At 68.2% G+C, this 110668-nt stretch carries 108 protein-coding genes, 2 tRNA genes and 1 pseudogene (1 of these 111 cut by a window edge); 68 read left to right on the top strand and 43 right to left on the bottom strand.

Annotation, left to right across the window (positions count from 1 at the left end):
- The 8 genes from sucC to lpdA all read left to right on the top strand — a co-directional run.
- Positions 1–485 carry the 3' end of an ADP-forming succinate--CoA ligase subunit beta gene (gene sucC, locus FHS00_RS11595; RefSeq protein WP_183473518.1) on the top strand. The gene continues 709 nt to the left of window position 1, outside the view, so only the last 485 of its 1194 coding nucleotides appear in the window; the start codon falls outside the window, past its left edge; the stop codon is at positions 483–485.
- A gap of 5 nt (positions 486–490) precedes the next feature.
- The gene (sucD, locus tag FHS00_RS11590; RefSeq protein ID WP_183473515.1) at positions 491–1372 is read left to right on the top strand and encodes a succinate--CoA ligase subunit alpha; all 882 of its coding nucleotides are present in this window, start codon (positions 491–493) and stop codon (positions 1370–1372) included.
- 109 nt (positions 1373–1481) lie between these two features.
- Positions 1482–4445: a 2-oxoglutarate dehydrogenase E1 component gene (locus tag FHS00_RS11585; RefSeq protein ID WP_183473512.1), complete on the top strand. Its 2964-nt coding sequence runs from the start codon at positions 1482–1484 to the stop codon at positions 4443–4445.
- 2 nt (positions 4446–4447) lie between these two features.
- Positions 4448–5692, top strand: a complete 1245-nt coding sequence (gene odhB / locus FHS00_RS11580) for a 2-oxoglutarate dehydrogenase complex dihydrolipoyllysine-residue succinyltransferase (protein ID WP_183473509.1) — start codon at positions 4448–4450, stop codon at positions 5690–5692.
- A 57-nt stretch (positions 5693–5749) separates the two neighbouring features.
- Positions 5750–5992 (top strand): hypothetical protein, encoded by a 243-nt coding sequence (locus FHS00_RS11575; protein ID WP_183473506.1) that lies wholly within the window; start codon positions 5750–5752, stop codon positions 5990–5992.
- Between the two features lie 83 nt (positions 5993–6075).
- Positions 6076–6462, top strand: coding sequence for an MAPEG family protein (locus FHS00_RS11570; protein ID WP_183473503.1), 387 nt, complete (start codon positions 6076–6078; stop codon positions 6460–6462).
- Positions 6463–6478: 16 nt separating this feature from the next.
- The gene (locus FHS00_RS11565; RefSeq protein ID WP_183473501.1) at positions 6479–6892 is read left to right on the top strand and encodes an MAPEG family protein; all 414 of its coding nucleotides are present in this window, start codon (positions 6479–6481) and stop codon (positions 6890–6892) included.
- A 19-nt stretch (positions 6893–6911) separates the two neighbouring features.
- The gene (gene lpdA / locus FHS00_RS11560; protein ID WP_183473498.1) at positions 6912–8300 is read left to right on the top strand and encodes a dihydrolipoyl dehydrogenase; all 1389 of its coding nucleotides are present in this window, start codon (positions 6912–6914) and stop codon (positions 8298–8300) included.
- Positions 8301–8379: 79 nt separating this feature from the next.
- On the opposite strand, the gene FHS00_RS11555 is transcribed toward lpdA, so the two are convergent.
- From FHS00_RS11555 to FHS00_RS11545, 3 genes are all read right to left on the bottom strand, one after another.
- The gene (locus tag FHS00_RS11555; protein ID WP_183473496.1) at positions 8380–9429 is read right to left on the bottom strand and encodes a CAP domain-containing protein; all 1050 of its coding nucleotides are present in this window, start codon (positions 9427–9429) and stop codon (positions 8380–8382) included.
- Positions 9430–9718: 289 nt separating this feature from the next.
- Positions 9719–9794: transfer RNA gene (locus FHS00_RS11550), tRNA-Ala, on the bottom strand.
- Positions 9795–9906: 112 nt separating this feature from the next.
- Complete coding sequence (locus FHS00_RS11545; RefSeq protein ID WP_183473493.1) at positions 9907–10242, bottom strand: TIGR02300 family protein; 336 nt, start codon at positions 10240–10242, stop codon at positions 9907–9909.
- Between the two features lie 148 nt (positions 10243–10390).
- Between FHS00_RS11545 and FHS00_RS11540 the strand changes: the two genes are divergently transcribed.
- From FHS00_RS11540 to FHS00_RS11530, 3 genes are all read left to right on the top strand, one after another.
- Positions 10391–11101 (top strand): M48 family metallopeptidase, encoded by a 711-nt coding sequence (locus tag FHS00_RS11540; RefSeq protein WP_183473490.1) that lies wholly within the window; start codon positions 10391–10393, stop codon positions 11099–11101.
- On the top strand, positions 11098–11760 hold the full coding sequence (locus FHS00_RS11535; protein WP_183473487.1) for a GntR family transcriptional regulator: 663 nt from the start codon (positions 11098–11100) through the stop codon (positions 11758–11760). The genes FHS00_RS11540 and FHS00_RS11535 overlap by 4 nt, the downstream gene beginning before the upstream one ends.
- A gap of 93 nt (positions 11761–11853) precedes the next feature.
- Positions 11854–12321, top strand: coding sequence for a hypothetical protein (locus tag FHS00_RS11530; protein WP_183473484.1), 468 nt, complete (start codon positions 11854–11856; stop codon positions 12319–12321).
- Here FHS00_RS11530 and FHS00_RS11525 read toward each other — a convergent pair.
- Together FHS00_RS11525 and FHS00_RS11520 are read right to left on the bottom strand one after the other, a co-directional pair.
- On the bottom strand, positions 12302–13408 hold the full coding sequence (locus FHS00_RS11525; RefSeq protein WP_183473481.1) for an ABC transporter ATP-binding protein: 1107 nt from the start codon (positions 13406–13408) through the stop codon (positions 12302–12304). The two genes, FHS00_RS11530 and FHS00_RS11525, sit on opposite strands and share 20 nt — an antisense overlap.
- Positions 13393–14448, bottom strand: a complete 1056-nt coding sequence (locus FHS00_RS11520; RefSeq protein ID WP_183473478.1) for a LacI family DNA-binding transcriptional regulator — start codon at positions 14446–14448, stop codon at positions 13393–13395. Before FHS00_RS11520 ends, FHS00_RS11525 begins: the two co-directional genes overlap by 16 nt.
- Before the next feature lie 193 nt (positions 14449–14641).
- Between FHS00_RS11520 and malE the strand changes: the two genes are divergently transcribed.
- From malE to FHS00_RS11490, 6 genes are all read left to right on the top strand, one after another.
- The gene (malE, locus tag FHS00_RS11515; protein WP_183473475.1) at positions 14642–15808 is read left to right on the top strand and encodes a maltose/maltodextrin ABC transporter substrate-binding protein MalE; all 1167 of its coding nucleotides are present in this window, start codon (positions 14642–14644) and stop codon (positions 15806–15808) included.
- 112 nt (positions 15809–15920) lie between these two features.
- Entirely contained in the window at positions 15921–17465 is a 1545-nt protein-coding gene (gene malF, locus FHS00_RS11510) for a maltose ABC transporter permease MalF (RefSeq protein WP_183473472.1), read from the top strand.
- Positions 17462–18352 (top strand): maltose ABC transporter permease MalG, encoded by an 891-nt coding sequence (gene malG, locus FHS00_RS11505; protein WP_183473469.1) that lies wholly within the window; start codon positions 17462–17464, stop codon positions 18350–18352. The genes malF and malG overlap by 4 nt, the downstream gene beginning before the upstream one ends.
- Before the next feature lie 258 nt (positions 18353–18610).
- On the top strand, positions 18611–18940 hold the full coding sequence (locus FHS00_RS11500) for a hypothetical protein (protein ID WP_183473466.1): 330 nt from the start codon (positions 18611–18613) through the stop codon (positions 18938–18940).
- Positions 18941–19056: 116 nt separating this feature from the next.
- Positions 19057–20244, top strand: a complete 1188-nt coding sequence (locus FHS00_RS11495; protein WP_183473463.1) for an NAD(P)/FAD-dependent oxidoreductase — start codon at positions 19057–19059, stop codon at positions 20242–20244.
- 11 nt (positions 20245–20255) lie between these two features.
- On the top strand, positions 20256–21089 hold the full coding sequence (locus tag FHS00_RS11490) for an NAD-dependent epimerase/dehydratase family protein (protein WP_183473460.1): 834 nt from the start codon (positions 20256–20258) through the stop codon (positions 21087–21089).
- 166 nt (positions 21090–21255) lie between these two features.
- Here FHS00_RS11490 and rpe read toward each other — a convergent pair whose 3' ends face one another.
- Positions 21256–21942, bottom strand: a complete 687-nt coding sequence (rpe, locus tag FHS00_RS11485) for a ribulose-phosphate 3-epimerase (protein ID WP_183473457.1) — start codon at positions 21940–21942, stop codon at positions 21256–21258.
- A 101-nt stretch (positions 21943–22043) separates the two neighbouring features.
- Here rpe and FHS00_RS11480 point away from each other — a divergent pair, with 101 nt between their 5' ends.
- Entirely contained in the window at positions 22044–22889 is an 846-nt protein-coding gene (locus tag FHS00_RS11480; RefSeq protein ID WP_183473454.1) for a helix-turn-helix transcriptional regulator, read from the top strand.
- Here the strand turns inward: FHS00_RS11480 and FHS00_RS11475 are convergent.
- Genes FHS00_RS11475 through FHS00_RS11465 form a run of 3 tightly spaced genes read right to left on the bottom strand, consistent with a single transcriptional unit; the run spans position 22886 to position 24727 of the window.
- Positions 22886–23497: a DUF1523 family protein gene (locus FHS00_RS11475; RefSeq protein WP_183473451.1), complete on the bottom strand. Its 612-nt coding sequence runs from the start codon at positions 23495–23497 to the stop codon at positions 22886–22888. The two genes, FHS00_RS11480 and FHS00_RS11475, sit on opposite strands and share 4 nt — an antisense overlap.
- 53 nt (positions 23498–23550) lie before the next feature.
- Positions 23551–23883 carry a hypothetical protein gene (locus FHS00_RS11470; protein ID WP_183473448.1) on the bottom strand — a complete coding sequence of 111 codons (333 nt, stop codon included), beginning with the start codon at positions 23881–23883 and terminating at the stop codon, positions 23551–23553.
- Position 23884: 1 nt separating this feature from the next.
- Positions 23885–24727 carry a L,D-transpeptidase gene (locus FHS00_RS11465; RefSeq protein WP_183473445.1) on the bottom strand — a complete coding sequence of 281 codons (843 nt, stop codon included), beginning with the start codon at positions 24725–24727 and terminating at the stop codon, positions 23885–23887.
- Between the two features lie 219 nt (positions 24728–24946).
- Between FHS00_RS11465 and FHS00_RS11460 the strand changes: the two genes are divergently transcribed.
- Positions 24947–25927, top strand: a complete 981-nt coding sequence (locus FHS00_RS11460) for a P1 family peptidase (RefSeq protein WP_183473442.1) — start codon at positions 24947–24949, stop codon at positions 25925–25927.
- 71 nt (positions 25928–25998) lie between these two features.
- On the opposite strand, the gene FHS00_RS11455 is transcribed toward FHS00_RS11460, so the two are convergent.
- Positions 25999–26781, bottom strand: coding sequence for an alpha/beta hydrolase (locus FHS00_RS11455; protein WP_183473439.1), 783 nt, complete (start codon positions 26779–26781; stop codon positions 25999–26001).
- 79 nt (positions 26782–26860) lie between these two features.
- Here FHS00_RS11455 and FHS00_RS11450 point away from each other — a divergent pair, with 79 nt between their 5' ends.
- Positions 26861–28339 carry an NAD-dependent succinate-semialdehyde dehydrogenase gene (locus tag FHS00_RS11450; RefSeq protein WP_183473436.1) on the top strand — a complete coding sequence of 493 codons (1479 nt, stop codon included), beginning with the start codon at positions 26861–26863 and terminating at the stop codon, positions 28337–28339.
- 226 nt (positions 28340–28565) lie between these two features.
- Here the strand turns inward: FHS00_RS11450 and FHS00_RS11445 are convergent, their stop codons facing one another.
- On the bottom strand, positions 28566–29153 hold the full coding sequence (locus tag FHS00_RS11445) for a DUF1285 domain-containing protein (RefSeq protein WP_183473433.1): 588 nt from the start codon (positions 29151–29153) through the stop codon (positions 28566–28568).
- Positions 29154–29212: 59 nt separating this feature from the next.
- Between FHS00_RS11445 and FHS00_RS11440 the strand changes: the two genes are divergently transcribed.
- From FHS00_RS11440 to FHS00_RS11425, 4 genes are read left to right on the top strand one after another with little or no spacing between them, the layout of a single operon-like run.
- Positions 29213–30229 (top strand): AAA family ATPase, encoded by a 1017-nt coding sequence (locus FHS00_RS11440; protein WP_246391269.1) that lies wholly within the window; start codon positions 29213–29215, stop codon positions 30227–30229.
- Entirely contained in the window at positions 30226–31116 is an 891-nt protein-coding gene (locus FHS00_RS11435; RefSeq protein ID WP_183473431.1) for a DUF58 domain-containing protein, read from the top strand. The genes FHS00_RS11440 and FHS00_RS11435 overlap by 4 nt, the downstream gene beginning before the upstream one ends.
- Positions 31116–33899, top strand: coding sequence for a DUF4159 domain-containing protein (locus tag FHS00_RS11430; protein WP_183473428.1), 2784 nt, complete (start codon positions 31116–31118; stop codon positions 33897–33899). Before FHS00_RS11435 ends, FHS00_RS11430 begins: the two co-directional genes overlap by 1 nt.
- Positions 33896–35968 (top strand): hypothetical protein, encoded by a 2073-nt coding sequence (locus FHS00_RS11425; protein WP_183473426.1) that lies wholly within the window; start codon positions 33896–33898, stop codon positions 35966–35968. The genes FHS00_RS11430 and FHS00_RS11425 overlap by 4 nt, the downstream gene beginning before the upstream one ends.
- An 86-nt stretch (positions 35969–36054) precedes the next feature.
- Here FHS00_RS11425 and FHS00_RS11420 read toward each other — a convergent pair whose 3' ends face one another.
- The gene (locus FHS00_RS11420; RefSeq protein ID WP_183473423.1) at positions 36055–36747 is read right to left on the bottom strand and encodes a DUF599 domain-containing protein; all 693 of its coding nucleotides are present in this window, start codon (positions 36745–36747) and stop codon (positions 36055–36057) included.
- Positions 36748–36850: 103 nt separating this feature from the next.
- On the opposite strand from FHS00_RS11420, the gene FHS00_RS11415 reads away from it, so the two are divergent.
- The 5 genes from FHS00_RS11415 (at position 36851) to FHS00_RS11395 (ending at position 42214) form a co-directional block, all read left to right on the top strand.
- Positions 36851–38281: an FAD-linked oxidase C-terminal domain-containing protein gene (locus tag FHS00_RS11415; protein ID WP_183473420.1), complete on the top strand. Its 1431-nt coding sequence runs from the start codon at positions 36851–36853 to the stop codon at positions 38279–38281.
- Positions 38278–39387, top strand: a complete 1110-nt coding sequence (locus tag FHS00_RS11410) for an FAD-binding protein (protein ID WP_183473417.1) — start codon at positions 38278–38280, stop codon at positions 39385–39387. The genes FHS00_RS11415 and FHS00_RS11410 overlap by 4 nt, the downstream gene beginning before the upstream one ends.
- Before the next feature lie 10 nt (positions 39388–39397).
- Positions 39398–40687, top strand: coding sequence for a glycolate oxidase subunit GlcF (glcF, locus tag FHS00_RS11405; RefSeq protein WP_183473414.1), 1290 nt, complete (start codon positions 39398–39400; stop codon positions 40685–40687).
- An 81-nt stretch (positions 40688–40768) separates the two neighbouring features.
- Positions 40769–41587, top strand: a complete 819-nt coding sequence (locus FHS00_RS11400) for a trypsin-like serine peptidase (RefSeq protein ID WP_183473411.1) — start codon at positions 40769–40771, stop codon at positions 41585–41587.
- A 156-nt stretch (positions 41588–41743) separates the two neighbouring features.
- Complete coding sequence (locus FHS00_RS11395) at positions 41744–42214, top strand: Hsp20 family protein (protein ID WP_183473408.1); 471 nt, start codon at positions 41744–41746, stop codon at positions 42212–42214.
- Positions 42215–42335: 121 nt separating this feature from the next.
- Here the strand turns inward: FHS00_RS11395 and FHS00_RS11390 are convergent, their stop codons facing one another.
- The 3 genes and pseudogenes from FHS00_RS11390 to FHS00_RS11380 all read right to left on the bottom strand — a co-directional run.
- The gene (locus tag FHS00_RS11390; protein WP_183473405.1) at positions 42336–42830 is read right to left on the bottom strand and encodes a pyridoxamine 5'-phosphate oxidase family protein; all 495 of its coding nucleotides are present in this window, start codon (positions 42828–42830) and stop codon (positions 42336–42338) included.
- An 83-nt stretch (positions 42831–42913) separates the two neighbouring features.
- Complete coding sequence (gene polA / locus FHS00_RS11385; RefSeq protein ID WP_183473402.1) at positions 42914–45715, bottom strand: DNA polymerase I; 2802 nt, start codon at positions 45713–45715, stop codon at positions 42914–42916.
- Positions 45716–45880: 165 nt separating this feature from the next.
- Positions 45881–46054 (bottom strand): annotated as a pseudogene (locus tag FHS00_RS11380) (zinc-finger domain-containing protein); the annotation flags it as partial.
- A 108-nt stretch (positions 46055–46162) separates the two neighbouring features.
- Between FHS00_RS11380 and FHS00_RS11375 the strand changes: the two are divergent.
- Positions 46163–47113 (top strand): ABC transporter ATP-binding protein, encoded by a 951-nt coding sequence (locus FHS00_RS11375; protein ID WP_183473397.1) that lies wholly within the window; start codon positions 46163–46165, stop codon positions 47111–47113.
- 30 nt (positions 47114–47143) lie between these two features.
- The gene (locus FHS00_RS11370; protein ID WP_183473394.1) at positions 47144–48148 is read left to right on the top strand and encodes a mechanosensitive ion channel family protein; all 1005 of its coding nucleotides are present in this window, start codon (positions 47144–47146) and stop codon (positions 48146–48148) included.
- 45 nt (positions 48149–48193) lie between these two features.
- On the opposite strand, the gene FHS00_RS11365 is transcribed toward FHS00_RS11370, so the two are convergent.
- Both FHS00_RS11365 and FHS00_RS11360 read right to left on the bottom strand, forming a co-directional pair.
- Complete coding sequence (locus tag FHS00_RS11365; protein WP_183473391.1) at positions 48194–48559, bottom strand: HIT domain-containing protein; 366 nt, start codon at positions 48557–48559, stop codon at positions 48194–48196.
- 10 nt (positions 48560–48569) lie between these two features.
- Positions 48570–50141 (bottom strand): DUF5928 domain-containing protein, encoded by a 1572-nt coding sequence (locus FHS00_RS11360; RefSeq protein WP_183473388.1) that lies wholly within the window; start codon positions 50139–50141, stop codon positions 48570–48572.
- A 147-nt stretch (positions 50142–50288) separates the two neighbouring features.
- On the opposite strand from FHS00_RS11360, the gene FHS00_RS11355 reads away from it, so the two are divergent.
- Together FHS00_RS11355 and FHS00_RS11350 are read left to right on the top strand one after the other, a co-directional pair.
- A complete protein-coding gene (locus tag FHS00_RS11355) occupies positions 50289–51107 on the top strand; it encodes a sulfotransferase family protein (protein WP_183473385.1) in 819 nt (272 codons plus the stop codon).
- Positions 51108–51148: 41 nt separating this feature from the next.
- Positions 51149–51874 carry a phosphatase PAP2 family protein gene (locus FHS00_RS11350; protein WP_183473382.1) on the top strand — a complete coding sequence of 242 codons (726 nt, stop codon included), beginning with the start codon at positions 51149–51151 and terminating at the stop codon, positions 51872–51874.
- Positions 51875–51887: 13 nt separating this feature from the next.
- On the opposite strand, the gene FHS00_RS11345 is transcribed toward FHS00_RS11350, so the two are convergent.
- On the bottom strand, positions 51888–52871 hold the full coding sequence (locus FHS00_RS11345) for an adenosine kinase (RefSeq protein WP_183473379.1): 984 nt from the start codon (positions 52869–52871) through the stop codon (positions 51888–51890).
- Positions 52868–53512: an endonuclease III gene (gene nth / locus FHS00_RS11340; RefSeq protein ID WP_183473376.1), complete on the bottom strand. Its 645-nt coding sequence runs from the start codon at positions 53510–53512 to the stop codon at positions 52868–52870. The genes FHS00_RS11345 and nth overlap by 4 nt, the downstream gene beginning before the upstream one ends.
- A 118-nt stretch (positions 53513–53630) precedes the next feature.
- Between nth and FHS00_RS11335 the strand changes: the two genes are divergently transcribed.
- The 4 genes from FHS00_RS11335 to FHS00_RS11320 all read left to right on the top strand — a co-directional run bounded on the left by FHS00_RS11335 (position 53631) and on the right by FHS00_RS11320 (position 56475).
- On the top strand, positions 53631–54461 hold the full coding sequence (locus tag FHS00_RS11335; protein ID WP_183473373.1) for a methylated-DNA--[protein]-cysteine S-methyltransferase: 831 nt from the start codon (positions 53631–53633) through the stop codon (positions 54459–54461).
- 153 nt (positions 54462–54614) lie between these two features.
- Entirely contained in the window at positions 54615–55274 is a 660-nt protein-coding gene (locus tag FHS00_RS11330; protein ID WP_183473369.1) for a YiaD family glycine zipper/OmpA-like lipoprotein, read from the top strand.
- A 112-nt stretch (positions 55275–55386) separates the two neighbouring features.
- Positions 55387–56160 carry a FadR/GntR family transcriptional regulator gene (locus tag FHS00_RS11325; RefSeq protein ID WP_183473366.1) on the top strand — a complete coding sequence of 258 codons (774 nt, stop codon included), beginning with the start codon at positions 55387–55389 and terminating at the stop codon, positions 56158–56160.
- A 60-nt stretch (positions 56161–56220) separates the two neighbouring features.
- The gene (locus tag FHS00_RS11320) at positions 56221–56475 is read left to right on the top strand and encodes a hypothetical protein (protein ID WP_183473363.1); all 255 of its coding nucleotides are present in this window, start codon (positions 56221–56223) and stop codon (positions 56473–56475) included.
- 86 nt (positions 56476–56561) lie between these two features.
- On the opposite strand, the gene FHS00_RS11315 is transcribed toward FHS00_RS11320, so the two are convergent.
- From FHS00_RS11315 to FHS00_RS11295, 5 genes are all read right to left on the bottom strand, one after another.
- Positions 56562–57122, bottom strand: coding sequence for a F0F1 ATP synthase subunit B (locus tag FHS00_RS11315; RefSeq protein ID WP_183473361.1), 561 nt, complete (start codon positions 57120–57122; stop codon positions 56562–56564).
- Positions 57119–57676 (bottom strand): F0F1 ATP synthase subunit B', encoded by a 558-nt coding sequence (locus tag FHS00_RS11310; RefSeq protein ID WP_183473358.1) that lies wholly within the window; start codon positions 57674–57676, stop codon positions 57119–57121. The genes FHS00_RS11315 and FHS00_RS11310 overlap by 4 nt, the downstream gene beginning before the upstream one ends.
- 81 nt (positions 57677–57757) lie before the next feature.
- Positions 57758–57994, bottom strand: coding sequence for a F0F1 ATP synthase subunit C (locus FHS00_RS11305; RefSeq protein ID WP_183473356.1), 237 nt, complete (start codon positions 57992–57994; stop codon positions 57758–57760).
- Between the two features lie 67 nt (positions 57995–58061).
- Complete coding sequence (locus FHS00_RS11300) at positions 58062–58838, bottom strand: F0F1 ATP synthase subunit A (RefSeq protein ID WP_183473353.1); 777 nt, start codon at positions 58836–58838, stop codon at positions 58062–58064.
- A 4-nt stretch (positions 58839–58842) separates the two neighbouring features.
- Positions 58843–59178, bottom strand: a complete 336-nt coding sequence (locus tag FHS00_RS11295) for an AtpZ/AtpI family protein (RefSeq protein WP_183473350.1) — start codon at positions 59176–59178, stop codon at positions 58843–58845.
- A gap of 215 nt (positions 59179–59393) precedes the next feature.
- Here FHS00_RS11295 and FHS00_RS11290 point away from each other — a divergent pair, with 215 nt between their 5' ends.
- Positions 59394–59753, top strand: coding sequence for an ArsR/SmtB family transcription factor (locus FHS00_RS11290; protein WP_183473347.1), 360 nt, complete (start codon positions 59394–59396; stop codon positions 59751–59753).
- A gap of 139 nt (positions 59754–59892) precedes the next feature.
- Here the strand turns inward: FHS00_RS11290 and FHS00_RS11285 are convergent, their stop codons facing one another.
- A complete protein-coding gene (locus FHS00_RS11285) occupies positions 59893–60768 on the bottom strand; it encodes a LysR family transcriptional regulator (protein ID WP_183473344.1) in 876 nt (291 codons plus the stop codon).
- Positions 60769–61003: 235 nt separating this feature from the next.
- Here FHS00_RS11285 and ffh point away from each other — a divergent pair, with 235 nt between their 5' ends.
- The 11 genes from ffh (at position 61004) to FHS00_RS11230 (ending at position 67552) form a co-directional block, all read left to right on the top strand.
- Entirely contained in the window at positions 61004–62500 is a 1497-nt protein-coding gene (gene ffh / locus FHS00_RS11280; RefSeq protein ID WP_183473341.1) for a signal recognition particle protein, read from the top strand.
- Complete coding sequence (locus tag FHS00_RS11275) at positions 62497–63018, top strand: GNAT family N-acetyltransferase (RefSeq protein WP_183473338.1); 522 nt, start codon at positions 62497–62499, stop codon at positions 63016–63018. The genes ffh and FHS00_RS11275 overlap by 4 nt, the downstream gene beginning before the upstream one ends.
- Positions 63015–63311 (top strand): chorismate mutase, encoded by a 297-nt coding sequence (locus FHS00_RS11270; RefSeq protein ID WP_183473334.1) that lies wholly within the window; start codon positions 63015–63017, stop codon positions 63309–63311. Before FHS00_RS11275 ends, FHS00_RS11270 begins: the two co-directional genes overlap by 4 nt.
- 39 nt (positions 63312–63350) lie before the next feature.
- Entirely contained in the window at positions 63351–63713 is a 363-nt protein-coding gene (rpsP, locus tag FHS00_RS11265) for a 30S ribosomal protein S16 (protein WP_183473331.1), read from the top strand.
- Positions 63713–64363 (top strand): 5,6-dimethylbenzimidazole synthase, encoded by a 651-nt coding sequence (gene bluB / locus FHS00_RS11260; protein ID WP_183473328.1) that lies wholly within the window; start codon positions 63713–63715, stop codon positions 64361–64363. The genes rpsP and bluB overlap by 1 nt, the downstream gene beginning before the upstream one ends.
- Before the next feature lie 58 nt (positions 64364–64421).
- Positions 64422–64931: a ribosome maturation factor RimM gene (gene rimM / locus FHS00_RS11255; RefSeq protein WP_183473314.1), complete on the top strand. Its 510-nt coding sequence runs from the start codon at positions 64422–64424 to the stop codon at positions 64929–64931.
- An 83-nt stretch (positions 64932–65014) separates the two neighbouring features.
- Complete coding sequence (locus FHS00_RS11250; protein WP_183473311.1) at positions 65015–65179, top strand: DUF1328 family protein; 165 nt, start codon at positions 65015–65017, stop codon at positions 65177–65179.
- A 75-nt stretch (positions 65180–65254) separates the two neighbouring features.
- The gene (gene trmD / locus FHS00_RS11245) at positions 65255–66085 is read left to right on the top strand and encodes a tRNA (guanosine(37)-N1)-methyltransferase TrmD (RefSeq protein ID WP_183473308.1); all 831 of its coding nucleotides are present in this window, start codon (positions 65255–65257) and stop codon (positions 66083–66085) included.
- A 51-nt stretch (positions 66086–66136) separates the two neighbouring features.
- Entirely contained in the window at positions 66137–66529 is a 393-nt protein-coding gene (rplS, locus tag FHS00_RS11240; protein WP_183473305.1) for a 50S ribosomal protein L19, read from the top strand.
- An 11-nt stretch (positions 66530–66540) separates the two neighbouring features.
- On the top strand, positions 66541–66762 hold the full coding sequence (gene rpmE, locus FHS00_RS11235) for a 50S ribosomal protein L31 (RefSeq protein ID WP_183473302.1): 222 nt from the start codon (positions 66541–66543) through the stop codon (positions 66760–66762).
- Between the two features lie 247 nt (positions 66763–67009).
- The gene (locus tag FHS00_RS11230; protein WP_183473299.1) at positions 67010–67552 is read left to right on the top strand and encodes a hypothetical protein; all 543 of its coding nucleotides are present in this window, start codon (positions 67010–67012) and stop codon (positions 67550–67552) included.
- A 58-nt stretch (positions 67553–67610) separates the two neighbouring features.
- On the opposite strand, the gene FHS00_RS11225 is transcribed toward FHS00_RS11230, so the two are convergent.
- The gene (locus tag FHS00_RS11225) at positions 67611–68882 is read right to left on the bottom strand and encodes a DEAD/DEAH box helicase (RefSeq protein ID WP_183473296.1); all 1272 of its coding nucleotides are present in this window, start codon (positions 68880–68882) and stop codon (positions 67611–67613) included.
- A 372-nt stretch (positions 68883–69254) separates the two neighbouring features.
- Here FHS00_RS11225 and FHS00_RS11220 point away from each other — a divergent pair, with 372 nt between their 5' ends.
- Both FHS00_RS11220 and FHS00_RS11215 read left to right on the top strand, forming a co-directional pair.
- Positions 69255–70064: a division plane positioning ATPase MipZ gene (locus tag FHS00_RS11220; RefSeq protein ID WP_183473293.1), complete on the top strand. Its 810-nt coding sequence runs from the start codon at positions 69255–69257 to the stop codon at positions 70062–70064.
- 44 nt (positions 70065–70108) lie between these two features.
- Positions 70109–70564, top strand: a complete 456-nt coding sequence (locus FHS00_RS11215) for a GNAT family N-acetyltransferase (protein ID WP_183473290.1) — start codon at positions 70109–70111, stop codon at positions 70562–70564.
- Positions 70565–70595: 31 nt separating this feature from the next.
- On the opposite strand, the gene FHS00_RS11210 is transcribed toward FHS00_RS11215, so the two are convergent.
- Positions 70596–71450: an SDR family oxidoreductase gene (locus FHS00_RS11210; RefSeq protein WP_183473286.1), complete on the bottom strand. Its 855-nt coding sequence runs from the start codon at positions 71448–71450 to the stop codon at positions 70596–70598.
- A 158-nt stretch (positions 71451–71608) separates the two neighbouring features.
- Between FHS00_RS11210 and FHS00_RS11205 the strand changes: the two genes are divergently transcribed.
- Together FHS00_RS11205 and FHS00_RS11200 are read left to right on the top strand one after the other, a co-directional pair.
- On the top strand, positions 71609–72916 hold the full coding sequence (locus tag FHS00_RS11205; protein WP_183473283.1) for a dihydrolipoyl dehydrogenase family protein: 1308 nt from the start codon (positions 71609–71611) through the stop codon (positions 72914–72916).
- 248 nt (positions 72917–73164) lie between these two features.
- Entirely contained in the window at positions 73165–74397 is a 1233-nt protein-coding gene (locus FHS00_RS11200; RefSeq protein WP_183473280.1) for an MFS transporter, read from the top strand.
- Between the two features lie 270 nt (positions 74398–74667).
- Here FHS00_RS11200 and glgX read toward each other — a convergent pair whose 3' ends face one another.
- The 3 genes from glgX to treZ form a co-directional block, all read right to left on the bottom strand.
- Positions 74668–76788, bottom strand: a complete 2121-nt coding sequence (gene glgX / locus FHS00_RS11195) for a glycogen debranching protein GlgX (RefSeq protein ID WP_183473277.1) — start codon at positions 76786–76788, stop codon at positions 74668–74670.
- Positions 76789–76941: 153 nt separating this feature from the next.
- Positions 76942–79347, bottom strand: coding sequence for a malto-oligosyltrehalose synthase (treY, locus tag FHS00_RS11190; protein WP_183473274.1), 2406 nt, complete (start codon positions 79345–79347; stop codon positions 76942–76944).
- Positions 79344–81101, bottom strand: a complete 1758-nt coding sequence (gene treZ / locus FHS00_RS11185) for a malto-oligosyltrehalose trehalohydrolase (RefSeq protein ID WP_183473271.1) — start codon at positions 81099–81101, stop codon at positions 79344–79346. The genes treY and treZ overlap by 4 nt, the downstream gene beginning before the upstream one ends.
- Before the next feature lie 146 nt (positions 81102–81247).
- On the opposite strand from treZ, the gene FHS00_RS11180 reads away from it, so the two are divergent.
- Positions 81248–82042: an SDR family NAD(P)-dependent oxidoreductase gene (locus FHS00_RS11180; protein ID WP_183473268.1), complete on the top strand. Its 795-nt coding sequence runs from the start codon at positions 81248–81250 to the stop codon at positions 82040–82042.
- Between the two features lie 55 nt (positions 82043–82097).
- On the opposite strand, the gene FHS00_RS11175 is transcribed toward FHS00_RS11180, so the two are convergent.
- Both FHS00_RS11175 and FHS00_RS11170 read right to left on the bottom strand, forming a co-directional pair.
- Complete coding sequence (locus tag FHS00_RS11175; RefSeq protein WP_183473265.1) at positions 82098–82469, bottom strand: rhodanese-like domain-containing protein; 372 nt, start codon at positions 82467–82469, stop codon at positions 82098–82100.
- Between the two features lie 76 nt (positions 82470–82545).
- Complete coding sequence (locus FHS00_RS11170; RefSeq protein ID WP_183473262.1) at positions 82546–83727, bottom strand: ammonium transporter; 1182 nt, start codon at positions 83725–83727, stop codon at positions 82546–82548.
- A gap of 231 nt (positions 83728–83958) precedes the next feature.
- On the opposite strand from FHS00_RS11170, the gene FHS00_RS11165 reads away from it, so the two are divergent.
- Positions 83959–85101 (top strand): THUMP domain-containing class I SAM-dependent RNA methyltransferase, encoded by a 1143-nt coding sequence (locus tag FHS00_RS11165; RefSeq protein ID WP_183473259.1) that lies wholly within the window; start codon positions 83959–83961, stop codon positions 85099–85101.
- Position 85102: 1 nt separating this feature from the next.
- Here FHS00_RS11165 and FHS00_RS11160 read toward each other — a convergent pair whose 3' ends face one another.
- Positions 85103–85498: a hypothetical protein gene (locus FHS00_RS11160; RefSeq protein WP_183473256.1), complete on the bottom strand. Its 396-nt coding sequence runs from the start codon at positions 85496–85498 to the stop codon at positions 85103–85105.
- 192 nt (positions 85499–85690) lie between these two features.
- On the opposite strand from FHS00_RS11160, the gene FHS00_RS11155 reads away from it, so the two are divergent.
- The 4 genes from FHS00_RS11155 to FHS00_RS11140 all read left to right on the top strand — a co-directional run bounded on the left by FHS00_RS11155 (position 85691) and on the right by FHS00_RS11140 (position 89205).
- On the top strand, positions 85691–86101 hold the full coding sequence (locus tag FHS00_RS11155) for a hypothetical protein (protein ID WP_183473253.1): 411 nt from the start codon (positions 85691–85693) through the stop codon (positions 86099–86101).
- A 376-nt stretch (positions 86102–86477) separates the two neighbouring features.
- Positions 86478–86819, top strand: a complete 342-nt coding sequence (gene fdxA / locus FHS00_RS11150; protein ID WP_183473250.1) for a ferredoxin — start codon at positions 86478–86480, stop codon at positions 86817–86819.
- A 1-nt stretch (position 86820) separates the two neighbouring features.
- Positions 86821–87714, top strand: a complete 894-nt coding sequence (locus tag FHS00_RS11145) for a dihydrodipicolinate synthase family protein (protein WP_183473247.1) — start codon at positions 86821–86823, stop codon at positions 87712–87714.
- Positions 87715–87750: 36 nt separating this feature from the next.
- Positions 87751–89205 carry an aldehyde dehydrogenase family protein gene (locus tag FHS00_RS11140; RefSeq protein ID WP_183473244.1) on the top strand — a complete coding sequence of 485 codons (1455 nt, stop codon included), beginning with the start codon at positions 87751–87753 and terminating at the stop codon, positions 89203–89205.
- A gap of 161 nt (positions 89206–89366) precedes the next feature.
- On the opposite strand, the gene FHS00_RS11135 is transcribed toward FHS00_RS11140, so the two are convergent.
- From FHS00_RS11135 to FHS00_RS11105, 7 genes are read right to left on the bottom strand one after another with little or no spacing between them, the layout of a single operon-like run.
- Positions 89367–90305, bottom strand: coding sequence for a LysR family transcriptional regulator (locus FHS00_RS11135; protein WP_183473241.1), 939 nt, complete (start codon positions 90303–90305; stop codon positions 89367–89369).
- 19 nt (positions 90306–90324) lie between these two features.
- A complete protein-coding gene (locus FHS00_RS11130) occupies positions 90325–91098 on the bottom strand; it encodes an enoyl-CoA hydratase-related protein (protein ID WP_183473238.1) in 774 nt (257 codons plus the stop codon).
- The gene (locus FHS00_RS11125; protein WP_183473235.1) at positions 91095–92255 is read right to left on the bottom strand and encodes a CaiB/BaiF CoA transferase family protein; all 1161 of its coding nucleotides are present in this window, start codon (positions 92253–92255) and stop codon (positions 91095–91097) included. The genes FHS00_RS11130 and FHS00_RS11125 overlap by 4 nt, the downstream gene beginning before the upstream one ends.
- The gene (locus FHS00_RS11120) at positions 92255–93616 is read right to left on the bottom strand and encodes an FAD-dependent oxidoreductase (RefSeq protein ID WP_183473232.1); all 1362 of its coding nucleotides are present in this window, start codon (positions 93614–93616) and stop codon (positions 92255–92257) included. Before FHS00_RS11120 ends, FHS00_RS11125 begins: the two co-directional genes overlap by 1 nt.
- A 33-nt stretch (positions 93617–93649) precedes the next feature.
- A complete protein-coding gene (locus FHS00_RS11115) occupies positions 93650–94465 on the bottom strand; it encodes an ABC transporter permease (protein WP_183473229.1) in 816 nt (271 codons plus the stop codon).
- A 1-nt stretch (position 94466) separates the two neighbouring features.
- A complete protein-coding gene (locus FHS00_RS11110) occupies positions 94467–95270 on the bottom strand; it encodes an ABC transporter ATP-binding protein (RefSeq protein WP_183473227.1) in 804 nt (267 codons plus the stop codon).
- On the bottom strand, positions 95270–96304 hold the full coding sequence (locus FHS00_RS11105) for an ABC transporter substrate-binding protein (protein ID WP_343064605.1): 1035 nt from the start codon (positions 96302–96304) through the stop codon (positions 95270–95272). The genes FHS00_RS11110 and FHS00_RS11105 overlap by 1 nt, the downstream gene beginning before the upstream one ends.
- A gap of 566 nt (positions 96305–96870) precedes the next feature.
- Between FHS00_RS11105 and FHS00_RS11100 the strand changes: the two genes are divergently transcribed.
- Both FHS00_RS11100 and FHS00_RS11095 read left to right on the top strand, forming a co-directional pair.
- Positions 96871–99159, top strand: a complete 2289-nt coding sequence (locus FHS00_RS11100) for an arginine/lysine/ornithine decarboxylase (protein ID WP_183473223.1) — start codon at positions 96871–96873, stop codon at positions 99157–99159.
- An 81-nt stretch (positions 99160–99240) separates the two neighbouring features.
- A complete protein-coding gene (locus tag FHS00_RS11095; RefSeq protein ID WP_183473220.1) occupies positions 99241–99426 on the top strand; it encodes a DUF2256 domain-containing protein in 186 nt (61 codons plus the stop codon).
- Between the two features lie 49 nt (positions 99427–99475).
- Here the strand turns inward: FHS00_RS11095 and FHS00_RS11090 are convergent, their stop codons facing one another.
- Both FHS00_RS11090 and FHS00_RS11085 read right to left on the bottom strand, forming a co-directional pair.
- Positions 99476–100195 carry a response regulator transcription factor gene (locus tag FHS00_RS11090; protein ID WP_183473217.1) on the bottom strand — a complete coding sequence of 240 codons (720 nt, stop codon included), beginning with the start codon at positions 100193–100195 and terminating at the stop codon, positions 99476–99478.
- Positions 100192–102066, bottom strand: coding sequence for a PAS-domain containing protein (locus tag FHS00_RS11085; RefSeq protein ID WP_183473214.1), 1875 nt, complete (start codon positions 102064–102066; stop codon positions 100192–100194). The genes FHS00_RS11090 and FHS00_RS11085 overlap by 4 nt, the downstream gene beginning before the upstream one ends.
- A gap of 148 nt (positions 102067–102214) precedes the next feature.
- Between FHS00_RS11085 and FHS00_RS11080 the strand changes: the two genes are divergently transcribed.
- The 7 genes from FHS00_RS11080 to FHS00_RS11050 all read left to right on the top strand — a co-directional run bounded on the left by FHS00_RS11080 (position 102215) and on the right by FHS00_RS11050 (position 110336).
- Positions 102215–103450: a phenylacetate--CoA ligase family protein gene (locus FHS00_RS11080; RefSeq protein WP_183473210.1), complete on the top strand. Its 1236-nt coding sequence runs from the start codon at positions 102215–102217 to the stop codon at positions 103448–103450.
- 121 nt (positions 103451–103571) lie between these two features.
- Complete coding sequence (locus FHS00_RS11075) at positions 103572–104351, top strand: ATP-binding cassette domain-containing protein (protein ID WP_183473207.1); 780 nt, start codon at positions 103572–103574, stop codon at positions 104349–104351.
- A complete protein-coding gene (locus tag FHS00_RS11070; protein ID WP_183473204.1) occupies positions 104341–106299 on the top strand; it encodes an AMP-dependent synthetase/ligase in 1959 nt (652 codons plus the stop codon). The genes FHS00_RS11075 and FHS00_RS11070 overlap by 11 nt, the downstream gene beginning before the upstream one ends.
- A 1-nt stretch (position 106300) precedes the next feature.
- Positions 106301–107179, top strand: coding sequence for a branched-chain amino acid ABC transporter permease (locus FHS00_RS11065; RefSeq protein WP_183473201.1), 879 nt, complete (start codon positions 106301–106303; stop codon positions 107177–107179).
- Positions 107180–107182: 3 nt separating this feature from the next.
- Entirely contained in the window at positions 107183–108256 is a 1074-nt protein-coding gene (locus FHS00_RS11060) for a branched-chain amino acid ABC transporter permease (RefSeq protein WP_183473198.1), read from the top strand.
- 35 nt (positions 108257–108291) lie between these two features.
- Positions 108292–109542 carry an ABC transporter substrate-binding protein gene (locus FHS00_RS11055; protein ID WP_183473195.1) on the top strand — a complete coding sequence of 417 codons (1251 nt, stop codon included), beginning with the start codon at positions 108292–108294 and terminating at the stop codon, positions 109540–109542.
- A gap of 2 nt (positions 109543–109544) precedes the next feature.
- Positions 109545–110336 carry an ABC transporter ATP-binding protein gene (locus tag FHS00_RS11050; protein ID WP_183473192.1) on the top strand — a complete coding sequence of 264 codons (792 nt, stop codon included), beginning with the start codon at positions 109545–109547 and terminating at the stop codon, positions 110334–110336.
- A 237-nt stretch (positions 110337–110573) separates the two neighbouring features.
- On the opposite strand, the gene FHS00_RS11045 is transcribed toward FHS00_RS11050, so the two are convergent.
- Positions 110574–110650, bottom strand: a tRNA-Met gene (locus FHS00_RS11045).
- Positions 110651–110668 lie beyond the last annotated feature (18 nt).

Raw genomic sequence — 110668 nt, 5'->3', positions numbered from 1 at the left:
ACGACATCGCCGCCCTGCGCGACGAGACCGAGGAAGACAGCAAGGAGCTGGCCGCCTCGAAGTACGACCTGAACTACATCGCGCTCGACGGCGAGATCGGCTGCATGGTCAACGGCGCGGGCCTCGCCATGGCGACGATGGACATCATCAAGCTCAAGGGCGCGGAGCCGGCCAACTTCCTCGACGTGGGCGGCGGCGCCACCAAGGAGAAGGTCACCGAGGCCTTCAAGATCATCACCTCCGACCAGAACGTCAAAGGCATCCTGGTCAACATCTTCGGCGGCATCATGCGCTGCGACGTCATCGCCGAAGGCGTGATCGCGGCCGTGAAAGAGGTCGGTCTGAAGGTGCCGCTGGTCGTGCGTCTCGAAGGGACGAACGTCGATCAGGGCAAGGAGATCATCAACAATTCCGGTCTGGACGTGATCGCGGCGGACAACCTGTCCGATGCTGCCGAAAAGATCGTCAAAGCGGTGAAGGGATAACAGCAATGGCGATTCTCGTCGACGAAAACACCAAGGTCATCTGCCAAGGTCTCACCGGCAGCCAGGGCACCTTCCACACCGAGCAGGCCATCGCCTACGGCACCAAGATGGTCGGCGGCGTGACCCCGGGCAAAGGTGGTCAGACCCATCTCGACCTGTCGGTCTTCGACAGCGTGCACGAGGCCAAGGCCAAGACCGAGGCCAACGCCTCGGTGATCTACGTGCCGCCGCCCTTCGCCGCCGACTCCATCATGGAAGCGATCGACGCCGAGATGGAGCTGGTGATCTGCATCACCGAAGGCATCCCGGTGCTCGACATGATGAAGGTCAAGCGCGCCCTCATCAATTCCAAGACCCGGCTGATCGGGCCGAACTGCCCCGGTGTCATCACCCCCGACGCCTGCAAGATCGGCATCATGCCCGGCCACATCCACAAGCGCGGCTCGGTGGGCGTCGTGTCCCGCTCGGGCACGCTGACCTACGAGGCGGTCAAGCAGACCTCGGATTCGGGCCTCGGCCAGTCGACGGCCGTGGGCATCGGCGGCGACCCGATCAAGGGCTCGGAGCATATCGACATCCTCGAGATGTTCCTCGCCGACCCCGAGACCCAGTCGATCATCATGATCGGCGAGATCGGCGGCACCGCCGAGGAAGAAGCGGCGCAGTTCCTCGCGGACGAGAAGAAGCGCGGCCGCTGGAAGCCCACCGCCGGCTTCATCGCCGGGCGCACCGCCCCTCCGGGCCGCCGCATGGGCCATGCCGGCGCGATCGTGTCGGGCGGCCAGGGCGACGCGGAGAGCAAGATCGAGGCGATGAAATCCGCCGGGATCGTGGTCGCCGACAGCCCCGCCTCGCTCGGCGAAGCCGTGCTCAAGGCGATCGGCTGACACCTATCAGAAGGGGGCGCACGCCCCCTTCCCCCCTGACATCCGCGCCGCGCGCCCTATCTGGGCCCGGCGCATCACCGTTCTTGCCCCGCGGATCGAGGATCCTGCCATGACCGAGCAAAGCCCCAACGACGTGTTCCACGCCTCCTCCTTCCTGCAGGGTGCGAACGCCGACTACATCGAGCATCTGCACGCGCGCTATGCCGAGAACCCGTCGAGCGTCGACGCGGCCTGGCAGGAGTTCTTCCGCAGCCTGGGCGACAGCGGCTCGGACGCCCGCGCCGAGGCCGCCGGCCCCTCCTGGGCCCGCCGCGACTGGCCGATGCAGCCGAATGACGACCTGACCGCCGCGCTCGACGGGCAGTGGCCCGCCGCCGCCGAGGCCAAGGGTGCCCGCGACAAGATCGCCGCCAAGGCCGCCGAGAAGGGCGTCGGGCTCTCTGAAGAGCAGCTGCGCGCCGCGGTGCTCGACAGCATCCGCGCGCTGATGATCATCCGCGCCTACCGGATCCGCGGCCATCTCGCCGCCGATCTCGATCCGCTGGGCTTGCGCGAGCAGACGCCGCATCCCGAGCTGGATCCGGCGAATTACGGCTTCACCAAGTCCGACATGGACCGGCCGATCTTCATCGACAACGTGCTCGGCCTCGAGATCGCGACGATGAACGAGATCCTGGCGCTGGTGAAGCGGACCTATTGCGGCACCTTCGCGCTGCAATACATGCACATCTCCGACCCCGAGCAATCGGCCTGGCTCAAGGAGCGGATCGAGGGCTACGGCAAGGAGATCCAGTTCACCAAGGAAGGCCGCAAGGCGATCCTCAACAAGCTGGTCGAGGCCGAGGGCTTCGAGAAGTTCCTGCACGTCAAGTACATGGGCACCAAGCGCTTCGGCCTCGACGGCGGCGAGGCGCTGATCCCGGCGATGGAGCAGATCATCAAGCGCGGCGGCCAGCTCGGCGTGAAGGACATCGTGATCGGCATGCCGCATCGCGGCCGCCTCTCGGTGCTCGCCAACGTCATGCAGAAGCCCTACCGGGCGATCTTCCACGAATTCCAGGGCGGCAGCTTCAAGCCCGAGGAAGTGGACGGCTCCGGCGACGTGAAATACCACCTCGGCGCTTCTTCGGACCGCGAGTTCGACGGCAACAAGGTCCACCTGTCGCTGACCGCCAACCCCAGCCACCTCGAGGCGGTGAACCCGGTCGTGCTCGGCAAGGCGCGCGCCAAGCAGAGCCAGCTCGGCGACCAGGACCGCACCCAGGTGATCCCGGTGCTGCTGCATGGCGACGCGGCCTTCGCGGGCCAGGGCGTCGTGGCCGAGGGCTTCGGCCTGTCGGGCCTCGTCGGCCACCGCACCGGCGGCACGATCCACATCGTGGTGAACAACCAGATCGGCTTCACCACCGCGCCGCACTTCTCGCGCTCCTCGCCCTACCCGACCGACATCGCGCTGATGGTCGAGGCGCCGATCTTCCACGTCAACGGCGACGACCCGGAGGCGGTGGTGCACGCCGCCAAGGTGGCGACCGAGTTCCGGCAGAAGTTCCACAAGGACGTCGTCATCGACATCTTCTGCTACCGCCGGTTCGGTCACAACGAGGGCGACGAGCCCATGTTCACCAACCCGGTGATGTACAAGAAGATCAAGAGCCAGAAGACCACGCTCACGCTCTACACCGAGCGGCTCGTCAAGGACGGGCTGATCCCCGAGGGCGAGATCGAGGACATGAAGGCGCAGTTCCAGGCGCTGCTGGGTGAGGAGTTCGAGGCCGGCAAGTCCTACCGCCCGAACAAGGCCGACTGGCTCGACGGGCGCTGGAGCCATCTCGACCGGCGCGACCACGAGAGCTACCAGCGCGGCCAGACCGCGATCGACGAGAAGACCATGACCGAGATCGGTCGCGCCCTCACCCGCGCGCCCGAGGGTTTCCCGCTGCACCGCACCGTCTCGCGCCTGCTCGAGGCGAAGGGCCAGATGTTCGAGAGCGGCAAGGGCTTCGACTGGGCCACCGCCGAGGCACTGGCCTTCGGCTCGCTGCTGACCGAAGGCTACCCGGTCCGGCTCTCGGGCCAGGATAGCACGCGCGGCACCTTCAGCCAGCGCCACTCGGCCTTCATCAACCAGGAGAACGAGGAGCGCTACTACCCGCTCAACAACATCCGCGAGGGTCAGGCCCGCTACGAGGTCATCGACTCGATGCTCTCGGAATACGCGGTGCTGGGCTTCGAATACGGCTACTCGCTCGCCGAGCCCAACGCGCTGGTGATGTGGGAGGCGCAGTTCGGCGACTTCGCCAACGGCGCGCAGATCATGTTCGACCAGTTCATCTCCTCGGGCGAGTCGAAGTGGCTGCGCATGTCGGGCCTCGTGATGCTGCTGCCGCATGGCTATGAGGGCCAGGGCCCCGAGCACTCCTCGGCACGGCTCGAGCGCTTCCTGCAGATGTGCGGCGGCGACAACTGGATCGTGGCGAACTGCTCGACCCCGGCGAACTACTTCCACATCCTGCGCCGGCAGCTGCACCGCACCTTCCGCAAGCCGCTGGTGCTGATGACGCCGAAATCGCTGCTGCGTCACAAGATGGCGGTCTCGGACGCCGAGGACTTCGTCACCGGCTCGTCCTTCCACCGGGTGCTGTGGGACGACGCCGAGAAGGGTCATTCGGACACGCAGCTCAAGCCCGACTCCGAGATCAAGCGCGTGGTGATGTGCTCGGGCAAGGTCTATTACGACCTGCTCGAGGAGCGCGACGCGCGCGGGCTCGACGACGTCTACCTGATGCGGATCGAGCAGTTCTATCCCTTCCCGGCGCTGTCGCTGGTCAAGGAGCTGGAGCGCTTCAAGGGCGCCGAGATGATCTGGTGCCAGGAAGAGCCCAAGAACCAGGGGGCCTGGAGCTTCATCGAGCCCAACATCGAATGGGTGCTGAGCCGGATCGACGCCGCGCATAAGCGCCCCCGTTACGTCGGCCGCCACGCGAGCGCCTCGCCCGCGACCGGCCTCGCCAGCCAGCACAAGGCCCAACAGGAAGCGCTGGTGAACGAAGCGCTGAGCATCGAAGGAAACTGAGAATGAGCACCGAAGTCCGCGTCCCCACCCTGGGCGAGAGCGTCACCGAAGCGACCGTCGCCACCTGGTTCAAGAAGCCGGGCGACGCCGTGGCGGTGGACGAGATGCTGTGCGAGCTCGAAACCGACAAGGTGACCGTCGAGGTTCCCTCGCCGGTCGCCGGCACCCTGTCCGAGATCGTCGCCAACGAGGGCGACACCGTCGGCGTCGACGCGCTGCTGGCCCAGGTGAGCGAGGGCGACGCGCCCGCCAAATCCGCGCCCGAAGCCCCGGCCGAGGACGGCCCCAAGGAGCAGCAGGCCGCGAGCAACGTCTCCGGCGAGCCCGCCGGCGAGCCGGCCGAGAAGGGCGATGCCAAGGGCGACACCGAGGATGCGCCCTCGGCCAAGAAGCTGATGGCCGAGAACGACCTCAAGCCCGGCGACGTGAAGGGCTCCGGCAAGGATGGCCGGGTCATGAAGGAAGACGTGCTCAAGGCGCTCAACGCCCCGAAGGCGGCCGAGACCTCCAAGCCCGCCGCGCGCGGCCCGGTCTCGTCGGACGACGCCGACCGCGAGGAGCGGGTCAAGATGACCCGCCTGCGCCAGACCATCGCCCGTCGCCTCAAGGAGGCGCAGAACACCGCCGCGATGCTGACCACCTACAACGAGGTGGACATGACCGCGGTCATGGAACTACGCAACGAGTATAAGGGCCTGTTCGAGAAGAAGCACGGCGTGAAGCTCGGCTTCATGTCCTTCTTCACCAAGGCCTGCGTGCACGCCCTCAAGGAAGTGCCGGACGTCAACGCCGAGATCGACGGCGATCACGTGGTCTACAAGAACTACGTCCACATGGGCATCGCGGTGGGCACCCCCACCGGCCTCGTGGTGCCGGTGGTGCGCAACGCCGACCAGATGGGCTTTGCCGAGATCGAGAAGACCATCTCCGAGCTGGGTGTGAAGGCGCGCGACGGCAAGCTGTCGATGGCCGACATGCAGGGCGGCTCCTTCACCATCTCGAACGGTGGCGTCTACGGCTCGCTGATGTCCTCGCCGATCCTCAACCCCCCGCAGTCGGGCATCCTCGGCATGCACAAGATCCAGGACCGCCCGATGGCGATCAACGGCAAGGTGGAGATCCGGCCGATGATGTACCTCGCGCTGAGCTACGATCACCGCATCGTCGACGGCAAGGGCGCCGTGACCTTCCTCGTGCGCGTCAAGGAAGCGCTCGAGGATCCGCGCCGGCTGCTGATGGATCTGTGAACATGTGAGGGGGCCGGGCGTTGAGCCTGGCCCCGCTTTGCAACAAAGGTCCGCGCCATGCAGATGCTCTGCCAGATCGACACCCCCGACTACGCCTCCTGGAAGACCGCCTTCGACGGTGATTACGAGGAGCGGATGCAGGCCGGTCTCAGCCAGCTTCAGATCTGGCGCGACGCCGATCACGGCTCTACCGTGCTGGTGCTGTTCAAGGTCAACGACCGCAAGCGCGCCGAGGCCTGGATCGCCAAGGAGCAGGGCTTTGGCGGCGCCATGACCTGCACCTTTCTCGAGACTGCCTGAAATGAGCCCCTCCCCCTCCGACCACCGGCCGCGCGTGATCGTGCTACACTCGCCGCGTGCATACCGGTTGCGGGAGGGGTCTCATGTCACACGAACTGGATATTCTGGCGCTCTACGGGCTCTTGGTGATCATATTGATCGTCATCCAAGTGCTCTTCGCCATTTCGCAGGTCGGCCTGCCGATGCTGGCGCGGCCGCGCGACGACATGCCCCGGCTGACCGGCACCGCCGGCCGGATGGAACGCTGCGTGGCCAATTCGGTCACGGCGATGGCGCTCTTCGCCCCTGCAGTACTGATCCTCGCGGCGCGCGAGGGCTTCGGCGGCGGCACGCTTCTGGCGGCGCAGGTCTTCCTGATCGCGCGGTTGGCCTATGCCCTGCTCTACCCCGCCGGCATCCCCTGGGCGCGCACTGCGGTCTGGGGCCTGGGCTTCATCGCGACGCTCTATCTCTACATCGCAGCGCTCTAGATCCCCGAGGGCCGCGATGACGGCCCCCGAATTGCAGGTCCTGGCTCTGGCGGGGCTCTTGCAGGCGCTGCAATACGCCTGGCTGTCGGTGCGCGCCAATCGCGAGCTGGGTTTCGCGAAGACCCTCTCTCCGCGCGATCCGCAGCGGCTCGGCGGGACGCTGGAATCGCTGGCCAGCCCCCGCACCGGGCGGCTCTACCGGGCGCTGAACAACCATTTCGAGGGGCTGATCCTCTTCACCCTCGCCGTCGTCGTGCTGATCCTCGGCGACAAGACCACCGGTCTTTCGGCGGTGTTCGCCTGGACCTATCTCGCGGCGCGCATCCTCTACGTGCCGGCCTATTATTTCGGGCTCCGGCCCTGGCGATCGCTGATCTGGCTGGTGGGCTTTCTCGCCACCATCGCCATGATCGGCCTCGCCCTCGTCTGACACCCCACAGGAGTTTTCCATGGCATCCTACGATCTCATCGTTATCGGCGCCGGCCCCGGCGGCTATGTCTGCGCCATCAAGGCGGCCCAGCTCGGCCTCAAGACCGCGGTGGTCGAAGGGCGCGAGACGCTGGGCGGCACCTGCCTCAACGTGGGCTGCATCCCCTCCAAGGCGCTGCTGCACGCCACCCACGCGCTGCACGAGGCCGAGCACAACTTCGCCAAGATGGGCTTGAAGGCCGAAACGCCGACGGTCGATTGGGACCAGATGCTCGCCTACAAGCGCGACAGCGTCGGCCAGAACACCGGCGGCATCGAGTTCCTGTTCAAGAAGAACAAGATCGACTGGCTCAAGGGCTGGGGCTCGATCCCCGAGAAGGGCAAGGTCAAGGTCGGCGACGAGGTCCACGAGGCCAAGCACATCGTGATCGCGTCCGGCTCCGTCCCCTCCTCGATCCCCAATGTGGAGATCGACAACGAAATCGTCGTCGATTCCACCGGCGCGCTGGAGCTGGGCCGCATTCCCGAGAAGATGGTGGTGATCGGTGCCGGCGTCATCGGGCTCGAGCTGGGCTCGGTCTATCGCCGCCTCGGCACCGAGGTCACCGTGGTCGAGTATCTCGACGCGATCACCCCCGGCATGGACGCCGAGATCGCCCGCAACTTCCAGAAGATCCTGACCAAGCAGGGCCTGAAATTCGTGCTCGGCTCGGCGGTGCAGGGCGTTACGGTCAAGGGCGACAAGGCCACCGTCACCTGGAAGAGCCGCAAGGATGACAGCGAGCAGAGCCTCGAGGCAGATTGCGTGCTCGTGGCGACTGGTCGGAAGCCCTATGTCGAGGGGCTGGGTCTGAAGGAGCTCGGCGTCGAGATGACCGATCGCGGCCAGATCAAGATCGACGATCACTTCAAGACCAGCGTCGACGGCGTCTACGCGATCGGTGACGCGGTGCCGGGCCTGATGCTCGCGCACAAGGCCGAGGACGAGGGCGTGGCGATCGCCGAGATCCTCGCCGGTCAGAAGGGCCACGTGAACTACGAGGTTATCCCGGGCGTGGTCTACACCCATCCCGAGGTGGCGACCGTCGGCAAGACCGAGGAGCAGCTCAAGGAAGAGGGCCGCGCCTACAAGGTCGGCAAGTTCCCGTTCATGGGCAACGCGCGGGCCAAGGCCAACTTCTCGGCCGAGGGCTTCGTGAAGATCCTCGCCGACAAGGAGACCGACCGCATCCTCGGCGCGCACATCATCGGCCCGATGGCCGGCGACCTGATCCACGAGGTCTGCGTGGCGATGGAGTTCGGCGCGGCGGCCGAGGATCTCGCCCGCACCTGCCATGCCCACCCGACCTATTCGGAGGGCGTGCGCGAGGCGGCTCTGGCGCTGGGCGACGGCGCGATCCACGCCTGACCCGGCCCCTGCCCCAAAAAGCGACATGGCCGCGCCCGAGGGCGCGGCCATGTGCGTTTCTAGCGGTGGTTCGCCAGCCTTAGCCGTGGAACCAGTCGTCGAAGCCGGCAAAGGCGAACGCGAAGGTGTCCTGCCCGGCATCGTCATCCGACACCGCCACTTCGGTCTTCGTGTCGCGGCTCTTGCGGCCCCAGTCGAAGGTGTCGAACATGTTGTCCCAGTCGTTGGCGCGCTCGCCCCAGCTGGTCTTGAAGTTGAAACCGTCGACAGAGTCGCCGGACTTCTCGACGGTCTCGACACGGTCGTTGTGACGCGTCTTGATCGACACGTTCCACTTGAAGTTGTCGTCGAAGAAGCGCGACCAGTTGCGGCCTTCCTCGACGGCGGTGGTCTCGACGACTTCGGGCGTCTCGATCACCGGCGCCTTGGCGACCGGGGTCTCCTGGTCGGGGGTCTCTTCGACGGTCGGCTTGGCCACGGGCGCTTCCACGACCGGGGTGTCCTCGACGGCCGGCTTGGTGACGGGCGCGGTCTCTTCCGGGGTCTCCTGGACGGGAGCCTTCTGGACGGGAGCCTCCTCGACCGGAGCCTTCTGGACGGGGGTGTCCTCGACCGGCTGCTGGACCGGGGTCTCTTCGACCTGGGCCGGGGCGGCCGGCGTGGTCGCGCCGCGGTCGAGATCGACGGTGCCATCGGTGCTGGCGAAGTTCTGGGTGACCATGACGCTGTCATAGCCGCGGAACTTGCCGACCTCGATGCCGATGCCGATCACTTCATGGTTGGGGTTGAGGATGTTGGCCCGGTGGCCCGGGCTGTTCATCAGCGAGTTGTGCAGGTCGACGACATCGTCGGACAGACCCGGGGCACCGCGCTGGCTCTGCCAGGCGATGTTCTCAGCCGAGGTCCAACGGCCGGAAAAATCGAAATCGGCGTCGGCCATCCGGTCACGGGAGGACGAGCCACCGACACCGGTATGGGAGAAGGTGCCGGTTTGCAGCATCCAGCTGCTGTGATCCTCGCTCGACTGGTTCAGGTTCAGTTCGAGCTTCAGGGGATTCAGACCGCGCGCGGCGCGTTCCTCGTTGATGAGGTCGAGCATCTGGCGCTCGAGGTCGTTCGCGATGGACATGTGATCCGATCATCCTAGTTAGGTTAACGTGACGCCGATCTAATCGCTCCATTCGGGGAGTCGAATGGCCGCCGCCGGTTCGCGCCGGATCAGGCGCCTTGGTGCCGCGCCTTGTCCAAAGGTCTGGCCGGGTTCCGCCGATGCTGCGGTCGCGAAAGGCTGACCGCATTTCGAACAAGCACGCACGCAAAAAGCCGCCGACGCGAGGCATCGCGGGCGGGCTGGTTTCGATCGAAACGGCCACGGTTCACCGCGGCGATTCTATCGTTCGATTCTCATGTGAGAGTGATGGTGGAGCCTAGGGGGATCGAACCCCTGACCTCTTGCATGCCATGCAAGCGCTCTCCCAGCTGAGCTAAGGCCCCATCATGTCCGGCGTTTCCACCGTGTCGGTCAGCGTCGCTGCCCGTGTGCCGCTCTCTAAGGGTGGGGCCGGGCGGGTGCAAGCGGAAAACACGCGCCCGGGCCGAAAAACTTTTACTCGTCGTCCTCGGCGGGCACGTCGGCCAGTTCGTCGAGCGAGACGTCGTCGCTGTCGTCGTCGTCGTCGAGCACGTCATCGCCGAGATCGACGTCGTCGCTCTCGTCCTCGTCGTCGTCGTCGAGCAGCAGCTCCTCGTCATCCTCCGAGGACTTCTTCATCTTCTTGGTCTGCCCATCCTCGGCATCCGCCACCATGGTGCGGTTCTTGCCGGTATCGAGCGTCACGACCTGACCCGTATAGGGGCTGACGATCGGGTTGGCGTTCAGGTCGTAAAAGCGCTTGCCCGTGGTCGGGCAGATGCGCTTGGTTCCCCATTCTTCCTTCGGCATGGGCTGTCCTTCCAGTTCCGTGCGGCGATGATCGGCGGACGCGCTGGCCCGGGCGCGAAAAGCGCCTCGGCCTTGCGGCGGATCGCGCTCCCCTGCCATAAGCACGGCAGGCTGTCAAAGCCTTTGGGCAGGGAGAGGCACGGGCGATATGGGCGAACATGTGCTGCCGGGCGACCCGCCCCTGACGGTGGCGCTCAGGCGGTCGGACCGGGCGCGGCGGATCACGCTGCGCGTGTCGCACCGCGACGGGCGCGTCACGCTCACCCTGCCCCGGCGCACGCCCGAGCGCGAGGGGCTGGCCTTTCTGCGCGCGCGCGAGGATTGGGTGCGCGGGCATCTTGACCGGGTGGCGCCGCCGCGCCCCGTCCAGCTCGGCGGCACGATCCCCTATCTCGGCCGCGAGATCGCGCTGCGCCCCGGCCCGGTGCGGGCGCCACGGCTCGAAGACGGCGCGCTGCTGCTGCCCGGCGACCCGGATCGCGCACCGGCCCGCGCCATGGCCTTTCTCAAGGCTCGCGCGCGTGACGTGCTGGCCGAGGCGGTGGATCGCCACGCCGCCGCATTGGGCCGGCGGGTGGGCAGGCTCTCCCTGCGCGACACCCGCTCGCGCTGGGGCTCGTGCAGTTCCACGGGGGACATCATGCTGTCCTGGCGCCTGGTGATGGCACCCCCCGCGATCGGCGACTACGTCGCCGCGCACGAGGTCGCGCATCTGGCCGAGATGAACCACTCCGCCGCCTTCTGGGCGGTCTGCGAGCGGCTCTATCCCGATCACCGCGCCGCGCGGGATTGGCTGCGCCGGAACGGCGACGCGCTGCAGCGAATCGACTTCGCGCCGATGACGGAGGCCGCCTCGTGATCCCGCCCGCCACTGCCACGCCGCGCATTCCCGATCCGACCGGCGCGGCGCATGACCGGGTCTACCGGGCGCTGCGCACCCGGATCATGCATGGCGAGCTGGGGCCGGGCGAATCGCTGACGCTGCGCGGCATCGGCAAGCTGTTCGGCGTCTCCATGACCCCCGCGCGCGAAGCCGTGCGGCGGCTGGTGGCCGAAGGGGCGCTGACGCTGTCCTCATCGGGCCGGGTGGCGACACCGGCCCTCACCAACGAGCGGATCGAGGAACTCGCCAGCCTGCGGGCCATGCTCGAGCCGGAGCTGGCCTCCCGCGCCCTGCCCCGCGCGCATTTCGCGCTGATCGACCGGCTCGAGGCGATCAATGCCGGGGTCAGCCAGATGGTCGCGCGGCACGACGCCACCGGATACATCCGCATGAATCTCGAGTTTCACCGCACGCTCTACCTGCGCGCCCAGTCGCCCGCGATCCTCGCCATGACGGAAACGGTGTGGCTGCAGCTCGGCCCCACCATGCGGGCGCTTTACGGGCGGCTGCGGCGGACCGAGCCGCCCTATCATCACAAGCTGATCCTCGCCGCGTTGCGGGCCGGGGACGAGCCGGGGCTGCGGCTGGCAGTGCGGACCGACGTCACCCAGGGGCTGCGGCTGCTCAAGGGGTGATTGACATACCAAACTATTATAGTCAGGAATAGGTCAGCCACGACGCACAGCCGCGCGTCGCAAGCCGGAGATGCTGGACCACCGAGGTGCGCCATGCCCCGCGACTTTCCCGATGACTTCCACGACGGCACGCCGCGCCCGCCGCAGGGCGGTGCGCCGGTCGGCCGGATCGACGACCTGTCCCCGATCGAGGCACGCGCCGTCCGCCTGCTGCGGCTGTGGTGCGATGCCGGCCGCGCCTCGGTCGCGGCGCGACTGACGCCCGATCTCGACCCCGGCCCGGCCGAGGCGGCAGCGCAGGCGCTCGACGCGCTGGCCCGGCTGTGCGGGACGCATGGGCGCCGTCCGCTGATGCGCCACGCCGCCGAATGCGCCTGCCTCGGCGCCGACGAGGCGTGGTTCGCGCGGCTGGTGGGTCACGGCGCCGAGGCCGCGCATGAGGAGGCGCTGATGCTGGCGCTGGCCTTCCTGCGGGTCGACGCCGCCTTCGATGCGGCGCATCTGGCCGAGGCGCTCGGCCTCGGCCTGCGCCGCGCCGGGATCAGCCGACGGCTGCACTGAGCGCAGGTGCGCGCTCGATCCGACGGCCGGTTTCGATGTCGAACAGGCACAGCCCGTCGCGCGCCAAGGCCAGATCGACATGTTCGGTCGCGCCCTCGGGGATGCGGCCCGGCAGCCGCGCGGTGATCGTCTCGCCGCCAAGCTCGAAGCTCACATAGGCTTCGGCACCGGTGTTCTCGATCAGCTTGGGCGCCACCACGAGATCGGCCGCGCCGGCCGCGCGGGACAGATGCTCGGGCCGGATGCCGAGCGTCACCCGCGCAGGCAGCGCAGCGGCGTCCCAGCCGGGCCCCATGGAAAGCGGCGTGCCGTCGATGTCGAGCCCCTCCGGCGTCACCCGGGCCGGGACGAGGTTCATCGGCGGCGAGCCCATGAAGTCGGCGACGAAAGTGTTGGCGGGGGTGTCGTAGATCTCCTGCGGCGTGCCGATCTGCTGCACCACCCCGCCCTTCAGCACGACGATCCGGGTGGCCAGCGTCATCGCCTCGATCTGGTCGTGGGTGACATACACGATCGAGGCATGGGTCGTCTTGTGGATCCGCTTGATCTCGGCACGCATCTCGACCCGCAGCTTGGCGTCGAGGTTCGACAGCGGCTCGTCGAACAGGAACAGCTTGGGATCGCGCACCAGCGCCCGGCCCATCGCGACGCGCTGGCGCTGACCGCCAGAGAGCTGCGACGGCTTGCGGTCGAGCAGGTGGTCGATCTGCAGAAGCTTCGCGACCTGCTCGATCTTGCGCTGCGCCTCGGCCTTGGGGACCTTGCGTACCTTCATGCCGAAGCCGATGTTCTCGGCCACGTTCATGGTCGGGTAGAGCGCGTAGGACTGGAACACCATCGCGATGTCGCGGTCCTTGGGCGGCTCGTTGGTGACGTCACGGCCGCCGATCTCCAGCACCCCGCCCGAGATCTCCTCGAGCCCGGCGATGCAGTTCAGCAGCGTGGACTTGCCGCAGCCCGACGGGCCGACGAGGACGAGGAACTCGCCCGGCTTCATGTCGATGTCGATCGCGTGCAGCACCTCGACGGCGCCGTAGCTCTTCTTGAGCCGCTCGGCACGCAGGACGCTGGTCACGGGGTCTGCCATGGTCTCTCCTCTCCCTTCGGGACGGGCCCGGTCGAGGCGCGGACGATCAGCCCGGCCCGGATCACGGTTTGCAGTCGCGCCGGATCGGCGCCGTTGAGGTGGTCGATCAGCATCCGGGCGAGCGGCGCGCAGGCATCGCGCATCGGCGCATGGGTGACGGTGAGCGGCGGCGTGAAATGCGCCGGACCGATCCCGGGCAGCGCGTCGTCATGCGCGATCACCGACAGGTCGCCCGGCACCGACAGGCGCAGATCGCGCGCGGCGCGCAGCACCCCCTGCGCCATCGCGGTGGTGGCGCACAGGATCGCCGTCGGGCGCGGTCCGGCCCGCCCCGCCAGCCAGGCCAGCGCCATGGTGTAGCCGGTGCTTTCGGTCGGCGCGCCGCCCTGGACGAAACCATCCGGGACGGCCAGCCCTGCCGCCGCCATGGCGGCCCGAAATCCGGCCTCGCGATCCCCGGCGAAGGCGAAGCGCGCCTCGCCATTGACCAGAGCGATCCGGGCATGGCCCAGATCGGTCAGGAGCGCGACCGCGTCGGCGCTGACCGCGCGGTTGTCGATGCCGAAGAAGGCGTAGTCCGGCGCGTCATGGGCCTGGCCATGCATCACGAAGGGCACGCCGCGCGAGCGCAGGAAGCTGGGGCGTGGATCATCCGGCACCGGCGCGTTGAGCACGAAGCCGTCGAGCAGGTCGCGCTCGAGCATCCGCGCATAGGGCGCGGTCGGGTCGCTGCCCTGATCGACCGAGAGCACGAGATCGAGGTCGCATGCGGCCAGCTCGGCGGTGAGGGTCGTCAGCACGTCGAAGAAGGTCTGGTCGGCCGACATGTCGGCGCGCAGCTTGACGATCATGCCGACAACGCCGGAACGGCCGGTTGCCAAGCGCTGCGCCGAGCGGTTGGGCCGGTAACCCAGCCGCGCCGCCGCCTCCTGCACCCGGGCACGGGTCTTGGCGCCCACCTCGGGAAACCCGTTGAGCGCCCGGCTGACCGTCGCGACCGAAAGGCCGAGCTCGGCAGAGATATCCTTGAGAGTCGCCATGCCGCGACCCCTCCCCCGGTCGTTCAAAGCGTTTGCAGCGACAATCTAGGCGCATCCATTCGTCGATTGCAACGAAAAGAGAAATGCTCCGGATTCATTTTCAAAACGGTTTGAGATGGAGGTTCGTTTTGCTATCGTGCCGCGAATCGCGCCGTGGGGAGGACCCGGCGGCGGGACGATCTGGGAGGATGACATGACCAAGACCAAGACCCTCGGCGCCGTGGCGCTGCTGATGCTGTCGGCCGCGCCGGCGCTCGCCTTCGAGGATGGCAAGCTGCTGATCTGGACCGGCGACAACCGCGCCCCCGACGCGCTGCGCGAGATCGGCAAGACCTTCGAGGAAGAGTTCGGCGTGCCGGTCGAGGTGGCCGTGGTCGAGCCGCTGCCCGAGAAGTTCCAGCAGGCCGCCGCCACCGGCGACGGCCCGGACATCGTGATGCACGCGCATGACCGCCTTGGCGAATGGGCCACGGGCGGCATCATCGCCCCGGTCAGCCCCGGCGCGGATTTCGCCGACGGCATCCTGCCCGCTGCCATGGAGGCGGTGACCTTCGACGGCTCCACCTGGGGCTATCCGGTCGCGGTTGAGGCGGTGCACCTGATCTACAACAAGGAATTCGTCGACACCCCGCCGGCCGATTTCTCCGAGATCGCGGCCATGGAGCTGCCCGAGGGCGTGGCGCCGATCCTGTGGGACTACAACAACACCTATTTCACCTTCCCGCTGCTCGCCGCCAATGGCGGCTTCGCCTTCCAGAAGGTCGACGGCTCCTATGACGGCTCGACCTCGGGTGTGAACACCGAGGGCGCGGTCGAGGGCGCCGAGGTGCTGGCCTCGCTCATCAAGGACGGCGTGATGCCCAAAGGCGTCGATTATGGTGTGATGGAAGGGGCGATGAACAATGGCGAGGTCGCCATGGTCATCAACGGGCCCTGGGCCTGGGCCAACCTCGCGAGCTCGGGCATCGATTTCGGCGTGGCGCCGCTGCCCAAAGTCGATGGCGAACTGGCTCCGCCCTTCCTCGGCGTGCAGGCGCTGGCGCTCAACGCCGCCTCGCCCAACCTCGATCTCGCGCAGGAATTCATCGAGAGCTACCTGCTCACCGATGAGGGTCTCGCCACCTGGAACGGCACCGGGGCGCTGGGCGCGCTGGCCGACCAGTCGGCCGCCGAAGCGCAGGACGACGAGAAGGTGAGCGCCATGCTCGACGTCGCCAAGGATGGCGTGCCGATGCCCTCGAACCCCGAGATGGGCGCGTTCTGGGCCGCGATGCAGCCGGCGCTGACCAACATCACCAATGGCGCGCAGGAGCCGCAGGCCGCGCTCGACGACGCCGCCGCGCGCATCAAGGGCGAGTGAGCGACGCGCCGGGGCGGTCCGCCGCCCCGGCCCCGCGACCGAAACGGCCCCGCCCCCGCCGCCGCCGGGGGAGCCTCGGGACGGGCGACGCGGCACCGGGGAGACCACCGACATGACCATCGCCGATGCGGGGCCCGCTCCGCTTGAGAGCCCAGGCGCGCGCAGGCCTTGGGCGCGCCTCGCCGTGGTGGCCGTGATCGGCCTCGCCATGCTCTATGGCGCCTTCTTCCTCTACCAGATCGCCCAGCCGCTTTTTGGGGCGATCCTGCTGGCGGTCGCCACCGGCTTTGTGGTGATCTTCGGCGCCAACCGCTTCTACGGCGCGCGTTTCATCTTCCCGGGCGTGGCGGCGGTGCTGGTCTTCATCGCCTTTCCGGTCGCCTACACGATCTGGCTGGGCTTCACGAACTACTCCTCGTTCAATCTGCTCTCCTACGAGCGCACGATCGAGGTCCTGACCTCACGCGGCACCGTCGATCCGGCGACCGAACAGCCCTTCGCGGTGGCACCCGACGGCGACGGCTACCGCATCTGGCTGCCCGAAAGCGAATTACTGTCGGAGCCGGTGACACTGGCCGCCGAAGAGGAAGCGGTCACGCTGGCGCCGGGCACAGCGCCGCTCGAATTGCTGAGCCCGCGCGACGCGATCAAGCTGCGCGCAGGGTTGCAGAGCCTGACGCTGACCACCCCCGACGAGATCGACCTGCGCAATGCGGGGCTGCGGACATTCGCCAGCGTCACGCCCGACTATGTCCGCACCGGCGAGAGCGAACTGACCCGCAGCGCGGACGGGCTCAAGCTCACCGCCAACCACGAGACCGGCTTCTTCGAGACCCCAGAAGGCGAGGCGGTGCCGCCGGGCTGGCGCGTCGCAGTGGGCTTCGACAATTTCGAGCGCATCCTCGAATCCAAGGGCGTGCGCGGCCCGATGCTGTCGATCTTCGCCTGGACCTTCGCCTTCGCGGCGCTGTCGGTGCTGGGCGTCTTTACCGTCGGGCTGACACTGGCGGTGATCCTCCAATGGGAGCATCTGCGTTTCAAGACGCTCTACCGGATCCTGCTGATCCTGCCCTACGCGGTGCCGGGCTTCATCTCGATCCTGGTTTTCCGCGGGCTGTTCAACCAGAACTTCGGCGAGATCAACATGATCCTGGAGGCGCTGTTCGGCCTTCGGCCCGACTGGTTCACCGACGGCAATCTCGCCCGGGTGATGATCCTCTTCGTCAATATCTGGCTGGGCTATCCCTACATGATGCTGCTGGCGATGGGCTTCCTGCAGGCGGTGCCGCAAGACCACAAGAAGGCCGCCGCTCTCGAGGGTGCCTCCAGCCTGCGGGTGTTCTTCACCATCACCCTGCCGCAAATCATCCCGCCCTTCCTGCCGCTGCTGATCGCGGCCTTCGCCTTCAACTTCAACAACCTCGTGCTGATCCTGCTGCTGACCCGTGGTGGGCCCGACATCCCCGGCACGGTGATCCCAGCGGGCGAGACCGACATCCTCGCCTCTTTCACCTACCGCCTCGCCTTTCAGGATTCGGGCCAGCAATTCGGCCTCGCGGGCGCGATCACGCTGCTGATCTTCCTCGTAGTGGCCGCCATCTCCTATGCCAACTTCGTGGCCATGCGCCGCGCCGCTCAGAAGAGGTCCGGCCGATGATCGTCGAACGCCCGCGCGACCTGAGGATCAAGAAGATCGCGGCTCATGGCTTCATGCTGGGCTTTCTGGTGCTGATCCTGTTCCCGTTCTTCATGATCGTCTCGATCAGCTTTCGGGAAGGCAACTTCGCCACCGGGGCGCTCTGGCCCGAAAACCCGACACTGGAGCACTGGTACCTCGCCTTCGGCCTCGACTACACCCGCGCCGACGGCACGGTGGTCTCGCCGCCCTACCCGGTGCTCCTGTGGATGTGGAACTCGATCAAGATCGGGCTGATCGCCAGCGCCGGCGTGCTCGCGCTCTCGACCATCTCGGCCTACGCCTTCTCGCGCATCCGCATCCGCGGCAAGCAAGGCATGCTCGACGGGCTGTTCCTGATCCAGATGTTCCCGACCACGCTGGCGCTGGTGGCGATCTTCGCGATCTTCGACGCGCTGGGAGAGGTATCCCCGACTCTTGGCATCAACAGCCATGCCGCGCTGATCCTCGTCTATCTGAGCCAGATCACCCTGCATATCTGGACCATCAAGGGCTATTTCGACAGCGTCGATACCGCGCTCGACAAGGCCGCCGAGATCGACGGCGCGACGCCCTGGCAGACCTTCCGCTACATCTTCCTGCCGCTGGCGGTGCCGATCATGGCGGTGGTCTTCGTGCTGAGCTTCATCGGGGTGATCAACGACTACCCGATCGCCAGCGTGCTGATCCGGTCCGAAGACAAGATGACCCTCGCGGTGGGCTCGCGGCTCTATCTCAACGAGTTCAAGTATCTCTGGGGCGACTTCGCCGCCGCCGCGATCCTGTCGGGCCTGCCGATCACGGTCGTCTTCCTGATCGCCCAGCGCTACCTCGTCTCCGGCCTGTCGGATGGCGCCGTAAAGGGCTGATCCGCCCCTCCGGCAAGGTATCAGCGCCGCGGAGTCCCTCCGCGGCGCTATTCTTTTGAATAGGTTTTTCAACGTGTTGCGTTGCAACAGTTTTCTTTTACGTAGGGTCGAATTCCAAACAACGTCGGGTTTCAGAATCGCCGGGGTCACCCGCCCCATTCCCGCCACAATCGGCCATGACACGGGCCTTGTGCCGATGATTAATCAATCTCTCGGATTTAATCATCCGGCGCGGGACATGGATCGGAGGAAAGCGGCATGTATCATCAGGCAAACGCGTTTTCGGGCTCCGCAGCCACGCTCGTCACCCGCCATCGGGCCAGCCGCGCCCGCAATGTCGAACTCATCCACAGCCGGTTCTCGCGGGTCCGGCGGCACCGCTTCTCGAACGGAATAGAGGCGATGGTGACCGTGACCTTTCGCTACCATCCCGCCCTGCCACCCCGCCGCGAAACGCTTCTCGTCAGCCTGCCGCGCCGCGCCCGCAGCCGGCCTGGCGCGATGCGCAGGCAACTGACCGGCATGGCCCTCGATCTGGCCGTGCTGATGCACCGCACGGACCGGGGCGCCGTCCTGCGCGCCGTCTGACCCCTTATCCCTTACCGGGCCGCCTCGCCCGGACAACTTACAGCGCTCCTTCGGGAGCGCTTTTTTCATGTCTGCCACCTCTTTCGCGGCGCGATTTCCCGTTCTAGCCTCCGCGCATGGCAACCGAGAATTCCTCCTGCGACGTGGCGATCATCGGCGGGGCGATGATCGGCAGCGCCGTGGCTTGGTGGCTGGCGCGCGACCCGGATTTCGACGGCCGCATCCTGGTGATCGAACGCGATCCGAGCTTCGAATACGCCGCGACCAGCCATACCAATTCCTGCATCCGGATGCAGTTCGGCACCGCCGTCAACGTCGAGATCAGCCGCTTCGGCCTCGACTTCATCCGCCGGTTCCGCGACTTCGCCGGTGCCGAGGCGCCGGTGCTGCACACGGATTTCTTCGGCTATCTCTACCTCGCCGGCGATGCGGAAACGGCCGAACGGCTGCGCGCGGCCCAAACCTTGCAAACAGGCCTCGGCGCGGGCACGCGGCTGCTTTCGCCCGCGCAGCTGCATGCGGCCTTCCCGTTCATGCAGCTCGACGACGTCATCCTCGGCAGCCACAACCCCGGCGAAGAGGGATATTTCGACGGCGGCACGATGTTCGACACCTTCCGCCGCCAAGGCCGGGCCATGGGCGTCGAGACCGTGCGAGCCGAGGTCGTGGGGCTCGACCGCGACGGGGACCGGGTCACCGGGCTGCGCCTGTCGGATGGCAGCCGGGTCGCCTGCGGCCAGGTGGTCGCCGCGGCGGGGCCGCGCACGGCGCGCATCGCGGCGATGGCCGGGATCGACCTGCCCATCGAGCCGCGCAAGCGCTACACCTTCGTGTTCGAGGCCGAGGACGCCCTGCCCCGCAAGCTGCCGCTGACGATCGATCCCTCGGGCGTGCACATGCGTTCGGACGGGGCGCTCTACATGGCGGGCTGCCCGCCCGAGGCCGACGCGCCCTGTGCCCCCGAGGATTTCGGCATGGACCACGCGATCTGGGAGGACCGGGTCTGGCCGGCGCTGGCCGCGCGGGTTCCGGCCTTCGAGCGGATCCGGTTGCGCAATGCCTGGGTCGGGCATTACGACTTCAACCGGCTCGACCAGAACGCCCTGCTCGGGCCCCACCCGGCCGTCGCCAACCTGCATTTCGCCGCCGGATTCTCCGGCCATGGGCTGCAACAGGCGCCGGCGGTCGGGCGCGGCATCGCCGAGCGCATCATCCACGGCGCGTGGCGCAGCATCGACCTGTCGCCGCTCTCGACCGCCCGCCTGGCCGAGGGCCGGGCGCTGACCGAGGCGGCCGTCATCTGAAGGGAGACCACATGAAGAAGATCGTCCTGACCGGCGCGCGCGGCGCCTTGGGATCCTTGCTGCGCGCACCGCTCGCGGCGCTGGCTGAGGAGCTCGTATCCACCGACATCCGCGAAGCGCCCGCCGATCTGCTGCCGAACGAACGCTTCGTGCAAGCCGATCTTACCGATCTCGCGGCGTTCGAGGCGCTGATGCAGGGCGCCGAGATGGTCGTGCATTTCGGCGCCATCCCCGACGAGGCCCCTTTCGAGGAGCTGCTCGGCCCGAACTTCATCGGCGCCTATACGGTCTGGGAGGCAGCGCACCGGGCCGGTGCCCGGCGGGTGGTCTACGCCTCATCGGTGCACGCCGCCGGCATGTCCGAGACCATGGCCGGTCTCGACACCGACGCGCCGCACGACCCCGACACCTTCTATGGCCTGTCGAAATGCTTCGCCGAGGATATGGGGCGGATGATGTGGAAGAAGCGCGGCCTCGAGGCGGTGTGCCTGCGTATTATGTCCTGCACGCCCGAGCCGCAGAACGCCCGCGCGCTGCACACCTGGCTGAGCCATGGCGATCTGGTACGGCTGGTCGAGGCGGCCGTCACCACGCCCGTCACCGGATTTACCGTGGCTTGGGGGGTTTCGGCCAACATCCGCGCGCCTGTGTCGAATCACAAGGTCGCCTTTCTCGGCTACCGCCCGCGCGACAACGCCGAGGACTGGGCCGATAGGCTGCTGCCGACGCCCAAAACGCCCGACCCTTCCGACCCGGCGCAGCGCTCGCTGGGCGGCCCCTTCGCGGTTGTGCCGCTGGGCGAAAGCGGCGTCGCGGCGATCAAGCGGATGAGCGCGGGCGACTGACGGCGCCCCGCCCCCGGCGGCAGCGCGGCCGTCGCTGGGGGGATTTGCGTATTTGTCGGAATGGTGAAGCGGCATGGCGCGCCCGGCCACCGGGATGCGCGCCGCGGTCCTTCACCATTCCCCAAATACGCATGGCGAACCGCCGCAGCCAGTGCGCGGCCCGAGCTCAGCCCCGTGCCGCGGCCCGGATCGCGGCGATGTTCTCGCCATAGATTTGCGCCTCGTCGACCGAACCGCCGCGGAACACCGCCGAGCCCGCGACCAGCGCGTCGGCGCCCGCCTTGGCGACGAGCGGCGCGGTCGCGACGTCGACGCCGCCATCGACCTCGAGATGGATCTCGCGGTCGCCGATCATCTCGCGCAGGGCGGCGATCTTGTCGATCGTGGCATGGATGAACTTCTGCCCGCCGAAGCCTGGGTTCACCGACATTACCAGCACTAGGTCGACATCGTCGAGCAGCGGCGCCACCGCCTCGGCCGGGGTGCCGGGGTTGAGCGCGACGCCCGCCTTCATCCCCGCGCCGCGGATGGCCTGCAGCGTGCGGTGGATATGCGGCCCGGCCTCGACATGCGCGGTCAGAATGTCGGCGCCCGCATCGGCGAAGGCGTCGATATAGGGATCGACCGGCGCGATCATCAGATGCACGTCCATCACCGTCTTCACATGCGGACGAATGGCCTTCACCAACTGCGGACCGAAGGTCAGGTTGGGGACGAAATGCCCGTCCATCACGTCGACATGGACCCAATCAGCGCCCTGCGCCTCGATCGCGCGCACCTCGGCGCCGAAGGCTGCGAAATCGGCGGAAAGGATCGACGGCGCGATCTTGATCTGGCGGTCGAAAACGGTCATCGGCGGGGCTCCTCCTGCTGTCGCGCACGCCCTAGCGCGAAAAGCGGCACAGGTCACGCACCGGCTCTCGCATCCGCGGAAAACCTTGCTAACGTGGCGTCATGCCGGACGCGCCTGTCATCCTTCGCCACGCCGATATCCTCGCCCCCGGCGAATGCGCCGCGCTGACCCGCGCCGCACTCTCGCCGGCGCGGCCCGCCCTGCACGGGCACGACTTCTTCGAGCTGGCCTGGGTGCAGAACGGCCGCGTGCGCCATCACCTGCCCGACGGGCGCGAGGATCTGGCCGAGGGTAGCGTGATCTGCGCGGGGCCGGGGCATCTGCACGGGCTTCAGGGCCGGGGCGAGCATGCGCTGGTGGTCTCGGTGACGCTGCATCCGGATCTGGTGACCGATCTCGCGCGGCGGCATCCCGACCTCGCCGGGCGGCTGTTCTGGTCCGGCGCTGCGGCGCCGGTGCGGCTGACCCGCGACAGCCGGCAGATGGCCGAGCTGAACCGGGCGGCGCTCAGGCTTGAGCGCGGGCGACGCGACGCGCTGGGCGCCGAGGCGTTCCTGCTGCCGATCATCTGCGGGCTGACAGAGGAAGAGGCGCCACTGCCCGCCCAGGCGCCGGTATGGCTGGCACGCGCCTGCGCGGCGGCGCGCGACCCGGCGGTGTTTCAGGAAGGCGCGGCAGGGTTCGCACGCGCGGCCGGCAAGGCGCATCCGCATGTTAGCCGGTCGATGCGGCGCTTCCTCGACATGTCGCCTTCGGACTGGATCAACGCGCAGCGGATGGACTACGCCGCGCGGCGCCTGACCGGCAGCGCCGACAGCCTGGCCGAGATCGCCGCCGAATGCGGCGTGCCGAACCTGTCGCACTTTCACAAGCTGTTCCGCGAGGCGCATGGCCAGACGCCGCAGCGGTTCCGGCGCGCGCGCCAGCGCGACGTGGTTCAGCCCTAGCGACCGCGCCGCCGCCGGATCGCATCACTCCATTCGGCCACGCGCCGGTCCCCCCGGTCGAGCCAGGGCGAGACATGCACGCGCGACCAGCGCCGCAGCCGCACGCCGACCGCCCAGATCACCGCGACGAGCAGCGTCAGCACGACGATGTTGAACCAGGGGATCAGCCGGACGTCCGGCCCGTCGACGGGCCGCACCGACAGCGCGTTGGGGTAGACCGACAATAGCGGGATGCGCCAGCCATAGTAGCGCATCGCCACCCACCGCGGATCGGCGGCGGTGGAAACAAGGTTGCGTGCCTCGGCCTGCAGGTTGGCGCTGTCGAACTTGAAATAGGGCGGCCAGCCGCCGCCGGTGTCCTCGTTGCGAAAGACCATCACGCCGCCATCGGCGCGCACCGTGTCGATGAAGCGCACGTCGCGCTCGACGGGGCCGGTCGCGGCGCCCCCTTCGGAGGCGGCCCAGAACACCGAATCGGGATCGATCCGCTCCAGCTTGATCTCGACCCCGGTGATCCGGACGATCTCGCGACGTGGCAGGTTGTAGTGCAGCAACGCCACCAGCAGCGCCGCCAGCGTTCCCCAGAAGATCCAGCCGATCCAGCGCATCGCGTCGCTCCTTGCCCGTGTCCCGATGGGTTAGCCCATTGGCGCCCCGACGGCTACCAGCTTGCCCGTCGCCAACGCCGGGGCAGCCCGGCCACCGACAGCACCAAGAGCGGCCCCCAGATCAACGCCGAGGCCGCACCGAGCCGCGCGAGGTGCAGCAGGAGCGATCCGTGCCCCGGCCGAACCAGCTCGGAGAGCGGCACGCCCTGCAGAAGGTAGAGGCCGAGAAACAGCGCCATCGACAGCGCCTGCATCGCCAGCGCCGCCGTCAGCGCCAGCCACAGCAGCGGCCGCACCCCTTCGGGAAACAGCCGCGCCAGAAGCCGGGGCACCGCCCAGCCGGCGAGGGCGAGGCCCAGCGCCGGCAGCACGAGGCCCCAGCCCATCTCAGTAGCCGAAGCTCTCGACGTTCGAGGCGGCGCCGAGTTGCGGCGGGCCGCTCTGCGCGGCGGCGGTGTAGATTTCTTCCGGCGGCACGTAGGTCGGCGGCAGCTCGCTGCCCCGGTTGGCCACGGCCTCGCCCTCGATCGCGATCGAATCCGCGCGGTTGCGGATCACCACCTTGGTGCCGAGCGGCACCTTGGGATAGAGGAAGATGACGTCGTGATTGAACATCCGGATGCAGCCGGCCGAACCCGAATTGCCGATCGAGGCCAAGTCGTTGGTGCCGTGGATCCGGTAATAGGTGTCGCGGTTGCCCTGGTAGAGATAGAGCGCGCGTGCACCCAGCGGGTTGGCGAGACCGCCCGGAACGCCGCCGGCATACTCGCCATAGATCTCCGGCTCGCGCCGCAGCATGTTCTGGGTCGGCGTCCAGCTCGGCCACTCCTGCTTGCGCTTGATGACCGTGTCGTAGGACATCGACAGGCCCTGACGGCCGACGCCGATCGGAAAGCGCCAGGCCATGCCGCCCGGCTCGATCCAGTAGAGCAGCTTGGCGTGCAGGTCGGCCTCGATCGTGCCGGCGGACTCGTAGCCCCGATAGGGCACGTAGGCGCGGCGGTTCAGCCCCTGGAGGTATTTCGGCGGCACCGGCGGCAGGCGGTACCCGGCATCCTCGATCAGGCCATAGCCATCGACGATCTGGCTCAACGGCACGCCGCCGATCTCCTGTTCGGACGAGGTGGCGACGGTGGTAGGCACCTGCGCCGCGCAGGCGGGCAGTACGGTCAATGCGGCCGCGCCGGTCAGCAGTCGACGGCGCGTGAGCGCGGGAGTATTGGACTTCATGAATGGCAGCCTTTGACGCAAGGTTTCCCGGCAACCTATCATCACGGTCCGGAACCGCAATGTTCGCGGTTCCCCGAAGGGCATTTGCGCCGGTAGGCGTGGCATTCGATGAATGGGAAGGGTGATGGCAGCGGAATCAGGGTTTTACGGCCGACGCCACTTCCCTGCCCCGTCTCATGGCGGGGCCAGCGGCGGTCAATTCTGCTTGAGCATGGCGCGATGAGGACAGGCCCGCGCAATGCCCTTACCGATGTTGCCGGGCTTCTGGTGGGGCAGGCCCACGACGCCGTGCTGCGCTCGGGCGTCACCGTCGTGACCGCCGAGGCGCCCTTCGCGGCCTCGGTCGCGGTGACCGGGGGCGCACCCGGCACCCGCGAAACCGAGTTGCTCGCCCCCGACAAGATGGTCCAGGGCGTCGACGCGCTGGTCCTTTCCGGCGGCTCGGCCTTCGGGCTCGACGCGGCGTCGGGCGTGGCCGAGGGGCTGCGCGCGATGGGGCGCGGCTTCGAGGCGGCGGGGCAGCGCGTGCCGATCGTGCCGGCCGCGATCCTGTTCGACCTCGGCAATGGCGGCGACAAGGGTTGGAGCGCGAACCCCTATGCCGCGCTGGGCCGCGCCGCACTCGAGGCGGCAGGGTCAGAGCTGGTTGAGGGCAGCCATGGCGCAGGTTTTGGTGCGACGACCGCGGATCTGCGCGGCGGCCTAGGCACGGCATCGGTCATGTTGGAGAGCGGCCACACGGTCGGAGCGCTGGTGGCGGTGAACGCGGTCGGGTCGGCCTGCATCGGCGGCGGCCCCCATTTCTGGGCGGCACCGTGGGAGGTCGGGGCGGAGTTCGGTGGGCTGGGTCCTGCCATGCCGCCGCCCGGTCCGCCGCCGACCAAGCTCGCCCGGCCGGGCGAGGCCACGACCATCGCCGTCGTCGCCACCGATGCAATACTCGACAAGGCGGGCTGCCTGCGGATGGCGGTGGCCGCGCAGGACGGCATCGCCCGGGCCCTGCTGCCCGCCCATACGCCGCTCGATGGAGATCTGGTCTTCGCCGCCGCGACCGGCGCGCGGCCGCTGGCCGAGCCCGTGACCGATGCGCTGTGGCTCGGCCATGCAGCGGCTGTCTGTCTCGCCCGCGCCATCGCCCGCGCGGTGTACCATGCCGCCCCGAACGGGTCGCAGCCGTGCTGGCAGGAACGGTTCGGCTGATCCCGCCGACCATTCCCGGCCATCACGGGCCTCGGCAAAAACCGAGATACGCGCGATGAGGGCGCTCGAGTTCAGCTCAGGAGCGCGGTCATCAGCGGGCTGTCGGGCTCGGCCAGCTCCTCGATCACGTCGAAATGGTGCCGCCCCGGCGCCTCGACCAACGGGCAGTTGCGCCGCCCGGCGAGCAGCCAGGCCTGTTCGATGAAGGCGGGCCGCTCGGCCGCGCCGACCCAGACCGTCATCGGCAAATCAACCTGATCGCGCAGCGCCGGGCTCTCCGCCTCGGCCTCGGCCATGTCGAGCCGCAGATCGTCATTCATCGTGGCCACGATCAGCGGCCGCAGGTCGGCCAGCGGCGAGATCGGCACGATCCGCTCCACCCGGTCGCGCCAGCCGGGCGCGAGATCGGCGCAGGCCATGCGCGCCACCAGATGCCCGCCCGCCGAATGCCCCGCGAGGCGCAGCTTGCCCGGCACCGCCCCGGCCACCGCGCCGATTGCCGCTTCGATTTCGCGGGTCATCGACGAAATGCGGGCCTCGGGCGCCAGGGTATAAGAGGGCATCGCCACGGCCCAGCCATGCGCCAGCGCGCCCGCTGCCAGATGCGACCATGCGCTCTTGTCGAAGGCGCGCCAGAAACCGCCATGCACGAACACCACCGTGCCGCGCGCCGGGCCCTCGGGGCGGAACAAGTCGAGCCGCTGACGTGCGCCATCGCCATAGGCGATTTCCTGCGGCGGATGGTCTTCGCGGAAGGCGGCGGCAGCAGCGGCCCAGCGCGCCGGATATTCCATGCCGCCGGGGATGTGGCTGGCATTGGCATAGGCCTCGTCGATCTCGGCGCGACTGGTCATCCTCGTCCTCCCTGTTCCGGGGCTGGACCTGCCCTACCCTCGCGGTGAAGGATGCGCCCGAACCTCTGGAGGACAAGTCATGCTCGACGACCGCACCGACATCAAGTCACTGCTCAAGCGCCCGGACCTGCTACGCGACCGCGCCTTTCTCGGGGGCAAGTGGGTCGCGGCCGAGGACGGCGCGACCTTCGAAGTCACCAACCCAGCCCGTGGCGACGTGCTGGCCTCGGTGCCCGATCTGAGCCGGGCCGAGGTCGCCCGCGCCATCGACACCGCCTATGCTGCGCAGAAGCCCTGGGCCGCGAAAACCGGCAAGGAGCGCGCCAAGATCCTGCGCCGCTGGTACGACCTGATGATGGAGCATCAGGAGGATCTGGCGATCCTGATGACCGCCGAACAGGGCAAGCCGCTGACCGAGGCCCGGGCCGAGGTGGCCTATGGCGCCAGCTTCGTCGAATGGTTCGGCGAGGAGGCAAAGCGCGTCTATGGCGAGACCATCCCCGGCCACATGCCCGACAAGCGGATCACCGTGATCCGTCAGCCGATCGGCGTCGCCGCCGGGATCACGCCCTGGAACTTCCCCAACGCGATGATCGCCCGCAAGGTCGCCCCGGCGCTGGCGGCCGGTTGCTCCTTCGTGATCCGCCCCGCCTCGCAGACGCCGCTCTCGGCGCTTGCCATGGCGGTGCTGGCCGAAGAGGCAGGCGTGCCCGAGGGCGTATTCTCGGTCGTCACCTCCGACAGCGCCTCGGAGATCGGCAAGGAGTTCTGCGAGAACCCAAAGGTGCGCAAGCTGACCTTCACCGGCTCCACCGAGGTGGGCCGCATCCTGCTGCGGCAAGCCGCCGACCAGGTGATGAAATGCTCGATGGAGCTGGGCGGCAACGCACCCTTCATCGTCTTCGACGACGCCGATCTTGATGCGGCGGTCGAGGGTGCGATCCAGTGCAAGTTCCGCAACAACGGCCAGACCTGCGTCTGCGCCAACCGGATCTACGTGCAGAAGGGCGTGCATGACGCCTTTGCCGAGAAGCTGAAGGCCGCGGTCGAGAAGCTGCGCGTCGGCGACGGGCTCACCGACGGCACCGATCTCGGTCCGCTGATCGAGCCGAAGGCGATCGACAAGGTGCGCGAGCACCTCAAGGACGCGCTCGACAACGGCGCCACCCTGCTCACCGGCGGCGAGGCGCACGACCTCGGCGGTCAGTTCTTTCAGCCCACGGTGGTCACCGGTGCGAAACAGGGCATGAAGGTGGCCCATGAGGAGACCTTCGGCCCCTTCGCACCGATCTTCGCCTTCGAGGACGAGGACGAGGTGATCGAGATGGCGAACGACACGATCTTCGGCCTCGCCTCGTATTTCTACGCCAAGGACCTCTCCCGCGTGACCAAGGTGGCCGAAGCGCTGGAATACGGCATCGTCGGCATCAACACCGGAATCATCTCGACCGAGGTGGCGCCTTTCGGCGGCGTGAAGCAGTCGGGGCTGGGCCGCGAGGGCTCGCGGCACGGGATCGAGGACTATCTTGAGATGAAATATCTCTGCGCATCGGTCTGACGGATCAGTCAACCGGCTGCCTGACGCAGGGGCATCCGCGCCCAGCACCTGTGCATCACCCCCTCCGGGGCCGGCGATCCGGCCTCGGAGGGGGTGATTGTCTCCTAATTGTCGCAGTCATGTTGCAGGATAGGTCGACGTCCGGTGCAGCCCCGTGGCGTCGTCTTTACGAGTTCTGCCCTTTGACGCGTGCCGTGGAAGTCCCCCCGGGGCTTCCACGTGCGCGTCAAGGCAGTTCGGCCGAGGGGATGATCGGGAAGAATACCCCGCCCGAGCGCACCCCGAACCAGTCCTCGCCCTCATACGGCGCCGTCTCGCCCAGCTCGACCAGCCGGTAGAAGCTCTTGCGGTCGATCAGCGCCTCGAGGCCCGAGCGGATCTCGACATAGGGGGCGGGCTCTCCGGTGGCGGCGTCGCGCACCACCCGGATCGGGTGCTCCGGCCCGGCCAGCGCCCACTCGCCCAGATTGGTGGTGAAGCGCAGGTCGTCGCCGACGCGCGCGACGTCGACCGCGACGAAGGGCGCGTCCTCGACGACGATGCCGACCTTCTCGACCGGGGTGACGAGGAAATGGCGGCCCTCCTCGCGCTTGAGGATCGAGGCGAAGAGCTTGACCATCCGCTCGCGCCCGATAGGCGTGCCCTCGTGGAACCAGGTGCCGTCGCGGGCGATGCGGATGTCGATCTCGCCGCAATAGGGCGGGTTCCACAGATGCACCGGTGCCGGTCCCCGTGCGCCCGCCTTTCCGGCCGCGGATGCGAGGCTTTCCGCCGATGGTGCGGCCGATCCCTCACCGTTCTTTGTGTTTGCCATCCCTACCCGTCACGGTATCTGCTGAGACCGCGATAGTAGATCAGGACGGGAAGGCTGTCATGCCCGAGCAGATGAACGACACCGATCTCCTTGCCGGGATCGAGGCGCTGGGCGACCGGCTGGCCCTGGCCCGCGACAGCGTGGCGCGGCGCTTCGTCGGCCAGGAGCGGGTGGTCGAGCTGACGCTGTCGGCGCTGCTCTGCGGTGGCCATGCGCTGCTCGTGGGCCTGCCCGGTCTGGGCAAGACCCGGCTGGTCGAGGCGCTGTCGACGGTGATGGGACTCGACGGCAACCGCATCCAGTTCACCCCCGACCTGATGCCCGCCGACATCCTCGGCTCCGAGGTGCTCGAGACCGGCGCCGACGGCTCGCGCGCCTTCCGCTTCATCGAGGGGCCGGTGTTCTGCCAGCTGCTGATGGCGGATGAGATCAACCGCGCCAGCCCGCGCACCCAGTCGGCGCTGCTGCAGGCGATGCAGGAACGCGAGGTGACCATCGCCGGGCAGCACCGCCGGCTCGGGCCGCCCTTCCACGTGCTGGCGACTCAGAACCCGCTGGAGCAGGAGGGCACCTATCCGCTGCCCGAGGCGCAGCTCGACCGGTTCCTGTTCCAGATCGACGTGCCCTACCCCGACCGCGACACCGAGCGGGCGATCCTGCTGGCCACCACCGGCATCGAGGAGGCCGAGGCGCAGGCGGTGTTCTCCGCCAGCGAGCTGATCGACGCCCAGCGCCTGCTGCGCCGGATGCCGGTGGGCGAGAACGTCATGGAGCTGATCCTCGACCTCGTCCGCGCCTGCCGTCCCGATGGGGCCGAGGCGTTGTCCGAGATCCGCGAGTCGGTGAGCTGGGGACCCGGGCCGCGCGCCGCGCAGGCGCTGATGCTCGCGGTGCGTGCCGAAGCACTGCTCGATGGGCGGCTGGCGCCGGGGCCGCAGGACGTCGCCCGGCTCGCCGTGCCGGTGCTGGAGCATCGCATGGCGCTTGGCTTCGCGGCCCGCGCGCGGGGCGAAACCCTGCCCGGGCTGATCGAGCGCGCGGCGGCGCAGGTGACGCGGGTCGAGGCGGCGGCGTGACCGCCGCGGCGGCCCCGGACAGCACGACGCTCGGTCTCCGGAGCCGGGCCGAACACCTCGCCGCTCCGCTGCCGCCGCTGCTCGCGGAGGCCGAACAGCTCGCCCGCACGGTGCTGATGGGCGAGCATGGCCGCAGGCGCGCCGGCGCCGGCAGCAATTTCTGGCAGTACCGGGCGGCGCAGCCGCACGACACCGCGCGCGCCATCGACTGGCGCCGCTCCGGCCGTGCCGACCAGACATTCGTGCAGGAGAAGGAATGGCAGATCGCCCAGAGCGTCGCGCTGTGGGTCGATGACGGCGCGGCGATGCGCTTTGCCTCGACCGTTAAGCTGGCGCCCAAGGGCGACCGGGCGCGGCTGGTGGCGCTGGCGCTGGCGGTGCTGCTGACCCGGGGCGGCGAGCGGGTCGGCCTCGCCGATGCCCGACTGCCGCCGCGGCGCGGCGCGGGCCAGCTGACCCGGCTCGCCGCGCTGCTGTCGCAGGATGCGGAGGGCGATCACGGCGTCCCGCAGGCGCGCGATCTCGCGCCGCGCTCCCGCGCGGTGCTGGTCTCGGACTTTCTCGGCCCGGTCGAGCCGGTCGAGGCGATGCTGACCGAGGCGGCCGATCGCGGCGTGCAGGGCGCGCTGCTGCAGGTGCTCGACCCGGCCGAAGAGGCGTTTCCCTATGATGGCCGCACGATCTTCGAGAGCATGACCGGCGCACTGCGCCACGAGACGCTGAAGGCGGGCGATCTGCGCGACCGCTATCTCGAACGGCTGGCCCAGCGCCGCGACCGGCTGGCAGGCCTCGCGCGGCTCACCGGTTGGCAGTTCTCCACCCATCGCACCGATACGAGCGCCGCCGCCGCGCTGCTGTGGCTCTACGCGGCGCTGGAGCGGCGCTGATGTGGAGCCTCGGCCCTGTCGGTTTTCTCTCGCCCTGGCTGCTGGCCGGGCTGGTGCTGCTGCCGGTGCTGTGGCTGATCCTACGCGCGGTGCCGCCCGCGCCGCTGCGCCGCCGCTTCCCCGGCGTGGCGCTGCTGCTGGGGCTCGACGACCGCGAGAACCAGTCCGACCGCACGCCCTGGTGGCTGCTGCTGCTGCGCATCCTCGCCGTCGCTGCCGCGATCATCGGCTTCGCCGGGCCGGTGCTGAACCCAGCCGAGCGCCCGGCGCCGGGCAGCGGGCCGCTGCTGGTCGTGGCGGACGGCACATGGGCCGACGCCCGTGACTGGCCGGTGCGGATCGAGCGGATCGAGGCGCTTCTCTCCGAAGCGCGCCGCGCCGGTCGTCCCGCCGCCGTCACGGTGCTGACCGATCTGCCCGACGAGATCCGCTTCGATCCGGCCGAGGCGGTGCTTGGTACCCTGCCCGGCCTCGCCCCGAAACCGTGGGAGCTCGATCCGCAGGCCCTCTCGGCGTGGAGCGACGGGCTGGAAGGCCGGTTCGAAACGGTCTGGCTGTCGGACGGCCTCGCCCGCGAAGGGCGCGAGGACCTGCTGGCAGCGCTCGAATCCCATGGCGAGGTGCGGGTGATCCAGACCCCGCGCCGGATCCTCGCGCTGCGCCCACCAGTGCTCGACGGCGCCGAGATCGCGCTCGAAGCGGTCCGCACCCCGACCGGCGGCGCGGCGCAGGCCGATGTGGCGGCGCATGGCCTTGACCCGGCCGGGGTCGAGCGGCGGCTGGCCACCGCGACCCTCGACTTCGCCCCGGGCGAGGCGGTCGCGCGCGCCGCCCTGTCGCTGCCGCCCGAGCTGCGCAACCGTGTCACCCGTTTCGAGATAGAGACCGCGCGCTCCGCCGCTGCCGTCGCCCTCACCGACGACGCGCTGCGGCGCCGCGAGGTCGGGCTGGTGGAGAGCCGCGCGGCACGCGAGGCCGGCGCGCTGCTCTCGCCGCTGCACTACCTGCGCGTGGCGCTCGCGCCGCAGGCGGACCTCGTCTCGGGCGATCTCGCGACGCTGATCCCCGCCAATCCGGACGTGATCGTGCTGGCCGATGCCGGCAGCCTGCCGCCCGCCGAGGCCGAGGCCCTGCAGGACTGGGTCGATGCGGGCGGGCTGCTGCTGCGGTTCGCGGGCCCCCGCCTCGCCGCGTCGGACGCCGGGCGCGCCGGGGACGACCCGCTGATGCCGGTGCGGCTGCGCGCCGGGGGCCGCTCCGTTGGTGGCACGATGAGCTGGGGCGAGCCCAAGACCATCGCCCCCTTCGACACCGACAGCCCGTTCCATGGGCTGGCCGTGCCCGGGGACGTCACCGTGCGGGCGCAGGTCGTGGCCCAGCCCGGCCCCGAGCTCGCCGCGCGTGTCATCGCGCAGCTTTCGGACGGCACGCCGCTGGTCACACGCAAGGAACAGGGCGACGGGCAGGTCGTGCTGTTCCACGTCACCGCCAATGCCGAGTGGTCGTCACTGCCGCTCTCGGGGCTGTTCGTGTCGATGCTCGAACGTCTCGCCATCTCCGCCCGTACCGAGGCCGACGCGGCCGCCGATCTCGCCGGCACCAGCTGGCAACCGGCCGAACTGCTCGACGCGCAGGGCCGGCTGACTGCCACCGACACCCGCGCCGCCGTGGCCGGCGAAGACCTGGCCCGCGGAGAGCTCGGCCCCGAGCTGCCGCCAGGCCTCTACGAGGGCGAGGCCGGGCGCTTCGCGCTCAACGTCACGCGGGCCGACACCACCCTCGCCCCGGCCCGCTGGCCGGCCCGGATTGCGGTCGAGGGGCTCGATCGTCCGGCGGAACGTCCGCTCGGCGGCGCGCTGCTGGCGCTGGCCGTGGCGCTCATGGCGCTCGACACGCTGGCCTCGCTCGCGGTCGGCGGGCGGCTGCGCCGCGGCGTCGCCCTGCTGCTGCTGGCGCTGCTGCTGCCGCCCGTCTCTGAGGCGCAGGCGCAGGCAGGCGTGCCGGCCGAGGCGCGGATGGATCCCGGCGTCGAGGCCTTCGCCCAAGCGGCCACCGGCTCGGTGGTGCTGGGCCACGTGCTGTCGGGCGATCCGCAGGTCGACGAGATTGCCCGCGCCGGGCTCGAGGGGCTGGGCCGGACGCTGTGGCAGCGCACCTCGGTCGAGCCCGCCGCGCCGATGGCCGTCGATCCCGAGACCGACGAACTGGCCTTCTTCCCTCTTCTCTACTGGCCGGTCACAGCCGAGACCCCGATCCCCTCCGGCGCAGCCTATGACAAACTCAACGCCTATCTGCGCGGCGGCGGCATGATCGTGTTCGACACCCGCGATGCAGGCATCGCCGGGCTCGGCACGACCACGCCCGAAGGGCGGCGGCTGCAGGCGATCGCCCGGCCGCTCGACATTCCGCCGCTCTCGCCGGTGCCGGAGGATCACGTGCTCACCCGCACCTTCTACTTGCTGCAGGATTTTCCCGGACGCCATCAGGGCCGTGCCGTCTGGGTCGAGGCCGCCCCCGACGAGGAACCGACGCCGGGCATGCCTTTCCGCAATCTCAACGACAACGTCACGCCGGTGGTGATCGGCGGCAATGACTGGGCCTCGGCCTGGGCGATGGACGAGATCGGCATGCCGCTCTACCCGGTCGGGCGCGGCATGGCGGGCGAGCGCCAGCGCGAGATGGCGTTCCGCTTCGGGGTGAACTTGGTGATGCATGTGCTGACCGGCAACTACAAATCCGACCAGGTACACGTGCCGGCGCTGCTCGAAAGGCTCGGCCAGTGAACGGCACGGTGATCTTCGACCCGCTCCTGCCCTGGGCCGCGCTGGCGGCGCTGGCGGCGCTCACCATCCTTGCGGCGGCTCTGGCACTGTGGCGCGGCCTGCCGGGCTGGTGGCTCCGGGTGCTGGCGGGGCTGGCGCTGATCCTCGGCCTGTCGAACCCGGCGCTCCGGCGCGAGGAACGCCAGCCGCTGTCTGACATCGTGGTGGCCGTCGTCGACGAAAGCGCGAGCCAGGGCCTGTCGGACCGCCCGGCGCAGGCCGAGGCGGCGCTCGAGGATCTGCGCCGCAAGGTCGCGGCGCGCGAGAACACCGAACTGCGCGTGGTGCGGCTGGGCGACGCGCCGGAGGATGGCGGCACGCAACTCATGGGCGCGCTGTCCGAGGCGCTGGCCGAGGAACCGGCGGGCCGGGTCGCGGGGATCGTGATGCTGACCGACGGACGGCTGCACGACGCGGCGCGCGCCCCAGATCTGCCGGCGCCTGCGCATGTGCTGCTGACCGGTCGGGAAAGCGACTGGGACCGTCGGCTAGTGGTGCGCAACGCCCCCGCCTTCGCCATCCTGGGCGAGGAAGTCGAGCTGACGCTACGGGTTGAGGACAGCGGCGCCGCTCCAGCCTCCGGCGGCACCGTGCCGTTGACCATCGCCGTCGATGGCGGCGAGCCGATGCGCTTCGAGGTGCCGCTCGGTCGCGACATCCGCCTGCCGGTGGCGCTGCCGCATGGCGGCATGAACGTGCTGCAATTCGCCACGCCCGAGGTCGAGGGCGAACTGACCGCGCGCAACAACCAGAGCGTCGTGCAGATCAACGGCGTGCGGGATCGCTTGCGGGTGCTGCTGGTCTCGGGCGAGCCCTATGCGGGCGAACGGACATGGCGCAACCTGCTGAAATCCGACCCCTCGGTCGATCTCGTGCATTTCACCATTCTGCGCCCGCCCGAAAAGCAGGACGGCGTGCCGGTCGAGGAGCTGTCGCTGATCGCCTTCCCGACCCGCGAGCTGTTCATCGAGAAGATCGACGAGTTCGACCTGATCGTCTTCGACCGCTACCGCCGGCGGGGCATCCTGCCATCCGAGTATTTCGCCAATGTCGCCCGCTACGTCGAGGAAGGCGGCGCGGTGCTGGTCACGGCCGGGCCGGAATATGCAGGCGTCGACAGCATCTTCCGCAGTCCGCTGGGTTTCGTGCTGCCGGGCGCGCCCAGCGCCCGGGTGGTCGAACGGGCCTTCCGCCCCGAGCTGACCGAGCTTGGTGCGCGCCACCCGGTCACCGCGGGGCTCGCCGATCCCTGGCTCGATGCCGAGGACGCGCCGCTGGAGCCGCATTGGGGCCGCTGGTTCAGGCAGGTGCAGATCGACCCGACCCAGAGCGCCACCGTGGCGCTCACCGGGCCCGGCGGGCCGCTTCTGGCGCTCGACCGCGTCGGCGACGGGCGGGTGGCGTTGCTGGCTTCCGACCAGGTCTGGCTCTGGGGCCGGGGCTATGATGGCGGCGGGCCGCAGCTCGATCTGCTGCGCCGGCTGGCGCATTGGATGATGAAGGAGCCGGAGCTTGAAGAAGAAGCGCTCTGGGCCGAGCCCTCGGGGCTGACCATGCGGATCGTGCGCCGGTCGCTGGCCGAGAAGATCGGCCCGGTCAGCGTGACCGGCCCCGATGGTGGCGAGACCGAAGTGCCGCTCGAGGAAACCGAGCCGGGCCGGTTCGAGGCGATCTGGGCCGCGCCGATGATGGGACTCTACCGGCTTTCGGAGGGGGACCAGTCGGCGGTGATCGCCCTCGGCCCCGCCGCCCCGCGCGAATTCGAGGAGACCACTGCCGATGGCGCGGTGCTGGAGGAGATCGTCGCCCCCGCGCGCGGCGGCATCAAGGCGATCGAAGAGGGCCTGCCTGCCCTGCGCGAGGTCCGGCCGGGCCGCCCGGCCGCCGGGCGCGGCTGGATCGGGATCACCCCGCGCGGTGCCTACCGCACCCTCGACCTCACCATGATCCCGCTGGTCCCGGCCTGGGCGATGCTGCTCCTGGCGGCGGCGCTGATGATCGGCGCCTGGCTGCGCGAGGCGCGGCGCTAGGCGGGGCTGACCAGATGTCATGAGGAACGGCGGATCGGCGCGCCCCGCCGCCGCCTCACCGACGGGGCGACACGCATGACGCCCGCTCAGCCCTGCTCCAGAAGCACCGCGCGCGGGACGGAGGCGAATTCCCGGCTCCACAGCAGCCACAGCACCGCCGTCATCGCCAGCACCAGCGCCCAGCCCCCCAACAGCCAAGCCACGGCGCCCAGCGCAAAATACATCGCCCTGAGGCCGCGATTGAAGTTCCAGGCGGCGCGGATGTTCAGCTCCGCCGCCTGCATCGCGCGCGGCAGCGCGCGCGGGTCGCTCGCCTCGTTGGGCACCGAGGCCATCAGCACCGAGCAATAGCCGAAGATCCGGTGCGCCCAGACGAATTTGAGAAAGGCGTGGGTCAGCAACAGCGCCACCGGCAGCAGCTTGATCTGCCAAAGAACGGCGGGCTGGCGCCCCTGCCCGAACCCCTCGGCCACGCCCTGCAGCGGTTCAGTGTTGCCGATCAGCGCCAGAACCCCGCCCACGGCCAGAAGGCAGGTCGAAGCGAAGAACGAGGTTCCCTGCCGCAGGCTGCCCATGATCGTCGCGTCGAAGATCCGGTTGCCACGCTGCACGAAGGCCCGCATCCATTCGCGGCGATGCTCGGCCATCAGCACCGTCACCGACGGCCGCCGCCCCGGATGTTCGATCCGCCAGCCGATCGCCCAATAGCCCAGCCACAGGAGCGCGAGGCCCAGAAGGTCGAGAGGCGTCAGATGCGGCAGGCTGTCGAGCGGGTTCATGCTGCGCAACCTAGCCGGGGCGTGAGGCGCTTGCCATGGGGGAGGTTTGGTTATATTTCTTTACCAATCCGCGAAGCCTCCCTTGCGGCACAGGAGATGTTCCATGCAGATGCCATCCCCCGACGCCAAGATCATGGCGAAGAAGGCACAGGTCGTGCAGCGCCTCACCGAGGTCCTGGGGGCGCGTGGCGTGATCCACGACCCGGCCGAGACCCGCGCCTATGAGTGCGACGCGCTGACCGCCTATCGTTGCCCGCCGCTCTGCGTCGTGCTGCCCGCCACAACCGAGGAAGTCTCGGCGGCGCTCAGGGTGTGCCACGAGGAGAACGTGCCGGTGGTGCCGCGCGGCTCGGGCACCTCGCTCGCCGGTGGCGCGTTGCCCACCGCCGATTCGGTGATCCTCGGCGTCTCGCGGATGAACCGCGTGCTGGAGATCGACACAGATGACCGGATCATCCGTGTCCAGACCGGGCGCACCAATCTGAGCGTGACGGGCGCGGTCGAGGAGCTGGGCTTCTTCTATGCCCCCGACCCGTCGAGCCAGCTCGCCTGCGCGATCGCCGGCAACATCGCGATGAATTCGGGCGGCGCGCATTGCCTGAAATACGGGGTGACGACCAACAACCTGCTCGGCGTGACCATGGTCCAGATGGACGGCACCGTGATCGAGATCGGCGGCGCGCATATGGATGCGGGCGGGCTCGACCTGCTGGGCGTGATCTGCGGCTCGGAAGGTCAACTCGGCGTCGTGACCGAAGCCACGTTGCGGATCCTGCCCAAGCCCGAAGGCGCGCTGCCGGTGATGATGGGCTATGACAGCGCCGAGGCGGCGGGCGCCTGCGTGGCCGACATCATCAAGGCCGGCGTGCTGCCCGTCGCCATCGAATACATGGATCGCCCCTGCATCCGCGCCTGCGAGGCCTTCGCCAAGGCCGGCTATCCCGACTGCGAGGCGCTGCTGATCGTCGAGGTCGAGGGCTCGGCCGACGAGATCAGTTACCAGCTCGACACCATCCTGAAGATCGCCCGCGACCACGACCCCGTGGAAATCCGCGCGGCGCAGGACTCCGACGAGGCGGCGCGGATCTGGCTGGGGCGCAAATCGGCTTTCGGCGCCATGGGGCAGATCAATGACTACATGTGCCTCGACGGCACGATTCCGGTCTCGGCCCTGCCTGAGGTACTGAAGCGCATCGGCGAGTTGAGCGACCAGTATGGCCTCGGCGTCGCCAACGTGTTCCACGCCGGTGACGGCAACATGCATCCGCTGATCCTGTTCGATGCGAACAAGGAGGGCGATCTGGAGAAATGCGAGGAGATGGGCGCCGACATCCTGCGGCTCTGCGTCGAGGTGGGCGGTTGCCTCACCGGCGAGCACGGGGTCGGCGTCGAGAAGCGCGACCTAATGAGCGTGCAGTTCGCCCGCGAGGATCTCGAGGCGCAGATGAAGGTGAAGGACGTGTTCGATCCGAAATGGCTCCTCAACCCGGCCAAGGTCTTTCCGCTCGACGTCAGCGAAGGGCGGCGGGCATGATCCGGCCGGCATCCGAGGCCGAGCTGGCCGAGGCGGTGCGCGCGGCGCACGGGCCGATCTCGGTGCGCGGCGGCGGCACGCGCGGGCCCCTGCCCGCGGGCGAGGCGCTGACCACCTCGGGCCTGACCGGCATCACCCTGCACGACCCGGCGGCGCTGACGCTGGTGGCGCGGGCCGGCACCCCGGTCGAGGAGATCGAGGCGGCGCTGGCCGAGGCGAACCAGCGCCTCGCCTTCGAGCCGATGGACCATCGCGGCCTCCTTGGCACGACCGGCACGCCGACCATCGGCGGCGTCGTCGCGGCCAACGTCTCGGGGCCGCGCCGGATGCAAGTGGGGGCCGCGCGCGATCACCTGCTCGGGCTGCGCTTCGTCGATGGCGAAGGGACCATCGTCAAGAATGGCGGCCGGGTTATGAAGAACGTCACCGGCTACGACCTCGCCCGGCTGGTCGCCGGCAGCCGGGGTGCACTGGGCGTGATCACCGAGGTTGCCCTCAAGGTGCTGCCCGGCACCGAGACCTGCGCCAATCTCGTGGCCCGCGGGCTCGACGACGCCGCGGCGGTGCGCGCCATGTCGGCGGCGCTCGGCACGCCCTTCGAGGTGTCCGGCGCGGCGCATGACCCGCATGCCGAGGGCGGGCCGCGCACCGTGCTCAGGATCGAGGGCTTCGCGCCATCCGTCGCTTATCGCTGCAAGGCGCTGGCCGAGCGGCTGGCCCCGCATGGCGACTGGGAGATCGAGACCGACCGCGAGGCGGTGCTGGCCGAATGGCGCGGCATCCGCGACGTCGCCCCCTTCCACGGAGAGCAAGGCGATGTATGGCGCGTCTCGGTGCGGCCAAGCCAAGCCGCCGACCTCGTCGCCAGAGCCGGGGCCAAGCGCGCCTTCTACGACTGGGGCGGCGGGCTGATCTGGCTGCTGACCGCGGAAGGCGACGATCTGCGCGCGAAGCTCGGCCGCTATGACGGCCATGCGACGCTCCTGCGCGCCACGCCCGAGACCCATGCGAAGCTTCACACGCTCCAGCCCGAACCGCTGGCACTGCAGGCGCTGACCCGCGGCCTGCGCGAGACATTCGACCCGCGCGGCATCCTCGCCGCCTGACGGAGACCCCATGCAGACCAATTTCACGCCTGCGCAGCTGCGCGATCCCAAGACCGCCGAGGCCAATGCGATCCTGCGCTCCTGCGTGCATTGCGGCTTCTGCACCGCGACCTGTCCGACCTACCAGGTGCTGGGCGACGAGCTGGATTCGCCGCGCGGCCGGATCTACCTGATCAAGGACATGCTCGAGAACGAGCGCATCCCCGACGACAAGACGGTCACCCATCTCGACCGCTGCCTCGGTTGCCTCGCCTGCATGACCACCTGTCCCTCGGGGGTGCATTACGGCCACCTGATCGACCAGGCGCGCGGCTATATCGAAAAGAACTACGAACGCCCGCCGATGGACCGCTTCCTGCGTTGGGTGCTGTCGCGGATCCTGCCCTATCCGGGCCGGTTCCGGCTGGCGCTGCTCGCGGCCCGGATCGGCAAGCCCTTCAAGGGGCTGATGCCGGACAAGCGGCTGCGCGCGATGCTCGAGATGGCGCCCGCCAAGCTTCCGCCGGTGTCGCGCAACGACGACCCGCAGGTGTTTCCGGCCAAGGGCGAGCGGCGGATGCGCGTCGGCCTGTCGATCGGCTGCGCCCAGCGCGCTCTGGACACGGATATCAACGACTCGACGATCCGGCTTCTCACCCGGCTCGGCTGCGAGGTGGTGATCCCCGAGGGCGTCGGCTGCTGCGGCGCGCTGACCGAGCATATGGGCAAGCACGACGAGGCGCGCGGCACTGCGGCCAAGCTGATCCGCTCCATGGCCTCGATCGAGGGGCTCGACGCGGTGGTGATCAACACCTCCGGCTGCGGCACCACGATGAAGGATTACGGCCACATGTTCGCGGGCCACGAGCTGGAGGCCGAAGCCACGCGGATCGGCGGGCTGTGCCGCGACGTGACCGAGGTCGTGGCCGAGCTGGGCCTGCCTAAGCTGGTCAAGGCCGAACCGGTGCGCGTCGCCTATCATGCCGCCTGCTCGCTGCAGCACGGCCAGAAGCTCAAGGCCGGACCGAAGGCGCTGCTGAAGCAGGTCGGCTTCGAGGTGCTGGAGCCGGCGGACAGCCATCTGTGCTGCGGCTCGGCGGGCACCTACAACCTGATGCAGCCCGAGATTTCGGCCGAACTGCGCAACCGCAAGGTCGAGACGCTCGAAGTGCTGAAACCGCAGCTGATCGCCGCCGGCAATATCGGCTGCATGATGCAGATCGGCCGTGGCACCGACATCCCGGTGGTGCATTCGGTGCAGCTTCTCGATTGGGCGACGGGGGGTCCACAACCGTCCGCGATTTCGGAACAATTCGCTTGATGGGGCTTTGAAGCGGTCGCGCGCTGTCCTAGTCTCGCGCATGGGTCGCACGCTTTCTGAGCGACCATGACGGGAGGAGTGATGCGCCAAGCCATCGCGATCGCCTTGCTGGTACTGGTGGCGCTGTCGCTGCCGGTGCGCGCCGACCGGCACGATCTCGTGGAGATGGTGACCGGCGACGACGCCCGCGGCTGGGAGGGCGTGGGCCGGCTCGACCTCGGCGGGCGCGGATTCTGTACCGGAGCGCTGATCGCGCCGGACCTCGTGCTCACCGCGGCGCATTGCCTCTATGACCGGGACAGCGGCGCCCGCATCGACCCCACCGAGATCGAGTTCAAGGCCGGGATGCGCAACGGACGGGCGCTGGCCTATCGCGGCGTGCGCCGGGCGCTGCAGCCCGAGGGCTACGCCTTCACCGGCGCGGGCTCAGGCGCGGCCAGCCCCGAAGACGTGGCATTGCTGGAACTGGCCCAGCCGATCCGCTCCGCCCGCATCGCCCCCTTCGAGACGGTGCGCGGCATCGCGGCGGGCGCGCAGGTAGGCGTCGTCTCCTACGCGCATGACCGCGCCGAAGCGCCCTCGCTGCAGGAGACTTGCGACGTGCTCGGCGAGGAGAACGGCCTGCTGGTGATGGGCTGCGACGTCGATTACGGCTCTTCGGGATCGCCGGTCTTCAGCTTCGAGAACGGCGTCGCCCGGATCGTGTCGGTGATCTCGGCCAAGGCGGAGATGGATGGCCGCAACGTCGCCATCGGCGTGGCGCTCGACCGCCCCCTGCCTGATTTGCGGGCGCGCATGGCGCAGCGGGTCGGCGCCTTCGGCGGGCTGTCCTCCAACCAGGTCCGGGTGGTCGGCGCGGGACAGCGCACCGAGACCGGCGCGCGCTTCGTGCGTCCCTGATTTCGCCCGCAAAATCCCGCCAAGCGGGACTTGAAACCCCGAAAACTCTCCCCCACATCCCTGTCACGGAGCGCCGATCCGGGCTCCGCAAAACACGGCCTGTCCCACCCGGGAAGGCCACCACGACGTTATCGCTTGAGACAGAGGATGACCAACATGCGTACGTTCGATCTTGCCCCGCTCTACCGTGCCACCGTGGGCTTCGATCAGGTTGCCGACCTGATGGACCGCGTGCTCGCCGGTGAGACCGCCACGAATAACTACCCGCCCTACAACATCGAAAAGACCGACGAGAGCGCCTGGCGCATCTCGATCGCCGTCGCCGGCTTCGGTGCCGACGACCTCGCCGTCGAGGTCCGCGAGAACGCGCTGATCGTCACCGCTCGCAAGTCGGAGGATGACCAGGAAGGCCGCACCTTCCTGCATCGCGGCATCGCGACGCGCGCCTTCGAGCGCCGTTTCCATCTCGCCGACCATGTGAAGGTGACGGGCGCCAGCCACCTCGATGGCATGCTGCACATCGACCTGGTGCGCGAGGTCCCGGAGGCGCTGAAGCCGCGCCGCATCGAGATCTCGAGCCAGAAGCCGCAGAACGCCAACCTGATCGAGGAGAAGTCGGTCAACTGATCGGCCGGAACTCCAGCCGGCCGTGCAGGGTACGGCCGGCCGGTGAGGCGCCGGTCGCGACCGTGCCGTGCGAGGGCGCGGGTCCGAAAGGGCCCGCGCCTTTCATGTCATGGGCGCCGGTTCAGAACCGCAGCGTGTAGTTGTCGCCGACATCCGGCTTGGCTTCGCGCACCGCCTTGGCCTTGGCGATCTGGAACAGGAAGGCCGCCGAGCTGGTGGTGGTCGTCCAGATCTCAGCCTCGCGAAGCCGCAGGCACAAAAGCCGCACATCCGGATCGTCGCGCCCGTCGTCGAACCAGCTTGCCGCGACCCCGTTCCAGACCTCGTCGAGCTTGGCCTTGTCATGGCTCAGCTCCAGCGTGCCATGGGCGTGGGCATAGAGCCCGTGCTTGTCCGAGGAGACCGAGAACAGCGCATCGCGCGGTCCGGCCTCGACGGCATTGGTCAGTTCCTCGCCATGCGCGGCGATGAACCACAGGCACCCGGCCTCGGCATCGACGTGGTGGCTCATCGGCACCAGCCGGTCGGTGCCCTTGATGCCAACCATGCCGGCGCGCAGATCGGCCAGCCGGTCCCAGAACTGCTTCACGCGCTGTTCGTTGCTTTGCTCGCTCATGTCTCGTCCCAATCTCTGGACGGGCGGCCACGATGCCGCCGCCCGCTTCGAGACCGCAACGATGCGAAGCAGACGCGGTTCCGTCAGTGCGCGAGCGCCCAGTTCGGCCCCTGCCCGGCCTCGGCAGCGAGGTGCACGTCGAGATGCACCGCCGGATGGGCCGCACCCTCCATTACCTCCCGGGCGATCGGAATCAGCGTCTCGGCCTCGGCCTCGTCCACCTCGAACAGCAATTCGTCGTGGACCTGCAACAGCATGCGCGCCGAGGGGACCGAGGCGATGGCCTCGTCCATGCGGATCATCGCGCGGCGGATGATGTCGGCCGCGGTGCCCTGGATCGGGGCGTTGATCGCGGCGCGCTTGGCAAAGCCCGCGCTCGGGCCCTTGGCGTTGATCTCGGGCGTGTTGATCCGCCGCCCGAACAGCGTCTGCACGTAGCCATTGGCCTTCGCGAAGGCCGTGGTCTCGTCCATGTAGGCGCGGATACCGGGGAAGCGCTCGAAGTAACGGTCGATGAAGCCCTGCGCCTGATCGCGCGGGATCCGCAGGTTGCGGGCGAGGCCGAAGCCCGAGATGCCGTAGATCACCCCGAAATTGATCGCCTTGGCCTGTCGACGGATCTCGGGCGTCATCTCGTCGAGCGGCACGTTGAACATCTCGGACGCGGTGGCGGCGTGGATGTCCTGCCCCTCCCGGAACGCCTGCTTGAGCGCCTCGATATCGGCCATGTGGGCGAGAATGCGCAGTTCGATCTGGGAGTAGTCGAGCGAGACGAGCGTGCGGCCCTTCGGCGCGACGAAGGCCTCGCGGATGCGGCGGCCCTCCTCGGTACGGATCGGGATGTTCTGCAGGTTCGGGTCGGTCGAGGCGAGGCGGCCGGTGTTGGCGCCTGCGATCGAATACGACGTGTGCACCCGCCCCGTCTCGGGGTGGATGTGTTCCTGCAGGCTGTCGGTATAGGTCGATTTGAGCTTGGAGATTTGCCGCCAGTCGAGCACGAGGCGCGGCAGCTCGTGCTCGGTGGCGAGATCTTCGAGGATGTCGGCCCCCGTCGCATAGGCCCCGGTCTTGCCCTTCTTGCCGCCGGGCAGGCCGAGATCGTCGAACAAGATCTCGCCCAGCTGCTTGGGAGAACCTACGTTGAAGGGCCGCCCGGCCTTGGCGTGGATCTCTGCCTCCAGCCCCGCCATCTTCTGCGCGAAGGCGTTGGACATGCGCGACAGCACCTCGCGGTCGACCTGTACGCCCGCTCGCTCCATCTGCGCCAGCACCGGCACCAGCGGCCGCTCCAGCGTTTCGTAGACGGTGGTGACGCGGGTCTTGTGCAGCTCGGGCTTGAAGCGCTTCCACAGGCGCAGCGTGATGTCGGCGTCCTCGGCCGCGTATTTCACCGCCTCTTCGATGCCGACGCGATCGAAGGTCACGGCGGATTTGCCAGTGCCGATCACCTGCTTGATCGGGATCGGGAGATGGCCGAGGTAACGCTCGGACAGGGTGTCCATGCCGTGATTGTGCAACCCCGCATGCATCGCATAGCTCAGCAGCATCGTGTCGTCGAAAGGGGCGATGTCGATCCCGAGACCGGCGAAGATCTTCAGGTCGTATTTCATGTTCTGGCCGATCTTGAGGATCGAGGCATCCTCCAGAACCGGCTTCAGCATCGCCAGCGCCTCCTCCATCGGCATCTGCCCGTCGCAGAGCTTGGCGCCGCCGAACAGGTCGTCGCCGCCCTCGCTGTGGCACAGCGGAATGTAGCAGGCATGACCGGGCGTCAGCGCCAGTGAGATGCCGACGAGCTCCGCCCGCATCTCGTCGAGGCTCGTCGTTTCGGTGTCGGCGGCGACATGGCCCAGCTCGTAGATCGCATCGATCCAGAGCTGCAGTTCGTCGCGCGTCGCCACCTTGTGATAGGCGGCGTGATCGAAGGGCGCCTCGGGCTCGGGCGCGGTCTCCTCGGCGGCGGCGGGGGCCGTGTCGGGCACGGCGGGCGCCTCGGTGCCGAGCTTTTCGGCCACGCGGCGGGTGATGGTGCGGAACTCCATCTCGGCGAGGAAGCCCAGCAGCACCTCGGGATCCGGTTCGCGGATCTCCAGATCGTCGAGCGAGAAATCGAGCGGGCAGTCGCAATCGAGCGCGACGAGCTGCTTGGACAGGCGGATCTGCTTCTCGTGCTCGATCAGGGTCTGGCGGCGCTTGGGCTGCTTGATCTCGCCCGCGCGCTCCAGAAGCGTCTCGAGATCGCCGAACTCGTTGATCAAGAGCGCGGCGGTCTTGATGCCGATGCCCGGCGCGCCGGGCACGTTGTCGACCGAATCGCCGGCCAGCGCCTGCACGTCGACGACGCGGTCGGGCCAGACGCCGAATTTCTCGAACACGCCGTCGCGGTCGATGCGGCGATTCTTCATCGGGTCGAGCATCTCGACCCCGTCGCCGACCAGCTGCATCAGGTCCTTGTCCGAGGAGATGATCGTAACCCGCCCGCCCGCGTCGCGCGCCTGGCACGACAGCGCCGCGATGATGTCGTCGGCCTCGAAGCCTTCCTTCTCCTTGCAGGCGATGTTGAACGCCTCGGTGGCGCGCCGCGTCAGAGGGATCTGCGGCCGCAGATCCTCGGGCATCGCCTCGCGGTTGGCCTTGTAGAGATCGTAGAGATCGTTGCGGAAGGTGTGCGAGCCCTTGTCGAAGATCACCGCGACATGGGTGGCGGCATCGGGGCCGGTGTTGCCGTCGATGTAGCGCTGCAGCATGTTGACGAAGCCCGACACCGCGCCGACCGGCAGCCCGTCGGACTTGCGCGTCAGCGGCGGCAGCGCGTGGTACGCGCGGAAGATGAAGGCCGAGCCGTCGATCAGGTGCAAGTGGCACCCTTTGCCGAATTGCGTCATGCCCGCGTCCCCTCTTGCGATGTCGCGTGTCTGTCTAGCCGAAACCTTGCCGGGTTTCGGAGAAATTTCGTCAGTGCTGTCCGGGAGTGGCCCGCCTTAGCGGGTCTCGTTCTCCTGCCCCGAGCGGTCCTGCCCGCGGGTGATCTCATCGAGCCCCTCGGCGCCCTTCTCGGCGTACTCGCGATGGATGTAGCGGGCATCGCAATAGGAGCAGTCGACCCAGCCGGTGTCGTGCGGGATCATCAGCCAGACGCGGGGGTGGCCGAGACCCGCGCTGCCGCCGTCGCAGGCGATGCGCCAGGTGTCGACGATCTTGGTCTCGGGCGCGGGAAGTGTCATGAGGGGCCTTGCCTTGCAAACGGGAGCGGCCGGGCATGGACCCGGCCTCGAACGCGCTACATTCTAGCCGCCCCGCCCGCAGGGACAAGACGCGAAAGGACCCGAGCCATGACCGACGCCGCCATCGAGATCACCGGCCTGAAGAAGACCTATGCGCCCAGCGCCAAGTCCCCGGCCAAGGTCGCGCTCGACGGCGTCGACCTGACCGTGCCGGCGGGCTCGATCTTCGGCCTGCTCGGCCCCAATGGCGCGGGCAAGTCGACCATGATCAACATCATGGCCGGGCTGGTGCTCAAGAGCGCCGGGAACGTGAAGATCTGGGGCTTCGACCAGGACGTGAACCCGCGCCAGTCGCGCGCCGCGATCGGGGTGATGCCGCAGGAACTGGTGCTCGACCCGTTCTTCACGCCACGCGGCGCGCTCGATGTGCAGGCCGGGCTCTGGGGCGTGCCCAAGTCGCAGCGTCGGACCATGGAGCTGCTGGATCTCGTCGGCCTCGCCGACAAGGCCGACGCCTATGCCCGCTCGCTCTCGGGCGGCATGCGGCGACGGCTGCTGCTCGCGAAGGCGCTGGTGCATTCGCCGCGCGTGCTGGTGCTCGACGAGCCGACGGCGGGGGTCGACATCGAGCTGCGCAACATGCTGTGGCGCAACGTGCGTCGCCTCAACGAGCAGGGCACGACGATCATCCTGACGACCCATTACCTCGAAGAGGCGCAGGAGATGTGCGACGAGATCGCGATCATCGACCAGGGCCGGGTGATCACCCGCGACACCACGGCCAATCTGGTGGGTCGGGTCGGCGCCAAGACTCTGGTCGTGACGCCGGACGGCCCGGCCCAGATCCCGGCCCTGCCCGAGGGCGTCAGCGTCAGCGAGCGGCCCGGCGGGACCTTGGCCTTCGGCTACGACGCGCGGGTGATGGGTGCGGGCACCGTGCTCGATGCGATCCGTGCGGGCGGCATGCGGATCGCCGACGTGCGCACCGAGGAGGCGGATCTGGAGGACGTGTTCCTGCAGCTGACCTCCAAGGCGCGGGAACCCTCCTCCGCCGCCTGAGGTTGGCCCTCCGCTGATTACGGAGGCCGCATGGAAGAAGAGACCCAGACCGCACCGCGCGAGGATGTCGACAGCCTCGCGGCCGTCGATGCCGACACCGGCAACATCTTCGAGAAGCTCGACGCATGGGCGGACGGTTTCTTCAGGCTGCTGCCGAACATCGCGGTGGCGCTGGTCCTGTTGGTCGTCTTCTGGTTTCTCGCGCGGGGCGTGGCGGCGCTGGTGCGCCGCTCAGGCCGGGCGCGCGGACGCGACAATCTGGGCGATGTGGGCGCGAGCCTGCTGCGCTGGCTGGTGATGATCCTGGGCGTCATGCTCGCCGTCACCATCGTCGCCCCTTCGATCTCGCCGGGCGATCTCTTCGCCGGTCTCGGCATCGGCTCGGTGGCGATCGGCTTCGCCTTCAAGGACATCCTCCAGAACATGCTGGCGGGCATCCTGATCCTGGTGCGCCAGCCCTTCGAGGTCGGCGACCAGATCGTCTCGGGCGGACATGAGGGCACGGTCGAGCGGATCGAGACCCGCGCCACCCTGATCAAGACCTATGACGGCCGCCGCGTGGTGATCCCGAATGCCGACATCTACACCGACGCCGTGGTGGTCAACACAGCCTTCGACAAGCGCCGGTCGCAATACGACGTGCTGATCGGCTGCTCCGACGATTTCGACGAGGCTTGCCGCATCATGATCGAGGCCGCGCAGGGTTGCGAGGGCGTGCTCTCCGACCCGGCGCCCGAGGCGATCCCGTGGGGCATGGATGCAGACGGCAACACGGTGCGGCTGCGCTGGTGGACGGATTCGAAGCGCTCGGACGTGGTGCATGTCTGGGGCCGGGTGATCCGAGATGTCTACAACGCGCTGAACGCGGCGGGGGTCGACCTGCCCTATCCGACCCGGATGGTGCTGTTCCACGACCAGACCGAAGCCACCGACGGCGACCGCACCGCCCAGCGCGAGGGCTGGCCCGCGAAGGGCGACAGCCCCGAGGCGCGCCGCATCGCCGACGCGATCCGCACGGCCGCGACGCGGGGCTGACCCGCCACCCCTTGATGCTGCGGCGGGGCGGTGCCCCGCCCGGCCTCAGCCGCGTTCCAGCATCCGACCCAAGGGGCGTCCGCCGAGGATGTGCACATGGAAATGCGGCACCTCCTGTACCCCATGGGCGCGGGCATTGGTGATGGCGCGGAAGCCCTCCTCGACGCCGGCCTTCTCGCAGACGGCCGCCACGGTGCGGTTGAAATCGATGATCTCCGCGTCGGAAGCGTCGCGCGCGAAATGGTCGTAGCTGACATAGGCCCCCTTGGGGATCACCAGCATATGCACCGGCGCCTGCGGCGCGATGTCCTCGAAGGCGAGCGTGTGCTCGGTTTCGAGAAAGGTCTTGTTGGGGATCTCGCCGCGCAGGATCTTAGCGAAGATGTTTCCGTCGTCGTAGTCGAAGCGCATCGCTTCCTCCTCAGTCATCGAACAGATGCGGCGTCCGGGCGATATCCCCCGCCAGCTCGGCCGGCACGTCGAGAAACGCCTGCAGCGCTCTGGAGTTGTCCTCCGTCGGCGCCCCCGCGACAAGCCGGTAATGCCCGGCAAAACCGGCCTCCCGCAGATTGCGGATCTCGGCCTCGAGATGCTGGCGCAGCGTCGGTATCAGCAGATCGAGCCCTGACTCGCTCTCGCCGGCAAGGCCGGTGCGCATCGCGTGTCGGCGCAATTGCTGGTCGTCGAGCGCGGCCTCGATCTCCAGAAGCCGCACCGTGGCCCGGTCGCCGGACAGGTCGCGGATCAGCTCCAGACGCCCCGGATCGACGCAGATCACCATCCGCTCGACCCCCAGCACCTCGTAGAGCACGCGCAGCAGCGCCCGCCGGTGGCGGCCCCGCTTTTCCAACCCGCGTTCGAGCCCGCCGAGATCGGGCAGCGGGCAATCCTCTTCGTCGAACAGATAGTCGAGCGCGGCCATCGAAGTGTGATGCTTGATCGAGCCGACCAGCCGCTTGGCGAGTTCGCGCTTGTGCGCGACCACCAACATCAACTCGCGCCCGGCGCCGATCGTGCCCCCCTCCTCCCAGGCGCGGCGACCGAACCGCTGACCGATCCGGCCCCGCCCGGTGAGGAAGCGGTGCAGTTGCCGCCCGTCGCCGCCCTGCGGAAAATCGCGCCGCCCGGAGGTCCACAGATCCGCGAGCCGTGGCCTGAGACGGGTGGCATTCGGGCTGATCTTGCGCGCGAACAGCGCGTCCTGGCCCAGCAGCAGGCCGTAATGATCGTCGTGGAACGTCGCCGGCATCCCGTAATCGGTGAAGGTCAGGAAGGTCAGGCTGCGCGAGCGGATCTCCTCCCCCGGCACGAGATGGCGCACCAGCGTCTGAAACAGCGTCTCGTCCGGGATCCAGCTCCAGCGGAACAGCCGCCGCACATCCGCGCGCGCCGTGAGAAAAGCCAGTACAGCCTCCACGGTGCTGCGCCGCAGGCACCACCATTGCGAGCCGATCATCGGGCGGATGTCGTCCGGCAATCGGCGGCGGATATGCAGGCGGCGTTGCAGATCGAGGCTGGCATAGAACAGCTTCTTGCGGTCGCGCTCGTTGAACAGGTGCCAGCGGGTCAGCCGTTCCTCGACGATCCCGGTCTTGATCCAGCCACTCTCGAAGAAATCGACGCTTTCGATCCAGTCGGCGTCCTCAGCCGCCAGCAGCGCATGGGCATGCTCCGCCGACTTGATCGCCATGCAGTCTCCGGACAGCAGGTAGAAATGCGTGGCGTCCGGAAAACGCTCCAACGCCAGGCGCAGCGCCGCGATCGTGGCGGCGACGAGGCTCCAGCCGCCCCAGCCGCAGCGCTGCCGCCGCTCGACCAGTGCCACGCCCGGCTGCCCGTCGAGCCCGGCGCGCAGCCGCGCCCAATCGGCAGCCGGTGCCCGCGCGTCGAGATGCACCGCCACCGCGTCGCCCGACGCGGCGAGGCCGCGCGCTTGCGCGACGACCGCGTCGACGTCCTTGTGGCACAAGAGGATGAAGGCGATCCGCGTCATGTCCGTTCCCGATGCGCCACGCGCGCGCGGCGGGCGGCGCGTCATGTGGTTTGCGCCTTGATAGCCCGCGAAGCCGCCGCATAAACAGGGCCGGGGCCATTTCGCCGATGCTTGTGGCCCGTGCGCGGCAGGAAGCGGGAGGACGGCATGGGGTTTCCAGGCACCTGGATGACCGAGAGCGAGAGCATGGTCTACCGCGTGGTGCCCAAATGCGCCTGCTCGACCATCGGCCAGATCATGTACCGTTCGGATCACGGCCGGTTCTTCGACGGCGACATCCACGACGCGCAGGACGGGCTGCACAAATGGGGGCTCGAGCATAGTCGCGGCCCGATCGAGGCCAATGTCACCGCGCATCGAAGCCTCGTCTTCACCTGCGTACGTAACCCCTACGGGCGTATCCTGTCCTCGTTCTTCGACAAGATCTGCGGCATCCAGCGCAACGGCCGCCGCTATCGCGGCAACCTCGTGCCGATGCTGATCCAGAAATACGGGGTCGAGGTCGGCGACCCGGAGACCGGCTTCGAGTTCGACCAGATCCGCAGCTTCCGCCGCTTCCTGCTCTTCGTCCGTGACACGATCCGCTTCGGCAAGCCGATGGACCCGGACATCCATTGGTCGGCGATGTCCGGCCATGTCTCGACCCTGATCAAGGGCGGCGGGCGCTATGACATGATCCTGCATGTCGAGGATTTCGACGCAGGCATGGCGCAGGTGCTGGAACGCGCGCCGCTGCGCCACCCGGTCGATCTCGCCGCGATGCCCCGCTTCAACGAAAGCGAGGGCCACGGCCCCAAGCGCGCCCACCCGATCGAGGCGTATTTCGACGACCTCTCGCTGCATCTCGTCCGCGAGGTCTATGGCCGGGATTTCGAACTCTTCGGCTATGATATCGACGATCCTTCCCGGCGCGCGCCCCTGCGCGAGATCGATCTCGACGCCGTGCATGCCAAGCTCGGCGCCTGAGCGCCGGAACCCTGCCGCCCCTGCCCCGTTGGAGCCCCGATATGACCGATCCCACCGGAGCCGACATTCCCGCCCGCCTGCGCCGCCGTCCCGAGTTGTGGATAGTGCTGCTGTTCCTCGTCTCACTCGCGGCGCTGGGCTTCTTCCTGCTCGCCGGTGAGGTGGTCGAGGGCGACACCGCCGCCTTCGACGAGACCATCCTCCTGGCGCTGCGCACGCCCGGCGATCTGAGCGATCCCATCGGCTCGCCTTGGGTGGAGGAGATGGCGCGCGACATGACCGCGCTGGGCGGCGTCGCTTGGCTCACGCTGCTGACGCTGGGCGTGGCGGGCTACCTCGCGCTGTCGCGCCACACCCGAACCATGTGGTTCCTGCTGATCGCGATCGGCAGCGGCACGGCGCTCAGCCGCACCGCCAAGATGCTGTTCGAGCGCGCCCGCCCTGACCTCGTGCCGCATGGCTCCTATGTCTACACGGCGAGCTTTCCCTCGGGCCACACCATGCTCTCGGCGGTGACCTATCTCACCCTCGCGGTGATGCTGTCCCGGCTGGAGCCGCGCCGGGTGATCAAGGTCTACATCATGACCTGCGCGATCCTGCTGACCGGGCTGGTCGGCGCGAGCCGGGTCTATCTGGGCGTGCACTGGCCCACCGACGTGATCGCCGGCTGGACCGCCGGTGCCGGCTGGGCCGTGCTGTGCCTGCTGGTGGCGCAGTGGATGCAGCGCCGCGGCCAGATCGAGCCGGCCGAGGACGCCAAGGACTAGAGCAGGTCGGGGGCTAGAGCAGGCCCGCCTGCGCGAAGAGCTCCTTGAGATCGGCCTCGGGCCGCGCCCCGAAATGCGAGATCACCTCGGCGGCGGCGACGCAGCCCATGCGGCCCGCCGTCTCGAGATCTCGCCCGGTGGCGAGGCCGTAGAGGAAGCCGGCGGCGAAGAGATCGCCCGCGCCGGTGGCATCGACCGGCGTCACCTTGCGCACCGGCACGACCACCCGCTCCTCGCCCCGGATCAGCACCACGTCCGCACCCGAGCGGGTGCAGATCACGAGCTTGCCGTCGGTCGCGGCCCGCGTCAGCGCCTCGTCGAGGCGGCATTCATAGAGGCTTTCCCATTCGTGCTCGTTGCCGATGACGAAGTCGAGATCGCGCACCAGACGCTGGAAATCGGCGCGGTGGCGGTCGGCGCAGAACGGGTCCGACAGCGCGATGCCGGCCATGCCGCCGCCTTTCTGGGTCAGCCCGGCGGCGCGCTCGAAGGCCTGCTTGCCCTTGGGCTTGTCGTAGAGATAGCCCTCGAGGAAAAGGATCCCCGCCTGCCCCGCCACTTCGTCGGCGACGTCGTCGGGGCCAAGCTCGGCCGAAATGCCGAGATAGGTGTTCATCGACCGCTCGCCATCCGGGCTCACGAAGATCATCGAGCGCGAGGTCGGCAGCTCGCCCCCTTCCACCGGTGGGTTGGCAAATCGCGTGCCGCCCGCCTCCATGCTCTCAGCATAGAACCGGCCCAACGCGTCGTCGCGCACCCGCCCAATGAAGGCCGTGTCGAGCCCGAGGATGCCAAGGCCCGCGATCGTGTTGGCGACCGAACCGCCGGGCGCTTGGCGGCGGTCTTCCATTGCGCCGTAGAGCGTCTCGCCGCGCTCGCGCTCGACCAGCTGCATGATGCCCTTCTCGATGCCCATCAGGTCGAGGAAGCTGTCATCGGCCTGCGCGAACACGTCGACGATGGCGTTGCCGATTCCGAGAATGGTGGGGGTGCTCATAGGGTTTTTTCCTCGTAGAGGCACAGATCGCGGATCGGACAGGCCGGGCATTTTGGCTTGCGCGCCACGCAGATGTAGCGCCCGTGCAGGATCAGCCAGTGATGCGCGTGGCCCTGCCAGCGCGCGGGAATGTGGTCCTCGATACCGCGCTCGACGGCGTCCACATCCTTGCCCGGCGCGATGCCGGTGCGGTTGCAGACCCGGAAGATATGGGTGTCCACCGCCTGCGCGGGATGCTTCCACCACATGTTGAGCACGACATTCGCCGTCTTGCGCCCGACACCCGGCAACGAGACGAGCGCGGCGCGCGAGGAAGGCACCTCGCCGCCGAAGCGCTCGACCAGAATCTCGCTCATGCGGATCACGTTCTTCGCCTTGTTGCGAAAAAGGCCGATCGTCTTGATGTGCTCGATCAGCCCCTCCTCGCCCAGCGCCAGCATCTTCTGCGGCGTGTCGGCGATCTCGAACAGCTTCTTCGTCGCCTTGTTGACGCCGGCATCCGTGGCCTGCGCCGAGAGTGCCACGGCGACCAGCAGCGTGTAGGCGTTGATATGGTCGAGTTCGCCCTTCGGCTCGGGCTCGGCCGCGTGCAGTCGGGTGAAGATCTCGTCGATCTCGTGATAGTCGAGCTGGCGGGTCATCGCGCTTCTATGCCCGCCCGCGCCTGCGCCGGCAAGACCGGCGGCCCGCGCCTGACCCCGCGCCGCTATGCGCAGCTTCCGGGTCGCGTGGCGCCGCCGCGCCGCCTATCCTCGGCGCATGGAACAGAGCCAAGCCTATCACTACGGCGTCATGCGCCGCGCCCTCGACGAGATCGACGCCGCAGCGGCGCCGCTCGCGCTGGACGACCTCGCGGCGCGGATGGAGATGTCGCCCGCGCATTTCCAGCGCGTCTTCTCGGCATGGGTCGGGGTATCGCCCAAGCGCTACCAGCAATATCTCGCGCTCGGCCATGCCAAGGCGCTGCTGCGCGACCGCTGCTCGACGCTTGAGACGGCGCAGGCGGTGGGGCTGTCGGGCACCGGGCGCCTGCACGACCTGTTCCTGCGATGGGAAGCGATGAGCCCCGGCGATTACGGCGCGGGCGGCGCGGGGCTGGTGATCCGGCACGGCGTCTTCGACAGCCCCTTCGGCCAGGCGGTGGCGATGGGCACCGATCGCGGGCTGTGCGGTTTGGGCTTTGCCGCCGAAACCGGGATCGAGGCGACCTTCGAAGATCTGCGGGCCCGCTGGCCCGCCGCCGAATTCCACCCGGACGCGGCGGCGCTGGCACCGTGGGTCGAGGCTGCCTTCTCGGGGCGCGGCGAGGCGCGGGTCGCGCTGATCGGCGCGCCCTTCGCGATCAAGGTCTGGCAGGCGCTGCTCGAGGTGCCCACTGGCCATGTCACCACCTATAGCGACATCGCCGCCCGCATCGGCGCGCCACGCGCGGTCCGGGCGGCGGCGAGCGCGGTCGGCCGCAACCCGGTGAGCTGGTTGATCCCCTGCCATCGGGCGCTGCGGAAATCCGGCGAGCTCGGCGGCTATCACTGGGGGCTTCCGGTCAAGCGGGCGATGCTGGCTTGGGAGGCGGCGCGGGCCGAGGCCTGAGGCAGATCGGCCACAGCCCGATTGGTTCCCGAACAAGGCGGAACCTGCCTATCAAAGCGTCGTTATTGCATAGCAGCCGTAAGCGGCCTCTATTCCACCGGGACAGGCGTGCACATGTCGCGCCTTGCGCCTCGCAAGAAATTGGAAAGACAAATGATCACCAAGCTTCCCCTCGCGCTCGTCACCGTTTCGGCCCTGGCCGTGGCCGCCTGCCAGCCGGTGACCCCGAACAACCCCGATCCGAATGCCAACACCCGCCGCGGCGCGATCGTCGGTGCGGGCCTCGGCGCCGCCGTCGGCGCGCTGACCGCTGACGACAAGGACGAGCGGCTCCGCCGCGCGGCCGTGGGCGCGGCCCTGGGCGGCGCCGCGGGTGCCGGCACCGGCGTGCTCCTCGATCGCCAGGAAGCTGAGCTGCGCAACCAGCTCGGCTCGAATGTCGGCATCGTCAACACCGGCGAGCAGCTGGTCGTGACCCTGCCGCAGGACATCCTCTTCGCCACTGACAGCGCCCAGCTGACCGGGTCGATGACCAATGACCTGCGCGCCATCGCCGGTTCGCTCAACAACTACCCCAACACCACCGTCAACGTGGTCGGCCATGCCGACAACACCGGTGCCGCGTCCTACAACCAGTCGCTCTCCGAAGCGCGCGCCCGTTCGGTGGCCAACGTGCTCACCTCGGCCGGCGTGTCGCCCGCCCGCGTGCGCGCCATCGGCCGCGGCGAGGACCAGCCGATCGCCTCGAACCTCACCCCCGAGGGTCGCGCCAAGAACCGCCGGGTCGAAATCATCATCACCCCGAACAGCTGATAAGGCTGATTGACGGTTTGAAGGGGCCGCCCGATGGGCGGCCCCTCTTTCGTTAGGAGTTGAGCGCCTTCGCGTGTGGTCATATAAAATGACCAATCACGGGAGGCCAACCATGCCGTTCAAACCGATCCAGCCGGAAAAGCTTTCTCATGGCGTCGTGCGCCAGATCGAGGAGCTGGTGCTGCGCGGCATCCTGCGCCCCGGTGACCGTCTGCCGCCCGAACGCGAGCTCGCCGAGCGGCTCGGCGTGTCCCGGCCCAGCCTGCGCGAGGCGCTGGCCGAGCTGCAGACCCGCAAGCTGGTCGAGACCCGCGCCGGGGCCGGCGTCTATATCTCCAACGTCATCGGTTCGGCCTTTTCACCGGCGCTGGTCCGGCTCTTCGCCACCCATGAGGAGGCGGTGTCGGACATGGTGGCCTTTCGCCGCGACATCGAGGGGCTCGCCGCCGAACGCGCGGCCCGGCTCGGCTCCGACAGCGATCTCGCGGTGATCGATGCCGTCTTCGCCCGGATGGAGGCGGCCCAAGCCAAGCCCACCGCCGATGCCGAGGGAGAGGCCGCGCTCGACGCCGAGTTTCACCTCGCCATCGTCGAGGCCAGCCATAACGTCGTGATGCTGCACATGATGCGCTCGATCTACGACCTGCTGCGCGAGGGCGTCTTCTACAATAGGCAGGTCATGTTCCGCCAGCGCACCACCCGGGCCTCGGTGCTCGAGCAACACCGGGCCATCAACGACGCGCTGCAAGCCCGCGATCCCGAAGCCGCCCGCGCGGCGGTGGCGTCGCATCTCGACTACGTGCAGGGCGCTCTGTCAGACCAGCGACAGGCCGATCGCAACGAGGAGGTGGCGAAGCGCCGCCTGAGTCGCGAGACCGGGCGCTGAGGCGCGACTGGCCCGGCATTTCGTGCTAGCATCGCGCATCGCACCACAGGAGGATGCGCGATGACACGACTGCTCCTGACGACGATGGCCGCAATGCTGGCGGCCTCCGCCGCCCTTGCCGGGCCCGGCGGCTGCGGTGGCCGGTCGCATGACGCCACCGCCGACGCCGGCACGACGGCCGGCCCGACCCCCGCCGCGCCCGAGATCGCGGCGGCGGAGGAGACGGGGACCACTCCTTCGATCGACATGCTGGCACTGCTGAACGGCGCACTGCCGAGCGAGGCGCTCGACGGGCCGGTCAGTTCGCTGCGCTGATCAGCGGCGGCTGAGGCACGAAAAAGCGAAAGGCCCGGGTCGCATCGCGCGCCCCGGGCCTTTCGATTTCGCGTCGAGGCATGGCCTCAGTGCAGCTTGGCACCCACGGTCTTGATCGACTCGTCGATCAGCTTGTCACCGCGCTGCGGCGTCATCTGCTCGGCGATGACCTGGCGGGCCGCGGCAATGGCCACGGCGACGGCCTGGTCGCGGACGTCCTTTACGGCCTTGTCTTGGGCCGACTGGATCTGCTCCTCGGCGGCGGTCAGGCGACGCTGGATCGATTTCTCGATGTCCAGCTTGGCCTGCTCGGCCGAGCGGTTGGCCTCGTCACGCGCGTTCGAGACGATGCGCTCGGCCTGGACCTGCACGTCCTTCTGCTTGCGCTCGTAGGAGGCCAGCAGCGACTGCGCTTCTTCGCGCAGGCCACGTGCCTCGTCGAGCTCGGCACGGATGCCGTCGGCCCGCTTGTCGAGCATTTTGCCCACTTCGCGCGGGACGCGGAAGTAGAGCAGCACGCCGACGAACAGCAGGAACGCCAGCAGCACGACGAAGTCGGTGTTGGCGAGCGAGAAGAACGGTCCCGTCGCAGCCATCGCCGGAGCGGCGGCCAGGCTCAGGGCCAGCGTTGCAAGAGGCAGTTTCATGCGCGCTCTCCCAGCTTGGCGTCGACCGCGGCGTCGACCTTGGCCGCATCGGCCTCGGCACCGAACGCGGCGACGATCTCGCGCGCGACGTCGCGAGCCACTTCGCTCACATTGCGCGCCGAGCTTTCGCGAATCTCGTCGATCGCCTTCTGGCTCTCGGCGGTCTTCGCGGCGATCTGGGCGTCGGCCTTCTCCATCTCGGCGTCGAGATCGGCCTGGATCTGCGCCTTGGTCTCGGCGACGATCCGGTTGGCTTCGGCGCGCGCGTCGGCGAGCGCCTTGTCATAGGCGGTCTCGGCCTCGCGGGCGCGGTGCCGCAGCTCTTCGGCGGCGGCGATGTCGTTGGTGATCGTGCCTGCGCGCTCGGCCAGCACCGCGCCGATGCGCGGCAGGGCGAAGCGGGACAGGACGAAATAGATCACGCCGAGCGTGACAATGAGCCAGAAGATCTGGTTCGGGAAGCTGGAGACGTCGAGCTGGGGCATGCCCGGCCCAGCGGCTTCGGCTCCGTGCACCGCCAATGCGTCTTCGGCGGGAATGGGTTCGGTCGCCACGGCGTCCTCCGTCGAGCCCTAAGGAAATGGCGGCGCGGGGTTTCGCGCCCCGCGCCGCCGGTCAGGAGATCGAGGTCCGGATCAGACCGCGAACATCAGCAGCAGCGCGACCAGGAACGAGAAGATCCCGAGGGCTTCCGCGAAGGCCAGGCCGATGAACAGCGTGGCGGTCTGCGAGGCAGCGGCCGACGGGTTGCGCAGCGCGCCGCCGAGGTAGTTCGCCGCGACCGAGCCCACGCCGATGGCCGCGAGGCCCGAGCCGATGGCCGCGAGGCCGGCGCCGATGAACTGACCGAAGAGAGCGATATCGCCTTCCATTGGGGTATCTCCTGATTTGGAATTGCGTGTTTGGTGAAGGGTGAACCGACCCCGGGGCGTGCTGCCGTCAGTGCGACGGGTGCAGCGCGTCCTTGAGGTAGATGCAGGTGAGGATGGTGAACACGTAGGCCTGGATGCCGGCCACCAGCACTTCGAGCCCGTAGATCGCGGTGATTGCGACGATCGAGAGCGGCGAAAGGGCGGCGATTGCAGCGAAGCCCGCGAACACCTTGATCATCGCGTGACCGGCGACGAGGTTGCCGGCGAGACGAATGGAGTGGCTGACGGGGCGCACGAAGTACGAGATCACCTCGATGATCGCGATGATCGGGCGCAGGAAGAGCGGCGCGTCCTTCATCCAGAACAGGCCGAGGAAGGCCATGCCGTTCTTGACGAAGCCGAGGATCGTCACGCCGAGGAACACGCCGAGCGCCAGCACCGCCGTCACCGCGATGTGCGAGGTGGTGGTGAAGGCCATCGGCAGCAGGCCGAGATAGTTCGAGAACAGGATGAACAGGAACAGCGTCATGATCCAGGGGAAGTACTTTAGGCCTTCCTTGCCGGTGACGTCCTCGACCATCTTGTAGACGAAGCCGTAGACCAGCTCGGCCGCCGACTGCATCCGCGACGGGATGACGGCGCGGCCGCGGGTGCCAAGCACCAGAAGCCCGATCACGCACAGCACCGAGAGCGCCATCCAGAAGGTGACGTTGGTGATGGTGTACCACGAGACCGGATCGCCGATCTCGCCGAACAGCGGCTTGACCTCGAACTGGTCGAAAGGATGGAACACTAGGCCGCCCGGCTCTTCACCCTCGACCAAAGCCACCGTTTCTGTCGCCATTCTCTCAGCCCTCGTCGTCGCCAGCCTGTTCGGCCTGCTGTTTAACCTGCAGCTCCTTGGCCGTGCGCAGCATGGTTTTCACACCTGCCGCGAGGCCGAAGAATATGAAGGGGATCAGGAAAATCGGCATGGTCCCGAAGAGGGTATCCAAGCCGTACCCGACCCCGAAGCCGATCCCCAGACCGGCCACAAGCTCGATCACCATCCGCCATGCGACCTGCGCCTGGCTGTAATGGCTCTCCTGATGACGGGGCGGCTCCGCCTGATCGCGGTGCCGGGCCAGACGCTCCTCGAGCGCACGCATTCGCGCAGCGTGGTCGTCGTCGTGGCTGTCGGACACTGCGGCCCCCTCATCGGTCGAGCAGGGTGCTATATTGCGGGGGCGGATTGGTCAAGCTCGGGGATTCCGCCGCGCCAGATCGGATTGACCATTGATATAACAGGGAGTTTCTAGATATACGGCGGTTCTGCAGGACGCCTGCGGCCATCGGGACGCCCTTCGGCATATTCAACCGCGCGGTTGACGTTTCGCCCGGCGCAAGGTCAGGTCGCGGCATGGCCGCCTCGCTAGATCTGGTGTTTTCCGCCCTTGCCGACCCGACCCGGCGCGCGATCCTCGCGCTGCTGCTCGAGGATGACATGGCCGTCACCGATGTCGCCGCGCCATTCGACATGTCGCTGGCGGCGATCTCCAAGCATCTGGGGGTTCTGGCCGAGGCAGGGCTGATCTCGCGCGATCGGCGGGGCCGTGTCACGTGGTGCCAGCTGGAGCCCGACGGGCTGCGCGAAGCCTCGGTCTGGATGCAGGGCTTCGGGCAGATGGAGGGCATCGATCTCGATGCCTTCGAGCGTTTTCTCGAACGGGAACTGGGCACCTCCGCAGCCGTGCCCGAGGGTCCGGCGGCGGAGGGCTGAGTTCAGACCAGGCCGATCAGCGACAGGACCGCGATGACCACGACGACGAGACCGATGATATAGATGATGTTGCGCATGTTTGCCCCTTTGGGATGAATCTGCCGGGCCAACGCTGCGCTCACGAAATCGTTCCTCAGGCTCAGCTCCAGTCTTTCGCCTGTGTCTTCAGCGCTTTCAGGAAGGCCTGAACCTTGGGTGTGCGGTGCAGGTCGACATGGGTGACCACCCAGATCGGCACCTCCCATTCGGGAAGCGGCCCGTGCACCACGGTCAGGTCGTCGCGCGCCTGCGCCTCGTGCAGCGGCACGAAGCCCAGCCCTGCTCCCGCCAGTACCGCGTCACGCTGGTTGCGCTCGCCATGGGCGCGGAAGGTGATCCGGTCGGTCGGCACGGTCTGGCGCAGCCAGCGGTAGAACGGCGCCCGACTGTCGAGATCGTCAGCGCAGACGAAGCGATGATTAGGGAGGTCCGACACCTCTTCGGGCAGCCCGTGCCGGGCGATATAACTGCGCGCTGCTACCAGCGCCACCTGCAGCCGCATCAGGGGCTGCACCACGTTGTCGGGCTGATCCGGTGCCGCGCCGGCGCGGATCGCGATATGCGCTTCGCCATATTCGAGGCGGAACAGCCGTGTACCGGTCAGCAGCCGCACCATCACCGCCGGGTAATCCGCCTGGAAGTCGATCAGCAGCGGCATCACCAGATCGGCCAGCGTGTCGAGCGTGGTCACCGCCAGCTCGCCCTCGACCCCGTCGCCCTGCCCCCGCAGCCGGCTGACCAGCTGAGCGAACTGATCGTCGGTGGTCTGCGCGACCTGCAACAGGTCGCGGCCCGCCTCGGTGGCGGTGTAGCCGCGCGGATGGCGCTGGAACAGCTTCACCCCCAGTCGCGTCTCGAGCGCGTCGACATGCCGGATAACCGTGGCGTGGTGCACGCCCAGCACCTCGGCTGCGCCGGAGACCGTGCCGAGGCGGGCGACGTGGTATGCGGTGCGGATCTCGTCCCAATTGTCCATTCGGATCTCCTGCGAGCGGGGCCTCTCCTTCTAGGCCGCATCGCCCCCGGCTCCAAGCCGTGCCAGGCTCTTGACCGCGCGGCCGATCCGGCTTAGTTGCGCTCCCCAAACCCGGAAGCTTTGGCTTTCCGGTCCCCGGCCCGTTGCGGGGATCGCCGTCCGTCAGCGCGTTGCGCCCACGGGCGCCGTTCCGCATTGTGGTCCGGTCCAGACGCAACGGTCGGAAAGGACCGCCATGTTCGAATCGCTCTCAGACCGCCTCTCCGGCGTCTTCGACAGGCTCACCAAGCAAGGCGCGCTGTCCGACGAGGACGTGAAGACCGCGCTGCGCGAGGTGCGCGTGGCGCTGCTGGAGGCCGACGTCTCTCTCCCGGTCGCGCGCGATTTCGTCGCCGCGGTGCAGGAGAAGGCCGCCGGCCAGGCCGTCACGAAGTCGATCACCCCGGGTCAGCAGGTCGTCAAGATCGTGCATGACGAGCTTGTCTCGGTGCTCACGGGCGACAGCGATCCCGGCAAGCTCAAGATCGACAACCCGCCCGCGCCGATCCTGATGGTCGGCCTGCAGGGCTCGGGCAAGACCACCACCACCGCCAAGCTCGCCAAGCGTCTCACCGAGCGCGAGGGCAAGCGGGTGCTGATGGCCTCGCTCGACGTGAACCGCCCCGCCGCGATGGAGCAGCTCGAGATCCTCGGCCGCCAGATCGGCGTCGACACGCTGCCGATCGTCAAGGGCGAGGACCCCGTCGCCATCGCCAAGCGCGCCAAGACGCAGGCCTCCTTGGGGGGCTACGACGTCTACATGCTCGACACCGCTGGTCGCCTTCACATCGATCAGGAGCTGATCGCCCAGGCGGCGGCGGTGCGCGACGCCGTCTCCCCCCGCGAAACCCTGCTCGTGGTCGACGGCCTCACCGGTCAGGACGCGGTCAACGTCGCGACCGAGTTCGACGACAAGATTGGCGTCTCCGGCGTCGTCCTGACCCGGATGGACGGCGACGGGCGCGGCGGTGCCGCGCTGTCGATGCGCAAGGTCACCGGCAAGCCGATCCGCTTCGTCGGTCTCGGCGAGAAGATGGACGCGATCGAGACCTTCGAGGCCGAGCGCATCGCCGGCCGGATCCTCGGCATGGGCGACATCGTCGCCCTGGTGGAGAAGGCCCAGCAGACCATCGAGGCCGAGCAGGCCGAGCGTATGATGAAGCGGTTCCAGAAGGGCCGCTTCAACATGAACGACCTGAAGATGCAGCTCGAGCAGATGCTCAAGATGGGCGGCATGGAGAGCCTGATGGGCATGCTGCCCGGCATGGGCAAGATGGCCAAGCAGGCGCAATCGGCCGGCTTCGACGACACCATGCTCAAGCGTCAGATCGCGCTGATCAACTCGATGACCAAGAAGGAGCGGGCCAATCCCGACATCCTTCAGGCCAGCCGCAAGAAGCGCATCGCCAAGGGTGCCGGGCTCGAGGTGTCGGAGCTGAACAAGCTGCTCAAGCAGCAGAAGCAGATGGCCGATGTCATGAAGAAGATGGGCAAGGGCGGCATGCTGAAACAGGCCATGAAGGGCATGTTCGGCAAGGGCGGCGAGATGCCCGACATGAACGACCCCGCCGCGATGGAAAAGGCCGCCAAGATGCTTGGCAAGCAGCTGCCGCCGGGCATGGGCAAGCTGCCCGGCATGGGCGGCGGCATGGGCCTGCCCTCGGGCCTGTCCGGCTTCGGCAAGAAGAAATGATCCCGTCGCTCGCCACCGACCGGCTGCACCTGGTGCCGCCCTCGCTCGCGCATCTGCCGGCCGAGCGCGAATTCTTCGCCTCCGAGCGGTCGAGCTTCGTCGGCGGCCCCGCGCCCCGGCACAAGGCGTGGCGGGTGATCGCCCTGCATCTGGGTCACTGGCAGATCCTCGGCTACGGCATGTGGGCCGCGGTCGAGCGCAAGACCGGCGCACCGGTTGGCCTGGTCGGTCTCTGGGGGCCGGAGCCTTGGCCGATGCCCGAGCTGGCCTATCACCTCTACGAGGAGGCCGAGGGCAAGGGTTACGCCACCGAGGCCGGGCAGGCGGTGCTCGACTTCGCCCGCGACCGGCTCGGCATGCGGGAACTGGCTTCGATGATCGACCCGGCCAACACCGCCAGCCAGTCGGTCGCGCGCCGCCTCGGTGCCGAGAACACGCATCGCGAATTCCGCGCCGACCCCGATGGCACCGCCGTCGAGATGTGGCGCCACGATCTCACCAAGGGGGCCCGCTCATGACCGATGCCGCCAGCCGCGCCGCGCAGCTTCTCAAGGAGCACCGCGAAAGTATCGACCGGCTCGACGCGATCCTCGTCTACACGCTCGGCGAGCGGTTCAAGCACACCCAGGCGGTCGGCCGGCTCAAGGCCGAGCACGACCTGCCCCCCGCCGACCCGATCCGCGAAGAAGCGCAGATCGCCCGGCTCACCGATCTTGCGAAGGAGGCCGATCTCGACCCCGAATTCGCCAAGAAATTCCTGGCCTTCATCATCCAGGAAGTCATCAAGCACCACGAGAAACATCAATCCTGAGACCTTCCGTCTCGACTGCCATTCAAAGGAGTTCTCCCAATGGCCATGAAGATCCGGCTCGCCCGCGGCGGTTCCAAGAAGCGCCCCCACTACTCGATCGTCGCCACCGACTCGCGCATGCCGCGTGACGGCCGCTTCCTCGAGAAGCTCGGCACCTACAACCCGCTGCTCCCGAAGGACAGCGAAGACCGCGTGAAGATGGACATCGAGCGCATCCAGGAGTGGATCGCCAAGGGCGCCCAGCCGACCGACCGCGTCGCGCGCATGCTCGAGGCCGCCGGCGTCACCGAGAAGAAGACCCGCTCCAACCCCAAGAAGGGCGAGCCGGGCAAGGCTGCCAAGGAGCGCGCCGAGAAGAAGGCCGCGCGCGAAGCCGCCCCGGCCGACGAGAGCGCCGAGTGATGGCCCCCGGCCCGGAACGCACCGGCGCGTTTTCGCCGGAGTTCCGGGCCGAGCTGGCCCGGCTGATGGACCGGCGGCGCGATGTGCGCCGATTCCGCACCGATCCGGTGGACGAGGCAGCGCTGACGCGCTGCCTCGATTCGTTTCTGACGGCACCTTCCGTGGGGCTGTCGGAACCGTGGCGGGTGATCCGGGTCGAAAGCGCACAGGCCCGGGCCGCGGCGCTCGCCAATTTCGAAGAGGCCAACGCCGCCGCGCTTGAGGACCAAAGCCGCGACCGCGCCACGCTCTATGCCCGGCTCAAGCTGTCGGGGATGCGCGACGCGCCGGTGCAGCTTGCCGTGTATTGCGACGACTCCACCGACAAGGGCCACAATCTCGGTGCCGCGACCATGCCCGAGATGCGCCGCTACTCGGTGGTCGCGGCGATCACCCAGTTCTGGCTCACCGCGCGCGCCGAGGGGCTGGGCACCGGCTGGGTGTCGATCCTCGACCCCGCGCGGCTGTCGCGCGACCTCGAGGTGCCCCCAGCCTGGTCGCTGGTCGGCTATCTTTGCGTCGGCTATGCCCAGACGCTCGACCGGGTGCCCGAACTCGAGGCCGAGGGCTGGGAAACGCGGCGCGGTCACCTGCCCGTCGAGACGCGCTGAGCCTTGCGCTCGGGCGCGCGGCGGTGTTCCAACGGGGCAAAGGCTTGGAGGACAGGATATGGGCGATCTGATCTGCGTCGGACGACTTGCGGGCGCTTTCGGGGTGCGCGGCGAGGTGCGGCTCAAGAGCTTTTGCGCCGACCCCGAGGCCATCGCCGATTACGTGCCGCTGCTCACGAAGGAAGGCCGCGAATTCCGGCAGGTGGTGATCACCGGCCAGGCCACCGGCGCCTATACCGCGCGGCTCGACGGCATCACCACCAAGGAGGAGGCCGACGCGCTCAAGGGCGCCGACCTGTTCGCCCCGCGCGACCGGCTGCCGGCCCTGCCGGATGACGAGTACTACCATGCCGACCTGATCGGCCTACCGGTGCACGACACCGGCGGCGCGCTGCTGGGCACGGTGCGCGCCGTGCTCAACCACGGCGCCGGCGACTTGCTGGAGCTGCTTCCGCCCGACGGCGGAGCGACGGTTCTGCTGCCCTTCACGCTGGCCGCCGTGCCGACCGTCGACCTCGGCGCGGGGCGCATCGTGGCCGACCCGCCGGAGGGGCTCTTTCCCGGCTGAGCGGGGCGGAACCGCGCCCGGGGCGTCGTGTTGAGCCGTTGAAGCGGCGGAGTTTTTCCGCCCGACAACGGAAAGGCTCGACCATGATCGAATGGATTCTCATCCTTCTCGCCATCGCCGCCGTCGCCGGCCTGCTCGGCATGGGGCGTATCTCCGGCGCCGCGCTCACCGGTGCCAAATGGCTCGCCATCATCGCGCTGGTGCTGTTCCTGCTGGTGCTGTTCGGGGTGATCGGTCTCGCGACCTGATTCCGCGCGCATGACGACGCGATGCGGGCCGCCGGTTCTTTCCCGGCGGCCCGCTTTGCGCTAGGACCCGTCGCCATGAGCGACACCCCTCCCCCCTCCCGCGCCGCCGGCCGGCTCAGCGCCCGCCCCTCGGCCCGCCCGCGCGAGTTGATGACCGATCATCCCGACCTCGCCGGGGCCTGGACCGCGCAGGTCATCACCCTGTTCCCGCAGGCCTTCCCCGGCGTGCTGGGCGAAAGCCTGACCGGCAAGGCGCTGAAGGACGGGCTGTGGCAGCTGCAGCCGATCGACCTGCGCCCCTATGGCGAGGGCAAGCATCGCAATGTCGACGACACCCCCGCCGGCGGCGGTGCCGGCATGGTGCTGCGCCCCGACATTGTCGGCCGGGCGATCGAGGACGCGAAATCGCGGGCCAAGGGGGTCACCCCGGTCATCTATCTCTCCCCGCGCGGCCGCCGCTTCGACCAGGCGCTGGCGCGGGAGCTGAGCCAGGCCGACGGGGTGATCCTGCTGTGCGGCCGCTTCGAGGGGGTGGACGAACGGGTGATCGAGGAGCACGGCGTCCTCGAGGTCTCGCTCGGGGATTTCGTCCTGACCGGCGGAGAGATCGCCGCGCAGGCCTTGATCGATGCCACCGTGCGCCTTATACCGCGCGTGCTGGGGAATCAGGCGTCCACGGAGGAGGAATCCTTCTCCCATGGTCTCCTCGAACACCCGCAATACACCAAGCCCGCGCTCTGGAAGGGTCGCGCGATACCCGAGGTTCTTCTCTCGGGGCATCACGCGAAGATCACCGACTGGCGCCGGGAGATGGCCGAGAGGCTGACGAAAGAACGGCGACCTGATCTCTGGCGGGCGTATTGCGCACAGCGCGGCACGGACCCGGATGAAGACCGAGAGCTCTGAGGTTGCGAGCAACGTCGCGGGATAACCGCGAGCAATCAAGGAGTGACAGGCATGGACCTGATCGCACAGCTCGAAGCGGAGCAGATCGCTTCGCTGGGAAAGACCATTCCCGACTTCAAGGCCGGTGACACCGTGCGCGTCGGCTACAAGGTGACCGAGGGCACCCGCACCCGCGTGCAGATGTACGAAGGCGTCTGCATCAGCCGCAAGAACGGCTCGGGCATCGCTGGCTCGTTCACCGTGCGCAAAATTTCGTTCGGCGAGGGCGTCGAGCGCGTCTTCCCGCTCTACTCGACCAACATCGACTCGATCGAGGTGGTGCGTCGTGGCCGCGTGCGCCGCGCGAAGCTCTACTACCTGCGTTCGCGTCGCGGCAAATCGGCCCGTATCGCCGAAGTCAGCAACTACAAGCCCAAGGCCGACACGGCCGCGGCCCAGGCCTGAGGAGCGCCGAGATGAAAGCGGATATCCATCCCGACTACCACATCATCGACGTCAAGATGACCGACGGCACCGTCGTCCAGATGAAGTCGACCTGGGGCAAAGAGGGCGACCAGCTCGCGCTCGACATCGATCCGTCGGTGCACCCCGCTTGGACCGGTGGCACCTCGCGTCTGATGGACGCCGGCGGCCGCGTGTCGAAGTTCAAGAACAAGTACGCCGGTCTCGGCTTCTGATTCTCGCGCCCTGCGCGAATCGTGCGACGCCGCCCTTCGGGGCGGCGTTTTGCGTTTGTGGCGCAAATGCGGCGAGGTTCGGGCGCGCAATTTGCCCCATTCTCCCTCGCAATAGGCCTTTTGGCAGAACAATGGCGAAACGCCCCCCGAATATGGCGTTTTCCGGGCAACAATAAGCATCCAATTGTGTCGCACTGCGTTAAGCCCTGCTACACCATGGCAAATGTGTCATTTCGGAGGCTTTTCGATGCAACATTCCGGCGCCCAGGCCTTCGGCGACAAAGCCCACCTGATCGATCATCACGAGATGATGCGTATTCTGGGCAAGGTACCGCCCGTGGAGCCTCGCGGCCGCCACGAAAAAGCCACAATGGGCCGCACAGCCTACGGCATGCACAAGGCTGCCGCCCGGCCGCGCGCGATGCGCGATCCCGATGCTACCGCCTACAGCACTTTTCATGACGCGAGCGCCCGCCGCGACGCACCCATGCGCGAAGTCTGGGCGCTGGCCCCCAACGCGCAGCTGGTGTCCAAGGCGCTGGCCGAGGGCCGGGGCCGGGCGCTGGTCGCTCAATGGGACGAGCTGACCCGCACCGATCCCTGGTCGGGCATCGCCGCCGCCTTCGGCGCGGCACAGGCGGCGCGCCCGGGCGGCGCGCTGGCCAGCAAGCATCGGGCGCGCGCGGCATCGGGCGGCTTCGACATCGTCACCGCCGATCAATGCGTGGCGCTGCGGGCCCGGCTGCTCGGCGCGACGCAGCCCCGGGAATATGTCGATCTCGATCTCTGAACGGCGACCGCCTTTCCCAGATACGCGAACGCCGCCCCGAGGGGCGGCGTTCGTCGTTTCAGGCGGCCTTGCGCGCGGGCCTGCGCCGCCGGTTCGGGCGGCCCGGCTTGGCCCCCACGCCTTCCGGCTTGGGCGCACCACCGCCGAAGCGGCGTCCGCCGCCCCCGCCGCCGCGGCGCGGCTTCTTCTCGGGCTCGACCGGGTCCCAACGGGTGCCGGACGCCACCGGAATCTCGGCCTTCATCGCCTTTTCGATATCCTTGAGCTCGCCCATCTCGTCGGGCGCGCAGAGCGCCACGGCGCGGCCATCGGCCCCGGCGCGTGCGGTGCGGCCGATCCGGTGGACGTAGTTCTCGGCCACGTTCGGCAGCTCGTAGTTATAGACGTGGCGCACGCCTGGGATGTCGATGCCGCGCGCGGCGACGTCGGTGGCGACCAGCACCCGGACCCGGCCCTCGCGGAAGTCGCGGATCGCCCGCTCGCGCTGGCCCTGGCTCTTGTTGCCATGGATCGCGGCGGCGGCGAAGCCGGCGGCGGCGAGCTGCTTGGACAGCTTCTCCATGCCGTGCTTGGTGCGGCCGAAGACCAGCGCGAGCTCGTCACGATGCTGGTCCAGCAGTTCGACCAGAACCTCGGTCTTGGCGGCCTTCGCGACGAAGTGGATCGACTGGTCGATCTTGTCGGCCGCCTTGCCCGGTGGGTTGACCTGCACGCGCACGGCGTCGGTCAGATAGGCCTGCGCCAGCTCTTCCATCTGCTTGGGCATGGTGGCCGAGAACAGCATGGTCTGCCGCTCTTTCGGCAGCAGCGGCGCGATCCGGCGCAGCGCGTGGATAAAGCCCATGTCGAGCATCTGGTCGGCCTCGTCGAGCACCAGGAACTCGGTCTGGCTCAGGTTCACGGCGCGGCGGTCGAGAAGGTCGATCAGACGGCCCGGCGTGGCGACCAGCAGGCTGGTGCCGCCTTCCATGCGCTTGATCTGGCCATTGATCCCGGCGCCGCCCACGACCAGTACGGTCTTGAGATGGCTGCCACGGGTATAGGCCTCGAGGTTGTCGGCGATCTGCTTGGCCAGCTCGCGGGTCGGCGCCAGCACCAGGGCGCGGGCCGATTTCGGCGCGGGCTTGCCGCCCGACTTGATCAGCCGGTCGATCATCGGCAGGCCGAAGGCCGCGGTCTTGCCGGTGCCGGTCTGGGCGAGACCCATCACGTCGCGGCCGTTCATGGCGTGCGGGATCGCCTGGGTCTGGATCGGGGTCGGGTCGGTGATGCCCTGCTCGGCGAGGGCGGAAACGAGACGGGGCGCGAGCCCCAGCATGTCGAAATCCATGTGCATCCTTGTAAGCGGCGCGAAACGCACCGCGGCATGGGCGCAGACCCGCGGCATGCGGGTCGACGGTCGGGTTGCGCCCTTGTACTCACGCGGGGCCGAATGCCCACGCGCCGACAGGACGCGGCCCCTTGCGTGAAATGGGAACCTGAGATCCGAAGCGGTGCGGGCGCCAGCGCAGATCCTGCGGGGGCGGCGCGGCTGCTCACGCGGGCCAAGCGCTTCGGTCTTGGACTGGCAGATGGACCCGAAAGCCGCACAAGTCAATGGGCAGGCCCGCAGATCCGCCCCGACACTTGCGCGGCTCTCCACCATCCCCTACCCCGAAAGCAGTGCGGATACGGCCCCTCGTGGCCGGAGGGGACGGGACACATGGCGCATATCATCGTCGTGGGCAACGAGAAGGGCGGCGCGGGCAAATCAACCGTCGCCATGCATGTCGCCACGGCGCTGGCGCGGATGGGCCACAAGATCGGCACGCTCGATCTCGACCTGCGACAGAAATCGCTGGGCCGCTACATCGAGAACCGCCGCCGCTACTGCCAGCGCGCCGGGCTCGACCTGCCCTCCCCCGCCCATGTCGAACTGCCGGAGATCGACGCCGCGACGCTGCAGCCAGGCGAGAACCTCTCCGATCACCGGCTGTCGGCGGCGGTGGCGCAGCTCGAGGATGACAGCGATTTCATCCTGATCGACTGCCCCGGCAGCCACACCCGGCTCAGCCAGGTCGCGCATTCGCTGGCCGACACCCTAGTCACGCCGCTCAATGACAGCTTCGTCGACTTCGACCTGCTGGCCAAGATCGACAATGACGGCGAAACGATCCTCGGCCCGTCGGTCTATTCGGAAATGGTCTGGAGCGCGCGGCAGCTCAGGGCGCAGGCCGGGCTCGACCCGATCGATTGGGTGGTGCTCAGGAACCGGCTCGGCGCGCAGCAGATGGTCAACAAGCAGCGCATGGAGAGCGCGATCAAGCGCCTGTCGGAGCGGATCGGCTTTCGCTCCGCGCCCGGCTTCAACGAGCGGGTGATCTTTCGCGAGCTGTTTCCGCGTGGCCTGACGCTTCTCGATCTACGCGATGTCGGGGTCAGCCAGCTCAACATCTCCAACGTGGCGGCGCGGCAGGAGCTGCGCGACCTGATGCGGGCGCTGGACCTGCCGGGTGTCGAGGTGGAGTTCTGAGCACGCCCCTGATCCGCCCGGCCACGCCCGGCGACGCCGAGGCGATGTGCGCCGTCCTCAACCCGCTGATCGCCGCCGGTGGCAGCACGGCGCATCGCCGCCCCTTCGACGCGGAGCGGATGCTGCATCACTACCTCGCGCCGCCGATGCTGGTGAGCTGCGTCGTGGCCGAGGTCGAGGGCCGCATCACGGGATTCCAGAGCCTCGTACGCGCAGGCGACCCGGACGACCCGCTCCCCGATGGCTGGGCGGTGATCGCGAGCTTCGTGGCGCCGGGGATGGAGGGCCGGGGCATCGGCGGCAGGATGTTCGCCGCCACGCGCGCGGCGGCGCGGGCGGCTGGCATCGTCGCGATCGACGCCACGATCCGGGCCGACAACGCCGCCGGGCTCGCCTATTACACCGCCATGGGCTTCGAGGATTGGGACCGGCTTCACGCCGTGCCGCTCTCGGACGGCACTCCGGTCGACCGCATCCGCAAGCGTTTCGACCTGACGTAAAAGAGGGCGCCGAAGCGCCCTCTCAATCGCATCACGCGCCGACGATCTTGCCGCCGTTCGGGTGCAGGGTTTGACCGGTGAAGTAATTGCCGTCGGACGAGGCGAGGAACAGGTAGGCGGTGGCCACCTCCCAAGGCTGGCCGGGCCGGCCGAGCGGCGTGTCGGCACCGAAATCCTCGACCATCTCGGGCGGCATGGAGCCGGGGATGAACGGCGTCCAGATCGGCCCCGGCGCCACGGCGTTGACGCGGATGCCCTTCTCGGCCAGCGCGCTGGCCATGGAACGCGACAGCGCCAGCGTCGCGCCGCGCGTGGTCGAGTAGGTGACGAGCCCGGCATTGCCTTTGAAGGCGTTCACCGAGGTCGTGTAGACGATCGCGTCGCCCTCCTTGAGATGCGGCAGCGCGGCCTGGGTGATGAACATCGGGTGCATCACGTTGCTGTCGACCGTGCGGCGCAGCCGCTCTTCCGAGATGTCCTCCAGCCCGTCGTCGAGCCATTGCTGCGCGGCGTTGACGATCAGGATGTCGAGCTGACCGAAGCGCTCGACGGTCTTGGCCACGGCGCTCTCGCAATGCGCCTTCTGGCCGAGATCGCCGCGGATCAGCAGCGCCTCGGAGCCCTCCGCCTCGACCAGCTTCTTCGTATCCTCGGCGTCGCGATCCTCTTCGAGATAGGCGATCGCGACCTTCGCCCCTTCGCGGGCGAAGAGCACCGAGACGGCGCGGCCGATGCCGCTGTCACCGCCAGTGACCAGCGCCACCTTACCCTTCAGCTTGCCGACGCCGGGATGGCGGGGGGTGTAGTCGGGGGCAGGATGCATCTCGTGTTCGTTGCCGGGCATGGTGTCCTGGCTCTGTGCAGGCACGTGTTCGGGTTCGCTCATGGCTGTCTCCCCTGTCGCTTGGGCGTTCCTGCGAACAACGGTGGCGGCTGGGCGCGGTTCCGGCAGGGGCTGCGCGCGCGCGGCTGTCCGCCGGCCCGGGCGGAACCCGTCGCCCCAGCCCCCGGTTGCCCACCTGACCGGCACAAGGAGCATGGCGCATGGTGGATACGGAATACGACGCGATCGTCATCGGCGGCGGCTCGGCCGGGCTGTCCTTTGCCCGCCACGCGGCAGACCTCGGCGCGAAGGTGGCGCTGATCGAGCGGGCCGAGCTGGGCGGCACCTGCGTCAATCGTGGCTGCGTACCCAAGAAGATGCTCTGGACCATGGCCGATGCGCTGCACCGGAGCGCGGGGCTGACGCGGGCGGGGCTCCTCGGCCCGGTGCCGCAGGTGGATCTCGCGCGGTTCTGCGCCGCCCGGGGTGATAAGCTGGAAAGCATCCGGCAAAGCTATCGCGACAAGCTCCGGGAGGCAGGTGTCACGCTCATCGAGGACACCGCCGAACTGACCGCGCCGGGCGAGGTCACGATCTCGGGCCAGAGGCTGCATGCGCCGCGCGTCGTCTTGGCCACGGGGGGTCGGCCGGTCAAACCCGATATGCAGGGGGCGGAGCTTGCCTGTGACAGCGATGCGGTGCTGAACTGGACCGCGCTGCCGCGCGACATGGCGATCATCGGCGGCGGCTATATCGGCTGCGAGATGGCGGCGATCCACGCCGCGCTGGGCGTGCGGGTGACGCTCGTCACCGATACCGACCGGGTGCTGACCGAGTTCTCGGAGCCCGCCGCGAAGGTGGGCCAGGCCAACATGGTGGCGCAGGGCATCCGGATCATCACCGGCTGCACCCCCGAGGCGGTGCGCAAGGGCGAAGACGGGCTGGAACTGGTGCTCGACGCCGAGACCACGCTGAAGGTCGAAAAGGTCGTCGCCGCCACCGGCCGCGCCCCCAATCTCGAGGCACTCGGCGATCTGAAGGAGCGCGTGGCGCTGACCGATAAAGGCGTGGTGAAGGTCGATGAGAGCTTCGAGACATCGCTGCCGGGGCTGCATGCGGTGGGCGACTGCGCCGATCGGCTGCCGCTGACACCAGTGGCGTCGAGCGATGGCGAGACCTTGGCGCGACAGCTTTTCGGCGCGCATCGCCCGCCCGTCGAACTGCGCCATGTCGCCACCACCGCCTTCATCCTGCCGCCCGTAGCAGAGGTCGGACAGCCAGCGAAGGAGGCCATCTTCGAAGGGAACGCGCTGGCGCCGCTCTCGGCGGCGCTGCGGGCCGATGCGCCGCAGGATTACTACGGGCTTGGCGGATCGGAGCAGGCCGTCACCTCGGTCTCGCTGGTGGCCGAGGGCGCGCATGAGGCGATCGCCTGGGCCGCGCAGATGCTGCTGCACCGCCCCGACCGGGACAGCATGCGCCGGGCGCTGGGCGTGCATCCCTCGACGTCGGAAGAGGCGATGGGCTGACCGCCCGCCTCCTCCCATAAACCGAGAAAGCCGCCGCTCCCGGAGATTGGCACGTTCCGGGAGCCCGAACACACTGGCCGGGTTCACATTAGTTTCTCAGCCACAATCGATACTTCGGCCCATCAACATGGGGTTGATACCCGAAGCAGGTACGTCGATCGAGAGTTGCGGCGCATTCTCTCGCATGACATCCATTCATCTCGAAAGCGCCTAGCTGGCTTCCGGATGCAGCGTCAGGAATGGATGACATGTCGACAGATGCCATTTCCGGGCCTTTCGCACTGCTGGCACGCCACCCAAGTTACCTCACCCTGACCGCCGCGCAGACGCTGAGCCTCGTCGGCAGCGTCTTCACGGGCCTCGTCATATACAAGACCGTGTCGGAGGCCGATGCCGGGGCACCGATCTATGCCTTGATCTACGTTCTCGGGCTGCTGCCCGGGCTTCTCGCGGCGCAGGCGGCGCGGTTCTACCGGCACCTCTTCGACATCGGCTCGGCCCTGCGCGGCTCGACCCTGGTTGCGACGGCAGCCCTGCTCGTGACCTGGATCGGCTACGATCAGGGCAACCTGTTCCTGCTGCTGTTCAGCGAGATGGCCGTATCAGCCGCGACGGGTTTCCTGGCGGGCTACCAGTCGCTCTACGACCGAAAGAACTTCCGCGAAGACGAATTGGAGGCGCTCGCTTCGGTCGATACCATCGCCTTCTCGGCGCAAACGCTGCTCGGCATGGTTGGCGGCACGGTGCTGTTGTCGGCTGTCGATCCGGAGCGGCTGCTGCTGATCGACGCCCTCACCTTTGCCGTGGCCTATGTGGCGTTCTGTCTGCTGATCCGGCGCGGCCCCGAACGCTTCGCCCATCGCCCCGAACGAGACGCGCCCGAGCCAGTGCTCGGCGATCTCGCCCCGTTGCAGCGGCGCGCCTTCTGGATCGGACCGATCCTCGCGGCCTTTGGCGGGCCGCTGATGAGTCTCGGCCCAGCAATCATCGACGCCAAGGATTTCGACGGCAGCGACATAGGCATGGCGTTCTCGCCGGTGCTGGTCTTCCTGGTGGTGCGTGCCTTTGGCCAGATCGCAGGTCCGATCGTGGCACGACCCCTGTCGCTCGACCGTCTCGCCCGGATGCCATTGCTGCTCCCGGGCTGCCTGCTGGCCTATTGCGGCCTCTATTTCGCGATCTGGGCCACCGCCTCCGCGTCGCTTGCCTACGGGCTGACCTTCGCCGCGCATGTCGTGTCGAACATCCTGTTCATGGTGGCGTATTACGCCCAACTGCGCTTTTTTTCCGCCGAGGAGATCAGCGCCATTTCGAGCAAGTCTTACGTATATGGCACGCTGGCAGCGACCGGCGCATCGCTCCTGGCTTCCGGCTTGGTGGCACTGACTGGCTACATGGCCTTGTTTGTCGTGCTGATCGCCGGGGCGGCGGGCCTCGCCGCGGTCGTCATTGGCACGGAGCGGTCGCGAAAGGGCACGTGAACAGATTTGGCTGCTTGCCTGATTGAGCAAATGGCTGGTCAATCCGCCAAGAAGCGCCGGGCATGTTTTGCAATGGACGTTGATGCGGGGGAACGCCCCGGTACCCCCTTTAAAGACTGTCGATCCTAGGACTGCCAAGCAAAACGCCTACCGGGGTTTTTCCGGTAGGCGCTAAAGGTATGTCTCTGTTTCCGGAACATGCCATCCGGAGACCTCAGACTTTTGACCCTCAAATCTGCGTGGCGGACCCGGGCCCGCCACGCCTCGGCCTTAGACCTCGTCTTCGGCTTCCGCCTCTTCGGCGGCCGCGGCCTCCGGGTCCGGCACCCAGACGGCGACCGACTGCCAGCCGACGCCGACAACGCCCTGCTCGGGCAGATCGCAGCTAACCGGATCGAGCGTCGTGTCGATGGCCCGGCGCCATCCGCCCTTGGGCAGCTTGAACTCGCAATTGTCGCCCGAGTTCAGCACCACCATCACCTCGCGCCCCTCGGCATGCGGCACCAGCCGCATCCCGAAGCAATCGAGATCGGGGTTCTCCCAGTCGCCCGGCTCCATGCGCCGACCCTCGGGGTGGCGCCAAGTGACGGTCGGACCGCCATCGGGGGCGTCCTCGGGCGCGCGGGCAAAGCGCAGCCGCGCCAAGCCGCCCTCCCCCTTGCGGAAGGCCATGAGGTCGGCCACCGCGCGGGTGATCTCCTCGCGCTTGTTCTCCCAGTCGAGCCAGGTGATTTCGTTGTCCTGGCAATAGGCGTTGTTGTTGCCGTCCTGGGTCTGGCCGAAATCGTCACCGGCGAGGATCATCGGCACGCCCTGGCTCATCAGCAGCGTGGCGAGCATCGCCTTGACCCGGCGGACGCGGCTTTCATTGACGGTCTCGTCATCGGTCGCGCCCTCGACACCCATGTTGTCGGAGAGGTTGTTGGAATGGCCGTCCTTGCCGTCCTCGCCATTCGCCTCGTTGTGCTTCTCGTTGTAGGACACCGTGTCCCACAGGGTGAAGCCGTCATGCGCGGCGATGAAGTTGATCGAGGATGTTGCCGGACGATGCGAGTGGTTGAACTGCACCGGCGAGCCGGTGAGCCGTTCGGCCATCGCCGGGACCAGCCCCTTGTCACGGCGCCAGAAGGCGCGGATGTCGTCGCGCGCCTTGTCGTTCCATTCGCGGAACGGCCACGGGAAACCGCCGACCTGGTAGCCGCCATCGCCGATATCCCAAGGCTCGGCGATCAGCTTGACCTTGGAGAGCACCGGATCCTGGCGGATCGCGGCGAAGAACGACCCCTCGCGCTCGAAGCCCTGCGCCTCGCGCCCCAGCGTGGAGGCGAGGTCGAAGCGGAAGCCGTCGACATGCATCACCTGCACCCAGTAGCGCAGGCTGTCGAGCACCATGCGCAGCACCATCGGATGCGCCACGTTGAGCGTGTTGCCGGTGCCGGTGGTGTCGAAGCTGTGGCGCGGGTTCTCGGGCGACAGGAGGTAGTAGGAGGCGTTGTCGATGCCGCGGAACGACAGCGTCGGCCCCATCTCGTTGCCTTCGCAGGTGTGGTTGTAGACCACGTCGAGGATCACCTCGAGACCGGCGGCGTGGAACTTCTTCACCGCCTGCTTCACCTCGCGGTAGAAGCCCGATTTCAGATAGGGCTTGTGCGGCGCGAAGAAGGAGAGCGTGTTGTAGCCCCAGTAGTTCGACAGCCCCTTGTCGACCAGATGCCCATCATTGGCGAAAGCGTGGATCGGCAGCAGCTCGACCGCGCTGGCGCCGATCCGGGTCAGGTGATCGATGAAGGCGTCCGAGGCGAGGCCTGCAAAGGTGCCGCGATCCTCCTCGGGGACGTCCGGGTGGCGCATCGTCGCGCCCTTCACATGGGTTTCGTAGATCAGCCCGTTCTGCCAGCGGCGGCGCAGCGCGCTGTCGGCCTCCCAATCGAAATCGGTATCGACCACCACGCCCTTGGGCATGAAGGGCGCGCTGTCACGCGGGTCCGGCCCCTGCAGGTCGTCGCCCGGCTGGGTGTAGCCGAACAGCGCCGGATCCCACTTGATCTCGCCGATCAATTCGCAGGCATAGGGGTCAAGCAGCAGCTTGTTGGGGTTGAAGCGGTGCCCCTGCTCTGGCGCCCAAGGGCCGTGCACGCGGTAGCCGTAAACCTGGCCCGGCCCGATATCGGGCAGGTAGCCATGCCAGACCCCGCCTTCCATGCGGGGCAGGTCGAGACAGGCGATCTGCTCCTTGCCCTCGTCATCGAAGAGGCACAGCTGCACGCGGGTCGCGTTGTCGGACCAGAGCGCGAAATTGGTGCCGTAGCCGTCATAATTGGCGCCCAGCTCGTCCGACCGCGACGCGGCCAAATCGAAAGCGGGCAGGTTCGGATGGGTGTCCTTGGCCATCGGGATGTCTGAACTCCATGGCGGCGCCCGACGGGCGGCGCGGATGACCGGCGCGGTGGCGCCGGGAGAATAGGGGGAGGAGGCGCGCGAACACGCCCCCGACCGTGGGGAGGCTCCTGCGGCAACGCCGACCGAACCCAAGCGGTTCCTCGGTCAGCTTTCGGCTGCGAACCAATCCAGCCGGATCGCGGCGTCCCCGTCCGCCTCGTGGCGCGGCCAGACCGGCTCGCCGCCGCGCGGCGCCTCCGGGGCATGGCCCTGCCGGTCAATGCGCAACTCGAGCCGACCCTCGCCACCCTCGCGCACCAACAGCAGGGATTGCGCGGTCGGCGCCTCGACCCGCACATCGGCGGTCTCGAAGAATCCGGGCCGCGCGCGTCGCAGCGCCAGACCCGCGCAGATCAGCCGCGCCTTGCGGCCCGCGAAGCTGTCCTGTTCGGGCATCGGCTCCGGCGCGGGTCCGTCGGTCGCGGCGGGCCCGGGGATCTCGTCCAGCGCCAATTCGCCTTGGAAGCACTCCGGCGCGCCCTTGGTGGCCAGCGTCGCGATGGCGCGGAAATCCACGGCCATGCGGTTGTCGGGATCGGTGAGCTGGAAGGCCCCGACCTCGGTCCCCTGATAGATGTCGGGGATGCCGGGCATGACCAGCTTCATCGCCGTCTGTGCCAGCGACAGCGCCTCGCCGCGTGCCATCAGCTGGCCCGCGCCCGCGGGCAGCTCGCCCTCCCAGGCTCGCGCCAGCGCCTTGGCGAAACGCTGCGCCGCGGCCTCGGCATCGGCGTCGGGATGCGTCCAGGTGGTGACCTCCTTGGCCTCGCGCATCGCCTTCTCGACATGCTGGCCGAGCCGCTCGGCGATGTCGTCGCGTCCTTCCTCCCACATCGCCAGCAGGGTCTGCAGGATGTACCAGCGCAGGTTCGGGTCGATGTCGCGCGCGCCCTCGACACTCTCGCTGTTGTCCCACAGTGCGAGGAAGGCCTCGGGCAGATGGCTGATCGCCACCAGCCGCATCCGTGCATCCTCGGAGCGCTTGGTGTCGTGGGTCGAGGTGAGCGTCATCTCCGACGCGGCGCGGCGCTGCATCCATCCAGACAGCTCCTCGGGCGAGACGGTCGGCGCGTCGGGGTCGGCGCCGACCTCGTTGGCGGCGATGAAGCGGTTCCAGCGGAAGCCCGCCGTATCCTCATGCGCCTTGGCCAGCAGCGCGCCGGTGACCTGCTGGAAACGGACCTGCAGCGCCCGTTCCTCGGAGGTCTCGGGGTCGGTGATGAAGCCCGCGATGCGCTTGACCGTGGCGTCCGAACGCAGCCCCTCCCCGGCCTCTTCGGCCACCTTCTCCATCAGCGCCCGCTCTTCCTCGGTGGGCGCCTTTCCTTCGGCAAAGTAGGTCCGGTAGCGCGGGAAGGCGACGAGCAGCGCGATGATCGCCTCGCGCAGCGCCTCGTCGCCGATCTCGAGCGCGTCCTCGGGACCGACGGCGATCCGCGCCATGTCGATCAGCTGGTGCAGCTCTGCCGCCAGTTCTTGGCGGATCACCTCGTGCTTGGCCTTGAGCAGCGCGTCGTGGAAGCTGCCCTCGCGCCCGGTCTCGCGGCGCCAGCTCTCGTCGAGCCGCGACAGGCCTTCGGCGTCGGCGAGGATGCGGGCGATGGCGCGCGCCGCCTCGTAGCCGGTGGTCCCCTCGATCGGCCAGTCCGACGGCACCGTCTCGTCGCCGGTGAGAATCTTCTCGATCCAGACCGGCGTGTCGCCGACCCGCTCGCGCAGCCGGTGCAGATAGGCGGCCGGATCGGCCAGCCCGTCGATGTGATCGAGCCGGATGCCCTGCACCTGATCCCTGTCGAGCAGGTCGAAGAGCAGCGCATGCATGTCGTCGAACACCGTCTCGTCCTCGACCCGCATGCCGATCAGACCGGTCACGTTGAAGAACCGCCGATGGGTGACGCCGTCACGCTCGTATTCCCAATGCGTCAGCCGCCAGGGCTGCGCGGCATGCGCCTCGCGGATCGCCTCGGGGTCGCGGCGCTGATCCTCGGGCGGCAGGGTGCCCTTGGCCATCGGCACGGCGAAATATTCGGTGGCGAGCTGCGGTCCCTCCTCGCCCGCCTCGAGCCGGAAGGCCCCAGCCTCGAGCATCTCCTCGAAGGGCTGGCCGAGGAAGGGCAGCACCAGCCGCCCCTTGCTCCAATCGATGTCGAAATGGCTGGCATAACGGCTGTCCTGGCCGTGACGCAGCACGTCGCGCAGCCAGGGGTTCTCGAGGTGGAAGGCCGTGTGGTTGGGCACGATGTCGAGGATGATGCCGAGGCCCGCCGCCTTGGCCGCCTGCGCCAGCGCGTCGAAGCCTTCTCGCCCGCCGAGGCAGGGGTCGATCTCGGCCGGGTTGGTCACGTCATAGCCGTGGGTCGAGCCCGAGGCGGCGGTGAAGATCGGCGACAGGTAGAGGTGGCTGATCCCCAGCCCGGCAAGATAGGGCACGAGCCGGCGCACCGTGTCGAAATCGACGCCCTCGCGCAGCTGCAGACGGTAGGTGGCGCGGGGAAGCTTGGTCGTGGTCATTTATGCGGGCTCACGGTCAGGGCGAAGGCAAAAGGGTCGACGGCAACGTCGCCCAGGGTGAAATCCTCCGGTTCGGAGGTGGGCGTGGTGTCGGGTGGCGATCCGAGATTGATCCGGGCCACGAGTTCCCCCTTAGCGAAGGGCCAGCATGCCGAGATCGCGCGCGGCCCGGTGCGGGTAACGCGTGCGGGACCGGCGCGGCCCGACTTCATCAAGGGCACGATGCGCTCCGCACGCAGCGACAGCAAGCGCCGCGTGAGATCGCGCCAATGTTCCATCTGGTCGGCATCCCCCTCGAACGGGCGAGAGGCCTCGAAGGTCTGCTTTGCGTTCGGATCGGGCACTTCCTCGCCGAAGCTCAGGAAGTCCTTGAACTCGCGGGCCCGCCCCTCTCGGGTGAGCCGCGCCAGTTCGCCGTCGTGATCGCAGAAGAACAGGAAGGGCGCGGTTTCGCCCACCTCTTCCCCCATGAACAGCATCGGGACGAAGGGCGCGGTCAGCAGCAGCGCATGCGCGACCTCGACCCCGCGCGGGTCCGACAGCGAGATCAGCCGTTCGCCCAGCGCCCGGTTGCCGACCTGGTCATGGGTCTGGTTGGAGTTGACGAAGGCGGTCCAGGGCAGGTGCCCGGCGGGACGGCCGCGCCGGGTCTCCTTGCCATGGCGCGGCTGGCCCTCCTCGACATGGCCACGGGTCAGCGCCAGCACGAGGTCGCCGATCGGGTCATGCGCGAAGGGAGCGTAATAGCCCTCGCTCTCGCCGGTCAGGGCGACATGCACCGAGTGGTGATAATCGTCGTTCCAGCTCGCGACATAGCAGCCGGTATCGCGCAGCTCCGGCTCGTTGCGCTCGTCCTCGGTGATCAGGTGGACGGGCCGGTCCAGCCCCGCGTCGCGCACCCGCTCGCCCAGTTCGACCAGCACATGGTGCGGCGAGGGATCGATGATCTGGTGCACCGCGTCGAGCCTGAGCCCGTCGAGCCGGTAATCGCGCAGCCAGTAGAGCGCGTTCTCGATGAAGAACTCGCGTACTGCCGGCTCGGTGAAATCGATGGCCGCGCCCCAGGGCGTGTGCCGCTCCTCCTCGAAGAACTCGGGCGCATAGGCGTGCAGATAGGCACCGTCGGGGCCGAAATGGTTGTAGACCACGTCGAGGATCACCATCAGCCCGGCGGCCTGGGCCGCCTCGACCATCTCCTGCATTTCCTCTGGCGTGCCATAGGAGGGGTGCGGCGCATAGGGCAGCACGCCGTCATAGCCCCAACCGCGCGCGCCCTGCCATTGGCCCACCGGCATGAGCTCGATCGCGGTGATGCCGAGCGCGGCGAGGTCCTTCATTTTGGCCGCAGCGGCCTTGAATGTGCCCTCCGGCGTGAAGAGGCCGACATGCATCTCGTAGACGACCGCGTCTTCCCAGGGCCGGCCCTTCCAGCCCCCCGACCATTCGCGCGCACCCGGATCGACGAGCCGCGAGGACCCGTGCACGTCGCCCGCCTGCTGCCGGGCGGCCGGGTCGGGGCGACGCTCGCCATCAATCACGAAGGCATAGTCCTGACCCGTCTCCGCCGGGGCGGTGACGCTCCAGAAGCCGTCGTCATCCCGCTCCATCGCGGTCTCGGCGCCGTCGAGCCACAACGCGACGGTCTTGGCGGATGGCGCCCAGAGGCCGAAGCGCCACCGCTCGCCGTCACGATGTGCGCCCCAGCGCGATTGCGATGACGTGTTGCCCCGCGCGGGCGGCGTGTGCGTGCTCATGATCGTCCTCTCTGGCCCTCTGACGCGAACGGGTCAGCACAGGGGGCGGTTCCGTTCCGTCCCACCGATATCGGGGAACATCTCCTGTGGCCCTGCTCTTGACCCGCCGACAGGCTGAAAGGCCATCTCCAATCAAGGAATGGAACATGGAACTGGGTATCAAGGGCAAGCGGGCGCTGATCACGGGCGGCTCCGGCGGCATGGGCAAGGAGGTGGCACGGCTGCTGATCGACGAGGGCGCGATACCGTTCCTGAGCGATATCGACGCCGAGGAACTTGACAGCGCCGCGGCCGAGATCGACGGGCTCGGCGGCCACATGGCCGCGGACCTGACCGATACCGGTGACATCGCGAAGCTCGCCGATCGCATGGCGCAGGAGGGTGGCTGCGACATCCTCGTCCATGCCGCGGGCGTCACCGGCGCCAAGGGTGATCCGCTGGAGATGACCGATGACGACTGGATGGAGGCCTGGGAGATCGACTTCATGTCCGCCGTGCGCCTCAGCCGCGCGCTGGTGCCGCACATGGTCGACAAGGGTTGGGGCCGGGTGGTCTTCGTGACCTCCGAGAACGCGGTGCAGCCCTATGCCGACGAGGCCGTCTACAACGCCGCCAAGGCGGCGCTGCTGAACTTCACCAAATGCGTCTCGATGCCCTACGCACCCAAGGGCGTGCTGTTCAACACCGTCTCGCCCGCCTTCATCGAGACGCCGATGACCGACGGCATGATGGACAAGCGCGCCGAAGAACTGGGCGTGAGCCGGGACGAGGCGATCGAAAGCTTCCTCAAGGAGGAGCGCCCCTTCCTGACGCTGGGCCGGCGCGGCAAGGTGGAGGAGGTCGCCCCGGTCATTGCGCTGCTGTGCTCGGATCGTGCCAGCTTCACCGTGGGGTCGGCCTACCGGGTCGATGGCGGCTCGGTCGGCACGATGAACATCTGACGCGCAAAAGGGGCCGCGCCATCGGCCCGGCCCCTGCCCTGCGATCCGTGCCGGATCATTCCTCCATCGGGCCGCCGGCTTCCTTCCAGTCGCCGATGCCACCGATGTTGGTGACCTTCTGGAAACCCATCTCCTTGAGGGTCTTGCCCGCGAGTGCCGCCTGCCCGCCCGCGCCGCAGACGAGGTGGATGTCGGCATCCTTGCGGAACTTCGGATCGTGGTACTGGCTGTTCTCGTCGGCTATGAACTCGATGAAGCCGCGCGGCGCGTGCAACGCACCCTTGATGGTGCCGGTCTTGGCGATGGCGCCGGAATCGCGCACGTCGACGAAGAGCGCGTCGGTGCCGTGCTTCTTGATCGCCTCCTGGGCCGGGATGCGCGTGACCTGCGCGTTGGCCTCGTCGAGATAGTCCTTGGCGGTCTTCATGGATGCCCCCTGAATTGAAAACGGCGCGACACCCCGGGGTGCCGCGCCGCGAAATCTAGCCTGTCGCGGGCCGCCCTCAAGAGGCGGCGTCGTAGGCCCGCTCGCCATGCACCGCGAGGTCGAGCCCCTCGGTCTCGATGTCGCGGCTGACCCGGAGCGGCGTTACGAGGCCCACCAGCCTGATCAGCACCACCGTCGCCACCACGGTCCAGATCCCGACCACGGCGAGACCGCCGAGCTGTGCCGCCCACGTGCCGACGCCGAAGACCGCGATCATGATCGTGCCGAAGATGCCGCCCACGCCATGCACCGCGAAGACGTCGAGCGAGTCGTCGATCTTCAGCTTTACCCGGAACAGGTGCACGGCCTCCTGGCACAGAACGCCCGCCACCGCGCCGATGATCAGCGCCTCGACGGGGCCCACGAAGCCGGAGGCCGGGGTGATCGAGGCGAGGCCGGCGATGGTGCCGGTGACGAGGCCCACGAGAGAGGCCTTGCCGAACTTGATCCGTTCCCACAGCGCCCAGGTGAGCGAGGCGGTCGCGGCCGAAAGATGGGTGACGGTGATCGCCATCGCCGCGCCGCCATCGGCGGCAAGCTGGCTGCCGCCGTTGAAGCCGAACCAGCCGACCCAGAGCATCGCCGCGCCGATCATCACGTAGCCGGGGTTGTGCGGCGGGGTGGTGGTGTTGCGGCGCGGACCGAGAAACATCGCCAGCAGCAGCGCCGCGATGCCGGCGGTCTCGTGCACCACGATGCCGCCCGCGAAGTCGCGGACGCCCGTTTCGCCGAAGATGCCGCCATCGGCCAGCATGCCGCCGCCCCAGATCCAGTGCACCACCGGCGCGTAGACGATCAGCATCCACAGCGCCGAGAACAGCAGCACGAAGCCGAAGCCCGCGCGCTCGACATAGGCACCGACGATCAGCGCCGGGGTGATGATCGCGAAGGTCATCTGGAAGGCGAAGAAAAGCACCTCGGGCAGCGTGCCGGCGAGGCTGTCGGCATCGACGCCCGCGAGCAGCGCCTTGCCCAGCCCGCCCCAGAGCCCGCCCTCGCCCGGGCCGAAGGCGATCGAGTAGCCCAGCAGGAACCACAGCACGCTCATCAGGCAGGCGATGGCGTAGCAATGCATGAACACGCTCAACACGTTGCGGGAGCGCACCAGCCCGCCATAGAACAGCGCCAGACCCGGGAGGGTCATGAACAGTACCAGCGCCGTGGCCGTGATGATCCAGGCCGTATCCGCTCCATTCATCTCGTAGGCTCCTTCCGCCAATCCGCGAGGGTTGAGGCGAGAAAGCCGATGGGATCGACCAAATAAACGGCGACGCCTCGTGACGCTGCGCGATCAGGGGGCAATTCGTTAACCGCACAATAAACAGGCGCAATGCGACCTCGCCTGCACGTTTGCGCGGCCCTCCCGAAACCCGGCAAATGCGCGAGATTCCCGTCGCGCGCCCGCCTGCGAGCCGCTAAGGGAGGCCGCATGAGCGATGCACCCCTCGAGATATTCCTGCAGGCCCCGCCGGGTCTGGAACAGCTGCTGGCCGACGAAGCGCGCGAGAAGGGCTTCGTCGATCCGGTCACGGTGCCGGGCGGGGTGACCACGCGCGGCGGCTGGGACGAGGTCTGGCGCGCCAATCTCGTGCTGCGGGGCGCGGGCCGGGTAACCGTCGGGATCGGCGGCTTCATGGCCTTTCACCTCGCCCAGCTCGACAAGCGGTCGCGCAAGTTTCCCTGGCAGGAGATCCTGCATCCCGGCGAGGCGGTGCGGGTCGAGGCGGTCTGCCGCCGCTCCAAGATCTACCATGCCGGGGCCGCCAAGCAGCGTATCGAGGCAGCACTCACCGACTTCGGCGCCCGCATCGTGGGGCCCGGGAACGAGGACGAGGAAGAGACGGCCGAGGCGCCGCTTACCCTGCGGGTACGGATCGAGGACAATGCGGTCGCCTTTTCGATCGACAGCTCCGGCGCGCCGCTGCATCGGCGCGGCACCAAGCAGTTCGTCGGCAAGGCGCCGATGCGCGAAACGCTGGCGGCGCTCATGCTGCGCGCCTGCGGCTATCGCGGCGACCAGCCTGTCTACGATCCGATGTGCGGCTCGGGCACCTTCGTGCTCGAGGCGGCGGCGATCGCCAGCGGTCAGCCCGCCGGGGCGGCACGGAGCTTTGCCTTCGAACGGCTGGCGAGCTTCGATGCCCAGCGCTATGCCGCATTGCGCGACAACCTGCCCGCCCCGGTATCGACCGAACTGCGGTTCGCCGGGTCGGACCGCGATGCGGGCGCGGTGGCAGGTGCGACCGCCAATGCCGAGCGCGCTGGGCTCGCCGAGAACGTCACCTTCCGCCATGCGGCGGTGAGCGACGCGCGTCCCCCCGAAGGACCGCCTGGCCTTGTCATGGTCAACCCGCCCTATGGCGGTCGGATCGGCAACAAGAAGCTGCTCTACGCGCTGCACGGGGCGCTGGGCGAAACGCTGCGCCGCGAGTTTCGGGGCTGGCGGGTCGGGATCGTCACCAGCGAGCCGGGACTGGCACGGGCCACCGGCCTGCCGCTGAAGGCCTGGGGGCCGCCGATCCCGCATGGCGGGCTCAGGATCACGCTGTTCACCGCCCCGCCGCTGGGCTGAGCTACTCCGCCGCCGTGACGACCCGCGCCGGGTCGGCGGCGCGCCGCGCCGCGTGCAGCACCGCATCCGGCAGCGTCGTCAGGCACTCCGCCGGCCGGCTCCCCGACAGATCCGGACAGGGCGTGCCGAGCCAGGCGACGATCTCCGTCTCCGACAGCCATGGCCGCAGCGCCGCGATCACCTCGTGCATCTGCGGCAAGGGCAGCCCCTCGGTATCGAACTGACAAAGCGGGTAGAGTATGCGCTGCCCTTCCCGGCAGCCCACGATCCGGCCCGCCTCGCTCCAGGACTGCGCCAGCCGCCCGCCAAGCGGAACCCAGCGCCGCAGCCTGTGCGCCACGCCTGCGGCGTCCACCATCTCGAGGCCGTCCGCATCCTCCACCATAGCCGCTTCCATGCCCAATCCTCCTCGCGCGGGAATTAGGGCGGCCTGGTCTCTCGAACAGGGACCTGACGCACAAAAAACAACCCTGCCGTGCGGGGAGCGGAGGCGGAGGCCAGATTCCGTCGTCGCTCCGGGCTATGCGCTCCTGCGCGAAAGGTGTTCAATGGTCGGGCCCGACCTGCCCCCTCCGAGGAGGATGCGATCATGGCCTCGATCCGGTCCCTGCTGGATCATCTCTCAGAGGATCGATTCCGCCGTGCCTTCGGCACCCGGCTGGAAGCGATCGCGACCGAGATCTTCACCGTCCTGCGCTGGGGGCTGCTGGTCGGTTTGGCGCGGTTGATCGCCATCGAGACCGAGCTCTTGGGATTTCGGCTGTTGCACTGGGCGCTCTCGGCATTGCTCTTCGCCTATCTCGCCTCTGTCTTCCTGCTGCGCCCCGAGATCCCGCTCTTCGCGCGCACCGACACGCGTCGCAAGCGGCTGATCCAGACCGGCGTCAACTATGCCATCTGCATGGCCGCCTTCATGGCCGCCATGTTCGCGATCGATGCCCTCGCCGACGCCGCGGCGGGAATGCGGGTGGTCCGCAATCTGGGCCTCGGCGACGACTGAGCGCGCTTCACCTCTCCCGGCGGAGAGAGACGAGTTGTCAGATGCTGCGATCCGGCGCGTGCTGCCCCTCGTGGCCGGGATCGCTGTCATGGGGATGGACGATTCAGTAGGGCCCCATCATCTCGGAACCGAGAGGCGCACCGTCGCGCATCAAGGCCACGATCGGCCCATTAGGGTCCGCGTCCGAAGCCGGGATGTCGCGGTAATAGTCGTCGCGCCTTGGCCCTCGCCTGGGCATCTGGCGGCTGGGCCCCGCCCAAGCCCGGCCAAGTGGCCATCCATTGCCGTTTCGGCAACGACCGCCCCGGAATTCTGTTCTTTATTGGATCACCCGCGCCTTCGATAGTCCCGGCATGACGACAAGGAGCGACCAGCCATGGCCTATGTGATCGCAGATCCCTGCATCGACATAAAGGACGGCGCCTGCACCCTCGCCTGCCCGGCGGACTGCATCTACGAGGGCGGCCGGATGTTCTACATCCACCCCGAGGAATGCATCAATTGCGGCCTCTGCCTGTCGATCTGCCCGGTCGACGCGATCCATTACGACCAGGAGCTGCCCGACGAGGCGCGCCGTTTCGCGGCGATCAACCGCGAGTTCTTCGGGCCAGAGGTAACTGGTCTCGGCGATCCCGGCGGCTGGGACAAGTCGGTCTCGACCGAGGCCGACCACCCAATCGTCGCCGCCTATCCCGAACCCGAACGCCGGATTGCCTGACATGCAGACGACCCCTCCCCCCCTTAGCGGCGTCATCGCCGCGATCGCCACGGCCCTGAACGAAGGGGGCAATCCCGACCATGCAGCGACTCTGCGCCACGCGCGCTGGCTGATCGAGAATGGTTGTGACGGGCTCAACCTTCTCGGCACCACCGGAGAGGCCAGCTCGCTGCCCGCCTCGGCGCGGACGGAGCTGATGAGCGTCATGGCGCAGGGAATCGCGCCCGCCCGGATGATGGTCGGCACGGGCCGCCCCGACCTCGCCACCACCGTGGCCCTGACCCGCCACGCGGCAGAGCTGGGCTATGCCGGGGCGTTGGTTCTGCCGCCCTATTACTACAAGGGCGTGGACGAGGCCGGGCTGTATGCCTTCTTCGAAGGACTGGTCAAAGCCACCGCGGATCGGCCGATCCCGATCTATCTCTACAATTTCCCGCAGATGACCGGCCTGCGGTTCGAGATCGGCTTCGCCGCCTGGCTCAAGGCGCGCTTTCCAGACCGGATCGGGGGCGCCAAGGACAGCTCGGGCGATCTCGCCTACGCTGCCGATCTCGCCCGCATCGACGGCTTCGACGTGTTTCCGAGCAACGAGGCCGCGCTGGCGCAGGCGCCCAAGCACGGTTTCGCGGGCTGCATCTCGGCCACCGTCAACCTCACCGCACCGCTGGCGCAGCGGCTTTGGGCCGATCCCCATGATGCCGCCCTCGCCGAGGAAATCGGCCGGCGCCGCCGGGCCATTGCGGCCACGCCCCTGATCCCCAGCGTCAAGGCGCTGGTGGCGCGGCTGCACGACATGCCGGGCTATGCCCGCGTGCTGCCGCCGCTCGCTCCCCTCACCGAGGACCAGGGACGGGCCCTGCCCGCCCCCTTCGTGCTCGCCTCCGAGCCGGCCTGAGCGCCGGACACCCCCAGACCAGACAGGACAGACCGGATGAAGATGAACGACGTGACCAAGCAGCACCGCAACCTGATCGCGGGCGAATGGGTCGAGGGCGCGGAGATCAACGAGAACCGCAACCCGGCCAACACCGACGAAATCGTGGGCCGCTATGCCCGCGCCTCGCGCGACGACGCCAAGCGCGCCATCGCGGCCGCCCGCGCCGCCTTTCCGGCATGGAGCAAGTCTGGCCCGCAGCAGCGCCACGACCTGCTGAAGAGGGTCTCCGACACCATCGCCGCGCGGGTGGACGAGTTGGGCGAACTGCTGGCCCGCGAGGAGGGCAAGACCTTCGCCGAGGCCAAGGGCGAGGTGATGCGCGCCTCCCAGGTCTTCGGCTTCTTCGCGGGCGAGACGCTGCGCCAGACCGGCGACGCGATCGACAGCGTGCGCCCCGGCGTCGAGGTCATGGTGCAGCGCGAGGCGCTGGGCGTGATCGGGCTGATCACCCCGTGGAACTTCCCCATCGCGATCCCGGCCTGGAAGATCGCCCCGGCGCTGGCCTATGGCAACTGCGTGGTCCTGAAGCCCGCCGATCTCACCCCCGGCTGCGCCTGGGCGCTGGCCGAGATCCTGCACGAGGCCGGCGTGCCTGAGGGTGTGTTCAACCTCGTCATGGGTCGTGGCTCCGAGGTCGGCGCCGAGATCCTCGACAATCCGGAGATCGACGCGGTGAGCTTTACCGGCTCGGTCGAGACCGGGCGCATGGTCGCGGAGAAATGCGTGGCGCAAATGAAGAAGGTGCAGCTCGAGATGGGTGGCAAGAACCCCCTCGTGGTGCTCGACGACGCCGATCTCGACACGGCGGTGGACTGCGCGCTCAACGGCGCCTTTTTCTCGACCGGGCAGCGTTGCACAGCCTCGTCGCGGCTGATCGTGACCGAAGCCATCCATGACCGCTTCGTCGAAGCGCTGACCGAGAAGCTGCGCGCGCTCAAGGTCGGCGACCCGATGGATGGCGCGGTCCATATCGGTCCGGTGGTCGACGAAAACCAACTCGAACAGAACAAGCGCTACGTGACGATCGGCCAGGAGGAAGGCGCCACGCTGGTCTGTGGCGGCGAGGTAATCGAGGGACCGACCCCCGGCCATTTCATGACGCCCGCGCTGTTCACGAACACCACCAACGAGATGCGCATCAACCGCGAGGAAATCTTCGGCCCCGTCGCCACGGTGATCAAGGTGGTCGATTACGACGAGGCGCTGCGCGTGGCCAACGACACCGATTTCGGCCTCTCCGCCGGGATCTGCACCACCAGCCTGGGCCACGCCGCGCATTTCCGCCGCAACGCCGAGGCCGGCATGGTGATGGTCAACCTGCCGACGGCGGGCGTCGATTACCACACCCCCTTCGGCGGGCGTAAGGGATCGAGCTATGGCCCGCGCGAGCAGGGGCAATACGCGCGCGAGTTCTACACCACGGTCAAGACCAGCTACATCAAGGCCTGACCGGAACGGTGTCACCCCCTCCTCCCGGTGGCCCCAGGCGCGCGTCCGCTCCCCCGCGGCGCGCGCCTTTTCACATCGAACAGCATGAAAAAGAAACCGCCGCGACCGATCGATCGCGGCGGGTCGGTAGGTGTGCCGGGAATGTGGCCCCGGCTGGGACTTCAGGCGGTTTCCAGGCCCGTCAGCTTGCGCATCCATGGGGTATCGCGCAGCTCGGCCAGCCCGTCGGAAAGCTGCTCGATCAGGGCCTCGGCGGCCTGCGTCAGCTTCCGCCGGCGCGGCACCAGCAGCCCCAGCTCGAGACCGCCCAGCCGCGTGCCCTCGAGCGCCACGGCGACGATGCTGCCCTCGGACAGTTCGCGCACCATGCCGAGCGGCGTGTAGAAGGCGACGCCGTTGCCTTCGAGGATCAGCGGCTTGAGCATCATCAGGTTGTTGGAGGCGGCGAGCACCCGGCCGGTGCGGTTCAGCACCGAGAGCTCCATCTCGATCAACGAGCGGATCGGAGCGGTGTCGAGTTGCAGGAGCAGGTTGTAGCTGGCGCATTCGGCCAGCGTCACCGAGCGACGCCTGGCCAGCGGATGATCCGCCGCGACCATCGCCATCAGCGGCATCGGGATCGGCGCCACGAACTCGGTGTCCTCGGGTCGCGCGAGGCTGAATGTGATGCCGAGATCGGCTTCGCCCTCGGCGACCATGGTCGCCACGGCGCCATGCGCGCCGCTGCGGACCCGGAAATCGACCTTGGGGTGGGCGCGATGAAACTGCCCGATCTGCTCCGGCAGGAAGCTCACCAGCAGGCTGTCGAGAGAGGCGATCGAAACGGTGCCGGTCTTTTCGCCGCGCAGCGCCCCAAGCTCCCCTTTCAGCACTTCGAAATCGTTGAGGGTCCGGTTCGCATGGGCGAGCAGGATTTTCCCCGCCTGGGTTAGCCGCAGCCCGCCGGGCAGCCGCTCGAACAACGGCGTCCCGAGCTCGTCCTCGACCTTCTGGATCTGTCGGCTGATCGCGGAGGAGGCGACATGCAGCTGCTCGGACGCCGCGCGGATCGATCCAGCACGGGCCACGACCGAGAAATAGCGCAGGAAGGCAGCATGCATGTCGTCGCTCCGACCGGGGTCAGGCGCCCTGCCAAAGCGGGGCCCGCTTTTCGAGAAAGGCGCGAACGCCTTCGTCAGCATCCGCGCTTTTGAGCGCCTTCACAACCGCGGGCAGTTTCATCGCCTGCGCCTCCGACGGGCTCAGATGGCCCGTGCGGTTCACCACCTGCTTGATCGCGCGCAGCGACAGCGGCGCCGAGGCCGCGATGTCGTCGATCCAGCGATTGGTGACAGCGTCGAGTTCGCCCGCGCCCGCCACCTCGTTGACGAGGCCGAAGCGCTCCATTGTGACGGCGTCGATGCGCCGTCCACCCAGCATCACCCCCATGGCGAGGTTGTGCGGGATCTTGCGTTGCAGCATCACCATGCCGCCGTCGAGCGGCATCCGCCCCACCCGCGCCTCGGGGAGGCCGAACTTCGCCGTCTCGGCGGCCACGACGATGTCCGCCCCCAGCACCATCTCGAAACCACCGCCCAGCGCGTAGCCGTTGACGCGCGCGATCAGCGGCACGTCGAGCGAGCGGCGAAACGAGATGCCGCCGAAGCCGTTGGGGCGCGGCGCGGCCCAGTACTCCAATCCCGAGAGCGACGAGTCCTTCATGTCGGCACCGACCGAGAAGGCCTTCTCCCCGGCCCCGGTGAGGACCGCGACGGAGATGTCGTCGCGCTCCTCGATGTCGCACCAGATCCGTTCCAGCGCCGCTTCGGTCTTCTGGTCGACTGCGTTCATCACCTCGGGCCGATCGATGGTGACTCGCGCGATGCGCTCGCGAACTTCGTAATGGACCGTCATGCCACCTGCGCCTTTTTCGGCGCGAGACCTTCGAGGATCTCGTCATTGTGCTCGCCAAGTTGCGGCGGGCCCTGACGGACGCTGAGCGGCGCGGCCGACATGTCGATCGGGCTGCCGACGAGACGGATCTTGCCGGCCTTCGTCTCGCCCGCCTCGATCACCATGTTGTTCACATGCGTCTGCTCGTCATCGAGCGCCTCGGCCAAGGTGCGGACCGGAGCGCAGAGGATGTCGACCTCCTCGAGCCGCTTCAGCCAGTGCTCGCGGCTGTTCTTGGCAAACTCGCTCTTGAAGATCGCTTGAAGCTCCGCGCGATGCGCGGCCTGTGCGTCGAAGTCGCGGAAGCGGTCCTCTTTCGAGAGATCCTCGATGCCGATGGCGGTGCAGATGTTGCGCAGCGGGTTTTCCTTGAACGCACCGACCATGACAAAGGGCTCGGTCGTGGTCTCGAACACACCGGTGAGCGGGAACGCGCCCCAGTTCAGGTCACGTCCCCGCATCATGTGGGCCGCTGCCTCCTGCATCTGCATCGCCAGCATCGAGGAATAGAGGCTGACCGCCACCTGCTGACCCTCGCCGGTCTTCTGGCGCTGCAGGATCGCTAGCAGCACCCCTTGGACCAGATGCATGCCGGCGGTGTAGTCGCACAGCGCGGTCGAGAAGATCGCGCGCGGCAGCTCGGGGTCCGAGCGGCGTTCCATCACGCCGCTCATCGCTTGGGCGAGGATGTCCTGCCCGCCCTTATGCTTGTTGGGGCCCTCGAGACCGAAGCCGGTGCCCACGGCATAGATTATGCCGGGGTTGCGGGCCTTGAGGTCGGCATAGCCCATGCCCATCCGCTCCATCACGCCGGGGCGGAAGTTGTTGACCACGACGTCGGCGCCGTCGATCAGCGCGAGCACCTGGGCGCGGGCCTCCTCCGACTTGAGGTTGAGCGCCAGGCTCTTCTTGTTGCGATTGAGCGAGCAGAAGATCGGGTTGTTGAGCCCGTCCGGGTCGGCGCCCAGCGACCAGCGCGACAGGTCGCCGATCTTCTCCTTTTCGACTTTGATCACCTCGGCGCCGTAATCGGCGAGCACTTGGGTGCAGGAGGGTCCGAGCATCACCTGGGTGAAATCGATCACCTTGATGCCATCGAGGGGGAGGGGTTGGGACATTATTCTGCGGCCTCCATGACGAGGGCGTTGGACGAAGGCACGTCGCCGGGATCGGCACCCTGCGCGCGCATCTGCTTCTGGATCGCGGAGACGTCGGCCTCGCGCACGGTGACGCCGGCGTTGAGTGCGACGGTCGCGGCGACGCCCACCGCCTCGCCTTGCGCCATGCAGGGCGGGATCTCGCGGCTCTTCTTCTGGGCCTGCGGCGTGCAGGAGTAGTGGCGGCCCGCGACGAGCAGGTTGTCGACCTCCTTGGGCACCAGCGCGCCGTAGGGCGTGTAGTAGTCGCGGCCGCGGCAGACGGTGTCGGCGAAGTGGCGACGCTTCATCACGTCGTCCTTGGTGACGACGTACTCACCTTCGAGCAGCCGCGTGGTGCGCACGCCGGTCTGCGGCGCGAAATCGACCACATGGGCCTTCTCGAAGCCCGGCAGGTTCTCGCGGGCGAAGGTCATGAGCCGCTCCATCCGCTTGCGACCCTCGAACTCGGCCCCGGTGAGCCCCTCGACCGTCAGGCCGCTATATTGCGGCATGTGCGGGCAGTTGAGCCAGATCACGCCCGGCAGCGGCGTCTTCAGCCACCAGTAGTTCCAGCAACCGCCGATGATCCGCTTGGCCTCGTGGTCGAGGCGCTGGAATTCCTCGGGGTTGGCATATTGCCAAGCCTCGGCCTTGTCGGTGTCGACATTGCCCCACCGCGAGACAGTGGTGACGATGAAGCTCGCCTCCTGAAACTTGGCACCGGCGGAGGCCGCCACGTCGAGATCGCCCGAGGCATCGATGATCACGTCGCCCATGATCGCCTGGCGGCCTTCCTTGGTCTCGCAGATCACGCCCTTGGCAACGCCGCCCTCAACGATCACCTCGGAGAACCAGCTATGCAGCCGCAGCTTGACCTTGGCCTCCTCCATCAGGTCGTAGGAGACCTTCTTGTAGCCGTCGGGATCGAATGCGGCGGCGAAGCAGACCGGGTGCGGCATCGACTGGGTGTGGAAGTCGAACATCCCCCAGCGCGAATACTTCTTCCAGTTCTCCTGCGTCTCGCGGCGACCGGGCATCCGGTCCTCCTCGGGCGGGGTGTGGCACAGGCCGATCGAGCGCATCCGCTCGATCATCTCCATGCAGATGCCCTTCACCGTGATCTCGGTGTCGTTGTGCATGTCGTCCAAGAGCAGGACCATGCCGCCTGCGGCGAGGCCGCCGAGATAGGGGTAGCGCTCCAGCAGCGTGACCGAGGCGCCGTTGCGGGCGGCGGAGACGGCGGCCGAGATCCCGGCGGGTCCGCCGCCGACCACCACGACGTCGGAGCGGTCGACCACCGGAACGTCGCGCAGACTCTCCCTGAGGGTTTTGTTCAACATCTTGATTCTCCTAAATATCTTGTCGCGCGACGATCAATGGATGTCCGAGGATTTCCAGCGGATCAGCTTGGCTTCGGCAAAGCTCACCAGCGCGAACATCACGACGGCCAAGAGCGCTGCGGTGAAGACGGTGGCATAGAGCAGCGGCGAGCGGAAATTGAAGGTCGCCTCGATGATCAGCGCGCCGAGCCCGAAGTTGGAGCCGATCCACTCCGCCACGATGGCGCCGATGACGCAGGTGGTGGAGGCGATCTTGAGCGCCGCGAAGAGGAAGGGCAGCGAGCTTTGCAGGCGGACCTTCCAGAAGATCTCCCAGTTCGAGGCCGACAGCACCCGCATCAGGTCGAGCGTGGCGGGCGACACCGCCTTGAGACCGCGCACCATGTTCACCAGCGTCGGAAAGAAGCAGATCAGACCGGCAATGATGATCTTTGGCGCGAAGCCGTTGCCGAAGATCAGCACCAGGATCGGCGCCAACGCGATGATCGGGATGGTGTTGACGAAGACCGCGATCGGAAAGAAGGCGCGCTCGGCCGTGGAGTTGTGCACGAACCAGACCGCGAGCAGGATCGCCACGAGGTTGCCCGCCACGAAGCCCAGCGCCGCCTCGAGGAAGGTCGGCCAGAAATTGAGCCACAGCGTGCCGGCATTGTCCTGGAACGCGCCGAGGACGGCGACCGGGCTCGGGGCCATGTATTCGGGCACTTCGAAGAACCACACCACGCCCTGCCACAGGAGCAGCAGACCGGCGACGGCGGCGAGTGCCGGCCCGCGATCGATCGCCGCGTCGAGTACCCGGCTCATCCGCGGCGCGGGCACCGGCATCGGGATTTGGCTTGCCTCGGCCATGTCAGCATTCCTCCAGGAGCTTGCGCAGATGCGCGGTAATCTGGACGAATTCCAGCGTGTCGCGATCCGCCAGTCGCCGCTCGGGGGGCAGCTCGACCTTCATGAATTCCTTCACCCGGCCCGGATGGGCGGCGAGCATCAGCACGTATTGCCCCAGGAAGGCCGCCTCGGGGATCGAATGGGTGACGAAGAGGATCGTGGTCCCGGTCTCCCGCCAGATCCTGAGCACCTCCTCGTTGAGCTTGTCGCGGGTGATCTCGTCGAGCGCGCCGAATGGCTCGTCCATCAGCAGGATCTTCGGCTTGGTCACCAGCGCCCGGGCAATGGCGACGCGCTGACGCATGCCGCCCGAGAGCTCGTACGGCAGCGCGTTCTCGCGGCCCTTGAGCCCGACCAGCTCCAGCAGGTCGCGCGGGTCGGCATGGGCGTCGCCGCCACCGCCCACCTCGAGCGGGAGTTGCACGTTCTCCAGCGCGGTGCGCCACGGCAGCAGCGTCGCGTCTTGGAACACGTAGGAGAAGTTGCGGTCGGCGCGTGCGTCGCGGGGCGACTGGCCCTGCACGTCGATCGCGCCGCGCGCCGCCGGCACTAGATCGGCGATGGCCCGCATCAGGGTCGACTTGCCGCAGCCCGAGGGGCCGAGGATGGTCACGAATGCGCCTTGCGGGATCTCGACCGAGACATCCTTGAGCGCGACGACCGTGCCCTCGGCGAAGGTGACGTCGAGATGGTCGACCCGGATCGCGCCCGGATCAGGGGTGGCAGCGGGATTTCCCGCTGCCGTATGCTGTTCCACCGCGACCATTACGAGACCTCGCGACGTGCATCCGCTGTCATCTCGAGGATCTCGAGCGTCATCACCTCGTTCACCGCCGGCGCGTCGCCGTCGAACTGCCCCAGATCGGCATAGGCGGCGATCTGCGTCTCCCAGTTCTCGCGGTTCATCGTGCCCCAGCCGCTCTCGGCGGTGGCGTCGGTGAAGACGAATTCGAGCACCTTCTCGACCGCCCGCAGCTCGGCCTCGCGGTCCATGTTCGGATAGGCCACGACCAGCAGGTCGACCGCCTCCTCCGGGTTCTCGCGCACATAGTGCCAGCCACGCGCCGTGGCCCGGGTAAAGCCCGCCAGCGACTCGGCCTCCTCGGCGATGGTCTCGTCGGTGGCGTAGTAGACGGTGGCGTAGAGCTGGATGCCGGTGTCCCACAGCATCAGGTCGACACGATCCTCACCCAGCACGTCGACCGCCGCGACGTTGGTCAGCCAGCCGGTCACGGCCGAGGCCTGTCCGGTCATCAGCTGGTTCATGTCCGAACCCATGTTGACGATCTCGACCTGATCCTCGGGGATGTCGTTGGCCGCCAGGAGCGCCTTGAGCAGGATATGCGCGGTGGGCTGCGTGGCGATGGTCTTGCCGATCATGTCCTGCGGCGTGCGGATCGGATCACCGGGCAGTGAGAAATAGGTAAAGGGATGCTTCTGGTAGCCGGCGGCGAACGCCTTGATCGGGATGCCGGCGGCGCGGGCCAGCATGACCGACGGGCTCGATGAGATCTGCCCCACCTCGGCACGGCCTGCCGCGACGGAGCCGACTCCATCCACGTTCGGACCGCCGGGCGTGATCTTCAGCTCGAGCCCCTCGGCCTCGTAGAAGCCCTTGGCTTGGGCCACCACCTCGCCCAGAAGGCCATTGGAGGCGAGCCAGCCCAACTGCATCTCGACCGTCTTGAGCCCGGCGGCGTTGGCGGCGCCGACCCCGACCATGGCGGGAACTCCGGCGGCCATCGCCGCGCCCCCGGAATACCGCAGGAACTGGCGCTTGGTGATCTTGGTGTTCGGCACTGTTCTCGTCTCCCTGTTGCGACGCGCGACATCCCTCCCGACATCGCCTGTCACCGGGATACTGCGGAACCGACCCGTTCCAAGAAAGAACAAATTTTCGGAGCAACTGATCTAATTTCGGCAATACGCGTTAGGGGCGATCATGCTCGGCATTGCTGTTTGGTCCGGCATTCGCCCATGTCTCGGCGACGCAAAGAGCCACCTCCCGGACCCTCCAGACCGCTCGGGCGGCGCAACATTGATGCGCGGCTTTGAAGCGGCCTCGGCCGGCCGCGATGGGCGGGATGCCGCTCATGCACGGCGGGGGCGGGCCCGGCTCGGCTCGTCGCCGGCGATGGAAACGACAGGAATTCGGTGGCGGATCGGCGCCGAGGCACTAGGATCAGGCCCCGGAGGCTCCCTTGACGCGTCGAAGCGGATTGCGGAACGCCCGAACCGGTGCGAATGGCAGCGAGGCCGCGCGTGCCGCGCCGACAGGACGAATTCAGATGACGGCGACGCCGCAGACCCGGATGCGCCGAAGCGCGGCCCCGCCAGATGCCCCGATAACCGAACAGGCAGCCCTCATGAAATTCCGCTTTCCCATCGTCATCATCGACGAAGACTTCCGGTCCGAGAATTCGTCGGGACTGGGCATCCGCGCGCTGGCCCAGGCAATTGAGAGCGAGGGCTTCGAGGTGCTGGGCGTGACCAGCTATGGCGACCTGTCGCAGTTCGCGCAGCAGCAGTCGCGGGCCAGCGCCTTCATCCTGTCGATCGATGACGAGGAGTTCAGCCCCGGCCCCGATCTCGACCCGGCGGTGCTGAACCTGCGCAGCTTCATCGAGGAGGTGCGCTGGAAGAACGCCGACGTGCCGATCTATGTCTATGGCGAGACCAAGACCAGCCGCCACCTGCCCAACGACATCCTGCGCGAGCTGCACGGCTTCATCCACATGTTCGAGGACACGCCCGAATTCGTGGCCCGGCACATCATCCGCGAGGCGCGCAGCTATCTCGAGGGCATCCAGCCGCCCTTCTTCAAGGCGCTGCTCGATTATGCCGAGGACGGCTCCTACTCGTGGCACTGCCCCGGCCATTCGGGCGGCGTGGCCTTCCTCAAGAGCCCGATCGGCCAGATGTACCACCAGTTCTATGGCGAGAACATGCTGCGCGCCGACGTGTGCAACTCGGTCGAAGAGCTGGGCCAACTCTTGGACCACAACGGCGCGATCGGCGCCTCGGAGCGCAACGCGGCGCGGATCTTCAACGCCGATCACTGCTTCTTCGTGACCAACGGCACCTCCACCTCCAACAAGATGGTCTGGCACCACACGGTGGCGCCGGGCGACGTGGTCGTGGTCGACCGCAACTGCCACAAGTCGATCCTGCACAGCATCATCATGACCGGTGCGATCCCGGTCTTCCTCAAGCCGACGCGCAACCATTACGGCATCATCGGCCCGATCCATCAGTCCGAGTTCACGGTCGACGCGATCAAGGCCAAGATCCGCGCCAACCCGCTGCTCGAAGGGGTGGACGCCGAGACCGTCAAGCCGCGCATCATGACCTTGACCCAGTCGACCTATGACGGCGTTCTCTACAACACCGAGACCATCAAGTCGCGCCTCGACGGCTATGTGGACAACCTTCATTTCGACGAGGCCTGGCTGCCGCACGCCGCCTTCCACCCCTTCTATGGCGACTTCCACTCGATGGGGCGCAAGCGTGCCCGGCCGATGCATTCGGTGACCTACGCCACCCAGTCGATCCACAAGCTTCTGGCCGGCATCTCGCAGGCCAGCCACGTGCTGGTGCAGGATTCGCAGGACACCCGGCTCGACCGGCACCTGTTCAACGAATCCTACCTGATGCACAGCTCGACCAGCCCGCAATACTCGATCATCGCCAGCTGCGACGTGGCCGCGGCGATGATGGAGCCGCCGGGCGGCACCGCCCTGGTCGAGGAGAGCATCGCCGAGGCGCTCGATTTCCGTCGCGCCATGCGCAAGGTCGACGAGGAGTTCGGCGAGGAAGACTGGTGGTTCGAGGTCTGGGGCCCCGAGGAGCTCGCCGAGGAGGGCATCGGGGAGCCCGTGTCCTGGGTGCTGAAGAAGACCGACCATGACGGCATGCAGTCGTCGGGCGAAGACAGCTGGCACGGCTTCGGCGACATGGCGCCGGGCTTCAACATGCTTGATCCGATCAAGGCGACGATCATCACCCCCGGCCTCAATCTCGACGGCCGCTTCGAGGAGGCCGGCATCCCGGCCTCGATCGTCACCAAGTACCTCGCCGAGCACGGCGTCGTGGTCGAGAAGACCGGCCTCTACAGCTTCTTCATCATGTTCACCATCGGCATCACCAAGGGCCGCTGGAACACCCTCCTGACCGCGCTGCAGCAGTTCAAGGACGACCACGCCCGGAACCAGCCGATGTGGCGCATCATGCCCGAGTTCTGCGCCAAGCATCCGCGCTACGAGTCGATGGGCCTGCGGGATCTGTGCGAGCACGTGCACAGCCTCTACGCCAAGTACGATGTCGCCGTGCTGACCACCGATATCTATCTGAGCGATCACACCCCGGCCATGCGGCCCAGCGACGCCTTCGCGCATATCGCGCAGCGCACCACCCAGCGCGTGCCGATCGACGATCTCGAGGGCCGGATCACCACCAGCCTCGTAACCCCCTACCCGCCGGGCATCCCGCTGCTCATTCCCGGCGAGGTGTTCAATCGCAAGATCGTCGAGTACCTCAAGTTCAACCGCGAATTCGCGCGCGAATGCCCGGGCTTCGAAACCGACATCCATGGTCTGGTGCAGGAGAAGGGAGAGGATGGCGTGACCCGGTACTACGCCGACTGCGTCGCCGTCTGAACGCGCTTGCGCCGCCCCCACCCGCAGGGCGGCGGCGCAACATCCTGCCACCCGGACAACCGCGGAACAGCAGTCAGAGACATGCGACGAAAGGCCGACCTCCCTCAGAAGACCTGCGTCGCCTGCGGGCGGCCATTCGCCTGGCGCAAGAAGTGGTCCGCCTGTTGGGACGAGGTCCGCTACTGCTCTGAACGCTGCCGCCGCGAGAAGCGGCGACGCAAGGACGGCGATCCACCGGAGCAGCTCTCGGGTGCGAGGCGGATGTGACGGGAAGGTCTAGGCCGGGGCTCTCGAGCATCGCGATGCCTCCCCGCCCTCAATGCCAGTCGACCGGCGCCGCGAAGACGTAACCGGCCCCGTAGACCGTGCGGATCAGCTTGGGATTGCGCGGGTCGTCGCCAAGCTTCTTGCGCAGCCGCGAAACCCGGACGTCGACGCTGCGGTCAAACTGCCCCCCGGCGTCGGCGAACAGCTGCTCGACCAGCCAGTCGCGGCTGACCACCCGGCCCCGGGTGCGCAGAAACAGCTCCAGCAGGTCGGCATCGGCGCGCGACAGGGTGATCGCCGCACCTTCCGGATCGGTGAGTTCGAGCCGGGTGGCGTCGAAGCCCCAATCGCCGAAACGCGCCCGGCACGGCGCCTCGGTCGCGGGCGCGACTGGGGGTGCCGCGCGTGCCATCCGGCGCAGAACGCTGCGGATCCGCGCGACCAGTTCGATCGGGTCGGCGGGCTTGGCGAGGTAGTCGTCGGCGCCCTGCGACAGCCCCTCTATCCGGTCGTCGAGACTGCTGCGCCCGCTCACCACCACGGTGGGAATGCCGCGCGCGGCGAGATCGTCGCGCAGGAATTCGAGCCCGTCGCCATCCGGCAGGCCGAGGTCGAGCACGCAGAGGTCGGGGGCCGCGGTCTCGAGCGCGGTGCGCACCGCCCGGATCGACCGAAACGACCGCGCGGTCATACCGGCGCGTTCGATTTCTCGCTGGAACAGCGCCGCGAGGTCGCGGTCGTCCTCGAGGATGAAGATGGTCTCGCTCATGCCAGACCTCCGCCTTGGATCGCTGCCGCGATGGTCTCGGCGTCGACCGGTTTGCGCAGCAGCCGCACGCTGTCGCGCAGCCGGCTCTCGATCCGGTTGCGGCCGTAGCCGGTGATCAACACCACCGGCAGCCCGGCATCGCGGCCACGAACCCGGCGGGCCAGCTCGATCCCGTCCATCCCCGGCATCGAGACATCCGAGACCAACGCGCCGATCCCCGGCACCGCGGCGATCAGATCCAGCGCCTCGGCGGCGCCTTCGGCTTCGAGGACCTGCGCCCCGATCGCCACGAGATTGCGGCTGAGCGTGGCGCGTACATCCGCATCGTCATCGACCAGCAGCACTAGCCGCCCGTCGAGCCTTGCGGCGGTCGCCGAGGGCTGGATCTGGCGTGCCTCGGCCCCTTCGGGCGCAGCGGGCAGCGTCAGGACAAAGCACGTGCCGCGTCCCGGCGCGCTTTCTACCGCAATGCGGCCGCCCGAATCTGCGACGAAATTCTGAACCATGGTCAGGCCGAGCCCGGTGCCGCCCCGCCCGGCCTTGGTCGAGTAGAACGGCTCGAAAAGCCGCGCCTGGGTTTCGGCGTCCATGCCGGTGCCGTCATCCTCAACCCGGATCTCGATCTCGCCTGTGGCGGTGGCAATGCTCGACAGCCTTATCGTGCCGCCCCCGGCGCAGGCATCGGCGGCGTTGATCACCAAGTTGATCAGGCTGGTCTCGAGCAGCGCGGGGTCGGCATGGGCGGCGGCGGTGGCGCCGGGGGCCACGTCGAGCACGATCCCGTCGCCGAGGCTCGGCCGCACCAGCTCGGCCACGCCATGCAGCGTCTCCGGGATCGACACCGCGACCGGCGACAGCGGTTGGCGCCGGGCCACCGACAGCAATCGCCGCATCAGCTCGGCGCCGCGGCGGCCGGCGCGGATCGCCGGGTCGAGCATCTCGGCGGCGAGTGCCTCGTCACCGATCCGATCGCGCATCGGGGCGAGATTGCCCAGAATGATGGTCAGCAAGTTGTTGAAGTCATGCGCGATCCCCGACGAGAGCTGGCCCAGCATCTCCATCTTCTGCGCCTGCATCAGCGCCGCCGCCGCGGCCTTCTCACGGGTGACGTTGACGGTGAGAAGATAGAAGCCGAGCACCGTGCCGTCATGCGCCCGATCCGGACGCAGCAAGGTCCGGGTCTCCAGCGTCCGGCCGTCCGGAAAGGTGATCGGGATGTCGAAGGCCAGCGCCTCACCCTTCGCGCCGCGGTCGAAATAGGTGCCGACGCGGGCCATGGTATCGGGCGTCAAGACCTCGGCATCGCGGCGGCCGATCACCTGCGCCGGGTCGAGGCCGTAGGCCTGCGCGAAGCGCCGGTTGGCAAAGCGGAACACCGCGTCGCGATCGAGATAGGCGATCCCCGCCGGCACTTCGTTGGCGATCACCCGCACCCGTTCGTCCGAGCGGCGGAGCTGCTCGGTACGGCGCAGGATCCGCCGCTCGAGATCGAGCTCGCGGCGGCGCTGGGCCGTGATGTCGGTGTAGAGCGTCGCGAAACCACCGCCGGGCAGCGGCCAGCCCGACACCTGCAAGACCACGCCGTTGGGCCGGACCCGCTCGAGGCTATGCGCCTCGAAGCGGCGGGCGGCCGCGACCCGCTCGGCCACAAGCGTGTCGAGATCGCCGGCGCCGTATTCGCCGCGCTCTGCGTTCCAGCGCACCAGATCCTCGAACCGGGCCCCGGGCTGGCCGAACCGCTCCGGCATCTGCATCAGTTCGAGAAACCGGTCATTGGCGAAGATCAGCGTCAGATCGCTGTCGAACAGGGTGATCGCCTGATCGATGCGGTTCAGCCCGGTCATCAGCGTCCCGAGAATATCGGTCTGCACGCGGTGGTCCCCCCTTTGGTGCCGCCCGGCCTCCCCTGCCGATAGCGGGCGCAGACTGGCCGCTCGTTACAAATCCCGCAACCGGCAACATTCTCGTAACAATCGCCCGACAGCTTGCCGGCGAGGATATGGGAGGTCCGCAGGCAGGATGGCGAAGTTCTACGACGCACTCGAAGCGCGCGATCAGCAGGAGCGGGAGGCGGCGCAGTTCGCCGCGCTGCGCGAGGTACTTGGCCATGCGAAGGCCACGGCACCCTATTGGCGCGAGGCCCTCGCCCAGTTTGATTGCGACGCCGTCACCGACCGCGCCGCGCTGGCCCGCCTGCCGGTGCTGCGCAAGTCCGAGCTGCCCGAGCGGCAGGAGCGGACCCCGCCATTCGGCGGGCTGGCAACGCGGCCGGCCGGCGGTTTCCGTCGGGTCTACCTGTCGCCCGGCCCGATCGCAGAGCCAGAGACCGACGCGCCGCACTGGCATTTCGAGCGGGCGTTGCACGCGGCCGGCATCGGGGCGGAGGACGTGGTGGCGAACTGCTTTGCCTACCACATGACGCCGGCCGGGATCATGTTCGACCACGCCTGCGCCGGGGTCGGCGCGACCGTGTTTCCCGCCGGGATCGGCAATACCGATCAGCAGGTCGAGGCGATCGAGCGGCTCGGCATCACCGCCTATATCGGCACCCCCGACTTCCTGCGCACAATCCTCGAGAAGGCCGATGCCAAGGGCGTGGATACGGGCGCGGTGAAGAAGGCGCTGGTCACCGGCGGCCCGCTGTTCCCGGCCCTGCGCGACTGGTACGCGGCCCGCGGCATCGCGGTGCGCCAGTGCTACGGCACCGCCGAGCTCGGGCTGATCGCTTACGAGACCACGCCGGGCGACGGGCTGGTGACCTCCGAGCAGGCGATCGTCGAGATCGTCCGCCCCGGCACCGGCGATCCGGTGGCCGAGGGCGAGGTCGGCGAGGTTGTCGTCACCACCTTCAACCCCGCCTATCCGCTGATCCGGCTCGCGACCGGCGATTTGTCCGCGATCATGCCGGGCCAGAGCCCCTGCGGCCGGACCGCGCCGCGGCTGCGCGGCTGGATGGGCCGCGCCGACCAGACCACCAAGGTGCGCGGCATGTTCGTCCATCCGGCGCAGGTGGCGCGGACCGTGAAACCCTATCCCGAAATCGGCCGCGCCCGCCTTGTGGTGCGCGAGACCGAGGGGCGCGACTCGCTGACCCTCGAGGTGGAAAGCGCCCAGCAGGGCGACGGGCTGGCGCAACGCCTCGGCGAGGCGCTGCGGGCGGAATGCCGGCTGCGCGGCGAGGTGGTCTTCCACCCGCCGGGCAGCCTGCCGAACGACGGCAAGGTGATCGACGACCAGCGCGACATCGCGGTCTGAACGCCGGCCGCACGACATGCAATGACGGGGCACGCCGGCTGGGGAGAGCCGGCGCCCCCGCCTAGGGAGGACATCGAATGGACCATTTGAGGCAGGCGCACCGACGCCCCGGGAGGATGGCGTGAGCGAACCGGTGCTGCAGTGCGAGAACATCAACCGCTTCTTCGGCGGCATCCATGCGCTCAAGGGCATCTCGGCCGAGATCCAGCAGGGCGAGATCTTCGGTCTCGTCGGCCCCAACGGCTCGGGCAAGACGACGCTGGTGAACTGCATCACCGGGTTCTACGCCCCGCAGCGGGGCCAGATTCTGTTCGAGGGCAAGCAGATCAACGGCATGCGACCGCATCGCATCGCCGCCAATGGCATCGCCCGGACCTTCCAGAACGTGGCCCTGTTCAAGGGCATGAGCGTGCTCGAGAATATCCTGATGGGTCGGCACATCTTCATGAACCCGAACCCGCTGGCGGCGCTGTTCTACCCGTTCTGGGCCGCGAAGGAAGAAGTCGCGCACCGCCGCAAGGTCGAGCAGATCATCGACCTGCTGCAGCTCGAAAGCGTGCGTGACGAGCATGTCGAGGTGATCCCCCTCGGGCTGCAGAAGCGCGTCGAGCTGGCCCGCGCGCTTTGCGCCGAGCCGCGCATGCTCGTTCTGGACGAGCCGATGGCCGGGATGAACCAGGAAGAGAAGGAATACATGGTCCGCTTCATCCTCGACGCGCAGGAGGAGCTGAACCTCAGCGTGTTGATCATCGAGCATCACCTCGACGTGGTGACCTCGATCTGCGACCGCGTTCTGGTGCTCAACGACGGCAACAAGATCGCCGAGGGTCCGGCCCGTACTGCGATGTCGGACCCCGAGGTCGTCGCCGCCTATATCGGGGGGCAAGCCCATGCAGCATGACCCGCAGCCGTCCCGCGACCCGCGCATCCTGCACCCCGACTGGGAGCCGGGCGACACGCTGATCGCGCTTCTGGCGCGCAACGCCCGGACGCATCCCGACGGGATCGCGATGCGCGAACGCGACCACGGCATCTGGCAGCAGACCACCTGGGCCGGCTATCTCGACGCCGTTCTGGCGCTTGCCGCCGGCTTCGAGGCGGCAGGCATCGGGCCGGGCGATATCGTGCTGGTCACCGGCGACAATCGCGCCCGCCTCTATGTCGCGACGCTGGCGCTGACCGCGCTGCGCGCGATCCCGGCGCCGGCCTATTCCGATGCCCGGCCCGAAGAGCTGCTGGACCAGATGATCCGCGAGGGCATCCGCGCCGCGGTGGTCGAGGATCAGGAGCAGGTCGACAAGCTCGAAAGCCTGCGCGACCGGCATCCCGACCTGACGAAGATCTTCTACGACGATCCGCGCGGGCTCGGCGCCAAGGCGCCAGCAGGCGCCGCCGCGCTGGCCGATCTCGCCGAGAACGGCCAGGCCCGGCTCGCCGCCGAGGCCGGGCTGCGCGACGATCTAATCGGCCGCGCGACGGTGTTCGACACCGCGGTCCTGCTGCATTCCTCGGGCACCACCGGCGCGCCCAAGGGCATCCCGCTGCGCCACGGACACGTGCTCTCGGGGGTGCGCAACGCCGCCGCTGCCGGCTATTTCCGCGAGGGCGAGGAGCACATGGCCTACCTGCCGATGGCCTGGGTGGGCGATTTCAGCTTCTCGATCGCCGCCGCGATCGAGCTGCGGTTCACTGTCAACGTGCCCGAGAACCAGGAGACCGCGCTGCACGACCTGCGCGAGATCGCTCCGACGCTCTACTTCGCCTCGCCGCGCGCCTGGTCGGCGATGCTGACGCGGGTCCAGGTCGGCATTGCCGAAACCTCGGGGCTGAAGCGGCGGCTCTATGACCACTTCATGCCCTTCGCGCTCGAACTCGAACGCGCCCGGCTGGCAGGCCGCAAGCCATCGGCGCTGCAGCGGTTCTGGCGCGGCGTCGGCGACGTGGTGATCTACGGCCCGCTGCGTGACCAGCTCGGCCTGCGCCGGGTTGCGCGGCCCTACACCGCCGGTGAGGCCATCGGCGAGGAGGTGTTCCTCTATTTCCGCGCGCTCGGCCTCAACCTGCGTCAGTTCTACGGCCAGACCGAGAACTGCGCCTTGGCCGTCGCGCAGTCGAGCGACGACATCAGCCTGACCACCGTCGGCCGCCCCTTCCCCGGGGTCGAGGTGCGGATCGACGAGACCGGTGAGATCCTGCTGAAGGGTGGCAACATCTTCGACGGCTACTTCGAGAACGAGAAGGCCACCGCCGAAAGCCTGCGCGACGGCTGGCTCTGCACCGGCGACGCCGGGCAGTGGAGCGATGACGGGCAGCTGATGGTGCTGGGCCGGTTGTCGGAGGTGATGCACAAGGCCGACGGCACGAGGTTCATCCCGACCTATCTGGAGAACCGGCTGAAGTTCGCCTCGGCGATCCGCGATGTCTGCGTCATCGGCAAGGACCGCGCCTTCCTCTCGGCGATCGTCTGCATCGACTTCGCGGCAGTCGGGCAATGGGCGCAGGAGCGCGGCCTGTCCTACACCTCCTATGCCGAGCTGTCGCAGCGGCCCGAGGTGCTCGAACTGGTGCGCCGCGAGATCGCCCGGCTCAACGACGCGGTTCCGGCCGAGCTGTCGATCCGCCGCTTCGTGAACCTGCACAAGGAATTCGACCCCGATGACGGCGAGGTGACCCGGACCCGCAAGCTCAAGCGCGGGGTGATCGACGCGCGCTACGGGCAGATCATCGACGCGGTCTATGCCGGTCACGACGAGATCGAATACGAGGCGCGCATCACCTACGAGAGCGGCGAAACCGGGGTGCTGACCCGGGTTCTGAAGATCGGCGACCTGGACGGAGGGCAGCACTGACATGGCCTATTTCATTGAACTTCTGGTCAACGGTGCGCTGGTCGGGCTGATGTATGCATTGGCCGCCCTCGGCTTCGTGCTGATCTACAAATCGGCCGGGGTGCCGAACCTGGCGCAGGGCGCGCTGGTGATGATGGCCGCCTTCCTCGTCTGGTATCTCGGCTCGCTCGGCCTGCCGATCTGGATCGCGATCCTGGCCGGCGCGGCGCTGATGTTCGGCTTCGGCCTCTTGGTCGAGCGGCTGCTGCTGCGGCGCATGGTCGGACAGCCGGTGATCATGGTGGTGATGCTGACGCTCGGGATGGAGATCCTGCTGCGCGGGCTGATCCCCGGCGTGTTCGGCGCCTCGCCGAAATCGATCGACCTCGGCATCGGCCTCGCGCCGGTGATCGTCGCCGACGTGTTTATGAACCGCGCCTACCTGATCGGCGGGCTGGTCGCGCTGCTGCTGATCGGCGCCTCGATGCTGTTCTTCCGCACCCGGCTCGGCACCAAGCTACGCGCGGTCTCGGACGACCACGTCGCCAGCTGGGCGGTCGGTCTGTCGGTCGAACGGGCGATCGGGCTGTCCTGGGGCATCGCCGGCATCGCGGCGGTCGGCGCCGGGGTGCTGTGGGGATCGGTGCAGGGGGTCGACTGGACCCTGTCGACGCTGCTGTTCCCGGCGATTGCCGTGGTGATCCTCGGCGGCATCGACTCGATCAAGGGGGTGCTGGTGGGCGGCCTTGCCGTGGGCATCCTCGGCAGCGTCATCCCCGGCTATCTCGACGCCTATGCGGGGGGCAGCACGCGCGACGTCGTCACCTCCGTCATCATCCTGCTGACCATCCTCGTGCGGCCGCACGGGATCTTCGGCCGCGAAGACATCGAGAGGATCTGAGCCATGTTCTACCGTCTTTCCGGCGTGCGCCACACGAGCTACCCGGCCGCCCGTCAACTCTGGCCGATCGCGGCCGATCGGTGGCAGGTCGGGGTGCTGGCGCTGCTGGCGCTGCTCGCGCCGCTGCTGATCTCCGATCTCTATCTCGGCAGCTACGCCCTGCCCTGGCTGATCTGGACCGCGGCGGCCCTCTCGCTGTCGCTGCTGATGGGGCTTGGCGGGCAGCTGCATTTCGGCTTTGCCGCGGTGATGGCGATCGGCGCCTACAGCTCGATCCACCTCGCCCGCGGCGGCGTGCCCTTCGAGTTCGCGCTGCTCGGCGGCGGTCTCACGGCCGCGGTGATCGGCACCGCCTTCGGCGCCGCGGCGCTGCGGGTGAAGGGCCTCTATCTGGTGATGGCGACGCTCGCCATGCAGTACCTCGTGGACTGGGTGATCTCGAACGTGCCGGCGATCTCGGGCGGCGCGCAGGCGACGCTGCGCACCCCGGAGGTCTCGTTCCTGTGGATCCCGATCGACAGCCTCGACGCGCGCTACTACGTCGCGCTGCTCTGGACCGTGCTGATGACGCTGTTCTTCCTGAACGTGAAGCGCACCAGCTTCGGCCGAGCGCTGGCGGCAATCCGTGACAAGGACTTCGCCGCGGCGGTGATCGGCGTCGATCCGTTCCGCACCAAGCTGACGGCTTTCATGACCGCGTCCTTCGCGGGCGGCGTGTCCGGCGCGATCCTGGCGTTCTGCTACTACGGCGCGGTGACGCCGGAGCAGTTCGGCTTCAACGTCTCGATCCAGCTCGTCGCGATGGTGCTGGTCGGCGGCCTTGGCAGCGTCGTCGGCGGCTATCTCGGCGCCGGCTTCGTGCTCTTGGTGCCGATCGTGCTGACCAACTTGATCGCCGGTCTCGGCGCGGCGGGCTGGTTCTCGATCTCGCAGAACCTGACGGCGCATCTGCCGCTGATCTTCTACGGCGGTATGATCATCGGCTTCCTGCTGTTCGAGCCGCTCGGCCTCGCCAAGATCTACGACAACATTCGGAAATACTTCCTGGTTTGGCCGTTCCGCCATTCCGGAAGCTGAAGGCCCGAAAGGGCCGTTGAGGGAGGAGGAACCCTATGACGATACTGAAGCGGATCGGGCAGCCGGCGGCGCTGGCACTTGGCTTGGCAGGTGCCGCCGGAGGTGCCGCGGCACAGGACAAGGAGCCGATCAAGTTCGGTCTCCTGCAGGACTTTACCGCCGTCTACACCTTCGTGACCGGCGAGTATAACCAAGGCCAGCAGGACTACCTGACGCTGGTCAACGAGGAAGGCGGCGTCGACGGCCACATGATCGAGGCCATCGTGCGCGATACCGGCAACGAGCCGCAGCGCGGCATCGAGGCCTACAACCGGGCGCGCGAGGAGGGCGCGATCCTGTTCGACTTCCTCTCGACCCCGGTGTCGCGCGGCCTGGTCGACCAGGTGATGAAGGATGAGGTCGTGCTGATCACCCCGCTCCACGGACGCGGCGACGCGGCGGCGGGCGAGACCTTCCCCTACGTGTTCCCGACGATGGCGACCTACTGGTCTCAGGCGGCGATCCTCGCCGACCAGATCAAGTCGAGCGACGGCCTCGAGGGCAAGAAGATCGCGGTGGTGCATATCGACAGCCCGTTCGGTCGCGAGCCGATGCCGGTGCTCGAGAAGATCGCCGAGGTCGAGGGCTTCGAGATCCGCGCCTTCCCCTATGCCAGCCCCGGCAACGAGCAGTCGGCCACCTGGTCCGAGGTGCGCCGCTACCGTCCCGATGTGGTGTTCATCTGGGGCGCCGGCGGCGGCCAGTCGGTGTCGGTTCAGCAGGCGATCCGCAACGGCATCGACCCCGCCGCCATCCGCTCGGTCGTCTGGATGGCCGAAACCGACGCCAACAATGTCGGCGCCGACGCGATGGTCGGCCTGAAGCGGTTCGAGGCGACCGCCACCGGCACCGACAACCCGATCCTCGAGCGCATCGTCGAGAAGGTGATCGAGCCGGGCCTCGGCGCGGGCGACAGCAGCAATGTCGGCTCGAGCTACTACAACATCGGCGTCGCGACGATGACCGTGGCGGTCGAAGCCGCGCGGCTGGCGCTGGAGCGCGAGGGCGCACCGCTGACCGGGCCCAAGCTGAAGGCCGGCTTCGAGATGATCGAGGGCTTCGACGCCGAAGGGCTTATGCCGCCGATCACCATCACCGCCACCGATCACCAGGGCGGCGGCTATGGCCGTGTTTCCGAGTGGACCGGGTCGGAGTGGAAGCCGGTGAGCGACTGGACCACCGCCTATGAGGACATCGTCCACGAGGAGATCGAGACCAGCGCCGCAACCTACGCAGGGGGCAACTGAGCATGAGCGGACTCGCCCTTTCGAATGTCGAGGTCGTCTACGACAAGGTGTTTCTCGCCATCAAGGGCGTGTCGATGGAGATTAAGGAGGGCGAAATGGTCGCCCTCCTCGGCTCCAACGGCGCCGGCAAGAGCACCACGCTGAAGGCGATCAGCGGCCTGCTCGGCCCGGAGCGGGGCGACATCACCCGGGGCGAGATCCGCTTCGGCGACACCGATCTGCGCAGCCTCGGCGCGCCGGCCCGGGTCGATCGCGGTCTGGTCCACGTTCTCGAAGGACGCCGGGTCTTCGGCCATCTGACGCCGGACGAGAACCTCGTCGCGGCCTATCGCGGCGGGCGGGCCGAACGGTCATTCGAGGAGCTGCGCGACGAGGTCTACCGCTACTTTCCTCGGCTCAAGGAGCGGGCCCGCTCCAAGGCCGGCTACCTGTCGGGCGGCGAACAGCAGATGCTGGCGATCGGCCGGGCGCTGGTGACCGAGCCCAAGCTGATCATGCTGGACGAGCCGAGCCTCGGCCTGGCGCCGGTGCTGGTGGCCGAGATCTTCTCGATCATCCGCGAGATCAACCGGAAGCACGGGCTGACCGTGCTGCTGGTCGAGCAGAACGCGGCGGCCACGCTGGAGATCGTCAACCGCGCCTACCTGATCGAGAACGGCCAGATCGTCATGTCCGGCGAGGCGGCAACGCTGAAGGCGAACCCGGACGTCCAGGAATTCTATCTCGGCAGCGGCGGCAAGGTCGATTACCACGCGATCAAGCACTACCGCCGCCGCAAGCGTTGGCTCGCCTGAGCGGCGCGTGACGGAATGGCGTTTCCGTCGAATGACAGTTTTTATGCCGGTCGCTCTGCGGCAGCGACCGGCAACTCATCGGTCTGATGACTTAGGTTCGAAACACAAAAACCGGTGAGACGACGTTCCAGCGGCAGTATTTGCCAGGTCGGCCTGCCCTCTCCTGCGCCCCGCCCCGCCTTTTGGCCTGCTCCCGACGACCAACGCCCCGCGGCTTGAGCCGGGGGGCGTTTGAACTGGTTGCGGGAGCAGGATTTGAACCTGCGACCTTCAGGTTATGAGCCTGACGAGCTACCGGGCTGCTCCATCCCGCGACAGGATGTTTGGCCTGC

The organism is Limimaricola variabilis, assembly GCF_014195545.1.
GTDB lineage: Bacteria > Pseudomonadota > Alphaproteobacteria > Rhodobacterales > Rhodobacteraceae > Limimaricola > Limimaricola variabilis.
This window is presented reverse-complemented; position numbering and strand designations above follow the sequence as displayed.

What these genes read in the sequence shown, in the direction of transcription:
- sucD (WP_183473515.1), top strand. Translation starts at nt 491, where the DNA reads ATGGCGATTCTCGTCGACGAAAACACCAAGGTCATCTGCCAAGGTCTC.
- FHS00_RS11585 (WP_183473512.1), top strand. Translation starts at nt 1,482, where the DNA reads ATGACCGAGCAAAGCCCCAACGACGTGTTCCACGCCTCCTCCTTCCTG.
- odhB (WP_183473509.1), top strand. Translation starts at nt 4,448, where the DNA reads ATGAGCACCGAAGTCCGCGTCCCCACCCTGGGCGAGAGCGTCACCGAA.
- FHS00_RS11575 (WP_183473506.1), top strand. Translation starts at nt 5,750, where the DNA reads ATGCAGATGCTCTGCCAGATCGACACCCCCGACTACGCCTCCTGGAAG.
- FHS00_RS11570 (WP_183473503.1), top strand. Translation starts at nt 6,076, where the DNA reads ATGTCACACGAACTGGATATTCTGGCGCTCTACGGGCTCTTGGTGATC.
- FHS00_RS11565 (WP_183473501.1), top strand. Translation starts at nt 6,479, where the DNA reads ATGACGGCCCCCGAATTGCAGGTCCTGGCTCTGGCGGGGCTCTTGCAG.
- lpdA (WP_183473498.1), top strand. Translation starts at nt 6,912, where the DNA reads ATGGCATCCTACGATCTCATCGTTATCGGCGCCGGCCCCGGCGGCTAT.
- FHS00_RS11555 (WP_183473496.1), bottom strand. Translation starts at nt 9,429, where the DNA reads ATGTCCATCGCGAACGACCTCGAGCGCCAGATGCTCGACCTCATCAAC.
- FHS00_RS11545 (WP_183473493.1), bottom strand. Translation starts at nt 10,242, where the DNA reads ATGCCGAAGGAAGAATGGGGAACCAAGCGCATCTGCCCGACCACGGGC.
- FHS00_RS11540 (WP_183473490.1), top strand. Translation starts at nt 10,391, where the DNA reads ATGGGCGAACATGTGCTGCCGGGCGACCCGCCCCTGACGGTGGCGCTC.
- FHS00_RS11530 (WP_183473484.1), top strand. Translation starts at nt 11,854, where the DNA reads ATGCCCCGCGACTTTCCCGATGACTTCCACGACGGCACGCCGCGCCCG.
- FHS00_RS11525 (WP_183473481.1), bottom strand. Translation starts at nt 13,408, where the DNA reads ATGGCAGACCCCGTGACCAGCGTCCTGCGTGCCGAGCGGCTCAAGAAG.
- FHS00_RS11520 (WP_183473478.1), bottom strand. Translation starts at nt 14,448, where the DNA reads ATGGCGACTCTCAAGGATATCTCTGCCGAGCTCGGCCTTTCGGTCGCG.
- malE (WP_183473475.1), top strand. Translation starts at nt 14,642, where the DNA reads ATGACCAAGACCAAGACCCTCGGCGCCGTGGCGCTGCTGATGCTGTCG.
- malF (WP_183473472.1), top strand. Translation starts at nt 15,921, where the DNA reads ATGACCATCGCCGATGCGGGGCCCGCTCCGCTTGAGAGCCCAGGCGCG.
- malG (WP_183473469.1), top strand. Translation starts at nt 17,462, where the DNA reads ATGATCGTCGAACGCCCGCGCGACCTGAGGATCAAGAAGATCGCGGCT.
- FHS00_RS11500 (WP_183473466.1), top strand. Translation starts at nt 18,611, where the DNA reads ATGTATCATCAGGCAAACGCGTTTTCGGGCTCCGCAGCCACGCTCGTC.
- FHS00_RS11495 (WP_183473463.1), top strand. Translation starts at nt 19,057, where the DNA reads ATGGCAACCGAGAATTCCTCCTGCGACGTGGCGATCATCGGCGGGGCG.
- FHS00_RS11490 (WP_183473460.1), top strand. Translation starts at nt 20,256, where the DNA reads ATGAAGAAGATCGTCCTGACCGGCGCGCGCGGCGCCTTGGGATCCTTG.
- rpe (WP_183473457.1), bottom strand. Translation starts at nt 21,942, where the DNA reads ATGACCGTTTTCGACCGCCAGATCAAGATCGCGCCGTCGATCCTTTCC.
- FHS00_RS11480 (WP_183473454.1), top strand. Translation starts at nt 22,044, where the DNA reads ATGCCGGACGCGCCTGTCATCCTTCGCCACGCCGATATCCTCGCCCCC.
- FHS00_RS11475 (WP_183473451.1), bottom strand. Translation starts at nt 23,497, where the DNA reads ATGCGCTGGATCGGCTGGATCTTCTGGGGAACGCTGGCGGCGCTGCTG.
- FHS00_RS11470 (WP_183473448.1), bottom strand. Translation starts at nt 23,883, where the DNA reads ATGGGCTGGGGCCTCGTGCTGCCGGCGCTGGGCCTCGCCCTCGCCGGC.
- FHS00_RS11465 (WP_183473445.1), bottom strand. Translation starts at nt 24,727, where the DNA reads ATGAAGTCCAATACTCCCGCGCTCACGCGCCGTCGACTGCTGACCGGC.
- FHS00_RS11460 (WP_183473442.1), top strand. Translation starts at nt 24,947, where the DNA reads ATGAGGACAGGCCCGCGCAATGCCCTTACCGATGTTGCCGGGCTTCTG.
- FHS00_RS11455 (WP_183473439.1), bottom strand. Translation starts at nt 26,781, where the DNA reads ATGACCAGTCGCGCCGAGATCGACGAGGCCTATGCCAATGCCAGCCAC.
- FHS00_RS11450 (WP_183473436.1), top strand. Translation starts at nt 26,861, where the DNA reads ATGCTCGACGACCGCACCGACATCAAGTCACTGCTCAAGCGCCCGGAC.
- FHS00_RS11445 (WP_183473433.1), bottom strand. Translation starts at nt 29,153, where the DNA reads ATGGCAAACACAAAGAACGGTGAGGGATCGGCCGCACCATCGGCGGAA.
- FHS00_RS11440 (WP_246391269.1), top strand. Translation starts at nt 29,213, where the DNA reads ATGCCCGAGCAGATGAACGACACCGATCTCCTTGCCGGGATCGAGGCG.
- FHS00_RS11430 (WP_183473428.1), top strand. Translation starts at nt 31,116, where the DNA reads ATGTGGAGCCTCGGCCCTGTCGGTTTTCTCTCGCCCTGGCTGCTGGCC.
- FHS00_RS11420 (WP_183473423.1), bottom strand. Translation starts at nt 36,747, where the DNA reads ATGAACCCGCTCGACAGCCTGCCGCATCTGACGCCTCTCGACCTTCTG.
- FHS00_RS11415 (WP_183473420.1), top strand. Translation starts at nt 36,851, where the DNA reads ATGCAGATGCCATCCCCCGACGCCAAGATCATGGCGAAGAAGGCACAG.
- FHS00_RS11410 (WP_183473417.1), top strand. Translation starts at nt 38,278, where the DNA reads ATGATCCGGCCGGCATCCGAGGCCGAGCTGGCCGAGGCGGTGCGCGCG.
- glcF (WP_183473414.1), top strand. Translation starts at nt 39,398, where the DNA reads ATGCAGACCAATTTCACGCCTGCGCAGCTGCGCGATCCCAAGACCGCC.
- FHS00_RS11400 (WP_183473411.1), top strand. Translation starts at nt 40,769, where the DNA reads ATGCGCCAAGCCATCGCGATCGCCTTGCTGGTACTGGTGGCGCTGTCG.
- FHS00_RS11395 (WP_183473408.1), top strand. Translation starts at nt 41,744, where the DNA reads ATGCGTACGTTCGATCTTGCCCCGCTCTACCGTGCCACCGTGGGCTTC.
- FHS00_RS11390 (WP_183473405.1), bottom strand. Translation starts at nt 42,830, where the DNA reads ATGAGCGAGCAAAGCAACGAACAGCGCGTGAAGCAGTTCTGGGACCGG.
- polA (WP_183473402.1), bottom strand. Translation starts at nt 45,715, where the DNA reads ATGACGCAATTCGGCAAAGGGTGCCACTTGCACCTGATCGACGGCTCG.
- FHS00_RS11375 (WP_183473397.1), top strand. Translation starts at nt 46,163, where the DNA reads ATGACCGACGCCGCCATCGAGATCACCGGCCTGAAGAAGACCTATGCG.
- FHS00_RS11370 (WP_183473394.1), top strand. Translation starts at nt 47,144, where the DNA reads ATGGAAGAAGAGACCCAGACCGCACCGCGCGAGGATGTCGACAGCCTC.
- FHS00_RS11365 (WP_183473391.1), bottom strand. Translation starts at nt 48,559, where the DNA reads ATGCGCTTCGACTACGACGACGGAAACATCTTCGCTAAGATCCTGCGC.
- FHS00_RS11360 (WP_183473388.1), bottom strand. Translation starts at nt 50,141, where the DNA reads ATGACGCGGATCGCCTTCATCCTCTTGTGCCACAAGGACGTCGACGCG.
- FHS00_RS11355 (WP_183473385.1), top strand. Translation starts at nt 50,289, where the DNA reads ATGGGGTTTCCAGGCACCTGGATGACCGAGAGCGAGAGCATGGTCTAC.
- FHS00_RS11350 (WP_183473382.1), top strand. Translation starts at nt 51,149, where the DNA reads ATGACCGATCCCACCGGAGCCGACATTCCCGCCCGCCTGCGCCGCCGT.
- FHS00_RS11345 (WP_183473379.1), bottom strand. Translation starts at nt 52,871, where the DNA reads ATGAGCACCCCCACCATTCTCGGAATCGGCAACGCCATCGTCGACGTG.
- nth (WP_183473376.1), bottom strand. Translation starts at nt 53,512, where the DNA reads ATGACCCGCCAGCTCGACTATCACGAGATCGACGAGATCTTCACCCGA.
- FHS00_RS11335 (WP_183473373.1), top strand. Translation starts at nt 53,631, where the DNA reads ATGGAACAGAGCCAAGCCTATCACTACGGCGTCATGCGCCGCGCCCTC.
- FHS00_RS11330 (WP_183473369.1), top strand. Translation starts at nt 54,615, where the DNA reads ATGATCACCAAGCTTCCCCTCGCGCTCGTCACCGTTTCGGCCCTGGCC.
- FHS00_RS11325 (WP_183473366.1), top strand. Translation starts at nt 55,387, where the DNA reads ATGCCGTTCAAACCGATCCAGCCGGAAAAGCTTTCTCATGGCGTCGTG.
- FHS00_RS11320 (WP_183473363.1), top strand. Translation starts at nt 56,221, where the DNA reads ATGACACGACTGCTCCTGACGACGATGGCCGCAATGCTGGCGGCCTCC.
- FHS00_RS11315 (WP_183473361.1), bottom strand. Translation starts at nt 57,122, where the DNA reads ATGAAACTGCCTCTTGCAACGCTGGCCCTGAGCCTGGCCGCCGCTCCG.
- FHS00_RS11305 (WP_183473356.1), bottom strand. Translation starts at nt 57,994, where the DNA reads ATGGAAGGCGATATCGCTCTCTTCGGTCAGTTCATCGGCGCCGGCCTC.
- FHS00_RS11300 (WP_183473353.1), bottom strand. Translation starts at nt 58,838, where the DNA reads ATGGCGACAGAAACGGTGGCTTTGGTCGAGGGTGAAGAGCCGGGCGGC.
- FHS00_RS11290 (WP_183473347.1), top strand. Translation starts at nt 59,394, where the DNA reads ATGGCCGCCTCGCTAGATCTGGTGTTTTCCGCCCTTGCCGACCCGACC.
- FHS00_RS11285 (WP_183473344.1), bottom strand. Translation starts at nt 60,768, where the DNA reads ATGGACAATTGGGACGAGATCCGCACCGCATACCACGTCGCCCGCCTC.
- ffh (WP_183473341.1), top strand. Translation starts at nt 61,004, where the DNA reads ATGTTCGAATCGCTCTCAGACCGCCTCTCCGGCGTCTTCGACAGGCTC.
- FHS00_RS11275 (WP_183473338.1), top strand. Translation starts at nt 62,497, where the DNA reads ATGATCCCGTCGCTCGCCACCGACCGGCTGCACCTGGTGCCGCCCTCG.
- FHS00_RS11270 (WP_183473334.1), top strand. Translation starts at nt 63,015, where the DNA reads ATGACCGATGCCGCCAGCCGCGCCGCGCAGCTTCTCAAGGAGCACCGC.
- rpsP (WP_183473331.1), top strand. Translation starts at nt 63,351, where the DNA reads ATGGCCATGAAGATCCGGCTCGCCCGCGGCGGTTCCAAGAAGCGCCCC.
- bluB (WP_183473328.1), top strand. Translation starts at nt 63,713, where the DNA reads ATGGCCCCCGGCCCGGAACGCACCGGCGCGTTTTCGCCGGAGTTCCGG.
- rimM (WP_183473314.1), top strand. Translation starts at nt 64,422, where the DNA reads ATGGGCGATCTGATCTGCGTCGGACGACTTGCGGGCGCTTTCGGGGTG.
- FHS00_RS11250 (WP_183473311.1), top strand. Translation starts at nt 65,015, where the DNA reads ATGATCGAATGGATTCTCATCCTTCTCGCCATCGCCGCCGTCGCCGGC.
- trmD (WP_183473308.1), top strand. Translation starts at nt 65,255, where the DNA reads ATGAGCGACACCCCTCCCCCCTCCCGCGCCGCCGGCCGGCTCAGCGCC.
- rplS (WP_183473305.1), top strand. Translation starts at nt 66,137, where the DNA reads ATGGACCTGATCGCACAGCTCGAAGCGGAGCAGATCGCTTCGCTGGGA.
- rpmE (WP_183473302.1), top strand. Translation starts at nt 66,541, where the DNA reads ATGAAAGCGGATATCCATCCCGACTACCACATCATCGACGTCAAGATG.
- FHS00_RS11230 (WP_183473299.1), top strand. Translation starts at nt 67,010, where the DNA reads ATGCAACATTCCGGCGCCCAGGCCTTCGGCGACAAAGCCCACCTGATC.
- FHS00_RS11225 (WP_183473296.1), bottom strand. Translation starts at nt 68,882, where the DNA reads ATGGATTTCGACATGCTGGGGCTCGCGCCCCGTCTCGTTTCCGCCCTC.
- FHS00_RS11220 (WP_183473293.1), top strand. Translation starts at nt 69,255, where the DNA reads ATGGCGCATATCATCGTCGTGGGCAACGAGAAGGGCGGCGCGGGCAAA.
- FHS00_RS11215 (WP_183473290.1), top strand. Translation starts at nt 70,109, where the DNA reads ATGTGCGCCGTCCTCAACCCGCTGATCGCCGCCGGTGGCAGCACGGCG.
- FHS00_RS11210 (WP_183473286.1), bottom strand. Translation starts at nt 71,450, where the DNA reads ATGAGCGAACCCGAACACGTGCCTGCACAGAGCCAGGACACCATGCCC.
- FHS00_RS11205 (WP_183473283.1), top strand. Translation starts at nt 71,609, where the DNA reads ATGGTGGATACGGAATACGACGCGATCGTCATCGGCGGCGGCTCGGCC.
- FHS00_RS11200 (WP_183473280.1), top strand. Translation starts at nt 73,165, where the DNA reads ATGTCGACAGATGCCATTTCCGGGCCTTTCGCACTGCTGGCACGCCAC.
- glgX (WP_183473277.1), bottom strand. Translation starts at nt 76,788, where the DNA reads ATGGCCAAGGACACCCATCCGAACCTGCCCGCTTTCGATTTGGCCGCG.
- treY (WP_183473274.1), bottom strand. Translation starts at nt 79,347, where the DNA reads ATGACCACGACCAAGCTTCCCCGCGCCACCTACCGTCTGCAGCTGCGC.
- treZ (WP_183473271.1), bottom strand. Translation starts at nt 81,101, where the DNA reads ATGAGCACGCACACGCCGCCCGCGCGGGGCAACACGTCATCGCAATCG.
- FHS00_RS11180 (WP_183473268.1), top strand. Translation starts at nt 81,248, where the DNA reads ATGGAACTGGGTATCAAGGGCAAGCGGGCGCTGATCACGGGCGGCTCC.
- FHS00_RS11175 (WP_183473265.1), bottom strand. Translation starts at nt 82,469, where the DNA reads ATGAAGACCGCCAAGGACTATCTCGACGAGGCCAACGCGCAGGTCACG.
- FHS00_RS11170 (WP_183473262.1), bottom strand. Translation starts at nt 83,727, where the DNA reads ATGAATGGAGCGGATACGGCCTGGATCATCACGGCCACGGCGCTGGTA.
- FHS00_RS11165 (WP_183473259.1), top strand. Translation starts at nt 83,959, where the DNA reads ATGAGCGATGCACCCCTCGAGATATTCCTGCAGGCCCCGCCGGGTCTG.
- FHS00_RS11160 (WP_183473256.1), bottom strand. Translation starts at nt 85,498, where the DNA reads ATGGAAGCGGCTATGGTGGAGGATGCGGACGGCCTCGAGATGGTGGAC.
- FHS00_RS11155 (WP_183473253.1), top strand. Translation starts at nt 85,691, where the DNA reads ATGGCCTCGATCCGGTCCCTGCTGGATCATCTCTCAGAGGATCGATTC.
- fdxA (WP_183473250.1), top strand. Translation starts at nt 86,478, where the DNA reads ATGGCCTATGTGATCGCAGATCCCTGCATCGACATAAAGGACGGCGCC.
- FHS00_RS11145 (WP_183473247.1), top strand. Translation starts at nt 86,821, where the DNA reads ATGCAGACGACCCCTCCCCCCCTTAGCGGCGTCATCGCCGCGATCGCC.
- FHS00_RS11140 (WP_183473244.1), top strand. Translation starts at nt 87,751, where the DNA reads ATGAAGATGAACGACGTGACCAAGCAGCACCGCAACCTGATCGCGGGC.
- FHS00_RS11135 (WP_183473241.1), bottom strand. Translation starts at nt 90,305, where the DNA reads ATGCATGCTGCCTTCCTGCGCTATTTCTCGGTCGTGGCCCGTGCTGGA.
- FHS00_RS11130 (WP_183473238.1), bottom strand. Translation starts at nt 91,098, where the DNA reads ATGACGGTCCATTACGAAGTTCGCGAGCGCATCGCGCGAGTCACCATC.
- FHS00_RS11125 (WP_183473235.1), bottom strand. Translation starts at nt 92,255, where the DNA reads ATGTCCCAACCCCTCCCCCTCGATGGCATCAAGGTGATCGATTTCACC.
- FHS00_RS11120 (WP_183473232.1), bottom strand. Translation starts at nt 93,616, where the DNA reads ATGTTGAACAAAACCCTCAGGGAGAGTCTGCGCGACGTTCCGGTGGTC.
- FHS00_RS11115 (WP_183473229.1), bottom strand. Translation starts at nt 94,465, where the DNA reads ATGGCCGAGGCAAGCCAAATCCCGATGCCGGTGCCCGCGCCGCGGATG.
- FHS00_RS11110 (WP_183473227.1), bottom strand. Translation starts at nt 95,270, where the DNA reads ATGGTCGCGGTGGAACAGCATACGGCAGCGGGAAATCCCGCTGCCACC.
- FHS00_RS11100 (WP_183473223.1), top strand. Translation starts at nt 96,871, where the DNA reads ATGAAATTCCGCTTTCCCATCGTCATCATCGACGAAGACTTCCGGTCC.
- FHS00_RS11095 (WP_183473220.1), top strand. Translation starts at nt 99,241, where the DNA reads ATGCGACGAAAGGCCGACCTCCCTCAGAAGACCTGCGTCGCCTGCGGG.
- FHS00_RS11090 (WP_183473217.1), bottom strand. Translation starts at nt 100,195, where the DNA reads ATGAGCGAGACCATCTTCATCCTCGAGGACGACCGCGACCTCGCGGCG.
- FHS00_RS11080 (WP_183473210.1), top strand. Translation starts at nt 102,215, where the DNA reads ATGGCGAAGTTCTACGACGCACTCGAAGCGCGCGATCAGCAGGAGCGG.
- FHS00_RS11070 (WP_183473204.1), top strand. Translation starts at nt 104,341, where the DNA reads ATGCAGCATGACCCGCAGCCGTCCCGCGACCCGCGCATCCTGCACCCC.
- FHS00_RS11065 (WP_183473201.1), top strand. Translation starts at nt 106,301, where the DNA reads ATGGCCTATTTCATTGAACTTCTGGTCAACGGTGCGCTGGTCGGGCTG.
- FHS00_RS11060 (WP_183473198.1), top strand. Translation starts at nt 107,183, where the DNA reads ATGTTCTACCGTCTTTCCGGCGTGCGCCACACGAGCTACCCGGCCGCC.
- FHS00_RS11055 (WP_183473195.1), top strand. Translation starts at nt 108,292, where the DNA reads ATGACGATACTGAAGCGGATCGGGCAGCCGGCGGCGCTGGCACTTGGC.
- FHS00_RS11050 (WP_183473192.1), top strand. Translation starts at nt 109,545, where the DNA reads ATGAGCGGACTCGCCCTTTCGAATGTCGAGGTCGTCTACGACAAGGTG.